The following is a 115,343-nucleotide window of genomic DNA, read 5'->3' as shown; positions in this document are numbered from 1 at the left end:
AAGTGAAGGTCTCGAATCTAGATCTCCCTCTATTATCTACACTCTTTTAACTAGTGAAATGAAGAACAAAAAAAACACTACCCGTTCTAACAGATGATATCTCTTCCTATAATAGTTTTTAGACCCCACACTCAAAAATCTCCTTTTAATAATACGTAACTGTAGTTCGGCATGCCACCCATGACCAAACCCTCCGACAATACAGATATACACAGGACAAATTTAGGAAGCGCGGGCTATTGTTTAATGAAAATGAAACACTTTATAATAAGGATATAACTAATCAGAAAAAGGTGACATTCCTACCAATGAAAAATCGCGTTCTGCAATTATTATTCGTTATTGCAATTACAACTGTTATATTATTTCTATTAAACAAATCATCCATATCGTTATATACCTTCGTTGGAACAGTATTCTTTATTACATCTGTTGGTATTGCTTTCATCATCTTTATTGAAAACCGCTCCCCACAAAGTACGTTAGCTTGGTTTTTAGTATTAGCAATTCTTCCTGTTTTTGGTGTGTTTTTGTATGCACTATTTGGTCGAAGCAGATGGCGCCGAAAAAAACATTTACATCGTGATGAAGAGCGAAGAAAGGTGTTCCGTGAAATTTTAGAAGGAAGTCGATTAAAACAAGAAATACCAGCGTCTCTAAATGAACGCGCTGCCCATTTGGCTACTATCGTTCAAAAATTTGGCGGGGGACCCCTCGCTAATGAAACTGCAACAAAATTACTAACAAACGGAGATGAAACATTTACAGAGATTTTAACCTCCATTCAAGAGGCAAAACATCACATTCATATTCAATATTACATTTATCGAGCTGATGAAATTGGAACAAAGATCCGGGATGCTTTAATTGAAAAAGCAAAAGCTGGTGTAACTGTCCGCTTTTTATTTGATGACCTCGGAAGCTCCCAGTTACGAAGTAGCTTTTTGCAACCGATGAAGGACGCAGGAATTGAGATAGTAGAATTCGAACCTATCCTTTCTCCATGGTTAATCGAAACCGTCAACTACCGGAATCATCGTAAAATCATTATTATTGATGGGAAAATTGGATTTACAGGCGGATTGAATGTTGGAGATGAATATCTTGGTCGTTCTAAGAAATTTCCAATTTGGCGAGATAGTCATTTAAAACTTGAAGGGAAAGCACTATACAAACTACAAGCCATCTTTCTAGAAGATTGGTTATACGCATGTAGTGGATTAAATAGCTATTCTTGGGAACCTTTTATGAATAGAGAGTATTTTCCAATGTGGACGGTTGACGCAGAAGGTGCTGTCCAAATTGTCGCAAGCGGCCCGAGTGCAAATGACAAAACAATTCGAAATGCGTTATTAGCGGCTATGACATCCGCAAAACGTTCTATTTGGATTGCAACACCATATTTTATTCCCGATCAAGAAACATTAACATTACTACGTTTAAGTGCAATCGCTGGAATTGATATCCGTATTCTATATCCTGGCATAAGCGATAGCGTCATAAGTGATCAAGCTTCTCAATCTTACTTTGCCCCGTTATTAGAAGCAGGCGTTTCTATTTATCGTTATAAGGACGGATTTATGCATGCTAAAATTGTATTAATTGATGAGGAAATTGCAACAATTGGAACAGCGAACATGGACATTCGTAGTTTTGAACTGAATTATGAATTAATCGCTATGTTATATGATTCTTCGACTGTCCTTGATATTAAACGTGATTTCAAACAAGACTTTAAAGATTCCACAGAAATTCGCTGGGAAGTATTTCAAAAGAGAAGCATTCGAAAAAGAATGCTTGAATCACTAATGCGACTTATTTCGCCACTTTTATAAAGTGAAACTTCCATCAGTGTGGTGCCACCTATCCTCTTTGCTTCTCTCTAAATATTGAGGTGGGAGTCTTACTGCCCACGAATAGCGAGATAAGGGAACATCTTCCAAATTGGAAGATGTTTTTTCTTTGCTTCACCTATAAAAACGCGTTATCATAAGAAGGATTGTTTACTTTATGAAAATAATGTTAGGTGGGAAATACATGTTAGAACAATTTCATATACATGAAGGATTAAAAGAGCAACTTGTAAATATTCACGAAACAAATAAACATACAGCTGGCAATGCTGCTACTTTAATTGGAACGAAAATGTATAAAGCATCAGATAACAGCATTATTGAAGATGCAATTACTGCATTACTTCTTGGGAAAAACGTTTTATTAAAAGGCCCTACTGGAAGTGGGAAAACCGTTCTTGCGGAAACGTTATCTTATTTATTCCAAAAGCCAATGCATAGCATTAACTGTTCTGTTGATTTAGATGTAGAAGGTATTTTAGGATACAACACATTAACAACAACAGACGGTGCATCTGAAGTTACTTTCGTTGATGGTCCATTAATGAAAGCAATGAAAAACGGTCACTTCCTTTATATCGACGAAATTAACATGGCAAAACCAGAAACACTTCCACTTCTTCACGGTGCACTAGACTATCGTAAAATGATTACAAATCCATTCACACAAGAAGTTGTGTACGGTAGTGATGAATATCGTGTAATTGCGGCGATTAACGAAGGCTATGTTGGAACGAGCGAACTAAATGAAGCATTAAAAAATCGCTTTGTTATTATTGAAGTTCCCTATATTCAAGGTGATACATTAAAAGAACTCTTATTAGCAGAATCGAAATTAAAGGAAACAGCAACAATCGAAAATTTTGTAGCATTCGCAAGTGACCTGATGCCGCTTGCTCGCGATGGCCGTGTAAGTGAAGAAGCTGCAAGTATTCGCGGTATTATCGATGCATGTGATTTAAGTGTATATATTCCAGTAATGCGTGCAATTGAACGAAGCATTATTGCAAAATTAAGCGATGAAACAGAACAAATGACGGTGCGTGAATTAGCAGAAAGTTATTTCTATGAGGGATAATTCATGAGACAAATTTTTAGTGACAAAAAAATCGATGCGTCTCTGTTTCTGCAAATGGAAAATTTAATGTATGCCCTTCTAAAAGAAGAAAATGCATATTTAGAATATGGATATAAAGCATATTATGACGAAATCGAAAATAAAATTGTCATCAGTCATTTTTGGGATGATCGAAGCGAAACCGATAAAGTGGTCGGTTTAAAAAGTGAGGTATATTTAAAAGCTCTCGGCTACAAACATCATTCCGATATGCAACTTATTCGCAACTATGCAAAAGAATTACAGCAATCACCACTTAAAAATTTTTTAACGCAATTATTTGTTCTATTAGAAGATTTACGAGTTGAAGAAATTGTTAAACGAGAGCGCCCTGGTACAAAACCAATTTTTGCACGCCGAAAAGAAATGTATCGGAATTATTTCAGCTCACAATACGAAATTAACCGTATTCGTAACTATCATACTGATATGCTCATTTGTTTATGTTACTTAACATTAACAAGCGACAAATACGAAATGTTTAACAACGATTACTTTGAACACATTGAAGCAATCTTACACGAAACATTCCAAACGCGTACTACAGAAGATACAATGTATATTGTAGAAAAAATTCGCTATCGTTTAGAAGATCTCTTAGAGAACGATATGATTAATAACTACTTTGGCCTTGCGCCGCTCAATACTTCTGTCGTTTTTGAAAAAATAGAGGAACGCGTAGATGAATTAGCAAATGACGATGTTCAAATTGTTGATGATGACGATAATAAAAGCAAAATAAACGAAAGCTTTTCAACGTGGCATCGTGAAAATAAAAACAATGAAAACGAAAACTTCTTGCGCTTTGAATTAGAAAGCGGCACAAAAACGAACATGATGGGTGATACGGCCCGGGAATCTGAGGATAGCGATCAAGCGCTCGCCTCTGTACAAGGTACTTCACAAAAAAGTACGCAGTCGAATTTCGACGGAACGGATACTGAGGATACGAGAGCATCCCATGCTTCTAGTCAAAATGAAGGTGTGTACGGTAAGTATAACGTCGGTGCATCACATACATTTAAAGAAGCACGAAAGCCTAATCCTGACGAAAAGAAAGACTATCAGGCCATTAAGTCTGTCGTTAATAAAGATGTGAAAGAACTAAAGAAAATTATCGAAAAAACGATTGAAAATAAAACAAACGCACATGCTGATAAATACTACGGGAGACTTCGTAAAAAATTCCTGCGTATTTACACAGAAAAACAACCACGTATGTTCTATAAAAAAGGACAAGAATCACAAGAACTTGACGTTGTGTTCCACTTATTAGTTGACTGCTCTGGTTCAATGTATAACAAAATGGAAGAAACGAAAAAAAGCGTTGTTCTTTTCCATGAAGCTTTAAAATCATTAAAAATCCCGCATGCAATTAGTGGGTTTTGGGAAGATGCTTCTAGCGCGACCCCAGAAAACAAACCAAATGTCATTCACGAAGTCGTAACGTATCAAAATTCAACGATTCCAAGCATCGGCCCAGAAGTCATGCAACTTCGTGAAGAAGAAGATAATCGCGATGGATACATCATTCGCATCGTTTCAGAAAAACTTGCGAAACGTCCTGAAAAACATAAATTCCTGCTCGTCTTTACAGATGGTGAACCATCTGCATTAGATTATCAACAAGATGGTATTTTAGATACACATGAAGCTGTTAAACTTGCTCGTAAAAGCGGCATAGAAGTCATTGGAATTTTTATCGAAGAAGGCGAAGCAAAAGAAGCGACCTATCAGTTGATGAAAAACATTTATAACCACCACTTCTTAGTAGCGAATCATGCTGAAGATTTACGATTAAAGATTAAGCCATTATTGAAGAAGTTATTATTGAAAACAATCGAATAGAAACAGGAGCTGGGGGCAGCTCCTGTTTTTTTAGTCGTTTTGTAGTCGTCTTGTGTCGAAGCGCCGATAAAGTGAAACTTCCATCAGTGGGGATTTTTTGCCCGCAAATAACGGGATAAAAGGAAATTCAAAATCCATAGAAATCTTTTTGGGTATATTAAGAAAGAAGTCTACTATTAAATATATTTGAAAGGGTGTTCCATTTGTCTTCCAAAAAAGATGAACAATATACAGATGTTACTGCTGCTAAAGCTCGACATCAATATGTCATTCCTGAGGAACTTCCTGAAGGACCTTACGGTTCTCCCACTAACAGAAAGCTAGGAAAATCGACACCTTGGGATGAGGATCAAAAAACACATAAAGCATTTAGCTACGAATATGAAAAACAGTACGAAGAAACGGAATACCAACACCCAGAAGCGGAAAATATAGACACGCATGAACGAAAGTCTAGATAAAGTGAAACTTTAATCAGTGGGGGTTTTCTTCATCCCCCACTGATTATTAGTTGAACCAATCGGGCTTTTACGGGCAGTTTATCTCCCACCTAACTTCTTTGCTTTCACCGAATTTTGAGGTGGGAGTATTACTGCCAGTTAATGCGGGATAAAGTGAAACTTCCATCAGAGCGGGGATTTTCTTCCCCACAAATAGCGGGATAACGCCTTTAATCACTACTAGACCTTGTTTCTTACCTAGACTGAACCTTCACCAGCAAATATCCCTCAGCTTAAATGAGTATACTGACAAAAAGAGCCGATTCAATACATTGAATCGGCTTTCTTTCAATTAGCCAAGTACTAGCTCAGCTTCTAATTTTTTTTTTAATTTCGCAAGCATATCAGCTGTCATTTTGTCTAAATCATAGTCTGCTTTAAAGCCCCACTCTTCTTTCGCTGCTGTTGCATCGATTGAGTTTGGCCAGCTATCTGCAATCTTTTGACGAGCTGGATCAACTGCGTAATCCATCGTGAATGTTGGAATGTGCTTACGAATAGATGCTGCAATTTGTTCTGGCTCGAAGCTCATTGCTGTAATGTTAAATGCATTACGATGTTTTAGCTTGCTTGGATCTGCTTCCATTAAAGAAATAATCGCTTGCAGTGCATCTGGCATATACATCATATCCATGTATGTTCCTTCTGCAATGTAAGAAGTGTACGTACCTTTTTTAATTGCTTCATAATAGATTTCAACTGCATAGTCAGTTGTTCCCCCTCCAGGAGGCGCAACATAAGAAATTAAACCTGGGAAGCGTACGCCGCGCGTATCTACACCAAACTTTTGATAGTAATAATCACATAAAAGCTCTCCAGCTACTTTATTTACCCCATACATCGTAGTTGGACGCTGAATGGTGTCTTGTGGTGTATTATCTTTTGGTGTTGTCGGACCGAATGCACCAATTGAGCTTGGTGTGAAGAACTTACAGTTCAATTCACGAGCCGCTTCTAACGCATTTACAAGACCGCCCATATTTAAGTTCCAAGCAAATAGTGGATTTTTTTCCGCCGTTGCAGAAAGTAATGCTGCTAAATGAATGATTGTATCCACTTCATTACGCTTTGCAATCTCATGTAACTTTTGACCATCTGTTACATCTAGTATTTCAAATGGGCCAGACTTTACAACTTCACTATCTGTTTCACGAATATCTGTTGCGATAACGTTTGATGCACCATATACATCACGAAGTTTCGTTACAAGTTCAGAACCAATTTGGCCTAAAGAACCGGTTACTAGAATTTTTTTCATTTTCCCCACTCCTCATTTGCAAGCTTTCATAGATGCGAATGTGTTAAATAATCCCCATTTCTTTCCCAACTTTTTCATACGTGCGAATTGCTTCATCAAGCATTTCTTTCGTATGTGCTGCTGTTGGCATATTACGAACACGGCCTGTGCCTTTTGCTACAGTTGGGAATACAATTGATTTTGCATATACGCCCTCTTCATTTAGACGCTTACTAAATTGTTGTGTTAATACTTCATCACCAATAATACAAGGTGTAATTGGTGTTTCACTGTCTCCAATGTTAAAACCAAGCTCTTTTAAGCCTTGTTTTAAATAACGACCATTTTCCCATAAACGATCGTGCAATTCTGTGCTTTCCATTAAAATTTCAATGGATCTCATACATGCTGCTGCATCAGCCGGCGTTAATGCTGTTGAGAATAAGAACGGACGTGAACGAACTTTTAACCAATCGATTAAGTTTTTCTTACCAGCAACATATCCACCAATTACACCAATTGCTTTAGATAATGTACCGATTTGGAAATCAACTTTATCAGATAGTCCAAAATGTTTAACCGTACCAGCACCTTTTCCAAGTACGCCAGAACCGTGCGCATCGTCAACATAAGTCATTAAATCTAGTTCTTCTGCAATTTCAACGATTTCTGGTAGTTTTGCTACATCGCCATCCATTGAGAATACACCGTCTGTAATAACCATTAATTTATTGTATAAGCCAGATTCCTTTGCTTCGATTGCTTTTTTACGTAAATCTTCCATATCGGAATGTTTATAAACAATAATTTTCGCTCTTGATAAACGGCTACCATCAATAATAGATGCATGATTTAATTCATCAGAAAGAATTGCGTCATTTTTATCCATAACAGCTGAAATCGCTGCCATATTACAGTTGAAACCAGATTGATATGCGATTGCTGCTTCTGTATGTTTAAACTTTGCAATTGTTTCTTCTAATTTCACATGTAAATCAAGCGTACCATTAATTGTACGAACAGCACCTGCACCAACGCCATATTTATGAATCGCACCAATTGCTGCTTCTTTTAAACGTTCGTCTGTTGCTAAACCAAGGTAGTTGTTTGAAGATAAATTAATATATTCTTTTCCGCCAATTGTAATGACTGGTCCATTAGAACTTTCAAGCGGATCAATAACGTTATAAAGCCCCTTTGATTTCAAATCATCTAGGTTTTCTACTAAAAATTTGTCAAGTGTTTTGCTAGACATCGTGAAACCTCCCTATCATTCATATTAAAGAAAGCATTATCATAATATAGGCAATACTCCCTTTAATAGCTTAACACGTTTCAAAAAAATATTATAGAAAAATAGCCAAAAGTAAACGCTTACAAATAATGATTATATCTTATATAATTACAGAAATCTATTATTATTATTATTTGGATTTTGCTAGAATAGAAAAAACGCTTTCAAGGGGAGGATACAATGTCTTATACAGAATCTGACGTTTACAATGAGAACCTATTTTTTGAACAATATATGAAACGTAGACATCGAACCGATAATCCAAACGACACAATTGAAAAGCCCGCTCTCTTACAGTTACTTGGCCATATAAAAGATAAAAGTATTCTTGACCTTGGCTGTGGTGATGCACAATTTGGAGTAGAGCTAATGCAGAAAGGCTGCCAATTATATACCGGAATTGAAGGCTCTCATCGTATGTATGAAGAAGCTCAAAAGCAATTACAAAATACAAATGGAGTTGTCCAGCTTTTAAACCTCAAAGACTATACATACCCACCTTCTACTTTTGATATCGTTACATCTAGACTTGTCCTTCACTATATTGAACATATTGATGATACTTTTAAACAGATTTTTCAAACGTTAAAACCTGGCGGTACTTTTGCCTTTAGTGTTCAACACCCGGTTATAACTTCCGCATTTGAAAGCTTACAAACAAGCGGAAAACGAACTAGCTGGCTTGTTGATGATTATTTTAAAACTGGCAAACGCGTCGAGCCATGGATTAATGAGCAAGTTGTTAAATATCATCGTACAATTGAGCAATACTTCCTTTCTTTACAAAATGCTGGTTTCACAATTACTAGTTTACGCGAAGCAACACCAGAGCCTCAGCATTTTCAAAGTGAAGAAGAATATGAACGTAGACTGCGTATTCCTCTGTTTTTATTATTTTCATGTACAAAATGAAGTGAAATTTTCATCAATGTTTTTTCATCCCCACTTCACAATCTTGAGGCTGAGGGATCTTACTGCCCACGAATAGCGGGATAAAGTTAGCAAAAGAATACATCAATGCTCCTTTATTAATGCTGCAAAAAACGATAAAATATACAAAATTAGTAATAATGTTTTACATACAACTGATGACGTACTAGTTGCTAACTTAATGCTAGATACCATTGAATAATACTTTACTTTGTAAAATAAAATATCTAGTAAAAAACAATTTCTATAGTATAGAAGTTGTTTTTTATTTTGTATTCTTATTCAAAATATGTTATATTTCAAAAGTATATCAGAAAAACATTCTATATATCAGAAAAATTATTTTAATTGGAATTTTCTGAATTAGTACACTTTTTTATTCTTTTTGGACAAAAAAGAACGCATTTGAAAACGCTTATTTTAAGGTTTTCGGGGAAAAATACAAATTATGACGAGGTTTTTTTAGAATTAACGAAATGTTTTTATTATATTTCCATATAATTCTATTGACTTCTAAATATTTTGTAAATTAAAATGATTACATAAATATCCGTTATACAGGACAGGATTAGGAGGAAAAATATGGATGCAGCTTTAAAGTTACAAAAAGCTGAAGAACAACAATCACCGAAGAAACATCCTCCGGGATTATACTTGTTGTTCTTAACAGAAATGTGGGAAAGATTCAGCTATTATGGAATGCGTGGACTTTTAGTTCTTTATTTAACAACTGCAGTTGTTAGCGGTGGACTTGGATTTGACAAAGCTTTTGCAGTGCAATTATACGGAACTTTTACAGCTTTAGTATATTTCACACCGATTTTTGGTGGATGGTTAACTGACCGCTTTATCCCAAGACGTCTTGCAATTACTATTGGTGGTATTGTTATGGCACTTGGTAACTTTGTATTATTTTCAATGAATACAAAAACTGGACTCTTTTTAGGATTAGGATTATTAGTTATTGGTAATGGATTCTTCAAACCAAATATCTCTACCCTATTAGGTGAACTATACGGTGAAAATGATTCACGCCGTGACAGTGCTTTCACAATCTTTTACATGGGTATCAACGTAGGGGCTTTCTTTGCACCACTTGTTTGTGGTTTCCTAGCACAAGATTTCTTTAAAACAAGCGTTAACGGTACTATGGTAATGGGATACAAATATGGCTTCCTAGCTGCTTGTATCGGTATGATTATCGGTCAGATTTTATTTAACCTATTAGCTCCTCGTTACCTTGGTAAAGCAGGAACAACAGTTATAGGTAAAAAACCAAAAGACAAAAGCGCAAAGGTAATTGAGAAAAAACCTTTAACAAAACAAGAAAAGAACCGTACTTGGGCAATCATCATTTTAACTTGCTTCGTTGTTTTCTTCTGGGCAGGTTTTGAACAAGCCGGTAGTTCTTTAACTCTTTATACAGATAAATTCGTTGATCGTACGATTTTCGGATGGGAAATTCCAACACCTTGGTTCCAATCTGTTAACCCATTATTTATCGTTTTATTAGCACCACTTGTTTCTACGTTATGGGTAAAACTTTCTAAAACAAAAAATGGCGATTTAAAAATCCCGACAAAAATGGCACTTGGTATGATTTTGTTAGGAATCGGTTACCTTGTATTAACATTAGCAGTTCTAAAAACAGGTAGTGATGAAGCTCATATTGTTACAAAAGCTAACTTACTATTTATTGTTTTCACATACCTATTCCATACAATTGGTGAGCTATTCCTATCACCAATCGGTCTATCAATGGTAAGTAAAGTTGCCCCTGTAAAATTAGCATCTCTATTAATGGGAGTATGGTTAGCGGGTTCTGGTATGGCGAACTATCTAGCTGGTGCACTAGCTTCCTTCACACAATCTTTAGGCTACTTAGAAGTATTTGCAAGCATCGGTATTATCGTTATGGTACTCGGTTTAGTACTTCTTATGTTCTCTAAGATGATTTCACGTATGATGGAATAATGGAATAAATGTAAAAAGCGGAGAAATTTCTCCGCTTTTTTTAATGCTCTTCTAATGCAGTAATATCTACTTGTACTGTTTCATGTGGTGTTTTTATATCATGTACATTAGCAAGTCCACTTGCCTCATCACAGCTTTCAATCCAGACAGGCACACCGTGATATGTAACGTCAATTCTACTTGATGATGATAAAATTTGTTTCGCTCTCTTTATATCCACTATTGGTCCCTCCTTATTCTTTATTACATTCTTTTTTATATTGCCATGTCTCGATGAATTTTATCCTCCTTCACTTTTATAACCTAACTTCACAAAAAAAAGGCATGTAGAAATACATACCTTTTTTTCCATAATATCCAAATTTTAAGAAAATAATGTTTTTACAACTTCACTTACTTTATCACTGTAAACTTGATAATATACTTCTAAACCACGTCTTTCAAAACGTACGACTTTATTTTGCTTTAACTTTGTTAAATGTTGTGATACTGTAGATTGCGGAATTTCTAATACTTCCTGTAGCTGTGTTACGTTACAAGTTCCACGCTGCATAAGCTCCATTACAAGACGAAGACGAAGCGGATGAGCCAGCGCTCGCAACATTTGTACATCCTCTTCTGAAATACGACACTCAAATTGATTTGGACACATACTTTCCCCTCATTTTTTCTTTTTATTTTTCTATTTGTACACGTTTATTTTTATATTTCTTCCTATTATTAAATTTTATACTGAATAATTTCTAACAATAAAACCTACCTTCCCCCTTTATATAAAGAGAAAATCCTCTTTTTGATGTTTGAATATTATACTATACGACTCCGACAAAAAGCAAAGTATCTCTAATCATGTTCATTGCTTTGCAAAACTATTTTCTCAATACTTTTGTTATATTTTTTACATCTCATTTTTCTATATTAGATCCCACTAGTAATCGTTCTCTTCAATTCGGCACGTACAAGACATATCCCCTATCTCTTTAACTCCTGAAGAGGAATCTTACTGCCCGCGAATAGCGGGATAGAACATATAAAATCAAAGAATATATAAGCACCATATAACATATCCTATTCATGCACGCTTTTTACTGTATACCAACCCCCTTTTATATCTTCCAATTTTTTCATAAAATGTAGCAGATTTTTTACAGTTAAAGGTTCTATGGAATAATTATACTTTTTCACGTTGACAATAGTGTTGAAGGAGACTATACTAACAATGTGAGTTGATTGTGAATTATTTCACAAATAAATGTGAATAACTTCACAAATTATATATAGGAGATGTCGCAATTATGAGTACATGGACACAGATTTATGACCCATTACACAACATTTGGCTATCAGCACTTGTAGCCGCTCTACCAATTTTATTTTTTGTACTATGTTTAACAGTCTTTAAAATTAAAGGATACTTGTCTGGACTTTATAGTGTTATTTTAGCTATTATTCTTTCTATATTTGTCTATAAAATGCCAGCAACTATGGCTGTAACATCCGCTGCCTTTGGTGTAGCCGCTGGATTTTATCCAATTTGTACAATTGTTATCGCGGCCATATTCCTTTACAAATTAACTGTAAAAACTAAGCAATTTAACGTCATTCGTGACAGTATTTCTAGCATTACAGATGACCCTCGCCTTCAAGTATTATTAATTGCTTTTTCTTTCGGCGCTTTCTTAGAAGGTGCAGCAGGTTTTGGTGTACCAGTTGCTATTACAGCAGCACTGCTTGTAGGTATGGGATTTGATCCATTAAAAGCAGCAGGGATATGCTTAGTTGCTAATATTGCCGGCGGTGCAATGGGTGCAATGGGTATTCCAGTTACAGTACCTGCTCAATTAACTCAACTTGACGCATTAACTGTTGGTCGTTATACAGTTGGAATTTTACCATTTATTAGTTTCGTCTTACCATTCTTACTTGTTGCAATCGTTGATGGTTTTAAAGGAGTTAAAGAAACTTGGCAAGGTATTCTTGTAAGCGGCGGTTCTTTCGCTCTTACTCAATTCGTTGTAACATATTTCCTTGGTGCAGAACTTACTGATATTTTCGCAGCTGTAGTTAGCATGGTTGCATTAGCATTATTTTTACGTGTATGGCAACCAAAATCTTCAACAAAAGAGAAAGCAAAACAAAATGAAAAACAAAGTTATACAATGAAACAAATTTTATATGCTTGGTCACCATTTGTATTCTTAACTGTATTTGTAACAATTTTCAACTTAAAAGTAGTAAAAGCTTTATTCGCTCCAAATGGTGCATTAAGTAACTTAGTATGGAATATTCAAGTACCTGGCCTGCACAATCACGTGATTAAAACAGCGCCAATCGTTAAAGCAAATACACCGTTTCCAGCAATCTTTAAATTAGATGTATTCTCATCAACAACTACTGCAATTGTACTTGCAATTATCGTATCTTTACTTGTATTTCGTGTCAGCGGTAAGTTAGTAAAAGAATTAACTATTGAAACATTAAAAGAGTTAAAAACACCAATTTATACAATCTGTAGTGTAATTGCATTAGCATATGTAACAAACTATTCTGGTATGTCTTCAACTCTTGGCTTAGCTTTATCATCTACTGGAGATGCATTCCCTATTCTTTCTCCAATCTTAGGTTGGATTGGCGTATTCTTAACTGGTTCTGTAGTATCCAGCGGTTCTCTATTTGCGCCTCTTCAAGCTGTTACAGCCGCTCAATTAGATATCGTTCCTTCTACTCTTGTTGCATTAAATGTAGTAGGCGGTACAATGGCAAAAATGGTATCACCACAATCAGTTGCTGTAGCTTGTGCGGCAGTTGGACTAGTTGGTAAGGAATCAGCGTTATTTAAAACAACAATGAAATATAGTTTAATCTTCTTATTAATTATTAGCTTACTTCAGCTTAACGCTGTGTTCCATATTTTCTAATATAAAAGGCTGATGACTCGTTCATCAGCCTTTTTCTTTCGTTTCCATTTTTTTAATCTCTACTCGCTTAATTTGATGAATATCTTTTTCAAGAATAGTAAATGTCCATTCACCAACAACAGCCGTATCCCCTTCTGCAATTGGTTGTCCTTGCATCATTAACCATCCCCCAATTGTGTCAACATCCTGTTCATCCAAATGTAAACCGAACAAATCATTAATCTCACTTATTAATACTTTTCCGTCAACTATTTTACAATCGTCAGTAACATGTTGAATAGGTGGATGTTCATCCTCATCATATTCATCTTGAATTTCTCCCACAATTTCTTCTAAAATATCTTCAAGCGTAACAAGTCCTGCTGTTCCACCGTATTCATCATATAAAATGGCCAACGGAATACGTTTTTTTTGCATGTTTAACAATAGATCATGTATTGGAATGTTTTCCATTACTTCAATAACAGGCCTTGTATATGTCGTGATTGATTTTGCTTCTTGCTTTTCTCCATCCATATAACGGATAAAGAAATCCTTCACATTCACCATTCCTATCACTTCATCTTTATCTTCACCGAATACTGGATATCTTGTATATTTTTCTTGCCGAATAATTTCAATATGTGTTTCAAATAAATCTTGCGCATATAATCCAACAATTTCCGTTCGCGGTACCATAATCTCTTTCGCAAGACGATTATCAAATTCAAAAATATTATTTACGTATTTGAATTCCGCTTGATTAATCTCTCCGCTTTCATAACTCTCCGATAAAATAAGGCGGAGCTCTTCTTCTGAGTGTGCAACTTCATGTTCAGAAGCAGGTTTTAGTCCAAATAAACTCGTCACAAAACGAGCGGCATGATTTAATGTCCAAATAAATGGATACATTATGCGATAAAAATAAATTAATGGCTTTGAAAACATTAGACTAATTTGCTCTGCTTTTTGAATTGCAAATGTTTTTGGTGCTAATTCTCCAATTACAACATGTAAAAAAGTAATAACAGCAAATGCGATAATAAAAGATACAGTATTAGCAATGGCAGGAGCCATTCGAAGTGTAATCAATACAGGTTCTAATACATGTTTTACAGTTGGTTCACCTAACCATCCAAGTCCAAGTGCCGTAATTGTAATCCCAAATTGACACGCTGACAAATATTCATCTAAATTAGAAACCACCTTTTTTGCCGCTATTGCTCCTCGCCTTTTTTCTCCTACGAGTTGATCAATGCGACTACTGCGTACTTTAACAATGGCAAATTCAATTGCAACAAAAAAGCCTGTTAACGCAATTAAAACGGCAACCAGTATTAAATTTCCTATTTCCAAATACCTCCCTCAGCTGCAGACAGCTAAGGTTACACCTCCTGCAAAAAATAAGTTTAACTTTCTTTATTTTCCCTCATTCCTTCATAAGAAAACCTGTATAAATTTCACATATTTTTATTTCTCATATAATTCCAGCGGTAATCCATCGGGATCTTGAAAAAACACAAAACGTTTTCCAGTAATTTCATCGATTCGAATTGCTTCCGTTTGTATACCATGCTGCTGTAGATATGACACAGCTTCTTCTATACATTCAACAGCAAACGCTAAGTGTCTCAATCCCGCTGCCTCCGGAAACGTTTTTCGCCTTGGTGGATTAGGAAATGAAAATAATTCAATTTGATATGTATCTCCAACACATAAATCAAGCTTATATGACTCTCTTTCTTCTCGATATACTTCACGTAAAACTTGAAAACCAAGTACTTCTGTATAGAATTTTTTTGATGCTTCGTAATTTGAACAAATAATTGCGATGTGGTGAACATGAGTAATATTCATCGTATCTTTTCCTTTCTTGCATATTCTTCTATGAAATGAAAAACCTATATAAAGTGAAACTTCCATCCGTGTCCCCCATTGATGGAAAGCCCGTCCAACCGGGTACATGCCAGCAGTTATCTCCCACTCCTCGTTTCTCTTTGAATCTTGAGGTGGGCGACAAAACAGTTCATAAGGAGGATTACTATGAAATTTTTCACATTTGTGCTCGGGCTCATTGTTGTTTTTTTTCTTGCTTTTATAGCAAGTAACAATAGAAAACATATTAAGTTCAAGTCAATTCTTATCATGCTTATCATCCAATTAATTTTAACGTTCCTATTATTAAATACACAAATGGGGCTTATCCTTGTAACAGCAATTTCTAATTTGTTTAGTAAGTTATTAGAATACGCTGCTGCAGGTGTAAATTTCGTATTTGGTGGTCTTTTAAACAAAGGAGAAATGTCCTTCTTTTTAAGTGTTTTACTTCCAATTGTATTTATCTCTGTGTTAATTGGAATCTTACAACACTTCAAAATTTTACCATTTATTATTCGCTGGGTTGGCTTTTTACTTAGCAAAATAAATGGACTTGGTAAACTAGAGTCCTATAACGCAGTTGCATCTGCTATTGTTGGACAATCAGAAGTGTTTATTACTGTAAAAAAACAGCTCGGGCAAATTCCAAAACATCGTCTATATACACTATGTGCTTCAGCAATGTCCACAGTATCCATGTCCATCGTTGGTGCCTATATGACGATGATTGAACCAAAGTATGTTGTAACTGCTCTCGTCTTAAACTTATTTAGTGGATTTATTATCGTATTAATCATTAATCCATACGATGTGAAAGACGAAGAAGATATTTTAGAAATCAAGGAAGAAAAACAGACTTTCTTCGAAATGCTAGGAGAGTACATTTTAGATGGATTTCGTGTCGCAGTTGTTGTTGGAGCAATGTTGATCGGTTTCGTTGCTCTTATAAGCGCCATAAACGGCTTATTTGCAATCATTTTTGGTATTACATTTCAACAATTACTCGGATATGCATTTTCTCCAATTGCTTTCATTATTGGCGTACCTGCTACAGAAATTGTACAGGCAGGCAGTATTATGGCAACAAAGCTTATTACAAATGAATTTGTAGCCATGATGGATTTAAATAAACTTGCCCATACACTCTCTCCTCGTACTGTAGGTATTATTTCCGTCTTTCTAGTTTCTTTTGCAAATTTCTCTTCTATTGGAATTGTTTCAGGAGCAGTAAAAAGCTTACATGAAAAACAAGGAAATGTCGTTGCAAGGTTCGGCTTAAAACTCCTATACGGAGCAACATTAGTAAGTATTCTATCTGCAACTATTGTCAGTATTATGATTTAATTAGGTAAATGTGGATCTTTTTTCCTTTATTTTTTGTATACAATAATTTTTAAACAGATGCCTTCATTATGTGTAAGGTATCTGTTTTTTGTATAGAACCTTTTCATACAGTGTGACGTATGAAACATTTATCCCGTTATTCCCGGGCAGTAAAATCCCCATCTCAAAATTCAGAGAGAATCGTTGTCCAGCTCTAGCGGCAAGAATCTCCGGTCGTTCCCCCCCTTCGGACGAGGCAAAAAGCGCCTCTCTGCCTTAGGCGCGGGCATCCTGCGATTCTGGGCGAGCCGCTTCCGCTTTTCTACAGAAGATAGGTGGGGATAACTGCTGGCATGCGCCCCACTGATGGAAAGTTCACTTTATGTCAAATTATATGTTTCATATATTTCATTTTCATGTCAATTAGAAATATATAGTGAAAACCCATTGTATTTATGTACAATAGAAAGTGTGCCTTTTTTAAAATTATAAGAAAATATTTTAATTGATTGTTTAAAAGGAGAAATATTAATGAAGCCTGATTTAGAAACGACAGATAGAGTATCAACAAGACACTCTAAGAAAAAGCGTATACTATGGTTTGTTCTCGTTCCTTTATTCCTTGTGATTATTGGAGGAGGCAGCTATTTCTTCCACATATATAACAAAGCACAAGCTGTTGCGGATGGTGCATACTCCCAATTAGGACGAGGAGATAAATCTGATAAACGCGAAAAAGCAGTGAAACCGATGACAGATAATGTTTCCATCTTAATCATGGGTGTAGATGAAAGTGATACACGCGCAAAAGAATACGGAAAAGCAATTCGTACAGATGCATTATTACTTGCAACTATTAATAAAAATGATAAATCTGTAAAGCTATTAAGCATTCCTCGTGATTCTCGCGTATATATTCCATCAGAAAAGAAAGAAGATAAAATTACACACGCACACGTATTTGGTGGCGTTGATAGTACAATAAATACAGTAGAACGTTTTTTAGATGTTCCTGTTGATTATTACGTAAAATTTAACTTTAAATCATTTATAAAAATTGTTGATTCTCTTGGTGGCATTGATGTAGATGTACCAGTTACATTTACTGAACAAGACAGTAAAGACCAACCTGGTGCTATTCACCTTGAAAAAGGTCGTCAGCACTTAAATGGCGAACAAGCACTTGCATTAGCAAGAACACGTCATATTGATACTGACTATATGCGTGGTCAGCGTCAACAACTTGTTTTAGAAGCAATTGCTAAAAAAGCATTATCTGTAAATTCGATTGACAAACTTGGTGGCTTACTAGATGCAGTAGACAATGATATTAAAACAAACTTAACTTTCGATGATATGATGGCAATTACTAAAAACACAATGGATTCCGGCCTGAAAATGGATAAATTACAAGTAAAAGGGAAAGACGAATATATCGATGGTGTATATTATTACATCCCTGACGAAAAAAATGTTCAATCTATTTCTGAAGAACTACAAAACCACCTCGGTGTTACGGGTAAATCAGATCATAAGAAACTATAAGAAAAAACCAGCTGTTGTATACAACAGCTGGTTTTTTCTTATATGCGCTTCTTTTTCTATTACATATAGAAACGTACGTTTCATACTGCAATACAAGCATAAAATTCTGTGATTATCGCACATAAAAATCCTAATTAAAGGTAATTATATTACAAAAATGTAACGTTTTTTTACAAAAATATTACATAGACGGTAAAATTAGTAGTATACTAGTTTGTAATCAATATCGTTTTTATCATTTTATACGTTAGAAATCATACATATAATAACCTAAACATTTTCTTTTTGGGGGGAAATAAATGAAATTACGCAATTGGATTATTGGTTCTGCGATTGCTGGTGGAATCGTGCTTTGTGCTGGCGGTGTTGGCGCATATCAATATGTATCCAAATTGAATCATCAGTTAGATACATACGTTTTACCCCACACAACATTTGAAGGTATTTCCTTAGATGGCAAAACGAAAGCTGACGTTCAAAAAATTATTCAGCAAAAAGTTGATGAATTAAATAAAAAATCCGTAAACTATGCCTTACGAGACAACGCACATACATATACTTGGCAAGAACTAGGCGTTGAATATAAGGAAACAAATGTTGCAGATAAAATTTTCAAAGAACAAACAGGAAATATTTCTAATCGTTATAAAATGCGTAAACAAGCTGAAAAAGGTGAACTAAAGCGTAACTATAAGATAGATCCTTCTATAAACACAGCAAAATACGATGCATTTATAAAAGATAAATACAATGATCTCTTAGTAGAGCCTGCCAATGCAGAATTATCTGTTTCGGGAACAACAGTTAATATTAGCGAGAGTAAAGATGGCGAAAAGGTTGATAAAGAAAAATTAAAATCTTTAACAGCAGAAGCAATTGCTACAAATAAGCAGGACATCCAAGTTCCAGTCGTAGCCGTGAAACCCGAACACTCAACAGAAGATATAAAAAACATGGGGATTCAAGAAGTAATTGGTGAGTTTTCTACTCCGCTGGCTGGACGAAATGCAAACCAAACATTTAACGTACAACGCGCTACGAATACATTAACAGGAGTACTTATTGCACCAGGTGAAACATTTAGCTTTAACAACCGTGTTGGCATAACAGATGGGGCACATGGCTATAAATCAGCTGCTGTATATGTAAACGGAAAAGTTGAACAAAGTGCTGGTGGTGGTGTTTGCCAAGTAAGTAGTACATTATATGGTGCTGTATTGCGTGCTGATTTAGGTGTTGTAGCTCGGAGTAATCATTCTTTACCAGTACATTACTTACCACTTGGTCAAGATGCAGCTGTTGCTGACTATGGTCCTGATTTGAAATTTACAAATAATACTGGCAAGTATATTTACATTCAATCATTCACGAATGGTAGTAGTGTAACTGCTCGTATTTTCGGTACAGATACAGGAAAAAATGTAGAAATTTCTTCGAAAGTTGTAAGTGAAACTGATCAAAACATTGTAGCTGTAACATATAAAAAAGTAACACAAAATGGCCAAGTGCTCTCCAACGGTCAAATTTCAAAAAGCACATACAAAAAGGCGGGATAATTCACGCCTTTTTGTTTTGTAATATAGAAACAAAATTATTTATATGTGCTTTTGTTTCTTCTATTGTCCATATACGATTCCCATACCGCTCAGCTTCTTGACATGCTTTCTTCCAATCTGCTGTTTTTTGCATTTGAGCAAATTCTTGTAATAATTTCTCTTTCGTTTCTTGTTCTTCCTGTTCTTCAAACTGTTGCATAATATCATTCATTTCTTCTTCATATATACTTAATGTGCAATATGCCTTAAGGAAATATTGAAATGTCGAATACATAAATTCTCCGCCTTTCTTATTTCTCAGAAGGATAAGAAGTAATAATTTTAAAACCAAGCTGACTTCCTTTATCTTTCTGCAACACAGTTACCGTATTACGAAGCCCATCTTTTACACGCATATCTTTTTTTAATACTGCTTTTCCAACTGGAAATGCATGCTTTGTATTCAATACAAGACGACTTTCCTTCGATTCTTTCAGCCATGTATCAATTTCTTTTTCATGCTGCTTTAAACTATCTTTTACCGCCTTTGTTGCCGTTTCTTTATCATAATATGTACTTGCAGCAGATACTTTATCTGTACGCAATCGTTCTTTTAACTGCTCTTCTGTTTTACCAACGTGACGCTCTAACGTATGACCATTTTTCGGTGGTCCTTCCATTTCATCTAAAATGTTGTCACTAACTTTTACAACTGATGCTGCATTATTTTCTTTTTGCTTCGTTTGTTTTTGTTGTTGTCCTGAACATCCACTTAATACAAGTATCATCATAAGCATTACGCTTATAACAACATTCCATAATCGTTTCATCGTATCACCTCTTTCATGATTATTGTATTATCTTTAGAAAAAGTCAATTCTATGGTTTATCACAAAAAAATGGGGGATGAACCATAGATAGATGTTGTCTTCATATAAAAAATGTGATGTAATTCTTAAAAAGGCAAAGGAAATTTAATTCATATGGAAGAAACGATTCAATCTTTTCTCACAGCGCATCACACAATTGCAATCCCACTTAGCATCTTACTCAATATTCTTATTAGCTTAGTAGCCTTTATTCCTAGTATTTTTTTAACTGCTATTAACATCGCGTTATTTGGAATAACTGAGGGGACACTTATATCCATTGCTGGGGAAGCGTTAGGCGCTATTTTCTCTTTTTATTTATATCGACTTGGTTTTCAAAAAATAGCTCAAAAAAATATAGATAAGTATCCAAAAGTACAAAAACTTCTTTATGTACAAGGAAAAGAGGCTTTCTTTCTCGTTTTATCATTTCGCCTCCTCCCCTTTATCCCTTCTGGCATCGTTACATTATTTGCGTCTTTAGGAACGACGTCCCTTTTAACCTTTAGCGTCGCTAGTACACTTGGTAAAATACCAGCATTACTTATTGAAGTGTATTCCACCTATCACGTCATGAAGGGAACAAATGAAGCAAAGTGGATTATTGCCATTGCTGGTTGTATCGGCTTGTTTTATGTATGGAAAACATGGAGGACAAAATGAAAAAAGGAGCAAATGCTCCTTTTTTCATTTTTTATAAACGGGAGTGAAACCTATTTCACACCAACTGCATCATAAGACTGATTCACAGCTGCCACTTCTGCAGAGTTTGCACCGTATAGATCAGCCGCTGCTTGTACTAATCCAGCACGAGCTTGACTAAATGTTGTAGATTGAGTGAAATATACTGTATTTGCACGATAGTAGATTGCAGCTACTTTATCGTTACCAATACCATTCACAGTTACACCATAATGTGTACCGCCATTTGCTAATAAGTAAGCAGCTTTATTGATAATACTGCTATTTGTATGAACGCCGCCATTATCGCTCGTTCCAGTATAACGTTTAGAGTAATGATCTGGGTCACCATATTTTGTTGGATCGCTCATAGAACGAAGCGCATCCCCAGCTTTACCAGGTGTATAAATATCTTCCCCAATTTCCCAATCTGGATTACGGTTATCATAGTATTCTATTAATGTCCCAAAAATATCAGAGATTGCTTCATTTAATGCACCAGATTCATTTTGATAAATAAGATTAGAACTTCTTTCTGTCACAGCGTGCGTTAATTCATGTCCGACAACATCAATACCACCGGATAATGGAATAAATGTAGTTCCATCTCCATCACCATACACCATTTGTGTTCCATTCCAGAAAGCATTGTTATAGTTGCTTCCATAATGAACTGTTGATTTTAACGCCCCACCAGCGTTGTCATAAGAATTGCGGTTAAATTTGTTTTTATAGTAATCATACGTTACACCAGCATAATATTGCGCATCCACTGCTGCTGCATCACGAGTAGCATTAAAGATGTTATCTGCATCCGCCCATAACGTTCCTGGGAGAGTCGTACGATTTTTCCCATCATATGTGTAAATTACTGCACCGCGTGTATTATCTTGTAAATAATAGCTAGAGCTAGATAATGTTGTATTAATAGACTTTGTATCACCTAACACACCTACGCCTGTTCCTACTTTATTTGTTCCTGTTACAGGCTTCACACTAGTACCAGCTGCAGGTTTAATTGGTGACTTATTTTCTGTTGCATTATGAATTGTATTATATTTATTTAAAACTTTACCGCTATCAGCTTCAATGAAATAATAATAGTTTCCTGGCTCTGGATCTAAGAAGTTTAATTTCACAACATATGCATACGTTGTGTCTTCACCATTTTGATATACATATAAGTCTGCAGATGGATCTACTTCATACTTTGGAGTGAATCCTAAGTCTTGTTGTGCAATTGCAATTGCTTTTTTACCTTCAATTTTATTTTTGTTCTTCAATTTCTCTTTCTTGTCTAACTCAGGCGCAACTGTTCCTGATACAACTTGTAATGCACCATCTTTCCCAACATGAGCCACTTGAGTAGATCCCCATACTGGTACACCTTCATACATTTGTTGTAAGCGTACAACTGTTGCTCCTCCAACAGAATCCTTTTCAACTTTCTGTACTTTAAAAGATTCTTCTGCACTTTTTGCTCCTAATTTATAGTCCTTTTTAGCAGAGTTTAAATAATCAAATACAACAGATTCTGCCTTCTTTCCTGATGCACTAGTTAGATTGCCAGATACAAACTCAGGAGACTTTACTACCTCATTGTATTTCTTTGTGGAAAGTACATTCTTTGAATCTGCAAAAGCAGAGCTTGTCCCTCCAAATGTTGTCACTGCCATTCCAGCTGCTAACACAAACGCTAAACCCTTTTTCTTCATATTCTCTTCCCCCTAAAATTTTTTTAAAAGAGTAGCTTTATAGTAGCATTAAGTTTCCACTATTAAAATACTGAAAATTTAAATAATTTCTTTCTCAAGTTTTGGAGAATTTTGACGAACAATTTTTGAAAAACCTCTTTTCATCAGTACAGAGGAGGAGTGCTGTTACTCCATACTATTAAATACTCACATTAACTTGATTCTATCTATACAAGTTAAAAAAACGACATAAAAACCCCTTTCTTTTTAGGGGAACGAGAGCATTTGACCATGCATAGAAGCGGTCAGGGACCTTTCCTGCTACAGGGCAAGGACTTTTAAAAAAAGGTAGAAAGTAAGTAGCGGTCATTTTTTATTCTGCGTAGCAGCGACTTATATGTCGAAGAATTAAAATGGATATATATAATATGATAAACGATCAATAATCTTTATATTTAAACATTACATTTCTAAAGTTTTGTGGAATTTCAACGAACAATTTAGAAACAAGAATAAAAAAGAAAAACTGACTCAAAAAGCCGTTTTTTAACGACATTTGAGTCAGCCTCATTCCCAATGGTCACCTTATATATTTACCGTTTCAACTGTGTCATTAGCTTGTCCATAAATATCTGGTACATCAACATATTGCGGCTTAGCTATAAAGACTAATGCCACCATGGTTAAAATTATACCGATTACTACTTTTTTCATCCTTATCCCTCCAGTATCGTTTCAAGAACTTCAATTGCTAACTTATAATAATGATTGCTTTCTTTAAATTGCAAAGAATCCTCAAAATACTCAGCGAGTTCTATATATACTTTCTTTAATTCTTTTTTATTTCCTGTATTTTTAAAAAAAGGTATTGCTTCTGTTTCTAAAAATACTTTATATACACTTGGTTCTGTAAAATACTTATAACGAAGCATAAGGAGTAAGTACAACTTCGTATTACACCTTTCGTCTTTCTTAGCAGAAAGAATCCCCTTATCAATCCACTCTTTTGCTTCTTCTAATTGTTCAAGGTGAATACATTGCAGAGCCATATCATATAACTTACCGACGTAGTTCACATCGTCTTCTTTTTGATATTGTAAACTTTCTACATAATATTTTTTGGCTTCTTCATACTTTTTCTTTCTATAATGTATATTACCAATATTACTTAATACCGTTGCCATCAATACATCTTTTTCAGAAAAAGAATCCGCTTCACGCAGTATACTCTCATAAATTTTTAACGCTTCATCATACTGCCCTTTCTCACTATAGCTTAACGCAATGATGATTTGACAATTGATCACATTTCGAAATTTATATTCATTTCGAAATCCTTCCATGGCAATATTAGCAAAATGAAGTGCCATATGGGGAATTGCCAAATGACTATATGCAACCGCTAAATTATAATAAATTCCGGTTTCATAATAACTTTGTTCTTTTGCCATTAGCTCTATCTGAACTAAAAAACGCAATCCCTCTTGCCATTTATGCTGTAGGCAATAGCATAAAGCCTGACTATACTTATATAACAGTTGCTGAAATGGAGAGTATTTCTTATAAACTTTTTTAAGTTTCTCCAATTCATCTTTAAGGACTGGTATATTTCTCTTCATAATTAAATATCGCGTATATAATAATTTATAATAATTAACAATTTCAAAATCACTAATTTGTTTCATTTCAATTTCTAATTCTCTATATAGCTCTTCAACTTTATGCTTATTTAAATGAACTAGCGCTTGTAACCACTCATCTAACTTCTCTTTCACTTCCGCCTCAATATCTCTTAAATCTGAAACCGCAATTTCTAATCTCGTACAAAGGAGCTGCAATATTTCTTCAGAAGCTTCAATTTTTCCGTTTTCAATTTTACTTAAATATGAGACGGAACAAATGCCCTGACAAAGCTCCTCTTGAGTCATTTTTTGGTGAAGGCGTTTGTAAAAGATTTGTTTGCCCATTTTTTCTAAATTTTGCTGCATACGTCCCTCCTCCATTCTAATGTATACCCTATTACTTTAATAATACATAAAATTGGACAAAAGATAAATTGATAAATAAAAATATTCCGAACATTTTTATTCACTTTCAATTTATAACATTTACATGATATTTATTATTTTTAGCAAAAACTACAAAAAAAGCGGTATACTATAACCAAAATATGGAGGTGTTTACGTTATGACGCATTATAAAGACGATAGTTACGCCTTACACACAGACTTATATCAAATTAATATGACCTATACATATTGGAAAGATAATATCCATAACCGTCGTGCAGTATTTGATTTATACTTTCGCAAGCTGCCTTTTGACAATGGTTATGCTATTTTTGCAGGGCTTGAAAAGATTATAGAGTACGTGGAGAGCTTTCAGTTTACAGAAAGTGATATTGCCTATCTAAAGGAACTTCAATTTGAGGAAGATTTTTTACACTACTTACAAAATATGAAGTTTAGTGGATCCATTCGCAGCATGCAGGAAGGCGAAGTTGTCTTTCATAACGAACCGCTTTTACGTATAGAAGCACCACTTGGAGAAGCGCAAATTATTGAAACGGCTCTCTTAAATATCGTGAATTACCAAACATTAATCGCAACGAAAGCTGCTCGGATGAAGCATGCAGCTGGTGATAATGAGCTCCTCGAATTCGGAACACGCCGCGCTCATGAATTCGATGCTGCACTTTGGGGAACACGCGCAGCATTCATCGGTGGTTTTTCTTCAACAAGTAATGTTCGGGCAGGAAAACGTTTTGGTATCCCTGTTGCCGGCACACACGCTCATTCTTTTGTACAAGCGTATCGTGATGAATATGTAGCATTCAAAAAATATGCAGAAACACATAAGAAATGCGTTTTTCTTGTCGATACATATGACACATTAAAATCTGGTGTGCCAAATGCCATCCGCGTAGCGAAAGAATTTGGTGAACGTATTGACTTCTATGGCATTCGTCTCGATAGCGGTGATATGGCATACTTATCAAAAGAAGCACGTAAAATGTTAGATGCTGCCGGTTTTACAAATACAAAAATTATCGCTTCAAGTGACTTAGATGAATACACCATCTTACATTTGAAATCGCAAGGAGCAAAAATTGACGTATGGGGTGTTGGAACAAAATTAATTACATCATTTGAACAACCAGCATTAGGCGCCGTTTATAAACTAGTTTGTATTGAAGACGAAAACGGCGTACTAAACGACACGATTAAAATTTCTTCCAATCCCGAAAAAATTACAACACCAGGATTAAAGCGTCTCTATCGTATTATCAATCGCGTCAATCAGCATGCAGAAGGTGATTATATTGCATTAGAGACAGAAGAACCGCAACAAGAAGAGCGCTTAAAAATGTTCCATCCTGTTCATACGTATATTAGTAAGTTTGTGACGGACTTTGAAGCAAAAGAACTACATCATGATATTTTCGTAAACGGACAGCGCACATACGAATTGCCGGACATACTTACTATTCAGAGTCACACACAACACAGTTTAGCATCCTTGTGGGAAGAATATAAACGGACACTAAATCCAGAAGAATACCCCGTCGATTTAAGTCAAGCGTGCTGGGATCATAAAATGAACTATATTCAAACAGTTCGAGAACAAATTGCAAATTCTACAAAAAAATAAGGAAAGAAGCATCTCGCTTCTCTCCTTTTGCTTTTATAAAGTGAAACTTCTATCAGGCTTTTACTCGTAATACACGCATCGCATTTAACACAGCTAGCAAAGTTACACCAACATCTGAGAAGACTGCTTCCCACATTGTCGCAATGCCAAATGCTCCTAATAAAAGAAAAACTCCCTTTATTCCTAAAGCAAAAATAATATTTTGCCATACGATACTCCGTGTACGTTTCGCAATTTGAATAGCCGTTACAATCTTCGAAGGTTCATCTGTCATAATAACAATGTCAGCTGCTTCAATTGCTGCATCCGATCCTAAACCACCCATTGCAATACCAACATCTGCTCTTGCTAATACTGGTGTATCGTTAATGCCATCTCCAACGAACGCAATTTTTTCTTTCGGATGTTTTGTCGCATCAATTTTTTCGATTTCTTCTACTTTTTGATGCGGCAACAGTTCTGCATGTACTTCGTCAACCCCAAGCTGTTTTCCAACTGCTTCACCTACTAATTTCGCATCACCAGTTAACATTACTGTTCTCTTCACACCAAGTTGTTTTAATGATTGAATTGCTTGCTTAGCATCTTCTTTGATTTCATCAGAAATGACAATGTATCCGGCATACACACGATCTACGGCTACGTGTACCAGTGTTCCAACAGTTTGCGGTTGCTGGAATGTAATATTTTCTTTACTCATTAACTTTGCGTTTCCAGCAAAAATTTCTTTTCCGCTTACTTTCACAACTGTACCATGACCAGAAATTTCATTATACTCCTCGATCATATGCTCGTTCACTGCTTTTCCATATGCAGCTCGAATCGACTGGGCGATTGGATGATTTGAATATACTTCTGCAAATGCTGCATACTCTAATAATTCTTCTTTCGACACAAATTCACTTGGCTGCATATCTGTTACTTTAAATACACCTTTTGTTAACGTGCCTGTTTTATCAAATACAATATGTTTCACATCATTTAACGCTTCTAAATAGTTACTTCCTTTTATTAAAATTCCGCTTTTAGATGCTCCGCCAATACCGCCGAAGAAACCAAGTGGAATAGAAACAACTAATGCACAAGGACAAGAAATAACAAGAAAGACTAGCGCTCTGTAAATCCAATCTGAGAACGTTGCTCCCTCCAAAATAATTGGCGGGACAAATGCTAATACTGCAGCTGTAATTACAACCGCCGGTGTATAATAACGAGCAAACTTCGTAATAAAGTTTTCCGTCTGTGCTTTACGGCTACTTGCATTTTGCACCAAATCAAGAATTTTTGAAACGGTAGATTCACCGTATTCTTTCGTCACCTCAATTGTTAATACACCATTTTGGTTCACAAAACCGCTTAATACATCACTGCCGACTTCTACTTCACGCGGCACAGATTCTCCAGTTAACGCTGATGTATCTACCATCGATGTTCCTTCTATTACTTTACCGTCTAACGGTACTTTTTCACCTGGCTTGACGATAATGAAATCACCAATTTGCACATCTTCTGGTGATACTTGTTTCGTTTCATTTCCTAGCTTTAAATTTGCATAATCAGGTCTAATATCCATTAACGAACTAATCGACTTACGCGAACGATTCACCGCAATACTTTGGAACAGTTCACCTACTTGATAAAAGAGCATAACCGCGACAGCTTCTGGATAGTTTTGAGTCCCAAAAGCACCAAGCGTCGCAACTGCCATTAAGAAATTTTCGTCAAACACTTGCCCGCGTGTAATATTCTTTACAGCACGTAAAACAATCTCTCCACCTATAATAATATAAGCAATAAGGAAAAGCGGAATTGCAATGACTTGCGGTAATGAAGCTAGTGCAGCAACAACTGTGAAAATTGCCCCAATCGATAAGCGCCAAATCATTTTTTTCATACCAGCGTCTCCGTGGTCATGACTATGATCATGCCCTGTTTGCTCTTTCTCTCGTACTACTTTCACTTCTGGCTCTAGTCGCTGTACAATTTCTTTTATGTTTTCAATAGTAGTCTCTAATTCTTTTTTATTTGCTACTTCTACTCTTAATTTTTTCGAAACAAAATCAACAGACGCAGATGCAACTGCAGGCATTTCGTTTATTTTTGTTTCTATTTTCATTGCACAATTCGCACAATCCAAGCCTTCTAACACAAATGTTTCTTTTGTTGCTTTTGTTTTTTGTTCTTCTTTCACATGAATATGTGGTTCTAATTTATTTACAATTTGCTTTGCTTCCATTACAACGTGTTCTTCTTTTTGTTTCGCTGTTTCTACCGTCATTGTTTTCGTTACAAAATTAACAGAACAAGAAGATACTCCTTCTAACTCCCCAACACCTTTTTCAATTTTCATTGCGCAGTTCGCACAATCTAATCCCTCTAACACAAGTTTTCGTTTTACCAATGCGTCCCCCATATGTTTCCCTCCTTGTGTCCCTACTACTCTACTGCTCTTCGTTTACATGCTCAAATGCCTGTTCGAAAATGCGAATGACATGATCGTCAGCAAGTGAATAGTACACTACTTTTCCTTCTTTACGATTTTTCACAAGCTTTGCTTGCTTTAATACACGTAATTGATGAGAAATAGACGATTGTGTCATTCCGAGTAAATATGCTAAATCACATACGCACAGCTCTGCTTCAAATAAAGCATGCAAAATACGTGTGCGTGTACGATCTCCTAATACTTTAAATAACTCTGCTACTTGACTTAAGCTATCATCTTGGGGAATTGTTTGTTGTACTTGTTCTACAATTTCTTGATGAATGACATTTTGTAAACACGTTTCTTCGGTTGTTTCTACTTTTTGTTCAGTCACAATAGCTCACCTCTTTATTTGAACATATGAACAATCATTCATATATGTTATACTTTTATTATATGAACGATTGCTCATATGTGTCAATAATTTCCGCTTTTATTTTTTGAACATTATATGTAAAAGTAAAAAAACTGGAGGAATTGTCATGAAAAATAAGCAAAATCAAAAAATTTATAAAATATTATCTAGCTTTTATGATTTGTTTATGCAAAACCGTTTCTTTATCAAAGCAAGAAAACGAGCACTTTCGCTTATACCTTTTACAGAAAATCAGAACATATTATTAGTTGGAGTTGGTACAGGACAAGATATTCCTCTTCTTCCGAAAGATACCCTCATCACTGGAATTGACCTCTCAGAACATATGCTAAAGCAAGCCAAAAGAAAGTATCCTTATTCTCATGTTACATATCAACAAATGAATGCCGAAGAGCTTACATTTCCAAATAATTCATTTGATGTCGTTATTTTAAATCTCATTTTAAGCGTTGTAGAACATCCTAATGCCGCGCTTTCAGAAGCGCGGCGCGTAATGAAGGAAGAAGGGACTATTGTAATTTTAGATAAGTTTCTTCCTGAAGAAAAACAACTACATACATCAAGGAAATTAATGAACTTTATTACCGAGCGACTCGGAACAAACATTAATCGTAAGTTGAGTAATATTATAGGAACGTTGCCACTCATCATCCAATACGAAGAGTCATCTATTTTGCATGGTAATTACCGCATTGTGCTTTTAAAATATAAAAAAAAGAACTGAATGAGATTTGCCCACCAGTTCTTTTTTCTTTTATTCAGACTTAACTGCATCGACAATTAATGAGACAAAACCAAGTTTCCCATCTTGATTGCGATGATCAAAGCGTTTTGATCGGTAAATAAAGCCTTCTTTTTCATTCCATTCATTATAATGAAATTCTCCATTTTCATCACAATACTCTAGTACATTTACTTCAAAACCAGCTTCTTCAAACATCGAAGTCATTGTTTTATAGTTATGAACAATTTTATGACTTGCAGCTGGATGATCTAGCGGCCCCGGCCCCCCGACTTGTACCCCAGCTTGATAATCTTCATCTGGAAAAAACGCATCTGGTACTGCACAGCGAATATAGCCGCCTGGCTGTAAAAATTCATAACAAACTTTCGCAGCTTCTATTCCCTCTTCATACGTTAAATGCTCCCACACATGCTCTGCCAAGATTGCTGCTATAGAGTTTGGAGCAAACTTTTTCATCCAATCTTCCCTTTTTAATAAATTCAGTTCATCTTCTTGTGTATGCAACCACCCTGGATTATTGTTATATCCTTCTGCTCCAACTACAACTCTTATTTCTTCTTTTACAAACATTATTTCTCCCCCTTTTACATCTTTCGACATAAAGGTTTCTATATACTTTCCTAAACTTCCTTCTAAAAACCAAAAAGCCTTGCACGCTCCTAAGCGTACAAGGCTTTTCCCCTTTAATTTGCTTGTTTTAAATGATCTTGCGAACTTTCATCTTCTTTTAAATGGCTATGTTTCTTAGAATACCCGAAGTATACAATAACCCCTAGTGCAAGCCATCCACCGAAGTATAACCATGTTGTCAATGGTAAGTTAACCATTAAGAATAAACAACATGCAATCGAAATGATTGGTAGTACTGGTACAAGCGGCACCATAAAGCCGCGTTTTAAATTCGGATGTTTTTTGCGAAGGATCAGTACTGCAATACTTACCATTAAAAATGTTAATAACGCTCCAATATTCGCTAAATTTGACAATTCTTTCAAATCGACAAATCCGGCAATTAAAGCACCTCCAATACCTGTTAACCATGTTGAAAATACCGGTGCTTCTGTTTTTGGATTAATTTTTGCAAATGATTTCGGAAGTAAACCGTCACGGCTCATTGCAAAAAATACACGTGTTGTTGCATAAATGTAAGCAAAAATTACAGCCATGATACCAATTACTGCACCAATTGAGATAACACCCGCTACTTTATCCTGTCCAACAACTTCTAATACGTAAGACATCGCTTCTGGTACATTTAATTCTTTGTATGACACCATTCCTGTCATAACAAGACAAACTGCAATATAAATAACTGTACAAATTGCAAGTGAAGCAATAATACCAATCGGTAAATCACGCTGTGGATTTTTTACTTCTTCAGCTGAAGTTGCTAACGCATCAAACCCTAAGAAAGCAAAGAATACCGCAGCTCCCCCAGCGAAAATTCCACTTAAACCATAAGGCGCAAACGGTGTCCAGTTTGCTGGTTTTACATAGAACACACCAACTGCAATAAACAATATAACAATACCGAGTTTAATTAATACCATTGCATTATTTACACGTTTACTTTCTTTCGTACCACGAGATAGTAACCATGTTAATACTAACGTAATTACAATCGCTGGAAGGTTAACAATTCCGCCATGAGCTGGAATCGTTAACAATTGTTTCGGAATTTCTAATCCGAATCCACTCATTAAATTACTAAAGTAACCTGTCCAACCACCAGCTACTGCTGCTATTGTTACGACATACACTGCCAACAATGTCCATCCCATTAAATGAGCAATAAATTCTCCAATCGTTGCATATGCATACGTATATACACTCCCTGATACAGGTAGTGCTGTGGCAACCTCTGCATAACATAATGCCGCAAAGCCACAAACAATTGCTGCAATCATAAATGAGAAAATAACAGCTGGACCAGCATCTCTTGCGGCAACGATTCCAGTTAATACAAGAACGCCTGTACCGATAATCGCACCAATTCCTAACATTGTTAAGTCAAATGCCCCTAATGTTTTTGTCAAGGTCTTACCTTGACTTTGGCTTAACAATTGTGTCACAGATTTCTTTTTGAATAAGTTGGCCACTCTTCTTACCTCCTTCTAGTAAGAAGAGCTAAGAGGCATTTCTCTTAGCTCTTATCCTAATGCATGAAAATATTGTCCGATATTTAAATTAGCAAGATACTGCTTCTGCTTCTAATAATTCTTTTGCTGCTTTATATTCTACACCATGAGCTTCTGCAACTGCTTCAAATGTTACATAGCCTTCTAATGCGTTAATACCTTTTAATAATGCAGTGTTTTCTAAGCAAGCTTTTTTGTAGCCTTTGTTTGCGATTTGTACTGCATATGGTACTGTAACGTTTGTTAACGCAAGTGTAGATGTGCGTGGAACCGCACCAGGCATGTTTGCAACTGCATAGTGAACTACGCCGTGTTTTTCGTAAGTTGGGTTGTCATGAGTTGTAATACGGTCAGTAGTTTCAAAAATACCGCCTTGGTCGATTGCGATATCAACAACAACAGAACCTTGCTCCATAGATTTGATCATTTCTTCAGTTACAAGTTTTGGTGCTTTTGCTCCTGGAATTAATACTGCACCGATTACAAGATCAGACTCTTTTACAGCTTGTGCAATATTGTAAGGATTAGACATTAAAGTTGCTACTTGATTGCCGAAAATATCATCTAATTGACGAAGACGCTCTGCACTTAAGTCGATAATTGTTACCTCAGCACCTAGACCAACTGCAATTTTAGCAGCATTTGTACCAGCTTGTCCACCACCGATAATTGTTACTTTACCACGTTTTACCCCTGGAACACCTGCAAGTAAGATACCTTTTCCGCCTTTATTTTTCTCAAGGAATTGTGCACCAAGTTGTGCTGCCATACGACCTGCAACTTCACTCATAGGTGCTAATAATGGTAAAGAGTTGTTTTCTAATTGAACTGTTTCGTAAGCGATTGCTACTACTTTATTTTCAATCAATGCTTTTGTTAATTCTGGTTCTGGAGCTAAGTGTAAGTAAGTGAATAACACTAAGCCTTCACGGAAATATTTATATTCACTTGCAATTGGTTCTTTAACCTTCATTACCATTTCCATAGACCAAGCTTCTTCAGCTGTTTCTACGATTTTTGCCCCTGCTTCTACGTATTGTTCATCAGTGAAACCTGATCCTAAACCTGCACCCTTTTGAATGAATACTTCGTGATTGTTACGAATTAAATGTACAACACCAGCTGGTGTCATAGCTACACGGTTTTCGTTATTTTTAATTTCTGCTGGTACCCCAATACGCATAATGAAATGCCCCCTTATAATTAACAGAAAAAAGCAATTCTTTTTTCTTTTTATAATAATTAATAACTTATGAATTTATTCTAGCATAACTTTCAATTTATGAAAACGCTAACATATTCAAAATATAAATGTTTTTATATTTCGAATAGTATAAATACAATAAATAATATTTATTTCAAAAGGAGGTATACACTCATTCTCCTTTCTATAATAATACTTTTATTATTTCCACAAAATTTTCTAAAGTGGATAAATATTATACAAACCTTTAAATTATATATTTAATTATATTGATAAACAATATACATATTGTTTTATCAGTATAATTCTAAGAATTAAATCAAATATTATGTTCATTACATTTAATTGAATGAAACCACTTATAAAGCAAAGGATTATCGTTGTATCTTTTTACAGTAATCTGTGTTTTTAAAAGAACACGAAATATAGTTAAGTTCGATCATACATCAGTTTCTATACGATTTCGAATAATTTTTTCTTATCTATTTCATCTGTACCTTAGGAAATAAAGAAATCAATCAACAACAAAGGCCTATCCCAAATTGGGATAGACCTTTGTTGTTAGTATGATACTACCGAAGTATTGATGATTTATTCATTAGATAATCTATAATACAATTCGTTTTTCAGTTTCATAGTCAAAATAATGAACTTTTTCCATATTCAAAGCTAGATCCATCTCAGATTGACTATGCACATCAACTGAGGAGTTAACACGCGCAACGAAGGATTGACCATTGATATTGGAATAAAGATATGTTTCTGATCCCATTAATTCTGACACATCAATCGTTACCGTTATCTTTGTATTATGAGGTAAATCTAAAAGAGCTTTTCCATAATAAAAATCTTCTGGACGTATACCTATGATAATTTCTTTATTCACATACCCTTTGTTTCGTAAACTTTTCATCTTCTCTTCTGGAACTTCGATTTTCCATTTATCAATCATAACAGCATTTTCTGTTAATGTTCCTTTGAAAAAATTCATTCCAGGAGAACCGATAAAGCCTCCGACAAATACATTTTCTGGTTTTTCATAAACTTCTTTAGGAGTACCAACTTGTTGAATGATACCGTCTTTTAGCACAACTAAGCGTGTTGCCATTGTCATCGCTTCTATTTGATCATGCGTAACGTACACAGTTGTTGTTTGCAGTTGTTGGTGTAACTTTGTAATCTCGGCACGCATTTGAACGCGCAGTTTTGCATCTAAGTTTGATAATGGCTCGTCCATTAAGAAAACTTTTGCATTTCGAACAATCGCTCGACCTAATGCAACACGCTGACGTTGTCCACCAGAAAGTGCTTTTGGCTTTCGGTCTAAATATTGCTCAAGTCCAAGAATTTGTGCTGCATGTTTCACACGTTGGTCAATTTCCTCTTTACTATATTTTCGCAGCTTTAAGCCGAACGCCATGTTATCATAAACTGTCATATGCGGATAAAGAGCGTAGTTTTGAAAAACCATTGCGATGTCTCGATCTTTCGGTGTAACATCATTTACACGCTCTCCATCAATATAAAAGTCTCCCTCTGAAATCTCCTCAAGTCCTGCAATCATACGTAATGTCGTCGATTTCCCGCATCCTGAAGGTCCAACCAAAACGATAAATTCTCCATCATTCACTTCTAGATTAAAATCTTTTACGATTGTCACATCATGATCATATTTCTTATAAATATTTTTGAATGATAGCTGAGCCATAATTGCCTCCTATAATTTTAGCTATTTTTAAAGATACTGTTATTGACAATATTGACCACACATTGCTTTATAAAATTTTGGAAATGTCCTTCATACTGTCTAAAATATAATCCGCTTCGCCTTCTAAATCTTCCTTACTGCTCGCACCTGATAAGACGCCCACTACTTTAATGTTACTATTTCTTGCAAATTTAACGTCTGTTAGTGTATCGCCTACCATTAAAATATCTTCTTCATTTAATGAAAATTTCTCTTTGAACATATAATAGAAATCACTGTCAGGCTTTGGTTTATTAACACCATCATCAGCACCTAAAAAGTCTACATAATCATATAATCCTGTCATTTTAAGTGAATGAATAGCTGCATCAACGTCGTCTGCTGTAACAACCCCTATTACATACTTATGATCTTTTAAATATTTTAAGGTTTCCTTTGCACCTTTCACTTCTGTAAATACAAGATCATCTGCTGTAGAGTGTTTTTTAAATAATGCACATACATGATCAATAAAGTTCTCTTTATTCACATGTTGATTTTCTAATAATGAAAACCATGCATCCGCAATAAAGTAATTCGTTCGGCAAGCTAGTAAACTCGTGCTCTCAAAATCGTTATCACCCATACCAATAATCTTTAGGTATTCATTTTGTTTATTTTTTTCATTTGGATACATTTGAAATATATCATCTAACACACGATGAACGATTTTATACCAGACAGCATCTAGCTGTATTAATGTTCCATCTTTATCAAAAATAATTCCTTTACTCACCTGATAGTCCTCCTAAAACTTCACACCATGTTTTCATACCCTGACGCTTAACGTTATTGTAAATAGGATTTATAAACACTACTAATTCATCATCTTCCCAACCTTCAACTCGAGCATATGCTCCTTCATTTAAAGAAAAGTCAAAAGTTGCTTGACTGCCAAATTCTTTTTCAATCACTTGGCCATTCATAATTAATCTCCACTCGCACGGTTTATCTGTATAAATGTTGTAGCGAATATCTCCTTGCGCCTCGTCACCGACATAAATGGTTTTACCTTCATTTTGAATATCTATCTCTACTTTTCTAAATCTAGAAAAGTAAATTCTGCCTCTTTGAATAGAATCTTTTAAGTTTTTAATAGATAATCCCTCACATAGTACGTACGTTCCCGGGTCACCATAAATCGATGGGTCTTTAGATCCTGGGAATGTTTTAGATGGATGTAAATGAGAATCACTTCCGCCAATCCCCCAGATTTTAAGACCATTTGACCACATTTGATCGAAGAACTTTAAAGCTTCTAAAGTAGATGGCTTACTTTTTTTATAAGTTGGATCACACATGATTTCCATTGTATGAATATTTTCTAGATCAATATCAATCTGGTTCGTCCAAGGTTTCATAAATGGGTGATTCACACTAATTAAATAGCCTTTTTCTTTTATGAAAGAAAATAGTTCATCCATGCTTTTAGCGTTAAGCGATTCATCTAAATACTCTGTGAAGTTAACGTACTCTTTCATCCCGAACACATTGTAATGACCGTAAGGAGTTGTAAGTTCCATCGATGGTATGATCAATGTGCTTCCTTTCTGATAAGATGGCATAACAATATTGTGCTCCGTTGCATATAAGAAATCTAACTCTTGTTTTTCACATACGCTCATTGCCAGCTCGTCATCCATCTCGCCATCTGTTAAATCTGTGTGGACATGAAAATCTCCTTTGTACCAACGATGCTCTTCATTCATTACCTTTTCAAAATTGCATTCATCAATAAAGACATTTTCCTTACAAAAATGCTCTCGATCATATTCCCGTTCTAACTCGTCATTTACCAATATATTTACCTGATATTCCATTTTTCTTCCGGTAAACTTTAATGCTTTATCTGCACAATGAGGGGTATATACTACTTCTAATTCCCAATTACCAGATGGTATTTTCCCTCCAACACAACCAGCGGAACAAAACTTTGAATCTTTTGCAACAACCAGTTTTTCATCAACAATTGGCGTTTGATATTGTATACGTACATACCCATTAGGATCTCTCAAGATTAGTAAAAGCGGAATTTTTCGGCCGACCCCTTGATCGATAGTTAATGTAAAGTTGGCAATGTCAGTTGAATCCATTTTGAAACAATGTTTATTTTTTACGAATGGAGAAAGAGTCATGGTACCTTTCATTTCAATCATGATTTCCACACCTTTTTTCTATTTTTACTTACTAAAATATAGAGGAGAGGTACCTCTTTGGTTCCAAAGCACCCCTCGTTTCTCTACAAACTAATTCATGGAAAATTTATTTCTGTTTTTTCAGAACTTTATCCAATTCTTCCTGCGCAACTTTAGCTGCTTCATCTAATGCTTGTTTTGCAGGCACTCCTTCGATTTCTACTTTATCCTTAGCTACATTTAATGCGTCATTGATTTTACCGCCTGTTGGATCCACAAATGGCGCAACTCCATATTTATTCGCTTGCTCTAATGGAACTAATGCTTGCGGTTGTTTTTTAACAAATTCAGCATAAGGAGCATAATCTGTTACATTGTTACGAACAGGGATATAGCCTGTTGCCATTGACCATTCAGCAGTTTGCTTAGTGCTTGTAGCAAATTTCATAAAGTCATATGCACCTTTTGCTACTTCTGGATCAACATTTCTCGTTAATGTTAATAAATACGTTTCTAATTTTGGTGCTGGTTTATTAGTACCCCAGCCTGGTTGTGGTACTGCTCCAAATGTGTCAAGACGTTCTTGCTCAGTCATTCCTTTACCTAACGATTTAAAAACAAATCCTTGGTCACCAGATGAGCCTGTAAATCCTAACGTTCTACCTTCAACTAAATCAATGATTGTTTTATCCCAATATTCCCATCCAGTCCCACCTGAATGAATATTCATAATTTTATCTCCGTGAAGCCATGTACGGAATTTTTCCCATACTGTAACCCAAGTGTCATCGTTGATTAATACTTTTTTACCATCTTCACTTAATACATTTCCGCCAGCACTGCGAACTGCGTCAATTAAGTTTGACGTACCCCACATTGGCATCCAACCTGCGTATGTGACATTTCCACTTGCGTCACGTTTTGCTACTTTTTGCGCTACTTTTTCTACACCTTCCCACGTCTTTAAATCGTCAGGTGTAAAGCCATTTTCCGCTAACACTTTTTTATTGTAATAAAAAATTTGAGTTGTACCGTAAAAAGGAACTCCATATAATTTTCCATCAATTGTCGCTTGATTCATAAAACCTTTTCCATAATCTTCTTTGTTAAATTGCTTATCATCTTTAACATATTGATCTAAAGGTACAATTAACTTTTTCTTAGCATATTCTTGAACAACGTCTGAACCTAACAATGCAATTGCCTCTTGGTTATTCGCTGCAAATCCACTTTGAAGCTTTTGATAAGACTCATCGTAGTTACCTGCTTTTGTTGTTTTCACTACATATTTGTTTTGACTTTTATTGTATTCATCGACAATCTTGTCTACTTTGTCTGCAAGTGCACCACCTACACCATTAATAAACGGAACAACAATCTTATCTCCTTCTTTACTTACTTTAACAGTACTTCCCGTTCCACCTGAACAGCCTGCAAGTGCACCAACAAATAAGGACAAAGTTGTTAAAAGCATTAATAATTTTCTCATCCCGAATGTCTCCTTTAATGTTTAGTTAGCCTTTTATTCCTGAATCAGTAACGCCTGAGAGGAACCATTTTTGTAAAACTAAAAATACGATTAAGAGCGGCACTGTAGCGATTGTACTTGCAACCATAATGTGTGACCAATCTCGGCCTAAAGAACTATTAATGAAATAATCAGCAATTCCGTTAGTAATTAATTTTTTGTGGCCATCATTCAATATAAGAGCTGGCCAAATATAGTTATTATAATTCCCAATAAATGTAACTAATCCTAATGTTACAAATGATGATTTCGTCATTGGAAAAACAATCTTCCAAAGAATACGCCAATCACTTGCTCCATCAATTTTGGCTGCTTCTACTGTTTCATAACCAATCTTGTGAAATGATTGTTTTAAATAGAAAATACCGAATACACTAACAGCCATAGTAATCATGTATCCAAAGTGCGAATTAAGTAAGCCCATTTTTCCTAACATCACATATACTGGAACATACGATACAGCTCCAGGAATCATGTACGTTGCCATGACAACACTGAATGTCAAGTTTTTCCCTTTGAACTTATAAAATGCCAACATATAAGCAAAGAGTGCAGACGAAACAAGTACATATATCGTAATAAGGAAAGAGGTATAAAAACTATTAAATATATACGTTCCAAATGGAAGAGTGTCTAATACTTGACGATAATTTTCCCAGTGAAATTGCGTAGGCCAAAAACCTCCTTGTAATACTTCACTGGACGTTTTAAACGAACCAAGTACCATCCATATGAATGGAAAGACAAACACAATACTTGATAAAGTCAAAAATATATGCTTTAAAATTAATGGCTTCTTTTTCGTATCATTCATCTTAATAGTTCACCCACTTGTCACCTACTATCTTGTTTATAACGGATAGCAGAATTGTAATGATTAATATAATAAATGCGATTGCCGTTGCGGATCCCATATCGAACTGTTCAAACGCTTGTTGGAAGAATAAATAAAGTAACGTTCGTGTCGAGCCGCTCGGTCCACCTTGTGTTAAAATTTTAATTTGATCATAAGCCTGCACCGAAGTAATGATATTGACAACAACTAAAAAGAATGTTGTTGGTGAAACCATCGGTAGTGTTACATATCGAAATTTTTGCCATGCATTTGCTCCATCAATACTAGCAGCTTCATACAAGCTATCTGGTACTTTCTCTAGTGCACCAATATAGAAAAGCATCGTCCATCCAACTAGTTTCCATACCGTTACAATAATGACCGCTAGCATCGCTGTATGACTACTCTTCAGCCAATCCAAACCCGGCATCCCGAAAAACTCTAGCACTTTATTAATAGCTCCAAATTGAGGTTCATATAGAAGTGACCATACAATGGATACAGCTACCGTTGGCGTTACCCAAGGTGAAAAAATCATTAATTGATAAATTGCAGAACCTCTGAACTTCTTTCGGAAGAATAATGCGAAACCTAAACCTAATACAATCGTTGGAACGACTGTTCCAATTCCAAAATAAAGAGTATTTAACAATGCCTGTATAAAAGAATCCTGCGTGAACAAATTTAAATAGTTATCTAAACCAACAAAATTAAAGCCATTGGTCATGAAATCCCAGTCTGTAAAACTAATACCCAAACTAATGAAATTCGGAATGATCCAAAACAATATTAGAGGTATTCCAACCGGTAATAAAAAGAACACAGCTTTTGATAATTTTATTTGCATTCTCTCGCCACCTCCTAATTCATATTGTACGAGCACATTATTAATACAATGTTGTTATTATGTTAATGAATTGTAAAATCAACATAATAACAAAATAAAACAAAACATTTACAAAAAATCATAACAAAAAAGACTATTTCTCATTAAGAAATAGTCTACTTTAAGATGTTCTTTTTATACCGTTATTACTTCAACCCCTTTACTTAGTAAGGCGTTTTGCCATTTTTCATCGAGTTTAGCATTTGTATACAGCACATCGATATCCTCAAAATTTCCGCTTTTATAAAACTTTGTTAAATTAAACTTTGACTCATCTATCATCATCACAACTTGTTTTGCATTTTTCTTTAATTGCTGAAAAACTTGCGCATCCTCAATATACGAACACGTCAGTTCCTTTTCTAAAGAAATTCCATCACATGAAGCAAATAATTTATTAACAGTAAATTGGTCAAGATAATTTAACATCATTTCTCCAGACAATGCTAATGAATTTGAATTTAGCATTCCACCAAATACTATTAATTTGCAATCAAATGAATGATACTGCTCTTTAAGCTCGATAACTTTATTAACAGCTGGTATCGAGTTTGTTAGAATCGTCAAGTTCTTTTTATCATGTATAAAATCTAAAATTTGCATCGTGGTTGTCCCAATTTCAATTGCAATAATATCATTATCTTCTACTAATTTACTTGCTTCCATAGCAATTTTTCGTTTTTCTTCAATATTCTCAGATCGACGTTTATCAAAATAGAATTCAATGGTATGATCTTTTTTCTTAACTGCACCACCATGTATTTTTGTAAGCTTACCTTCCTTATGCATCATATCTAAATCTCTTCGAATTGTTTCTGTGGTAACATTTAACGCTTTAGCTAAATCATTTACCATCACCCGATTGTATGTTTCTAACTCATCAAGTATGTATTTTCTTCGTTCAAATTGTGTATAAGATTTCATCCAATTCACACCTCTTTGTATTACACAAAATATACATATTTCTAAAAATGCTTATAAAGACTAGAATGATGCCTTTAGAATGACACTATCTATATTAGTATTTAAAAAATCATCTTTCTTCAGTGCATCTTACTCATTTACTTAAAGTATAGTGTAACTAGTAGTAACTAGCCAATACTTTCGTTTAAAACATTCCAAAGGGCACATCACATAGTTTGAAAGGAATGTCTCATTGCTTTGCTGAATATTTCGTGGAACAGAAGTCACCCTATAAAATTATGACCGTAAATCTATATATATCCTAAATGAATTTTCAACATGAAGTTGAATTTCGTCCATCGCCGGCTTTCTTGAAAGCTGGCGATGGACGAAATTCATATCAGACTCATAAATTGTTTTTATATAATATAACAAACGGTTGGCGCTTAGCGGAAAATACTAAACACCAACCATTTTTATACAAAATTAAACTTTGTCGTCCTATTTGCAAGTAAATGAAACGCTCCCTAGTTCTGCAAATTGGGCAAAAATTGAATCACCCGGTTGGAAGGAGATCGCTTCCGATATAGCTCCGCTTAGCACAATATCTCCTTTCTTTAAGCCCTTTCCGATTTCTCCAAGCTTATTAACCGCCCAAGCAACAGAGGTAGCAGGATGGCCTAAGACAGCAGCACTTGCTCCTACCGTAGCCACTTCTCCATTTTTAGACATAACCATTCCCAAATTAGCCAAGTCCAGCCCAGCAGGTGACAGCCACTTGTTTCCTACTATAAAGCGGGACGAAGAACAATTATCTGCAATAACATCTGCAAGAGTAAATTTAAAATTTAAATACCTGCTATCAATGATTTCGATCGCCGGCGCCACATATTGGGTTACGCGCAAAACATCTGCTGCTGTAATGTTAGTTCCCTGAAGATCTTCATTGATAAAGAAGGCAATTTCGGGTTCTGCCTTTGGATGGATGAGTCGATTGAAATCAATAGGTTCCCATTCTAAGGCTAGCATATCATCCGTCAAATAGCCGTAAATAGCCTCGTGAACACCCATCATCTGCTGCTTAGCTTTACTTGTAAGACCAAGTTTCAATCCAATTCGCCTTGCACCCTCTTGTTCTTTTCTTTGAATCAGTTTTTCCTGTAACACATACGCTTCCTCAAAAGTCAAATCCGGGTATTTATCCGTGATTTTTACGACTTCCCGGCGTTCCTTTTCCGCTGACAAAAGATAATCAACAATTTCCATATCTGCTCCTTGCACAATTGTCATTTTTACACCTCCACTTTTTGGGCTTTCGCCAATTCGGCTGCTACATCAAGGATCATGTCTTCTTGACCCCCAACCACGTTTCTCTTTCCAAGTTCAATTAGGATATCCCTTGGATCAAGGCCAAACCGCTTGCTCGCCCGTTCCGCGTGAAGAAGGAAGCTGGAGTAAACACCGGCATACCCCAGAACCAAACTTCCTTTATTAATCTCCTGTGGCCTAGGAAGTAAAGGGCCCACAATATTCTCAGCAGCATCCATCATTTTATAAAGGTCCATTCCTACATCGATTCCCATTCGATCCAATACAGCTAATAAGACTTCTGTCTGTGTATTTCCCGCACCCGCTCCTAAACAACGAATACTGCCATCAATTCGCGTTGCCCCCTCTTCAATGGCCACAAGGGTATTGGCAACGGCAACAGATAAATTATTATGTCCGTGAAAACCGATCTCAATATCTAGGGAATTACGAAGGGCGCTGATTCGTTCACGAACTTGATTAGGCAAAAGAGCACCGGCCGAATCTGTCACATACACTGCTTGCGCACCATAGCTTTCCATCAGTTTGGCTTGTTCCACTAACTTCTCTACAGGAGCCATATGAGCCATCATAAGAAATCCTAATGTTTCCATTCCGAGCTCCCGTGCCTTACCAATATGCTGAGCCGATACATCTGCTTCTGTTACATGCGTCGCAACCCTAACCAATCCTGCCCCGAGTTCCCTTGCCTGCTTCAGATCATGAACAGTACCGATTCCCGGCAGCAACAGAACCGCAACCTTCGCCTGCTTACATTCTTCTACAGCAGCCTCAATCAATTTCATTTCATCAACAAGAGAACGGCCGTATTGAAGTGTCGAACCTCCTAATCCATCACCATGACTAACCTCAATATAGTGCATGCCTGCATCATCCAATGCACGAGTAACTTTACGAACCTGTTCCTCCGTATATTGATGTGCCATGACGTGGCTTCCGTCGCGTAAACATACTTCCGTAATTTTAATAGGTTTATCGCTTTTACGATTCATCGGTGATCACCTCTTCCTTTCTGACTATTCTTCACTTGCAGCAATTCCAACGGTTTTCTTATTCAAAATATCGCGTGCAAAATCCTCGGCCACGCGTGTCGCTGCAGCAGTCATAATATCCAAATTTCCCGCATATTTCGGGAAGTAATCCCCTGCTCCTTCTACCTCAAGGAAAACCGTCACTCGACCTTCATCAAATAAAGGTTCCTGTTTGAGTCGATACCCCGGCACATACCGCTGCACAGTTTCTACCATGTCATAAATGGATTTGCGAATCGCTTCTTTATCCATATTCTTTACTTCACAATAGACTGTGTCGCGCATGAGAATTGGGGGCTCTGCCGGGTTCAGGATGATGATTGCCTTTCCTCGATCGGCGCCTCCCACTTCTTCAATTCCACGGCGTGTCGTAATCGTAAACTCATCAATATTAGCACGCGTTCCCGGTCCTGCGCTTTTACTTGAAATAGTAGCGACAATTTCAGCATATGATACATCAGCTACACGATTAACAGCGTGTACAATTGGAATTGTCGCCTGTCCACCGCATGTAATCATATTGACATTCTCGGCATGCAGGCTGGCACCTAAATTGACAGCTGGACTCACAAATGGCCCTCTGGCAGCAGGAGTAAGGTCAATTGCAAGTTTCCCCAATTCTTTAAGGATTTTCGCATGTCTGACATGCGTCTTGGCTGATGTCGCATCAAACACAATATGCGCCAAATCAGGATTATCCACTAAACCTTGAATTCCGTTCGTTAACACGTGGTAACCTCGATCTTTTGCTCGTTTCAATCCATCGGATTCAGGATCAATGCCAATCATGGTGGTCAATTCGATTACTTCACTTCTTTCGAGCTTATACATAAGATCCGTACCGATATTGCCCGAACCGATAATAGCCGCTTTAATTTTACTCACAATAACAACCTCCCTTTACTCAAATGTTACAGAAACAGAACCAAGAGGACCGAAGTGGGCTGAAATGGTATCCCCTTGCTTAACGGTCAATGCGCCGGAAAGAGCTCCAGGAAGTATCAATTCTCCTGCTTTAAGTCCAATACCAAACTTGTACAATTTATTCGCTAACCATGCGACAGCCTGTGCCGGATGTCCAAGGGCTGCAGCTCCTGCACCCGTTGCTACCAGTTCATCATTGTTATAAAGAACCATCCCTACACTTCGCAAATCCAAACCATCGACCGTACTCAGCTTGTTTCCTACAACTACTTTGGCTGAAGAACCATTGTCAGCGACGGTATCCACCAATTGAATCTTCCAATCCTCAATGCGGCTATCAATAATCTCAATTGTTGGTACTACATACTTAGTAGCCATCAATACATCAAGATAGTTGACATTTGGGCCTATCAAGTCTTGACCGAGAATGAAACCAATTTCCGCCTCTACTTTCGGACTAACCAAATCACTTATTTTTACGACCTCACCATCAGATACCTGCATATTATCAAATAAATGACCATAATCAGGTTCATCGACCCCAAGCATTTTCTGCATAGCTATACTCGTCAGCCCTACTTTTTTACCAATAATTTGACGCCCTTCTTTTCTCTTTTTCTCCATGACTGCCAGCTGAATTTCGTAAGCGTCCGTAGTATTTAATTGGGAATATCGCTGCGTAAGAGGGGCAATTGGATGTTTGCTTCGCTCTGCTTCTATCAATTCATTCGCAAGTTCTTCAATTAATAGTTTCATATATTTGCTCCTTCCTTGTTTGCTTAGATACATAAAAAGTGGCTTATAGGCCACCTTTTATGTTTTTAAATTTATCCCGCATTAACGGGCAGTAAGACCCCCACCTCAAGATTCAGAGAGAAGCAAAGAAGATAGGTGGGGGATACCTGCCCGTAAAAACCCGATTGGTTCAACTAACCGTCAGTGGTGGATGAAGAAAACCCCCACTGACGGAAGTTTCACTTTATAACTTCATTGTTATAGTTTTCGCTTCAGTGTAGAATTCAAAGCTATGGCGTCCGCCTTCCCTGCCAATTCCGCTCGCCTTCGATCCTCCGAAAGGCGTTCTTAAATCCCTATGGTACCAACAATTGATCCATAGCAATCCTGAATTCACTCGAGATGCTACACGATTAGCGCGACGTAAATCATTTGTCCAAACGACACCCGCAAGACCATAAATAGAGTCATTTGCAATTTGGATCGCTTGTTCTTCTGTTTTGAACGGAATCACAACTAGTACAGGACCAAAAATTTCTTCTTGCGCTATCCTCATCTTGTTATCTACATCATAGAAAACAGTCGGCTCATAGAAATTCCCTTCAGTCAATCCTTCAACCCGCTTACCGCCAATAGCAAGCTTCGCACCTTCAGAAATCCCGATTTGTACATAATTATCCACTGTTTCCAAATGACCACGGGAAACAAGAGCACCCATATCTGTATCTTCATCCAATGGATTTCCAACTTTAATCTTCCTCACAGCCTCAACAAACTTTTCTAGGAATTTATCATACACACTTTCTTGCACTAATAAGCGAGATCCAGCTAAGCATATTTCTCCTTGATTCCTAAAAATGGCCTCAATTGAACCTTTTACTGCCTCATCCAGGTCTGCATCTTCAAAAACAATGTTAGCTGACTTTCCACCTAATTCAAGTGATACAGGAATTAACTGGGAAGCTGCATTCTTCATAACCGTTTTTCCAGTAGTAGTTTCCCCAACGAAAGAAATACGTCGAACATGAGGGTGAGTCGTCATTGCTGTACCAACCGTTCCACCTGGACCTGTAATAATATTCAATACCCCCGGAGGAAGACCTGCTTCATTAGCAATCTCCCCTAACATCACAGCACTGAGAGGGGTATAAGAAGCTGGCTTCACGATCACGGTATTCCCGGCAGCTAATGCTGCAGATGCCTTCCAAGTCATTTGCATAAAAGGAAGATTCCATGGAATGATCAAGCTCGTTACACCTGCTGGTGCATATTTCGAATAACTCATGTGCTTAGATTGATCATAATGTTCATGATTGATATATTTGGCCATTTCGGCAAAGAAACGTAGATTGGATGCCGCTCTAGGAATATCAAAACCTCGACTCTCTTTAATTGGTTTCCCTACATCAAGCGTTTCAATCATAGCTAACTCATCGACTCTTTCCATCACAAGATCAGACATTCTGCAAAGAATTTTCGATCTCTCTTCAACCGGCATTTCACTCCAAATACCGCTTTCAAACGTGCGCTGAGCCACTGTAATTGCCTTTTCAACATCTTGCTCATTTGCATTCGCTACGGATGCTAACTTTCGATTGGTCGAAGGATCGATCGTATCGAATGTCTCTCCGGAAATCGAGTCTATATATTCGCCATTAATAAATAGCTTTGCATCCTTGATTTTTATTTGATTTTCTAAAATCTTGCTCATACGATCCCTCCTCCTATTCCTCAATCTCTAAAATCATTTCAATTTCAACAGCTGTATTGTTCGGCAATTGAGCCATTCCCACTGCAGAGCGGCCATGCTTTCCTTTTTCTCCGAATACTTTCACAAGCAAGTCAGAAGCCCCATCCATCACTTTAGGCTGAGACGTAAAATCTTCCGTACTATTCACAAATCCAAGAATTTTGACAACACGCTTCACTTTGCTTAATCCGCCCAGTTCATGGCTAACAGCACTCAATAAATTTAGCATCGATTGACGGGCGGCCAGATACCCCTCTTCAACTGTCAAATCTCTTCCCAATTTCCCATGATATTGGTCAACACCCTGTCCAGCTGTAAACAATAAGTTTCCTGTCCGTACGCAGCTCACGTAATTTCCTACCGCAGAACGAACGGGTGACAACGTTAATCCCATTTCCTTTAATCTACTCTCCGGCGTTTGCACTGTTGGCATAGACAGCTCCTCTTTTCTTCTTTTCAATATTTAAAAACTTGGCAGCATTGCCGCCCAGCATATCTGCTTTTTGCTGCTCTGTTAATTCAATCGTTTCATCGATGACTTTTCCAGGGTCGATTTCACGAAGCAAAAATGGATAATCCGAACCCATGAAAATCTTCTCATGTCCGAAACGCTCAATCATGTATTTAATATTTAGTGGGTCATAATTTAACGAATCAAAATAAAACTGCTTTGCATAGTGACTTGGAGGATGTGTCGTCAACCGTAAATGCGGCCATACTTCCCACCCTTTATCTAATCGCGGAAGTATGTACGGGAAGGATCCGCCTCCATGTGCAAAACAAACTTTCAATCTCGGAAACTTCTCCATGATACCGCTCCATACTAACGTCGCCGCAGCAAGAGCCGTTTCACTCGGCATCCCTACTGTGTACATGAAATTATGATTCGGCATTCGATCACGGCCTAACGTTTCCCATGGATGAATAAAAAGAGGCACTTCCCACTTCTCAGCCATTTCGAAAAATTCGATGAAGGAAGGATCATCTAAATTTTGGCCATTTACGTTCGTACCGATTTCAATCCCATGCAGCTGTAATTCGTTCATGCAGCGTTCCATCTCTTTTACAGCGGTTGGTCCATCCTGCATCGGAACCGTTCCTAATCCAACGAAGCGATCGGGATACTTGGCAACCGTTTCGGCAATGAAGTCATTTTGAACTCGTGCCATTTCCGCCGCATGCTTCGGCTCCGCCCAATAAGAAAAAGTAACAGGAATTGGTGACAATACTTGAATGTCTACTCCTTCACGATCCATATCCGCTATACGTTTTTCAGGACACCACACCTGATCGGTTACATCGCGGAAGTTCTTTCCTCCCACCATAATAGATGCACCGCACGTACACGTCCGTTGCAACACCGGCCAGCGTTCCCCTCCATACTTCTCTGCAAAATCCGGAAAGCTTTCTGGAATAATATGTGTATGAAAATCTATTCGCATTTCCATTCACTCGCTTCCGGCGACATAACATGTCCGCAATGTTTGCATGTTCGCAATTCCAGGCTTCCATTGAACTGGTCGATGGCTTCCTTTACTTGAACTTCAATGTTGGTTAATTGAACACTAACCCGATGCATTTCAGAATCACACTCATCGCAGAACCATACAAAATCCTCTAATTCACCTTCATTCCTGTTACGTTCTATAACAATACCGATTGTATCCGCAACTCGGTGCGGGGAATGGGGAACATTCGGAGGAAGTAAAAATACTTCTCCTTCTTTTACAGTGATTACTTCTCGCTTTCCTTCTTCATTAATAATTTCAACGTAACAATCTCCTTGTAGTTGATAGAAAATTTCCGCTGAGGGATCTACATGAAAATCACGTCGTTTATTCGGGCCTCCGAGTACCATAAACATTAACTCTGAATCTTTCCAAATCACTTTATTATTTACTGGTGGTTTTAGCTGATCTTTATTTTCCTCGATAAACTTCCACAAATGAATCGGTTTGAATGCACTCGTCATTTTCATCGTTTTATACACTCCTCATATCATTTAATATTGGCTGTATTTCTTGACACTTTATTTTGAGGCGAAAACAAAGATGAATGTTTTCTATTTTCAACCTCTTCTTTTTTCCACCGTTGTTCCACCAATTGCCCAGTGTGTCGATGGAATATCGTAAATTAATACCCTAACCCTTTCAGGAGAAACTGCTAACGTTTCGGATACCGTTTGTGTTACATTTTCAATCAAACGTTCTTTTACTTCTTGATCTCGACCCTCGATAATTTTCAGTTCAACAATAGGCATTGGAATCCCCCGTTTACAAAATTAAAAACCAAATTACGATTCAGACGCATTACAACGAAGCTAATACATTATTCTTTAATCCTTTTTGCATCAATACTACTTCTTTAGCCAAATCCGCAATTCTGCTTAATACTTCCTCATCCACTATTTCATTCTGCTTATTGAAATGGTCGGTATGAGTGTAAACAGAGCCCGGTGCCACATAGGCGCGGAAATAACCAGCGATTGGTTTTAATTGATTTTCAATCACCAGGTAATGTTGATAAGTCCCCCCTGTAGCAATAAATCCCATCACTTTATGGCGAAGAGCCTGTGGATGGATCAAGTCAAATAAGTTTTTTAGAGCTCCTGTGAGAGATCCCTGAAAAATTGGAGTACCAATAATATAGAAATCAGCCGAAGAAACCATATCTATAACCTTTTTTGTATCCTCATTGTAAGTGGATGGATCTCGTCCATCACAAAACTGGACATTATAATCTTTCAAGTCTAACAATTCTACTTCAAGTTCAGGATGCAGACGCTTCGCTTCCTCTAATACCTTTTCCACCACAATACGCGGTTTTGCACCTATAATCGTTCCGGATATACCCAATAATTTCATCCTAATCTATCCTCCTAAAAACTCTTCATCACCTTACTCTATCGAATACAGTGAAACTTCCATCAATAGGGGTTTTCTTCATCCCCCACTGATGGTTAGTTGAACCAATCGGGCTCTTACGGGCAGTTTCTTCGTTCTTCTTTGAATCTTGAGGTGGGGGTCTCACTGCCCGTTAGTGTGGGATAAAACTCTTAATATATCGATTTATCCAGGTTAATCTCTAAAATTCCCCTTCATCATAACGACGTTGGACAATACTATGGCACATTCTTAATTCTTTCAAACCCTAGCTTCCAAGCGGCCATCCTAATAAAGAATAAGATTGTTTAATGTCTCCTTTAGAAATCAATTGACGTATTCTAGTAGACGAAATCAGAATTCCATCTGAACAACAAACAGGTTGAGCAATTTGAACACAAAAATGCTGTGCAAGAAGATTTATATCCCCTTCTCTGTTTTTCCCAAAGCGGAAATCTTCTCCCACCATGATTTCTAAAGGATTCAGATTCATTAAATTTTTAATAAAATCAAGAGGATGGCGACTAGCATATAATTCATCAAACCTTGCAATGATTACATGATCTATTCCCAACTGTCCCAATCGAATCAATTTTTTTGGAACTGGTGTCAAAATACGTGCCCCTTGGAAACAATGTCGAGGAGGCGGATCAAAAGTATACACCACACTTGGTACCCCTAGAATCCTAGCTTTTTTCACCGCTTCTCTAATCACAGCTTGGTGCCCTTGATGAACTCCATCAAAAGCGCCAATTGCTATCACCGATCCAGGTAACCTTAAAATTTCATTTACATGCGTTTCCATATCCCCGCCTCCTCTTGGGATTAAAAGCTGTTTCGATTTGAATCATGAGCACAAACTTCATATATTTGCAGATAAACTCTATATCTATTTATTTGTTACTATTTCTTTCAATTTACTTACTTGTAATGCGTCATCAACCATATCAAATGTACGCTGACGTTTAATTGAATTGTAAAATATAGCTTTTTTCCGGATTGGGTCACCTGTATAATAACGTTCATATTGAAGTAATCGTTGACCGAAAGCTTCGCCGCACAAATCCCAAGCTAACTTGAATACGCTTACACGTTCTGTTGCAGATACGCCCGCTCTTCCAACATAATAACGGTCCATATCTTCTCTCAATTCCGGGCTTTCAAAATCAGCACCAGTTGGAGACAACAATAATCCGCCAGCTCCTATGGTTTGCATCAGTTCAATGGCACGCGGATACATCTTTGGCAATAAGCCACGAATCGTTTCAAGAGGCACCCAATTTGGCATAGCCTCACCCTTAGGGGTAATCTCATACTCATACTCTGCAACACGCAATAATGCCCTTATGGATTCCACAGCTTGGAGTAACTCCCCGAGGCTTTCTTGAACATGTAAAAATCCATCTACTCCAATTGAATCAGCTAACCTGCATGTTACTTCCGTAGCAAATTGAAGTTTTAAGAGCCCTCTCACTGCAGACTGATGCGCTGGCTGCTGTGCAATTCCTGTTTTTGGATAAAGAAGGTTTGCGGCTTCCACATTGTTATAAATAAATACTCGATCCCAAGGAACTAAAACATCCTTAAAGACTAATAGCGCATCCATTTCTTCAAAGCGTGATGCTAATGGGTGATCGAACAACGGACGGGTTCCATCCTGCATCGGTTCACGGCAAATGATTCGAAGACCTGGCGTATCAATTGGCAGCGCAAATGATAGCGCATAACGTTCATCACCAGGTTTGTATCCTGGGAAGGTATAGATAATAACTTCGTCTGTGACAGGAGCAAGTGTAGCTAAAAATTTAGCACCTCTCACGACAAGTCCTTCAGACGTCTCTTCAACGACTCCTAAATGAGTGAACATATCCTGTTGCTCATGAGAAGATTTGCTTCGGTCATTTTGAGGATTGATAATGGCATGCGTTAAAAACAAATCATTATCGCGAACATAGCGATAATATTTGCGTATATTTTCAGCCCATTGCTTATTGTATCCTTCAAAAAAGTCAGAATTACTATACATTGAGGTAATTACTATGTTTAAAAAGTCCGGAGATCTTCCCATTAAACCAAAAGTAGCCTTTGCATAGGCTTCAAATGCCGCTCTGCGTTTCGTTAAATCTTCATAGTTTTTTGGAACCAAAAACGCATTGTTCACTCTTTCTCCAGTTTCTTCACAGATGTGGGTAATTTTATCTTGATATTCCGGATCATGTTGCATATCATATAGCTTTGCGATTTCTAACACTGTTTGCTTTAATACCGGCTCATCAAACACGTTTTCAACTTTTTTTCCTGCAAGCCATACCTCTGGTTTTCGAGACTTTACAGCATTAATATATTGATCACCTGTACGGATTCCCATAACAATCCTCCTAGTTTTATAGTTTTTTTATCTTTTCATCTCTTTGATTTTAAATAATATCCTCTTTAAACGAGATTAACTTAAATTATCGCTCGATAACCACACTGAAAATTCAGTAAATTACCGATAAGCTGCTTTTAATGTCCTTTCAATTGTCACTTCCTTCATAATTTTTTACAGATCTCAATTGTTATTGCATACCTAAGGCATATTATAGTGATGAACCATCTGGATCACTGTAATCTAGTTAACATTTTATTGATTTTTCAGACAATAAAATGTGTTATATTGATTTTAAATACATTTAAATTTAAACTAGTGTAAAGTATTTAACACTTTTTAATTTTTTTCAACGCAGGTATGATAGGAATGATTTAAAGAGTCTTATCTTATAAAAGGTAATCAAACCCTCAAGAAAGAAAGCGCTACCAATTATATGTGAAGTAGATTTCCCATCAAAAAATATTCATAGAAAACCAATTTAATATATCGAAATATTATGGTGCCGATTACTTCTATTTCCTTATAAAGAGGGGGACAATGCTGATAGGTCTAGAGTGAATATTCCTAATTTTCAAAAATAAATATTCCAGGAGTGAATACTATGATTATGTTCTTTAATAATCACATTAATTGGAATGAGTATTTAAAATTTGGAACTAGGCAATTTTTCAAAGAAAAAACAGTGGTATATGAGCAGGGTACAATCGGAGATGGCTTTTACTATGTTCATAAGGGCTTAGTTAAAGTGATTACCTCTACAACAAAGGAAAGTGACCGTATATTAAATATCGTAGTCCCTGGCCAGTTATTAGGTGTCCAAACAATGGATCGACAGGTTCACTTTACAACGGCTATAACAGCAAAAGACTCCATACTCTATTATTTTTCTTATGAGAAGTTCCAAGAACTCATAAGCTTACATCCAACGTTATTAAACCTTTTTACAAAAACGGTAATCCAAAAAATGCACCTTCTTACTGAGCAAATTCATTTAAACACGCATTCTGCAGAGAAACAAATTGCCTCAATACTTCTAAATATTTGTTATGAATTTAAAAATTATGAAGTTCTTCTAACACAACAAGATCTCGTGAAGTGTACAGGCTTAACACGGATAACTGTATACAAAATATTAAAACAATGGCAGAAAGAAAATATAATAGACATTCAAAAGCGAAAATTTATAATTACAAATCCAGATTTATTAAGAAACTACGTTATCAATTCATAGACAATTGTACTTAACGCATATAGTGCAAAACTTTTTCCTCTAACATTCATTTCGTGTATATTCCTTAATTATCCACTTTGGCAGAGATAAAAAGTGGATAATTTAGTTGAAATATAAAATTTCTGTTGCATTACCTAAAGGAAAAACACATCATTTATCAAAAGAGGGTGTCAAATGTTAAATCTTCGCTACGCATGGAGTTCATTTTTAAAATATGGACAATTTATCGAGGTGGAAGAAAATACAGTTATTTACCACCAGGGAAGTGACGGAAAAGGATTTTATTACTTAAGCAAAGGAGAAATAAAAATTACAATTCTATCCGATAAAGGAGAAGAGCGTACCGTTAACTATGTTCCGGAAGGTATGCTGTTTGGGGAGAATGGAATTAATAAAGAAGTCTATTTAACTACCGCAATCACAACATCTCCTTCAGTTTTGTATCATTTCTCCGATGAAGCATTAACAAGAATATGTAAAGAACACCCAAATGCAGCGACTATATTTACGAATTCCTTAATTTATAAATTCAGATTGTTGGCAGAGATTATTGCTTTTCTTGATAGCCCTGTTGAACAACAAATGGCACACTATTTACTAAAGCTTGTTAATGAAAACGGTAAGTTTACCATTAATCAAACATCATTTGCCCGTTACATTGGCACATCTCGCATTACCGTAAATAAAATTTTCCAAAAATGGAATAAGGATGGAATAATTAAACTTTCTGATCGAACAATCCATATTATTGATACTAATAAAATGAAAGAAATTCAAGGCTCTGGTATGAGAAATTTACCAAACTTGGATATGCTAATATTATCATCCTCTCAAAAATAAATGTATTGGGGAACATCTAAAAAATATATATGAAAGAAGAATAACTTCAAATAATTGAATTTTTTGTCAACTAGTGAATGAATAAAAAACTAGCCATTACTAGGCTAGTTTTTTTGTTATATAAGATTGTTCGATTCGTTGCTCAATTTTTTCTAAGGCTTTTTTATCATTGACTATTTTTTGTGTATTTTCTTGTACCAAATATATTCATCACTTTATAATTTTCGTATAATCACTCCAACTATTCACATCATAAAAAAAGGCCACTTCTTCATATGGTATCGTTATGCCCTTTACAAATGACTCTTGAAAAATAGTACGAGCTCCTTGATCACCTTTTAATCTTTGCAAATAAGGAAATACTTTCTTTGCAAATAAAACAGGCGGTCTTACAATTCCGCGATACTTTGCTGCTACATAATGGACCGTTTCATTTTGTTTATAACAATCTATTAATTCATTAATTAGCTCTGTTTTAATAAAGGGTTGATCAGCCAGTAAGACAACAATTCCATCGGCATTCATATGCATTGCTTTCTTAACACCGCAGCGAAGTGAATGTGATTGTCCTTGGCTAGAATGGGAACAAGAAAGAATGTGCAAGTTCTCATATCGTAATGATTGTGAAACCCAACTCGCGTCATTCGTGACAATAATAATATCGGAGAGATTTGAGGACAAGGCAGTTTTGAGGGCTGCATTACCTAGTGGTTCATTATGTAAAGGAAGAGAAAGTTTATGTATTCCCGGTCCCATTCGTCTACTATTTCCAGCCGCCAAGTATATACCAATGATTTTCATCTCACTTTCCCCGCAACTTCCCGATGATTTCAGCCATGATACTAATGGAAATTTCACTTGGACCTTGTGCACCAATTGAAATTCCAACTGGAAAATGGAGATGATGAGGGATTGGTTTCCCTTCTAATAAGCGCTCTGTACGATGACGCGGTCCTAAAACACCTATATAACGAATATTTTTTTCTAATAAGAGAGATAGTAATTGTCGATCTTTTTCAAAATGATGCGTCATAATTACAAGAAAATCACTTGGATATAATGAAAGTTGTTGTATCACTTCTACTGGAAAACCAACTACACATGCATCTGCATGTGGAAATTGATCAGTATTACATAAGTCCTCCCGCCAATCGCAAACTGTTACAAAGAAGCTCGTTTCCTTCGCAAAACGAACGAGTGGCTTTGCATCCTCTCCTGCGCCAAAAATAAATAGGCGGGGCTTTGGTATAAAATGTTGGCTATAATAGTCATCTTGTAAACCATTTTTCAAGTCAGTTGCCTGCGGAATAAATCCTTCCCAATTACCACGCGTATTACCATTGTTATATATAAGTGCAGTTTGCTCTAAGGAAAGATTTTTCACCATCCAAGCGGAGGAACCATTTGTAAGGTGAATATATAACTCTTGTAAAATCGCTTTATAGTTATCATCTATATGCTCCACTAATACATGAATGACACCATTACATCCTACTCCCCAAGACAAATCATCTTCTGCTTTCGTATTAAATGTATGGATCGCCCAAGTGTTATGCTCCATAACATCTGTTGCATAGTAGAAAAGCTCTTCTTCTATGCAACCTGCGCTTAGCATTCCTACTTTTGTACCATCTTCTCGGAAAAGCATTATCGTTCCTTCTTTTCTATATGCCGATCCTTCAACATGAATAATCGTCGCTAACGCACAGCGTTTTTCACAACATAAAAGCGCTTCTAGTACATCATATGTGGAAGCCATTATGAATTTCCTCGCTGCTTTTGTAAGACAGACTTTACAGCTTCTTCAATTTCTTGATAACTTGTGCATCGGCAAATATTAGAACTTAACCATTCCTCAATCGTTCGCTCATCTGCATCAGGCCTTTGTGTAACAAGTCCGTGGCAATTCATAATAAATCCTGGTGTGCAGTACCCGCATTGGAAAGCCCATTTCTCTTCAAAAGCTCGTTGAATGGGTGCCCCTTGTAATCCCTCAATCGTTGTAACTTGCTTTCCAACCGCTTCAACAGCTAGCATAATACATGACTTAATGGGTTTCCCATCAACAAGAACTGTACAAGCACCACAATCACCATTTTCACAGCCAGGCTTCGCTCCTGTTAAATCAAGTTCATAACGTAATATATGTAGCAGCGTATCAGCCATCCTGGCAACTACTTCTCGTCTTTCGCCATTTACATGCAAAATAAGTTGGACGTCCCTCATGATTCTCCCATCCCTTCAAGCTTTATCAGCATATCATGAAGTACATATTGAAATACAAATGTCCGATAAGCACGCGAGCCTCTTATATCATCTAATACAGGAGCAGGAGTATGGGTTAGAGCGCGTTCAATTCTTTCCTCAAATGGAATATGCTTATTATTTAAATCCGCTTCCATCCTAAATGAACGAAACGGAAACACACACAAGCCGCTGCACGCCATCCGAATTTCGTCACCATATTTTATCGCTGCAACTGTCACAAGAGGATAATCAATTTTTTCAAGTTGGCGTTTTTTCACACTATAATACGGCGTTGTTACATACCGCCGATCTGTAATGATTTGTACAAGAAACTCACCCTTTTGTAATTGTAATTTTTCCACAAAAGCTTGATGGGCAGGTACATACCGAATTCCCTCTATCCCTGCAATGACAAATGTACTATCAGCTAGTAAAAAAGGCAGCACTGCCTCCTTATATTTAATCCTTCCCGCAACATTTCCACCAATCGTAATTTGATTTCTTGCTGTGCGATCTGCAGCTCGGCCAGCAGTTTCACCAAGAAGCGGAAAGACTTGCGCTTCTTGAACACTTGTTATCGTCAATGTTGCACCAAGGAAAAGTTTGTCATCCTTCCATTCACAAATATTACATTCTGGAATATCTTTTATATCAATCACAGCTTTTGTTCTAATTCGCTGCGAACGTCCCAACGTGATAATTTCCGTGCCGCCTCCATAGTAAAGCGGCTTCTTTCCCTCTTTATCTAACTGGTGAAATAACTGAATTGCTTCTTGAATAGAATCCGGACGATAATACTCAAAATCAAATGGTATCATACGGCCCCTTCTCCTTTTCTTGCTTTTCTTTCCAAATTAATTCCGGGATAAGCGGTAAGTTTCGTAATGAAACATCGGCCGCAATTGATAAACTGTTCGCTAAAGCTGCCGGCATGCCAATAATTCCATGTTCTCCAAGTCCTCTAGAACCAAATGCCGCTTCTTCATGCGGCACTTCTACAAAATCCACTATATACTTTGGCTGTTGGCCGTAATGGATGACTTTATAAGAACGAAACTGATGATTCAAATTCCTTTCTTTTGCATCATAGTGAAATGTTTCTCGCGTTGCAAAACTTAGCCCCATGCTCATGGCTCCCATAATTTGTGTCTCTGCTCCCTTTTTATTTAAAACTGTTCCTGCATCTGCAACTGTTACAGCATTCAATAATCGGTATGTATAGTCTTTGGGATTAAACTCCACTTCTACAGCTTGCGCTCCTACTCCCCATTCCGGGCCTTGTTTCCCTTTCCCTGTTTCATAATCAATGTCTGTAATTCCCTCAAGTACGTAACTCCCTTTCCCTACCACTTCTGTTCCTTTTACATTTCCATTTGAATCTACATATCCAAACACAATTTTCGAAAAAGGTACATACATATCCCGATTCGTTTTGACATATACTTCTTTTCCTGCAATCTCTAATTCTTCTGCGGGGTATCCAAGTATACTTGAAGCCGTTTGGCAGAGCTGTCTCATTGCGTCTTCTGCAGCCATTACAACCGCATTTCCAACAAGGAGTGTCGTTCGACTCGCTGCTGTTTTCCAATGTTTTGGAGAAACTTGTGTATTGACCTCCATCATGATATGCACATCATCAACATCCATGTTCATTTTCTCTGCAACCATTTGCGTTAGCACTGTTTTTGTTTCTTGCCCAATTTCAACAGCACCGCAATTGATATTTACACTACCATCGCCGTTAAAGGTTAACACCGCACCTGCTCCAGCATTACTTGGTGTAGTCGAATTTTTCCATAAGCAGCTAATCCCTTTTGCACGTATCATGCCATTAGATAGAGTAACTTTCTTTCCCTCTTCCCAATTTATAAGCGATTTTAATTTTTGTAGACACGCTGTAATATCTCCCGTATTACTTGATGTTACAGGCACTTGTGTCGGTGTTGTATCTCCTGGTCTAATTGCATTTTTCAGACGAAACATAAGCGGACACATTCCTAATTTCTCAGCAAGTATATCAATCGTTCGCTCCATTACAAATGTATACTCCGAATGCCCAAAACCTCTAAACGACGTTGCATATGTATGGTTTGTATACATACCAAGCGAATCACACCAAACGTTTTCGATCGCATATGGACCTGTGCAGTCCAGTCCAGCTGCCTTACTCATCGTCACTGCCCGATCAGCATAAGCACCGCCGTCAAATAAATACAAAATTTCGGCTGCTTGCAGTTTTCCCTCTTTTGTGCATCCAAGCTTTACTTTTGCTTGTAAACCGATATGAACAGGGGACGTTATAAAATCTTCCTCTCTACTATTTCGAAGAGTAACCCGTCTTCCCCCTACTACTTTTGAAGCAAGATATGCTAAAAATTCAAGTTGTACCGCTGTTTTCCCGCCGTATGCTCCTCCGACTAACGGCACATATACAATGACTTTCCCTTCATCAATTTGAAAAAATTTACTTAACTGCCTCTTTATTTCAAAAGGAGCCTGTGAGGTAGAATGAACAATAACGTCTCCATTAGGCTTTATTTCTACCCTAGCACACCGTGTTTCCATCGCTGCATGATCGGCTTGTCGAAAAGAAAAGGTTTCCTCAACAACAACGTCACTGCTAGCAAATCCTTTTTGAATATCACCCTTACGAATTTTCGTCTGATTTGCGATATTCGTATGCGGCTTTGGGTATACTTTTTCTTCTAATTTATATTGTTCCACATGTTCATGTACTAATATGTTTGTTTCATTATAGGCCTGCAAGGGCGAACGAATAACCGGAAGTTCTTCATATATCACACGGATTCGTGTTGCTGCCTCTCTTGCAATTGCTTCATTATCCGCTACAACAAGCGCAACAGGCTCACCAAAATATCGTACTTTCTCAAAAGCTAACGGAGGATGATCAACGATGCTTGAACCAACAAGAATGGGATAATCTGCTCCTGTTATCACAGCATGTACGCCCTGTACTTTCTTCGCTTCACGAATATCTATACTCTTAATATAAGCATGCGCATATGTACTCGTAAGAAGTTTCGCATACAGCGTGCCAACCTCTATTTCATCATTAATATACTTCGCTCTTCCCGTTACCTTATCAGCACTTTCTTTTCGCTTAACACTTTTCCCGATGATACGATACCGTTCCATTCCGAGCCCCCTTTGTTGTACCCTTCTACCATCCTATTTACACTACTAACAATTTAGTACAGATCTCTCTATACAAAAAAATAGGCTACTAGTATTTAGCTAGCAGCCTATTTTTCTTATTAGTTCTTCTTTTCTAGTCCTTGACCAAATGCTTTCAAAAAATTAAATCCAAATGTAATTGCTCGATTTATATCTGGATCTCGTAATACTTTAAAGAAATTCATCACACTTGTTTTCTGGCCTTTTTTTAATTCATCTGTTGCATATTGTAAACCTGTAACTAAACTAGATGTTACTTGCTTGGTCACTTCTGGGTCTACTGAAGATAGCGCTTCTCCTGCACCCATCATATTATTTAATGCATTTTTTACTGGTTCACGGTTTAGTTGTTCAATCGCAATTTTCGAAACATCTTCTTTCGCTGCCAGCAAGCTCACTGCAGCATCTAACAAACCAGCTTTTTGAAGCTGTGCTAGCAAATGAATCGTTTCTTCAATTGCCTGTTGATTCTCTCCTAATTGCTGTAATAATTCCTCAGAAGCCTGTTGCTTCTTTTGTTCCTCTGTTACAACCGTTTTTTGAATCATCGTAATTTCTTTTGCCACAGTGCTCCCCCCTAGTTTTCATCCACAAGTGATACATATTGTTTTCGTTGCCATTTCTTTTCTACTTCGACACCATTTTGCGGATGACGCTTTTTATTTCGCGGGTTGGAAGCAGGCAGCGGACGATTTCCTTTTTCACGCAGCACACGCATTTTGACGCGTGTTTGTTTATATGCCGGTGTACATGTATAAAGATCGGTCGCCGTTCCTGTTAAAATATTAATTGCTTCTTCATTTACTGTTGCATGCATCGGTAAATATAGTTCGTTTCCAGTTACCCGATCTGTAATAAGCGCTGGAACTTTTATTTTTCCAAACGGTGATGCAAGTTCTACAAGACTTCCATCCTTCACATTTCGCTCCATCGCTAGCTCCGGAGAAATCTCAACAAATACCTCTGACATTTTCGATAAAATACCTGCCGATTTTTTTGTCATATTCCCCTCATGGAAATGTTCGAGCATTCGGCCATTATTTAATAATAAATCATATTCTTCCGGGGCCTCGACTGGCGGTACCCATTCATTAAGTGATAGACGTGCCTTTTTATCAGGAAAATTAAATCCATCTACATATAATAATGGTGTATCGCTGCCATCATGACTGCCCCAGCACAAGCTATTCCATCCTTCTAAACGATCATATGTTGCCTGTGAATATAACGGAGCAAGTGATGCGATTTCATCCATAATTTCGCTTGGATGTTCATAATTCCAATTTGCTCCTAGCGTACGAGCTACCTTTTGAAGAATCCACCAGTCTGGTTTCGAATCACCAAGCGGCGGCATTACTTCATATAAACGTTGAATGCGACGTTCTGTATTCGTAAATGTGCCTTCTTTTTCTAAACTCGGTGCTGCTGGTAAAATAACATCTGCAAAACGAGCTGTTTTTGTTAAAAACATATCTTGTACAACAAGGAAATCAAGATTTCCTAAAATGTGCTGCACATGATTAGCATTAGAGTCGACTAATGCCATTTCTTCCCCCATGACATACATGCCACGTAATTTCCCTGCTTCTGCAGCAATCAGCATCGCAATATTATTTAATCCCGGTTCTTTCGGAATAGGTACGCCGTATGCACTTTCAAATTTTGCGCGCAGTGCATCATCCGATATCGCTTGGTAACCAGGCAACCAGTTTGGTAATGTTGCCATGTCACAAGCACCTTGTACGTTATTATGCCCGCGAAGCGGATATGCTCCAGCACCCGGACGACGGTAGTTACCTGTTACAAGCAATAAGTTTGAGATAGCAGCAGACGTAGTACTTCCACCTGTATTCTGCGTCACACCCATGCCCCAAAGTACACATGTGCCATCTGCATCGCGAATCATTTTTGCCATTTCTTTTAATGTATCTTTGGAAATGCCTGTTATACTTTCTGTATAATCAAGCGTATACTTCTCTAACATTGTTTTATATTCATCAAAATTCTTTACGTTTTCAGCCAGAAATGCTTTATCATGCCAATCTTGATCGATTATATATTTCGTTACACCTGCAAGCCAAACATAGTCTGTCCCTTGACGCGGGTGAACAAATAAATCGGCACGCTCTGCCATTTCATGTTTACGTAAATCAGCCACAATTAATTTTTGATCATGCAATTTATGTGCACGTTTCACGCGCGTTGCAAGAACTGGATGACCTTCTGTTGGGTTTGCCCCAACAATAATAACAAGCCCAGCCTCTGCGATATCTTTAATTGTCCCTGCGTCACCGCCCATGCCTACAGTTTTAAATAGACCGTCTGTTGCCGGTGATTGACAATAACGGGAACAGTTATCCACGTTATTTGTTCCGTATACTTGGCGTGCAAGCTTTTGCATTAAATAGTTCTCTTCATTTGTTACTTTAGACGAAGAAATAAAACCAAAAGCATCACTGCCGTATTGACTTTTAATATGACTCATATTTGCTGCAACAACTTCCATCGCTTCTTCCCAAGTTGCTTCAACAAACATGTCTCCTTTACGGATAAGCGGCTTTGTAATACGTTCTTCACTATTTACAAAATCCCATCCAAATTTCCCTTTTACACACGTTGAAATCCCATTTACCGGTGCATCTGATACAGGCTGTACTTTTAAAATTTGACGGTCTTTCGTCCATACTTCAAATGAACATCCTACACCACAAAACGTACAAACAGTTTTCGTTTTATTTATTTTCGTTTTACGCATTGCTGCCTCTACTTCCGAAACAGCTAAAATACTGCTATAACCCGGTTCTACATCCTTAACAAAATCAATCATTGGATTTAAAACATCTTGTTTGAGACCTGTCATAAAGCCCGCTTCCCCAAGCATCGACTTCTCCATTAAAGCATTACATGGACAAACAGTTACACATTGGCCGCAACTTACACAAGACGAATCATTAATTGATACGCCATTATCCCAAATCACACGCGGCCGATCTAAATTCCAATCAATTGATAAGGTTTCATTTACTTGTAAGTTTTGGCATACTTCTACACATTGACCACATGCAATACATTGATTTGGATCATAACGATAAAATGGATGAGACATATCCACTTCTGAAGCGCTCACCTTTGGTTCATATGGATATTTCTGCTCTTCAATCCCCATCATATGCACTGTATTATGCACTTTACAATTCCCGTTATTATTATCACAAACAGTACAATACAATAGATGATTCTCCAATAACCGATCCATCGCTTCTGTTTGTGCTTCAATCGCTCGCTTTGATTTTCTTTCAATATACATACCTTCTTCAAGGTTCGTTGCACATGCACGCACCAACTTCCCGTTTACCTCAACAATACACGTATCACATGTCTGAATTGGGTCTACTTCTGGTACGTGACAAATTTGCGGATGTTCAAGCTTTCTTTCGTTTAATAACTGCAAGATCGTTTTTTTACCAGATGAAATGTACTCTACGCCATCAACAGTTACACGAATTGTGTGTTCTGACATCTTTCCCCTCTCCTTACAACCAACTGTACAACATGTTTTAAACAAATTTTGAATGCGTTTTCAAAACAATGTTGCTATACGCTATTTTTCAAAATAGAAAGCAGTTCTTAGAGTTAGATTCTTGATGTATAAAATAAGCTTACAATCGATGTATATTACTACTATTCTATTATATCGTAGAACACAAATAATCACCAAAAAATGTAGCAAAAATACAAAACGGATGCGTTTCCTTTTCTATTGTTTTATGATAAAGTGAAACTTCCTTTTGGAGCGCTCTTCTCCAAAAGGTTAGTTGAACCAATCGAGCTTTTATGGGCAGTTATCCCCCACCTGTCTTCTTCGCTTTTCTCTCAATCTTGAGGTGGGGGTCTTACTGCCCTAAAATAGCGGGATGAAAATGGGAGAATAATTGATAAAGGGGAATTTTATATGGAGTCTGTTCAAGGTACATATCCAATGATTCAGTACCGAAATGGTAAATTTCATCAAAAAGATGACGAAATTGTAACAGAATATCCACTTACAATTAAACTAAATGGTGAAGAATATGTAACGATTGTCTGTACACCTGATCATATTGAAGATATGGTCGTTGGCTTCTTAGTATCAGAAGGGATCATTCCTTCCTATGAACACATTGAACAATTATGGATCCAAAAAGAAAAAGGATTTGCGCATGTAACAACATCGCAAACAAATCCACTATATCAAACTTGTTATAACAAACGGTATGTTACATCTTGCTGCGGGAAAAGCAGACAAGGCTTTGTATTTGTCAATGATGCTGCAAAAGCAAAAACAATGCACGATATTCATATTACTCTCAAGCCAGAAGATTGCTTTCGCTTAATGAAAGATTTACAAGAGTCCTCTACTACTTTCAAGCAAACAGGCGGTGTACATAACACCGCGTTATGTGATGCAACACAAATTCTTATTTCCCGAATGGACATTGGGCGCCACAATGCCTTGGACAAAATTTACGGTTATTGCTTACGTAATAACATTTCAATACATGGAAAAGTAATTGCCTTTAGCGGCCGCATATCATCGGAAATTTTACTCAAGGTAGCAAAAATCGGCTGTGAAATTGTCCTATCGAAATCAGCCCCGACAAAATTAGCTTTAGAACTTGCTCAAGATTTAGGAATTACTGTCGTTGGCTTTATTCGCGGTGATTCTTGTAATATTTACACACATCCACAGCGAATCGAAGGTTTTATAAAGTGATACTTCCTTTTGAAGCGCTCTTCTTCAAAAGGTTAGTTGACCCAATCGGGCTCTTACAGACGGTTTGGTATTACTTCGCAGCTAAGCGCCTTACCGACTGTTAGAGCGGGGTAAAGTGAAGCTTCCATATAAAAAATTAAAAAGGTTTCTCACATGAGGAACCTTTTTAGTTATAAAAACGTAACATATATAGCTATTGAATAATTAATAAAGTTAATATATAATTTCATTACATAAAACCATTAGGAGGTTGCTTGTATGAACATTCGTGTCTTAACAAAAGAAGATGCAAGTATATATTTACAGCTTTGCGTAGAAGGGTTAACTCAAAATCCTGAAGCATTTAGTTCCTCTTATGAAGATGTTATGAAACAAGAAAATCCTGTTGCTGCAATGGCGAAACGATTAGACAATCCTGAAAAATTTACAATAGGTGCTTTTAAAGACGATGAATTAATCGGCATCGCCACACTTGAAATTAAACCATTTATTAAACAAGAGCATAAAGCAAAAATTGGCTCTGTGTATGTTTCTCCGAAGGCACGTGGTCTTGGTGCTGGAAGAGCATTAATTGAAACAATCATTGAAAATGCACCAAGGTTAAATATAGAACAAATCATGCTTGATGTTGTTGTCGGAAATGAACCGGCAAAGAAACTATACGAATCACTCGGTTTCCAAACATATGGCGTAGAAGAACGCGGTTTAAAATATAACGGACAATATTGGGATGAAGAGCATATGGTTTTATTTTTAAATACTTAGTCATAGAAGTCCACTAAAAAAGCCCCGCACATTGTGCGGGGCTTCTTATTTTTATCCCGTCCACGCGGGTTTTAATACAAACTCATCTATAAGAGCTCAATTGGCTCAGTTCATTATCATCGTTACCGTAATACAGGCTATAGCTGCATTTCGTTCCTATTTTTTAGGAATCCTTCTTTATGTTCATTATTTAAATTCCCTTTATTAACAAAAAAAGGTGAGATAGAAATTTTTCTTATCCGATGCGAGGTGAATACGAAAAATGTTCTCTATCTCACTTACACAATAGAATGGAATTTGCCATTTTGAAAAACAAAATGACAAGACGTTATGTCGCAACATAGGGTATTTTTTGTGCTGCTACATTCCCAATTATAATAGAAAGATTTGCAAAAGTAGTGCATTTTTTATGGCAATTGTCCTTTTCTTTATAATATGAACAGTGTTTTTTATAAAGTTCATGTAAAATATATAAGGGAAACTTCTAGCAATGAGGACTTAACTTTACCTATCTTCTGTAGAAAAGCAGAAACGGCTCGCCCAGAATCGCAGGGCGCCTACGCCCAAGACAGAGAGGCGCTTTTTGCCTCGTCCGAGAGGGCGAAACGACCGGGGATTCTAGCCACTAGAGCTGGACAACGATTCTCTCTCAATCTTGAAGTGGGGACCTACCGCCCGCGAATAGCGGGATAAAGTGAAACTTCCTTTTGGAGCGCTCTTCTCCAAAAGGTCAGCCCTCACCAATCGGGCTTTTACGGGCAGTTATCCCCCACCTATCTTCCTTGTTCCTCTTTGAATCTTGAGGTGAGGGGCTTACTGCCCGTTAATAGCGGGATAAATACTGGAAACTTGAGGTGTACATCGTTATGGCAAAACTATTATTAGTAGATGATGAAGAACGTATGCTGCGCTTATTAGATTTATTTTTAAGTCCGCGCGGGCATTTTTGCATGAAGGCAACTTCAGGACAAGAAGCACTTGAACTCGTTCAACAAAAAGAATTTGATCTTATCTTATTAGACGTGATGATGCCAAAAATGGACGGCTGGGAAACTTGCTTTCAAATTCGGCAAATAAGTAACGTACCCATTATTATGCTAACTGCACGTAATCAAAATTATGACATGGTAAAAGGTCTCACCTTAGGTGCTGATGACTATATTACAAAACCGTTTGATGAGCAAGTATTAATTGCTCGTATTGAAGCTGTACTGCGTCGTACGAAAAAGGAAGGGTTCGTAAGCTTTAACGGAATTGACTGGGATAAAACGAGGCATACCGTGACTGTCTATGATGAAAAGCTCGCTCTTACACCAATTGAATTTTCATTACTTGGACTCTTTTTGCAAAATATAAACCGTGCTTATAGCCGTGATGAACTTATCGAAAAAATATGGGGATTTCAAACAGATATTGAATATCGTACCGTTGATTCTCACATTCGTAATATACGCGAAAAGCTTCGAAAAGTAGGATTCCCTATTGAAGATTATCTAGAAACTGTTTATAAAATCGGTTACAAATGGAAAGGTAACTAATCGTAAAGATAAAGTGAAACTTCCTTTTGGAACGCTCTTCTCCAAAAGATTAGTTGAACCAATCGGGCTCTTACAGTCGGTTTGGTATTACCTCGTAGCTAAGCATCTTATCGACTGTTAGAGCGGGGTAAAGTGAAACTTCCATCGGAATGCCTTTCTCCGATGGTTAGCCCTCACCAATCGGGCATATGCCAGCAGTTTTTCTTCTACCGAATTTCGTTGTTTCTTCAGAACTTTGCGGCGGGAGTCTTACTGCCTGTTAGTACAGGAAAAAGGTTGTGAATCATAATGAATAAACTTTCTATAAAGCTTGGTACATACTTTTTATTATTATCTCTTTGCATTGAATCCGTATTATTTGTATCCTTTCATACAACACTGGCGCAAATGCGTGTAAATGAAGAAACTACAGCCTTATTAGCAAAGGGAAATTGGTATCGTGATATTATTGAAAAACGCTATAGCGAACGAGCCGTTGAACGCGCAACGATGATGGAATCTAACTCCCCTTCTCATACGAAACTCGTCATAACAAATGCAGCGGGTAATATTTTATCTTCTTCTGATCCCATTACAGAAGACATGCACAAACAACTTGTACAAAAGATTACGTATATTCCTAGAGATGGAATGATAACAGAAGATCGCTGGAAAGCGTCAAAATATATTTCAACAGTCAGTCCTATTACAAAATATGGGGTAGTGGTTGGCTATGTCCATATGTTTTTAGCAACTGCTTCTATAAAAGAAATGATTTATCGCTTAACGAAACAGTTCGTTACCGTCGGTGCATTGACAGTGGCTCTCACAACAATTTTAGTGTTTTTATTTTCAAGAGTTATTACAAATCCACTTATCAAAATGAAGCGAGCAACCGAAAAAATGATGAAGCAAAATGAACCGATTACATTAGGTATTAAGAGTAAGGACGAATTAGGGAGTTTAGCAGGAACAATTGAACAGCTTTCTAGTGAGCTAACCTATATGAAAAAGGAACGAAATGAATTTCTCGCAAGTGTCGCACATGAATTATTAACCCCGCTCACATATGTAAAAGGATATACAAAAGTTGCAAAAAGAGAGTCTTTATCGAAAGAAGAACGGGAAGAATATTTACAAATCATTGAAGAAGAAACAGAAAATATTACCGAACTCGTACAAGATTTATTTGAACTTGCACAGCTTGAACAACACCAATTTGCTATAAAAAAGCAGCCCATTTCACTGCTACCATTTGTAGAGCGTATGGTTGAAAAAATAAAACCATCTCTTCAAAAAAAGAAAATGGACATCTCTTTATATTGCTCTGAAGATTTATCTGTCTGCATAGACGAACGCCGCATGGAGCAAGTCATGCTGAATTTACTCCATAATGCACACCAACATTCTCACGAAGATTCTCAAATTACAGTACAAGTATTAAAAAAGGAGCATACTTTTCTTATACATGTGCAAGATGAAGGAGAGGGAATTCCAAGTGAAGACTTACCGCATATTTTTGAGCGCTTCTATCGGGTCGATAAATCCCGAACACGAGCAACTGGTGGAAAAGGTATTGGCTTAGCTGTTGCAAAAGAAATCGTAGAATTACACGGTGGTTCTATACATGTAACAAGTGAAGTTGGAGTTGGAACTGTATTTACGATAGAATTACCAATCCAATAACATTTTTATTATTTTAGTAAATAATTTTCAATCAATAAAATTAACCATAAATAGTATATTTTTGAAATTATTATTACTTTAATATAATATGTATATACAACTACCAAAGATTTAGAAGGTGATATGATTGGAAATTCGTGTATTGACAAAAAAGGATGCAGAAATTTATTTAGAACTTCGCGTTGAAGGATTAAAGCAAAACCCAGAAGCTTTCAGCTCCGCTTACGAAGATATTCTTAACAAAGAAGATCCTGTTGAATATAAAGCAGAAGTATTATCTCAAAATGAAAATTATACACTTGGCGCTTTTAAAGATGGCGAATTAATCGGTGCTGCAACTCTGGAAACGAAATCATTTTTAAAGCAGGAACATAAAGCAAAAATCGGTGCTGTTTATGTTTCTCCAAAAGCGCGTGGACTCGGTGCTGGTAGAGCACTTATGCAAGCAGCCATTGAAAAAGCAAAAGAATTAGAAGTAGAACAACTGATGCTTGATGTTGTCGTTGGCAATGAAGGTGCAAAAAAACTCTATGAATCATTAGGCTTTAAAACATTTGGCGTACAAGAACGTTCATTAAAATATAACGATCAATATTGGGACGAAGAGCATATGGTTTTATTTTTACATGAAGAAAACGCATAGAAAAAGGGACTTGCAAGAGTCCCTTTTTCTTTATAATTATAGAAACTTTTTTGTTTTACAAACACTGAACTCAATTTATGAAGTAAAATGAGTTGCTCCTTTTAATATCCCTTCAATTTGTTTATTATAAAACCGAATTTCTGATGGACTAACAGCCGTTTTTACTTGCATTTGTAAATTTTTAAGTTTTTCTTTAGCCTCATCTTCTAAATTTATTTCTAATGAAGCAAGTTTCCCTTCATATTTCTTAATAATATCACTACTCTTTTGAGCTTCTATTACCATTGATTTTTGCACATAACTTTTCAGAAATGTACTACTCCCAAAACCTGCAATTAAAGCTGTTTGTATGAATAAATAGTGCTCTTTCGTTACATCCATCGGTAGTGTTACTAAAATTGCACTAAATATACCAGCAATAGGCTCTTTAATTGTTCCAAACACATATCGATTTTCAATTCCACTTTGATCTGAGAGTATCATTCGACTTTTAATATAATTCCCATTTACTACAATGTTTACAATTCCTCCAACACAGCCACAAATAGCTGCAAGGACTATTCTCCAAAATATCTCCCTATAAGCATCCTCCACTAGCCATTTCCTCCCATCTCAATATCTATGCTGCAAGCTTTTCCTCTTCTTTTCCTAACCTATGATTGTTCTTCCACCATTATGTATATGTGGATGTAGCCACTTTTACATAGAGTAAAACTTCCTTCGATAGAGGGGGTACGCTCCATTAATATGAGATAAAGAAGTAGACTTGTGAATAAGTTTCATTCAGGAGAAGGATTATATGTAGCCTTCCTAAAAAAAATCGTTAAACTCCTCAGTTAAACCATGCTTTTGCCAACAATTGAACAGCTTCCTCAATTTCTTCCTCAGATAAAATCGCAAAACCAAGCAAGATTGTTTTATTATCAGCGTTCATCTCATCATAGTACATAGAAACCTGATATACCTTAATACTATATACTGCCGCTCGTTCAATAAGCTCTTGTTCTGTCATGCCATTATTTGTGCGTAATAATATATGCAGTCCTGAATCTTGTCCAATTATTTCAACATATTTCGGAAAATATGTTGAGATTGCTAAAACTAATGTATCTCTTTTCTTTCGATACACAACTCTCATTTTATGAATATGCTTTTCCCAATGTCCACCTTCGAGAAAGCGTTTCACAATTTCTTGATCAATTCGCGATACAGTCTGCGTATAAAAGAAATAGTCTTGCTGATATATCTCAATTAACGTTTTTGGGAGCACCATATAACTGATACGTAACGATGGAAGTAGCGCTTTTGAAAAAGTACTCATATAAATAACTTTTCCGTTTTTATCCAGCCCCTGGAGAGCCGGAATTGGCTTACCAGAATAGCGAAATTCACTATCATAATCATCTTCTACAATATAACGCCCTTCCTCTTTCTCTGCCCAATGTAAGAGCTGCATCCGCCTTGAAATTGGCATAATCATCCCGCATGGAAATTGATGAGACGGCGTAACAAACACGACATTTGCATCGCTTTCTTCTAAATGCGAAAGTATAATTCCATCTTTATCAAGAGGAAGCAGTTCCACATGCTCTATCCCTTTTTCATACGTAACAATTTTTCGATGGTATCCTGGATTTTCTACCGCAAATGTACTTTCCTTTAACAATTGAAATAGCATTCTTATTAAATATTGTGTTCCTGCTCCAATAATAATTTGACTTGGTGAACAATGGACACCTCGCGATTCGTACAGATATTTTGCAATTTCTTTTCGCAATCCAAGTTCCCCTTGCGGATGCCCAAGCAGCAGTACTTTTTCATTCTCAATCTGCAGCACTTCATTCGTCAATTTACGATATAGGGCAAATGGAAATGACTGAGCATCAACACCTGTATGCGTAAAGTCAAATACATAGTCTCGTTCATCATAAAGCATTTCTTTTACATGTTGCATTTTTTGTTGTACATGCAATACATTTTGCTCCATTTCACATACGAAATATCCTTTACGTGAAATCGCCTCTATGTAACCTTCTGCAACAAGCTGACCATATGCAGCTTCAATTGTATTTTGGCTAATTTGCAAATAGTGAGCTAATTTACGCTTCGATGGTAATTTCGTATGAGGCGGGACATTTCCAGATTTCATTTCCTCTTTTATGTAATTATATAGTTGTACATATAATGGCTCTTTACTATGAATATCAAATTTCGGTGTTAATTCTAACATACAAACTGACCCCTTTATTTTATAAAAAACTGACACTTTTTACAGTATCAGAAGTTATATATAATACTTTCATGCTTATCATTTCTGTTTTAATAAATCAAGAACTTTCATATCAAGGGAGGATACATCATGAAATCACCTCGACATCTCGGTCTGATGATGATTATTAGTGGAGCAACATTATGGGGATTATCTGGTCCTATGATTCAATGGCTATTTAACCATACTGAGCTATCATCTACTGATTTTTTAGTCATACGTCTACTATTAGCAGGCATGTTTATTTTATGCTTCTTACTACTTACAAAACAAAATATATTTGGGATTTGGAAGTATCCAAGTCATTGGATTCAACTACTAATTTTTGCGATTGTTGGCATGCTTGGTGCTCAGTATGCATTTATTGAAACAGTGCATATAAGTAATGCTGTAACCGCGACACTATTTCAATTTCTCGGTCCAGTTCTTATTACTATTTATGTTACAATGCAGCATAAAAAACTTCCTTCCTTTATGCAGGTTATAGCAATCGTCGCTGCACTGACAGGTACGTATTTTCTTATTACTAACGGTTCAATTGAAAATATTGTTCTTTCTAAACAAGCGATATTATTTGGTATTTTAACAGCAGTCGGCTTTGCTTTTTACACACTCCATCCCGCTTCTCTTATTAAACAATGGGGAACATCAGTAATTGTCGGTTGGGGGATGTTACTTGGAGGAATTTCTTTATTTCTATATAATCAAGAATTTCATTTCCGTCATGTAGCAAATACATTAACAATGAGCACATTTTCTATGCTTATTCTCGTAATTATAAGTGGAACACTTTCTTTCCTTCTCTATATTGGTAGTCTAAAATATTTATCTGCAACAGAAACAAGTATTTTATCAAGTATTGAACCACTCGTAGCAGCTATTGTTTCAATTATCTGGTTAAATGAATCATTTGGAGCCTATCAATTATTAGGTGGTATTTTCATTATTGTCGCAGTTGTCTTTTTAACAATGCCAGAAAAAGAAGTAAAACCAAGTCTAGCAACAGAACACCTGTAAGAAAAGAGGCAATGCTTTCTGCATAGCCTCTCTTTTTCTTTTACAGGAATTGTTCTTTCTTTTGTCCAATACAATTAAAATACAAATATGCATAGGAGCGTGGCCAAATCAACAACCCGCCACTTAACACCCTTACGGGTCGTTTGAAGTGGGGGCTTGCGTCCGTCAGAGTTCGACAGTGCTTCTACCCTCATAGAGAGCAACTACGCTTATTCCTACCCAGTAGTGCGAACGAGCAACGCTCTCCTACCTTGGTGTGGTGGAACATAAGGACGGTTGACTTCGCCCTTACTACAAGAGCTATACTCCTGTAGTAACTACACCAATATGTTCAATCCCTTTACGGTGTAGATTTATAGCACCAATACGGTCATCATTTGACTTGTATTGACAGTTTTTACAACAGAATGTGTGTAATTTCTTATTACGGTTTTCTTTCTTGATATGCCCACATTTCGGGCAGGTTTGCGAAGTATATTTTGGGTCTACGACAATTACCTTCTGTCCGTTCATTTCCGCTTTATATTCCAGTATCTTACGGAACTGGTAGAAAGCCCAAGATACAGAAACATAGCGGTCTTTCACTCGTACTTTTTCAGTTGCGGAACGAACACCTGTTAAGTCCTCTAAAACAAACATAGTACCTCTAGGGTATTTATCAACGAGTGCCTTTGTAATTTGATGGTTTACATCAGTTACATAACGGTTTTCTCTTGAACCAATTTGTTTTAGTTTTTTACGAGCAGACGGTGTTTGTCGCATTTGCACCTGTTTACGAGTAGCTTTAAACTTACCACGCTTATGCTTAACAACATTTCCGTTGTAGAAAGTAGTTTTCCCCTGACTATCATAAGTGGTAGCAAGAAAGTTGATTCCTAAGTCAATACCGACAATATTGTTTACATCTGCGTAATCTAATTCAGCAAATTCTTTTGTCATTGGAATGTGTAAGAACCATTTTTTATGTTTATGCACAAGTTTAGCAGTTCCAAACTTCCAAGTATTATTAAAGTATTTTTTCATAGCCTTGCGTTCATAATTCAATTTAAGACGACCATCAAGTGTATTTACACTAAATTGGCTCTGAGTTAATGAGTAATCACGATTCCAAACAAGGTCATATTCTGGAAGTTTAAATTCAATTAAAGACCATTCATGTCCATTTGATTTAGCTGACTTGTATCGAGCAATCACTGTTTTCATAACAGATTGAGCCATTTGACTTTTTAGTCCAAACTGATTTCGTAAGTTAGAATAATACAAGTTATTCAAGTTTACTTGATTTAGATTTTTTGTTTCAAAGATATGCTTTGATAGCCAATTACAAGCTTTACGATAAGCGTTAGTTGTTATCTTTAGGCTTTCAGCTTGATTTCCAGAAACATAGATTTGTATTTTCGCAGTAATTGTAGACATTATTCTCACCACCTTTCACTAAATATATTATAATAAAATTTTAGTGAAATCAAATAACCTAAATAGGAGGAAGGAGGAGGCAAGGTGGAAGTTTCAGATACTTAATATGGTACAAAATCTTACGATTTTTAACGTACCATACCGTATCTGACGACAATTCCTCCCCCACTTATCGTTGGGCTACGCCCTGCACACGATTGAAGTAGGGGTATCCTTGCCGATTTTAGATGAAAAAACTTGGAACCGTGCTACTTCTCTCTTCTCTCATCACTGGCTGTACGATTACAGTAGATTCAAAAAAAATAATGGAAACGGCACAACCACAAAATAACATTCCCTCTTTCTTTCACCTCAGCATTCTTAAAGATGTCAATTGGGAGGAAAGTCCATCATTTCAGCATGATAAAATATCTCTAAAAGGTATAGAAAATAAGGTCGCACTTGTAGATACTACTTGGATTGCTAATCAACCAAATAAATATACGTGGTTCTTTCTGGGGCCAAATATCCCCTCTGGAAAGCTAACCGTCATTGCAATAAAACAAGGCTCAACAAAACCAGTTCCTGTCTTTTCTCAAGATAAAGTAACAGGAAATATATGGACGGCACCGCAAGAGATTACAAAAGATATCACAAGTATTCCCTCTAGTATGTCACTCTCTTCTTCTGGTTTATGGCTATTAAATGTATATATTGGGGAAAAGTTGTATGGACAGATTGTTGTACATGTAGAAGAACGTGACAGATCATAGCATTTTCCTTACAAAACTGTAATTCTCACGTCATCTAATTCAATGGTTCCATCTCTTCCTCCCATTTTTACTAAGAGTAAGAAATAAAACAAAAAACAAGGAGAGATAAGAGATGAAAAAATAATGGAAGTTGTAGTAGCAGTAGTCTTAGTTTTAGTGAATGGTAAAACTATTGCAATGGAGTTAAACAAATAATGAATATCACTCATACAATCATATAAAAAGAGATAAGGTTTCATTGTTTCGATCCCTTATCTCTTTTTACGAAAAACCAGCATACGTTATAAAACTCCTTTTTAGGATGTTAAATAATAGTAAAATGCATCTGCATCTGTTTGTATCCAAGGTGAAAAGTGAAGTTCTTGCACTCGGTCTGGCTGTTGTTTTCCAATTTCCTCTGTAAGCTGCTCTGTATCCTTATCCGTCACATCTATCCCAAGTTCTTTTGCCACTTGCAAAGCCTTTTGATCATTAATTTCTTGTAACACTTGATAAATATCTTTTCCGTACAAATCAATATGAAGGTTTTTTGCTTCTGTTTGAATTTTCGTTTCATATATTTCTTTCGCTAACGCTTCCATACTTTTTCCCTTTTCCGAAATACCAAGTTGCTTTGCTTCGTTTTTTACTTTTGTGCCATAAAGCTCTTCAGCTATCGCACCAGTCTCTTTCCCTTCTGTAGAAACTCCTAATTTTTCTGCTTCACTTTTTATTTTGATTTTATTAATTTCCGCTATTAAATCTACAATTGCTTTTTCCCCTACTGGTATTCCAAGTTTTTCTGCTTCTTTTTTGACCTTCGCTTCATATATTTCTTCAGAAAGTGTTCCAGCATCTTTTCCTTCTGTAGAAATTCCCAGCTGATTTGCTTCTTTTTCTACTTCTGTTTCATGAATTTCCTTCTCAAGTGTAAGTAGCTCTTTTCCTTCTGTGGAAATTCCTAAATTCTGTGCTTTATCTTCTGTATATGCAGCATGTATAGTCTCACCATTTACTTGTGCACTACTAGGTTGAGATGATTGTATTTCTTTATCTACCTCTTTATTTGTACAAGCAGAAGCTCCACCCATTATACTGAGACTTAATACTCCAACAACCAGTAAACCAAACGTCTTTTTTCTAACCAACTTTCACTTCCTCCCTTCATCATGACTGTTCCTTAAGCCGTTATGTCTTTTTGACGCTTTACTCTCCATCTTGCTCGCAACATGACAAAGGATATACATAGTCCAGTTCCAGTTAAAATAAGCATAATAATCGCACCAATTAGTCCAATTACTCCTGTATGCAGTTCCTTAACTAATTTTGATAGAGAATTGAGTCCCCCATTATTTCTATCTTGAAAAAATTGTCCATTTGCAGCTGTACCTCTTTGATTAAAATCGGAATTCCCAGCTTGCATTCCTTGTCCATTTTGTCCATTCCCTATAGCACCATTTCTGCCAAATCCTCGTTCTTTAAAATTAGCAGCTCCTCCTATTCTTTCACCGTGGCCTTTTTCATTAAAATACATATATATCCCTGTTGCAGATTGAATAAAAATAAATACCGAAGCAATTAACCCAATCCAAAAATGGAGTTTTCTCATTCTTTTCATTTTCCACTCTTCACTCTCCTTTTTCATCATTTCTCATTTGTAATTCGTCATTAAGTCTACATTTATTATGAAAAGGGTTCCTTAACTTTTCCTTAAAAAGACGACCTTGTAAAAAATTAACAGGTAAGGATATAATTTATTTCCGTTAAATCATCCTGCTATAGAGAGGATGATTTTTTTATAAATCAATTGGTAATTTATGTTATGATATTATAAAAGTTTCGGAGGGGAAAATGATGAAAGGAAATAAAAAGGAGATACAAGCAAACGACAAAGCGATTCGTTATACACATATAGAAATGGGTTCTAAAACGATTTGCTTTATGTTTTCAGGTTCAGGTTACAATTACGACAAACCCTTGTTTTATTATTCGACGATGGTAATGCGTCAAAACAACATCGATATTGTCCATATCCATTACTCCTATGATGAGCAAACAATGAAAAAAACGACTAAAGAACTAACCAAAATAATGATGGATGATATTAATCCTGTGATTTTAGATGTTCTTAAAAATGGTCAGTACAATGAAACGATTTTTTTAGGCAAATCACTCGGAACAATTCCAATTGCGAATGACTTAATGAAGAGAGACAAATTCTTAAAGTCAAAAATGATTTTACTTACTCCACTGTTAAAGTCTGATTCAATTTTTGATTCCATCTTGAATAGTGAACATCAAGGGCTTTTAGTTATCGGGGATAAAGATCACCATTACAATTCAAATCAAATTGACCAATTAAGTAAATCAAATTTAAAGATTGATGTTGTCCAAAATGCAAACCATTCCTTAGATGTTGAAGAATTTGAAACAACAAATTCAATTTTAGCTTTATCAAGGGTAATAGAAAAACTCCAAGAAACCGTTAGGACAAATTAATGATAAACTGATATTATTAAAAGTTCACCAATTTTGGTGCTAATTTCATTGCTAAAGTAAATGAAAAAGAGGTACGAATTGCACCTCTTTTTAAATGGTTATTTTTCTTCAAATCCGAACTCATCAGTCTAAAACAAGATTGTCTTTGTAATTACCTATTTTTCTTTCTTATAAATATTTCGTACTTTGGATTCTTTGGAAATATAATTTCAAAACAAGTACCTTCTTCAATTTTGCTATGCACTTTTATTTTTCCAGAATGCTTTTCAACTATCCAGCTTGCGATAGAAAGGCCTAATCCAGCTCCGTTTGATGCTGTTCTTGATTTATCAACTTGGTAAAAACGGTCAAAAATTTTAGGAATGTCTTCTTCAGCGATACCAACACCATCATCTTTCACTTGAATTACAATCCCATTTGATGTTTCAGAGCAAGATACCTCAATATTTCCACCTGCATTTGTATACTTCATCGCATTATCTAATAAAATTACAATTAATTGATGAATACGCTCTTTATCTCCCATAAACAAAATAGAAGGAACTACATCTAACGTGATTGTTTTTTCTTCATATAAAGCAATTTCCGAATAAGGATTTACAATTTCACTTAGCAATTTATCTAATGCAAAAGTTTTCTTGTCCATTTCAATTTGATCTGAATCAGAACGTGCTAATGTCAGCAGACTTGCAACTAGCTTGGATAAGCGTCGGCATTCCTTTGATATAATTGAAATATCCATCGCCTTGTCTTCTATTGTTGCGGTAGGTGATTGAAACAATACGTCTGCTTTAGATTGAATCACTGCTAAAGGTGTTCGTAACTCATGTGAAGCATCTGAAACAAACTGCTGTTGTTTATGCCAAGCATTCGTAATTGGTATAAGCGCCTTGCCAGCTAAGAAAAATCCAATTCCTACCGCACATATACTTGCTATACTGCATCCAATTACTAGAATAAGTAGAAGTGTATGCAGCATTTCCTTTTCAGCGTTTATTTCTCGTAACACTTGAAACGTAATTTTTCCTGAATCAATATCTCCTTGAACTGCAATCATCCGAAAATTTACGCCTTCTACTTCTATATCCTGCCGTTCTCCAAATGTTTTAGGAAATAATTTAGATTGATTTCTCTCAAAAAAGCTTGGATCTATAAATCGTGGTTCCATCCCTGCCAGTTGATTCTTTGCATCCCATTGTAAAACGATAGTCCGGGAATCACCAATATGCACGTCTTTGTTAAAATCAAACTGACCTGGAATAGAATTGGCTCCTTGTTCTAGTTTCTTAATGGACCTATCCATTGAATCATCTATTCCTTCATATAGCCGTTTATGTGTATATGAATAAATAACATTTCCTAGCATACCAATGAATATGATGAATACTAATGAGTTCAAAATCGTAAGTTGAATGCGCGTTTTTTGAAACATACTCTGTTTTTTCATTGTTCTTTTAATATATATCCAATCCCACGAACAGTTTGTATATCTTTATGATATCCAAATGGTTCTAATTTTTTTCGCAGATGATGCACATATACCTCCACGATGGCTACTGTTGTATCAGAATCAAATCCCCATACTCTATCAAAAATTTGTTCGCGCATTAAAATCTTCCCGCTATTTTGAATTAGATACTCTAATAGCTCATATTGCTTTAACGTTAATTTTATAGGTACCTCATCCACTTGAATATCTTTCTCTTTTCCAAACAACTCAATGCCACGATACTGAATCGTTTGATTAGTTGTTAGGCTCCCGCTCCTTCTTAATAAAGCGCGAATTCTTGCCTGAAGTTCTGGTGCCTGAAATGGTTTCACTAAATAATCATCTCCGCCAAAGTCCAATCCTTTTACTCGATCTTCTAAAGAGTCTTTTGCAGTAAGGAATAAAACTGGCGTTTGAATCTTTTCACTTCGAATCCGCTGAATTACTTCAAATCCATCCATCTCTGGAAGCATCACATCTAGAAGAATTGCATCATAAATATTTTGCAATGCTAGAAATAATCCTTCTTCACCATTTTTTGCTGTATCTACTTCAAATTCATTTCGTAAAATTTGTGTAATTGACTCCAATAATGGAGGATGATCTTCCACAACTAATAAACGCATCTCACTTCTTCACCCCTTATTTTTTCTGCAATATATTCACGAACAATAAGACTTTCACATCATCATTCTAAAAAACAAAGAAGATAGGTGGACAATGAATGTTCGTAAAGGTCCGATTGATGATGCTAATCGGTAGGAATAAAAAATCTCTACTTTATCCCGCATTAACGAGTAGTAACACCCCTAGATTATGAGGAACCACAAAAGAAATTTACTTATAAGACTATCATAGAGTAACTCCTCCGCTGATGGAAGTTCCACTTTCTACTAGCAAAAGAAAGCGGCCGCAATATGCGATCGCTTTCTTTTCTAGGCAAAAATGCCGTCAATAACATGTTCTATTCATATCGAAGTGCTTGAATAGGATGCAGCTTTGATGCTTTATTGGCTGGAAACACCCCAAATCCAACTCCTACTAATAAGGAGAATAAAAATGCTAGCAATGTAATAGGAAGAGAATAAGCAACCGTCATACCCGTTGCCGCGGAAAGAACCTTTGCAACCAATAGCCCTATTCCCATTCCGATTAATCCTCCAAGCGAACTTAGTACCACTGATTCAATGAGAAATTGTAATAAAATATCTCTTCTTTTCGCACCAATTGCTTTACGAATGCCAATTTCTTTCGTTCGTTCTGAGACAGATACAAGCATAATATTCATAATTCCGATTCCGCCAACTAATAAAGAAATACAAGCAATTCCTCCGAGCATCATCGTCATTGTACCTGTTACCGAACTCATCGTATCTACTAAATCTTTTTGACTAAATACGCTGTAGTTATCTTGCTTATTTGGGAACATTACAGCTAATTTATTTTGAATTTGTGCCATGACAGTATCTATTTTCCCCTCGCTGCTCACTTGCACATACAACGTTTGTATACTTGTATTCTTCATAACTCGCTGCGCTGTACTTAGCGGCATAATAATAACATCGTCACCGCTTTGTCCCATAGAACCACCTTTTGAAGCAAGTACACCTACTATTTTAAAAGAAGCACCATTTACTTGTACATATTTTCCAATTGGGTTTTCAAATCCAAATAGATTTTGTGCTGTATTCGCACCAAGTACAATAACTTTTTGTCTATATTCTACATCCATATCTGATAAAAAACGACCTTCATTTACTTTCATATCGCGAACTTGCTCATAAGAACTATTTGTTCCAGTAAGTGATACTTGTGTTGAAACTTTCCCATTTTTTACAGTAACTCGTCCTGAAACAACAGGAGACATGTTTTTTACCCCATCAATCTTTTGAAACTTTGCAACATCTTCTTCAGTAAGTTTTATCGTGTCAGATCCCATCATGTTTACTGTTAACAAATTCGTTCCTAAGCTATTAATTTGATTTGTTACAGCTTGACTTGAGCCTTGACCAATCGAGACAAGTACAATAACAGACGCAACACCAATAATAATGCCTAGCATCGTTAAAAATGCTCGTAACTTATTGCCTTTGATACTGCGCATTGCCATTTTGACGGATTGTATCAGTCCCAATGTACTCACCTCTACTTTCAAACAATTGCCCATCTTGTATACGAACAATCCGGCTTGCTTGTTTTGCTACTTCTAAATCGTGCGTAATTAAAATAATTGTATGTCCTTGCATATGAAGCTCTTTCATGACCTCAATAATCTCTTCACTTGTTTTGCTATCTAATGCCCCTGTCGGTTCATCCGCTAATAAGATTGGCGGGTTTCCAGCTAAAGCACGTGCGATCGCAACGCGCTGCTGCTGTCCACCTGACAATTGACTCGGCAAATGATGTGCCCTCTCTTGTAAACCCACTTTCTCTAAACAGCTATACGCCATATTTGTTCTTTCCTTTTGACTCATCCCTCGATATAAAAGGGGCAATTCAATATTTTCAAGCGCAGTTAGTTTTGTAAGCAAATTAAAGTTTTGAAAAATGAATCCGATTTTTTCATTTCGAATCGTGGCTAATTGATTATCATTCATCTTATCTACTGCATCTCCATCCAATAGATACTGTCCATCATCTGGACGATCTAAACAACCAACCATATTCATAAACGTAGACTTTCCTGATCCAGAAGGACCGATAATGGAGAGAAAATCACCTTCATAGATTGTAAGAGAAACATTATCGAGCGCACGTACAATTTCGCCGCCCATCTCATATGATTTAGCCATATTATGAATCTCAATAATTGGTTTCATTCTCACCCTCTCCCTCCAGCTCTATTTCTATTCATACCGCCGCCGTAGCCGCCACCGTAGCCGCCTCCCATGCCTCCGCCTGGTGACATCATAAAGCCTCTTTGTTTATTATTGTTATTATTTGCTGCATTTCCTTGTGCAGCCATAGGTAATTGAACATGATCCCCTTCTTGCAATCCTTCCGTAATTTCTACGTAATCTTCATTATGAATACCTGTTTTAACAAGTTTTCGTTCCATATTTGCCTGTCCATTAGAATTTGTCTTACCCTTAGAACTTACTTGTCCATTAGAACTTGTCTGTCCATTAGAAGAAGCTGCTGAAGATTGAACGAGAACAAACTTTTGATCTCCTCTTGTATGAACTGCTTCTACGGGAACATATAGAACATTATCTTTACTATCAGTCAAAATGCTAGCTTCTGTTGTCATTCCAATTTTCAAATCTTTTGGATTATCAATATGAATTGTTACATTGAATGTAGATACACCATTAGAAACCGTTCCTTCCTTTGCTACATCTGTTACCTTTCCTGTATAGGTTGTATCTGGAAATGAATTTACTTTTACCGTTACACTTTGTCCAACCTGCACTTTTGGAATATCTAATTCATCAACTTGAGTAATTGTTTCTAAATCACTATAGTTCGTAATATGAGCAACTGCCTTTCCAACTGCTACACGATCTCCAGCTTGCACTGATATAGATGTAATTGTTCCATCAGCTGGTGCTACAATTGAATCACTTCCATCTGTAAATGTAATTAACTCCTGACCCTTTTTTACTACATCATTTGCTGAAACTAATACGGAATCGACTACTTTATTTGAGTCTGCTGTAATATCTTCATTTGTCACAGATTGAGTAGAACCAGAACCTGTTACTTTCACATCTAGTTTCCCTTTTTGAACTGCCACACTTACTGCTTGATTCATCACTGGTTGCGACTTATTCTTCAATACATACCAAGCCCCTGCACCAAATACAATGATAAGAACCCCTAAAATACTAATCCATTTTTTCACAGTCCTATCTCCTTTTCTATGGTTCATTAAATAATGACTTATTATCGAATCTATTCCTTAAAATTCCCTTAACAAAAATAAAAAGACTAGCGTCTATTTAGATGCTAGTCTTTTAAACATATCTCATGTACTATAATCAATTTACTTTTTCATTTCTATCTATTCATTCCGTAAAACAACATTTTTCATACAATCTTCTTAAAGCAACTTAACTTACGGAATGTTTTCTTATTTACGCTACTTCGATATCCGCTGCAAATCCTGTTTGCTCATTGAATTGTAAGTCAATACGCAAACTTTCTGGAATAAAGTTGTGATATTCCCTTAGATAAAATGCAATTGCATCAATTAACTCCTGCTCACCAAGCTCTACAGTTCGGTACGGTAAACGAGCACTGGCGCCAAATCCTCTATTCGGATGAAACTGCAAATCAACATCAATTTGTTCCGGACGATACGCGTGGATAGAAGCCGCATGTACACAAACCGCATCAACTACATCCTGTTCAATAAAGAAAATCTTCATCGTTCTCTCTCCTTCTTAACGTCTTGCGAAAATACGTCGCAGAATCCAAACAATTGCTAAAATGATGACAATATCTATTAATAAACCACTAGAGAAAAAGCTTCCGCCTACTCCACCAACTCCATGATTTCCAAATGGATGTAGCATACTACCTAGTAAAGCTCCTGCTCCAAATGATGCTGCATGACCCCAAAAGCTAGATTTCTTAGGAGTTGGCTGTGGCTGTGATGTATGCTGATCTACAGAAGCTGGTTTCTTCGATTGCACATTTGATGACGAAGATTTATAGCCGGAATGATATGTCCCATCTGAAGAACGATAGCTGCCAGAAGTCGATCCTTTCGTGCTAAATCCACTACTACTAGAATGAGATGAAACTGACGATTTGCCGCCACTAAAGGTTTTTGCCTGTGCAAATGTTGGTAAGGCAAACAACGTGAAAGCTAACATTAGCGAAAAAATTTTCTTACTTATATTCATCTGAATCCCTCTTTTAATCAAAATGAAGTGTAGCAATAGTATAAGCAACTTTTCTATTTCTTGCACATATTTTGTACAAGGGATAACTACAGCTGAAATACCTTGCTAACACTATACTTTTTAAGATAAAACAACAAAAATCAGAACAGTTCTTCTGTATTTCCCGCTATGATTGTAATAAAAGAAAGAGGACGTTCCCAATTGATGAACGTCTCTTTCTCCATATGCACAGCATATATTTCTGGCATATGAAATCACCCGACTTCCTTAACTTGTCCCTGCTTGGCATAACAATAACGAGCAGATGTCCCTTCCCAATGTGTATAAGCTGGCAAAGTTTCTCCTTTCATGACAAGCGAAAGATTTCCAAGCGATGATCCTTGATTCATAACTGTATCATACAAAACAACAGAACCATTTCCGATTGAACAATTATCACCAATAACAAGATTGGACATTTTCATCACACGATCCTCAAATAAATGAGTCTGCAATGTACTGTTCAAGTTAATAGCAGCCCCATTTCCAATATGAACCAAATCAAATTCTGATATGTGTGTAGAATCCAAGAAGACTCTTTCTCCTACTTTCACACCAAACCAACCAAGGATATAGCGAGCAAATGGTGTCCCAAGAAATAGATTTAACAAGTAAGGGACAGTCACATTTTCGTATAAAGCTGTCACTAATTCACTGCGCCATACAAATGTGCTCCATAATGGCTTCGCTGTCTGCTCATAACTGCCAATAAGCAACTTTTTAATAAGAACAACTGCTCCTGATGCTAGCAAACCCGATCCTATAGTCAACAATGGAAACAATGCAATGATCTCGAAGGCAGAAAAATAGCGAGTTTCCTCCCAGAGACTAAACACTAACAAGCCACTAATCCATATCGCAAAAGCACCAGGAAGCGTAACGCGACAAAATTCAATCATAAGTCGTTTTATATAAAGACTTCTTGTTGGATGATATGTTTCTTCTTCCGAAAAAGAAGTATTAATGTCTCGGTTTGGTAAAAATATAGATGGTGAACCTAACCATGATGTATCATCCGAAATCTCTTTTTCTTCAGGAGGAACAGACATAACTCCAATTAAACAACCATTTCCGATTGTTTTTCCTCCTTCAATATGAGCGCTGTTTCCAATAAACGTACGGCTTCCAATCTTTGTTTTCGCAATATGAATTTGATTACGAAATACTTTTGGTGTACCAATAGAAACAGCATCAGCAATAAAGCTGCCTTCACCCGCGATTAGTAAATCTGGGGCAATATTCGTAACTGTAGAAACTTCAACCATTTTCCCCATTTCCGCACCGAGTAGACGTAAAAATGGTGCTGCATAAATTGTCGCATACAGCGAATTGTTGAATACTAAACTCATCATAAGCAGCTTATCTACAAACCATTTTCGTACATAAAATGTACTATGCAAAGAATATTGTCCTTCTTTTACTCGGCCTAGTATAACTCGCTTTAGCAATACGATTACAAAACATAACGTAACTACACCAATAAGCGAAAATATAGGCGCTAGAAGCAACTCCCAAGCTCCCATATATGGAAATAAGCCTCGTATTAGAAAAATAGCTGGTAAAAAACTCATACTTGGAACAAGCATAAGCATAATGATTCCAAGTATATACAATACACCAAGTCCGAAACGATGCAATCTGTTTTGTTTTGCTGAAAAAGCTGCCATCGCTTCTACATGATCATCTTTTACATTTGTTTGGCGTGCAGGAGAGCCGCTCCAACGCTCATTAGATGGTATAACCATATTAGAAGGAAGCATCGATTGCTCTCCTAATTGCGAGTGATCTTGCACAGTTGTATTAGGTGAAATAACAGCATTTGATCCAATATAACAGTTGTTTCCCACTGAAATTTTACCAATTTTTAGTGTATTCCCTTCAACTGTGTAACCAAGCAGTTGTGCGTCTAATCCAATACTGCTTTCATTCCCGATTTCAATTAAGTCAAACGAATGCAAGTGCTGCGTGCCAATATAACAATCTCTTCCGATTTTCGCTCCCATCAGACGATAATACCAATTTAAAAACGGTGTTCCTGTTAAGAAGTTAACCGGTGCAAGTGCTTGAATTCGGCGCACAAGCCACCAACGAAAATAATAACTTCCCCAAAGTGGATACTCTCCCTCTTTAAAACGACCAATTAAGAGCCACTTTGCCGCTATAGAAATAATAATCATAGCCGGGCAATAAATGGCGAACATAGAAACCATAGCAAGGAAAATCTGTTCATCTCCCCATGGACTATTAGATAAATGTAAATATACAAGCACAAACGGCAAAGATGCTAGCAGCGCAAGGGCATATATACTTATTCCCTGCATAAATCCATTCCTCTTATATATTCCATCTGACACGGGAGGTAGTTCTTTACGAACGGGTTGTTTTGTTTCCGTTCTACATTGTGATTGTATAAAATCAGCAAGTTGTTTAATTGTTGGATGTGCATACACATCAGAAACAGCCATTCCCGTCATCATACTATGTTCCCGAAGTTTTGATACAACAAGTGCAGCAAATAAGGAATGTCCACTCAAATCATCAAAGAAATGCTCTGTAACAGAAATCATCTCTTGCTGGAATACTTCTTGCCATGCCTTTGCAATTATTTCTTCCGTTTCATTACAAGGCGCTATATATTCTTTATGGAAACGATGCTGTCCCGTCGGTACCGGTAAACTCTTACGATCAACCTTTCCGCTTATAAGAGTTGGAAGCTCATCAAGCACTTCAATGTAAGAAGGCACCATATATGCTGGGAGACGTTCTTTAAGACGATTGTGTATAACCGATATATCCAACGTTTTCCCTTCATCCAATACAAGATAAGCAACTAATACTTGTAGTCCAGGTGCTTGCTCATGTACATTCACAACAGCATTGCGTACATCAGGAACGTCCATAATAACTGCTTCAATTTCGTTCAGCTCAACTCGATATCCACGAATTTTTACCTGACTGTCAATTCTGCCTAAAAATTCAATGTCTCCTTCCTCGTTAAAACGAACTAAGTCTCCTGTCCGATATAAACGTGAAGAATCAAAAGGCGTTTTACAAAATGGATTATCAACGAACTTTTCTTTCGTTAGATCTTCTCGATTCACATAGCCACGAGCTAATCCGGCGCCTCCAATATATAATTCACCAGATTCTCCAATTGGAACGGAATGCATCTGTTCATCAAAAATATAAACAGTATAGTTAGGAAGAGGTTTTCCAATTGTCACTGGTTTGTTCGGATCACATTCTGCGTAAGTAGCAATTACCGTTGCCTCTGTTGGCCCGTACGTATTCATCATGCGCATTCCTGGATGACACCAGCGCTTCACAATATGACTTGGACACTCTTCTCCTCCTACAATTAGCAAACGAAGTGTCGGAATATCTTCTTCCCACATGGTAAGCAATGTTGGTACACAAGAAAGAACAGTCACGCCAAGCTCCGTCAACCTCTTCGGTAACTCCATTCCGCTTTGCTGTAACTTACGTGTACCAACTACAAGAGCTGCACCGTTTGAAAATGCCATCCAAATTTCTTCCACAGAGGCATCAAACGCAGTCGTAAATCCTTGATACACTCGATCTTCTGGCACAACGTTATAAAAAGTTTGCGAAGCTCTCACAACATGAGCTGCAGTATGATGCTCGATTAGCACACCTTTCGGACGCCCTGTGGTGCCTGAAGTGTAAATAATGTAGGACAAATCATTACATTGTACTTGCACTTCTTCCCTACATAAGCGTTCACCGTCTTGATTTGCAATCAACACAGCCTCTTGATCCAATCGTACAGCTAAGCATCCTACATGATACCGAGCGGCAATTTCCTCAGTCATAATAACTGCAGCAATCCCGCAGTCTTGTACAATATATTGCACCCGATCTTCCGGATAACTCGGATCTAGCGGTACATATGCTGCCCCCGCTTTCATAATACCCAGCATTGCTATATAAGATTCTATAGACTTATCTAGAAGAATCGCTACACAGCTGCCGCGTTTAATTCCTTTCAATCGTAAATATCTTGCTAATTTATTCGCTTCTACTTCTAGCTCTCTATACGTTATCGTTCTATCGTCACAAATAACAGCTATTCTATTTTCGTAACGATCTACAGTTTCTTCAAATATATAATGTAAACATTCCTCTTTAAGAAGTTCTGGTTTTCTTTGACCGTAATTCCATTCGAAAGGAGGAAAATGCGTATGTGTAGATGCTTCAAGTATAGACCTCATGCAATTCAACCCTTTCCAAAAATAACATATAATGAATAGAAAATCGTTTTTTACCACTGAAAGCTGTATGAATGGCGTACTCGTATGATTACGCAAAAGACACGAAGAACAAGAGAAAACAGCTTTAATTTGAAATATAGCACACAAATATGTCAAATGTGTGTCCGCCATGTGTTCAATATATATACAAAAAAATTGATATATATTGCCCCCTCCGTCAACAGGAATTTTCTTCATTATTCACTGATGGAAGTTTCACTGTATTCCATTACATTTAGTGAGTTAATTGATAATGAAGTTTTTACAGCGGAACTATTATTATAAAATTTATATTTCCTAATAAAGTAATTATCTTACAAAAAATACACTTGTAAAAATTATTCAGATAAATTTTAATAAATAATTGATAGGACTTTTATTTAGAAATATACGAAGCACATCTAAGGGAGTGAACACATTACTATGAAATCATTAAAAAAACATATTTCTACACTAACTCTTTGTTCTACATTCGTTCTTGGCATATCTACTATACCTTCTCATAGTTATGCAGAAACAAAACTAGCAATCTCGCAAAATGATGAACAATTATTACAGCAATTTAAGCAACAACTCACAGCCCATCTCAACAATCGTGAAACAAAAATTGTACTTCCATATAATACACAAAGTAATAATATACAAGAAGTGCTTAACCAACTTATGAATTCATACAATGAGATACTTAAACAAGACGATTATTTACATTTCACTGTAGGTAACTCCAGCTTTTCTATTCGGGGACTACCAGGTAGTTATACACTTACATTAACTATGAACTACTTAGAATCAAAAGAACAGGCACAATATGTAGCAGAACAAGCGAAACAAATTATCAATTCCATTATTACAATAAATATGGACGACCATGAAAAAGTAAAGGCCGTGCATGACTATGTTGTAAAACTCATCTCATATGACACTTCATTCCGAGCGCATACAGCATACGAAGCGTTAAGCAATCATTCTACTGTGTGCCAAGGATATGCGTTATTAACATATCAGTTGTTAAAAGAAGCTGGACTTCATGTAAAGATTGTTGAGGGAACTGGAAATGGACAACCACATGCATGGAACCTTGTTGAAATAGAAGGGAAATGGTACCATCTTGATACGACTTTTGATGATCCCGTTCCAGACGTACAAAATCGGGTTACATATTCTTATTTTAATTTAACAGACGACCAAATCTCGGGTGACCACGTGTGGGACCGCAGCCAATATCCTTCTGCGACAACAAATTATGCAAAAGAACTTTCACAAAAAGTGAATAACAGTGCTCCAAAAGCAGTGGCTTATAAAAAAATCTTACAAGATGCACATCTACCTTATGAATCACAAAACCAAAATAATTCCATACAAAAAGGATGGATTCAAAAGAATGGTAAATGGTATTTCCTTGATTCTTCCGGAGCTATGAAGACTGGATGGGTGCAAGATGGAGGGAAATGGTACTTCTTCGATTCCTCTGGTGTTATGAAAACTGGATGGATTCAAGATAACGGTAAGTGGTATTTCCTTGACTCTTCCGGAGCTATGAAGACTGGATGGGTGCAAAACGGAGGGAAATGGTACTTCCTCGATTCCTCTGGTGTTATGAAAACTGGATGGATTCAAGATAATGGTAAGTGGTATTTCCTTGATTCTTCCGGAGCTATGAAGACTGGATGGATTCAAGATAATGGTAAGTGGTATTTCTTGAATCCAGACGGTTCTTGGAAGTAACGTGAAACTTCCCATCAGTGGGGGCTTCATCCCCCACTGCCCATTAATGAGTGATAAACAAAAAAATAATACTTTCAACGGTTAAACGGCAACCCTCACATAATAAAATATGTGAGGGTTGCCCCTTCAATAAGCCCCCGCTTTTTCTAGTATGGACTGGATGTTTGTAAATCCTCTTTCTTTAGCATGCTGAAGCGGAGTAACCCCTTCTTTATCGGGAATGTTTACATCAGCATTGTGCTCTATTAACATCTGTACAATTTGCTGATATTCTTTACCTCCACTTCCTAAAAGAACAGCTTCCATTAATGCAGTCCAGCCAAGATTGTTAATATGATTGACATCGATATCTGTATAAGTGAGAAGTTCCTTTACAACCTCAACATGGCTGCGCTCTGCTGCCGGAATTAATGCTGTATCGCCAAATTGATTCATTATCTTTGGATCCGCACCTGCTTCAATTGTTAACTTTAAAATTTCTGAAGTTCCCTCTGCCGCAGCATATAAAAATGGATTATCTTTGTGATTATCTTGAATATTTACATCTGCTCCAGCTGCCAGTAATGTTTTCACAGTATCAATATGGTTATAATACGTCGCTGCCATAACTGGTGTTTCCCCTTGTGTACCTCTTACATTCAAATTTGCTCCGCTGTTTATCAATTTTACAACTGTTTCTGTATCTCCGAGCTGTGCTGAAAGTAATAACTGCTTATCCATCCAGTTCTCTTTCTTTGTATCTACGTCTTCCTTTTTCACTATCATCAACTCTGCTTGATTCTGTTTTCCACAAGCTGTCATTACCACCAATAATCCAAGTAACACGAGAAATGAAACGTTTTTTCTTTGCACAGTCTCATCCCCTATGGAAGATTATATTTTGCTAACCACTCCTTCATAACATACAATAACTCTTCTTGAATATGTTTATCCACAAGCCCTTTATATTCCTTCATTAAGCCTAGCATTGTATGATTTTTCTCAACTTCTCGTAAAATATGATTCATTTTAGGGATGATATGCCACTCTGAATCACCTGCTACATAATCCGCAATATCCTTTGCCTGTTCTGGCGGCACTTGTATATCTCGATCTCCAGTAATCGCCAAAACAGGACATGTTACTCTCTCTAAGTACTCTACGACATTGTATTGAAATTGTTCACGTATCCACTTTGCATTTACCTTTGCCCCTTTTATTCGCATAACAGGATTTGATGATTGTTGTATTTTTCCCATTACCGTTGCATTCTGTTTCTTAATACGTTGCGGAAGTTTTAAAAAGCGATATAGCCATCCTCGAAATCCATCTGTTTCTTCTAGTTCTTTTACTACCATTTCCATTTGTTTTGGAAGTACTGTTTTCGAAGGTTCAGCTACGCCGCTAAGTAAAATTAAGTTAGCAACTGATTCCCTTACATAAATTGCGGGCGCAAGTAAAGCACCTTCACTATGCCCCACAATTACGATTCGCTTTGGATCAATTTGCGGATGCTCCTTCAAAAAGCGTACGCAAGCAACCCCATCATCAATTAAGTCTGCAACACCTGTTTTGTAATAATCGCCCTCACTTTTGTGCGTACCACGCTTATCGTAACGCAGCGTTGCAAATCCTAATGACGTGAAATAATCTGCTAAATCTTTATATAAATTTAGTTTTAAACCGCGAACATTTCCATCCCGATCTCCTTTTCCAGTTCCGCCAATAAGTAAAATTGCCGGGTATGTTGGTGCGTCGTATTCCGGAATTGTTAACGTCCCTTGAAGTGAAACTGCACTTGCAATTGTAACAAACAATTCTTTCCCCATCTTTTTTATTCTCCCTTCCCATTTCTTTCAGGAATGATAATTGTTGAAATTGTTCTTCGCTTACGCTCTGGAGATGGCTTGCGCTCCATTGCTTTTAAAAACACTCCACTCATTTCCTGTATAAATTCTTGAAACTCCTCATCACTCATATAAAAACTTGCTTGTCGATATCCCACTCCGTCTTTCTCAAAATCAATATGATCTTGCTGCAAGTAATCTTTAAAATTTGCTGTAAGCTGCGTGACAAACATCATAAAATATTGCATATGTTCTTCTTTTGTTACATTTTGTAAATCATTTTGTGAAACATTGGCCACACTGATATTTAACACATATAGTTTTTCAACTGTTCCTCGTATTTGTGTTTCCTGAGCAACTTGTAAAATATGTGCTGTCGTTAATTTTTCTAAATGACGATATAACGTCGCTTGTGGAATATGAGGTAATTTTTTAGCAAGCTGCTTTGCAGTTAATTTTTCCCCTCCAATAAACTCTTGAATAAGTTGAAATCGAATCGGATGAAATAATATATCCATCTTTTTTTCTTTCATATTTAAAACCCTACTTCCTTTTCTATATCTTATGATTATATTATCAATTATGATAACAAAAATAAATACAAAATTATTTTAATTCATATTAAAAATATTAATAGATAGCAATAAACAGAACCCTTCGGTATATCATTTTTCGTTACAAAAAAACGAGCACATGTATTACTTACACACATACTCGTTTTTGTATTTTTTATATTTTAATACAATGAAATTTATTCGCATCCCGTTATTAAAAAATCATCTTCTACTTTGCACAATACTGTATTCGTATCTACTTCCTGTCCAACTACTACATCTACAGATAATACATTTCCACTAATTCCAACCGCTGCTTCTTCTAATACCCCTTTATTATTTCTAATAATAAGCAGCTTTTCCCATTCATATACATAAGACGTTTCATTGATCAACACTTCTGTTACTACTCCATTACATGGACTATAGACACTTTCAATAACTGCTTTCATACAAGCTCTACTCCTTACTTTCCTATTCAAAATCTCATTTTCCTCACCCATTCTATCACTGTTATTCCAGATCTTTTATATTTTAAAAGGTTTGAATTGTATTACATTTTCTAGTTATCTATACCAATATAATAAATCCGTCATATCATAAACCTGTGAACAAAATGAACTATATAAAAATTATGCTTTTAATAAATTTATTTCTCTAATTATTTACCAGTTATCCTTTATCACGTATTATGACCGTAATGACTTTATTATCTGAAAATTAAATCTTTTATTGTAAGCGCAATCAATCTATTAAGGAGGGATTTTTCATGTTAGCACTATTTGGATTTGCGATGGTATTTGTGTTCATGTTTTTAATTATGACAAGGCGAATGTCCGCACTAGTAGCCTTAATGCTTATTCCTACTTTATTTGCTGTAATAAGCGGTTTTTATGCTAATGTAGGTCCGATGATGCTAGCGGGGATTAAAAATCTAGCACCTACTGGTATCATGTTAATGTTTGCAATTTTATACTTTGGCATTATGATTGATAGCGGTTTATTTGATCCCGTTATTTCGAGAATATTAAAAGTGGTAAAAGGTGATCCATTAAAAATTGTTGTTGGAACAGCCATTTTAACATTACTTGTTTCTTTAGATGGTGATGGAACTACAACATATATGATTACTGTATCTGCTATGTATCCGCTGTATAAACGCCTTAATATGAATCCACTCATTTTGGCCGGAATTGTCATGCTAGGCGCTGGTGTAACAAATATTATTCCATGGGGTGGTCCTACTGCTAGAGCAATGAGCGCACTTGGCCTTGATGCTTCTCAATTATTTACACCGCTTATTCCTGCGTTAATTGGAGGGGCACTATGGGTTATTTTTGTTGCTTACATGCTTGGAAAAAAGGAACAGAAACGATTAGGAATCGTCGATATTCAATTTTCCAAAGCAGAGAAATCAGCTTTTACAGAACAAGCAGCAACTGTAGAAGTCTATGATTATAAACGCCCAAAATTATTATGGATTAATTTTTTATTAACTGTAGCTCTTATGACATGTTTAATTATGGAAATCTTACCTCTTCCTGTTTTATTCATGATTGCCTTTGCAATCGCTGTCATGATTAACTATCCGAACCTCGAACAACAAAAAGAACGGATTGCTTCTCATGCTGGAAATGTATTATCAGTTGTTTCCTTAGTATTTGCAGCTGGTATTTTCACAGGTATTTTATCAGGCACAAAAATGGTCGATGCGATGGCACATAGTTTAGTTGCTCTTATTCCAGATTCCCTTGGCCCACATCTTCCAATCATTACAGCCATTACAAGTATGCCATTCACGTTCTTTATGTCCAATGATGCTTACTATTTCGGTGTACTACCTATTCTTACAAAAGCTGCGGCAAACTATGGCGTTAGCGCTGCTGAGATGGGACGAGCTTCCTTATTAGGACAACCTGTTCATATGCTTAGCCCACTCGTTGCATCCACATATTTATTAGTAGGAATGGCAAAAGTTGATTTTGGAGATCATCAACGATTTACATTAAAATGGGCAGTTGGAACGACACTCTTTATGTTGTTCATTGCTATTCTTACAGGAGTAATTTCTTTTTAAAGTGAAACTTCCATCAGTGGGGGTCTTACTGTCCGCGAATAGCGGGATAAAAAAGCCTGCCTCATAATAATTTGTAACATGTATAATCATGTTTTAGGCTAATAAGATAGAAATCGGACTCGCTTATTCTATACAAGAAACTCCTTTCTCATAAGGAGTTTCTTTGTTTATCTACTCTGGGCTATTTCCCACAATAAAGAGCAGCCCCTTTGTATACGAGCTGCTCTTCCCCTTTTTTTAATTATGAAGAAATAGGAAAATATCTTCTTTCTGGTCGTCCCACATTTCCATAAATCAGTTCAGCATAAATTCTCTTCTGTGAAATTAAATACTCTAAATATCGCCTTGCTGTCGAACGGCTGACTCCTGATTCTTTACTAAGCATTTCCGCAGTTATTCCGTTATCCTCCATTGTTAACACACACTGTAAAATTTTTTTTAGAGTCAAAGGATCAATCCCCTTAGGCGAATGTTCTATATGAGTACTCCCCCCCTGATTTCTCCTGTTCCATAAACTTTCAATCTGTTCTGGTGATAATTTTTGAGATTGCTTTAATTTCTCCACTTTATTTTGATAGTTTTCGAGACTTTCCTTGAACCTTTCAAACATAAGCGGTTTTACAATATAATCAAATACCCCGCCACGGAGTGCACGCTGAACAACCTCAACTTCAGATGCTGCAGTAATCATAATGACATCTGTATCTGGCACATTATGACGAATGAACGTTACTAAATCTGTTCCTTTCATATCAGGTAAATAAACATCAAGTAATACAAGCTGCGGCTTTACAAGCTCTATCCATTCCTTTGCTTGCTCCCCTGTTATTGCTGTACCCACTACAGTAAACCCTTCTACTTTATCAGTAAAACGGCGATGAATTTCAGCAATGCGAACATCGTCCTCTACAATTAACACCTCAATAGTTTGAGACATGTTATTCCCCTCTTTCCTTTGGTAACGCCACAATAAATAAAGCTCCCCCTAAGTCCCCTTTTTCAATCGTAATGTTACCATGCAATTCATCTACTAATTCTTTCACTTTAGCCAATCCATATCCACGCTTTTCCCCTTCTTTCGTGGAAAAACCTTTATGAAAGATATGTGCAACAATCTTATCATCAATTCCAGGTCCAGAATCTTCTACTTCAATAATAATTTCATCTCCAATATCTGTTACAAATAAGTTTACTATTTTCTTATTCTCTTCTTTTCTCTCTACTGCTTCGAAAGCATTCGTAATTAAATTGCCGAGAATTGATACAACATGGTTACTATCTATATGAGCTGGCAATTGTTTCAAACAACTCTCTCGATCTATTGTTAAATCAATTTTTAATTCTCTAGCACGATTATAAAAACCAACTACAATTCCTCCTAACCACGGATTTTGTAATTTTGTCATAATAAATTGTACAAAATCCTGCTGAATGGCCGTTTCTTTATGAATGAGTTCTATCGCTTCCTCATAAGACTCTAGTTGAATTAATCCTGATAATGTATATAAAAAATTCTTATATTCATGTGTCTGCGCACGAAGTGCTTCTGTATATGTTTTTACTTGTGAGAGTTCTTCAGTTAACTGATCAATCTCTGATTTTAGACGGAAACTAGAAACAACTCCGATTACTTCATTTTCTACTTTGACAGGCAATCGATTTACAATCACTACTTTCCCGTTTAAATCCATTTGTCGATCCAATTGTTCCTCTCCAGTCCGAAGTACTTCTAATATGGAAGAATTGGGCACAATTTGCAAAATAGGCTCCCCAATAACAGACTCCTCTTTCCTTAGAGAGAGGATGTCGCAGGCTGCATGATTTACTAAACTAATACATCCTCGTTTATCAATAACTATAATCCCTTCACGTACAGATTGAATTACAGCGCTATGCTCCTCATACAAAGAAGAAATCTCTTCCGGCTCTAATCCAAACATTAATTTTTTAATACCCCGCGCCAAATAGACAGAACCAACAATACCTACTACAAGTCCACATACAGCTACCCACAAGATTGGAATACTATGTTTTTCTATTACTTCATGTATATCCTCCGCAAGAAACCCCACGGACACAACTCCTATAACCCTATTCGTTTCATCACGAATTGGAACTTTCCCGCGTACAGAAAGCCCTAAAGTTCCAGTCGCCTTTGATACGTAAGACCTTCCCTCTTTTAGCACACCTTCGTTATCTCCACCAACCATTTTTTCACCGATTCTATCTGGTACAGGATGCGCGTAACGAATTCCTTCCTTATTACCGACTACAATAAATTCTGCGCCCGTTTCAGCTCGAATTTGTTCTGCAATTGGCTGAATCACTTCAGATGGATGATTTGTATGAAATGCATTACGAATTTCTGGTATAGAAGCCACTGTCTTAGCTACCTGTAAAGCTCTTTTCCCAATTTGATCTTCCATGCTATCAGATAATATGTAATAAAATAAAATACTCATTTGAACGATAACAAACAAAACAAGAATACCTATAAATAATGCAACTCTTGGCTGCAATTTTAGTTTTTTCAGTTTCAAAGCAAGATCTCCTAACTGATACCACGCTTTATTTTTTAGAATATACAGAAATTTAATTCTGCATGATATGAACCATATTCCCTCTATATTGTACTAAGAGATCTATTTCCTATACAAGCTATGAATCTATAACCAGCCTTATAGCAATGTAATCCCTATGTTACTTGATTCAATTATATCCAACCCCTTTTTTAGATATATTAAAAATAAGAAAACCCTAGAGTTTTTTCTAGAGTTTTCTTATTTTTAACTAATTATTCTCTTTGTTTTCTTCAACTACTTGCACAACCATTTTTTCCTTAGGTGTCTGCTGCACTGCACCTTTTCCAGCGAAGCTCTCCAGCAATTCTTTTAAATCAATGCCAGAAGAAGCTTTTAATGTTTCTTGCATGGTCGCCATTAAATCTGTTGCATAGCCTGCTACTTTACCAGCACCGCTGTTTTTTCCACCGCTGCCTGTATCCACAACTGTAATTTTGTCGATATTACTAAGCGGGCTTGCAATTTCTTTCGCATAACTTGGTAACATTTTCAGTACCATATCCATAATCGCTGCTTGACCGTATAGTTCAAATGCTTCAGCAATTTTTTGTTTTGCTTCTGCTTCGGCAAGACCTTTTAGTTTAATAACGTCTGCTTCAGCTGTACCTTGTGCTTTTTGTACTTCTGCTTTTGCTAAACCTTCAACGCGTACTTCTTCTGCACGCGCTTTTGCTTCCGCTTCAATTTTATACTGATCAGCATCTGCTTTCTTTATTTGTTTCACTTTTTCTGCTTCGGCCGCTTGCTCAACTGCATAACGATCAGCGTCTGCTTTTTTCTTTACTTCTGCATCGTATTGCTTTTCACGGCGAGCAATTTCTTTTTCTTCTAATTCAATTTGTTTTTCACGCTCAATAATTTTTACACGCATTTGTTCTTCTGTTACACCTTGTTGTGCTTTTGCTTGCTGTAATTCATATGAAAGGTCTGCATCAGCACGTGCTTGTTCTTGCTCCCTTTTATATGATTGCACCTTTAATTCTTTATGTTTCTCAGCTTCAGCAATTTGTGCATCGCGTTGATACTCTGCTTCTTTTGCTTCTTTTTCAGCACGCGCCTTTTCAATCCTTGCCTCCTTTTCTCGTTCTGCGTTTGCAATTTGTGCATCACGTTTTACTGTCGCAATTTGCGGTTGGCCAAGTGCATCTAAATATCCGTTTTTATCACTAATTTCTTTAATCGTAAAGGATACAATGCGAAGTCCCATCTTCTTCAAATCAGTCGAAGCAACTTCGTGTACTTTCTGGGCAAACTGTTCTCTGTTACTATACGCATCTTCTACTGTCATCGAAGAAAGAATTGCTCGTAAATGCCCTTCTAACACTTCTTTTGCCTCTACCTTTAGCTCTTCTGTTTCTTTTCCTAAATATTGCTCTGCTGCTGTTGATACTTCTTCAATTGTAGAACCTACTTTAATAATAGAAACACCATTTACTGTTACAGGAACACCTTGCTTCGTATATGTATCGCGTGTTCCTACTTCTAGCTTATAGTTTAGTAAGCTAAGAGGTTCCGCTTGTTGCATAATCGGCACAACAAATGTACCGCCGCCGCGAATAATTTTAATCTTCTTACCATCATCTGTTGTAACAACATTTTTCCCGGTGCCGAGCCCACTTCCTGTTACAATCAAGGCTTCATCCGGTCCAACAGTACGATATTTTGTAATAAAAACTAAAATAAGGATTGCTAATATCGCTAATAAAACACCGCCAATAATTAATGGAACCATAATATATCCCCCTTACAATTTAGGTTTTTTTAAAGAACAGGTTATGTTTTGCACAAGCAAAACACCATCTTGTATTCCTTCTACAATGACATAAGACCCTTGGGAAATATCTTTTTTTCCAACTGTTTTTGCCGGTATCGCATTGCTTCCAAATTGAGAGGACACCAGCACCTCACCAAAACCTTCTTTCGGAATCGTAATCAGCACTTCACCCTTGCAGCCAATAAATTCATCCATGCGCTGCACTGTATTTTGCTCTGCTTTAGAAATTGGTGCTAAAACAAGCATTTTCATTGTAATAACACCAACAAGTGCAAGAAAAAAAGAAATAACAAAAATAGAAACACTACTCCAAGGAAATATATATTCTAATATGTAACCAAACCCACATAGCATAGCAAGAAAACTAAATAACAGTGTAAAAGGCGAAGTAGCTCCGCTTGATATACTAAAAAGAGATTCTAAAATATCCCCAAAAAGCAAATAAAGAATGGCAATAGCTGCAGTTATAATAAGTCCATATAAATAAATTGTTTCAATTGGAAAATGAAATAACATACTGCTTCACCCCTTTCAACATAAGCGAAACTTTAATTAATAAAGGGTTTTTTTATCTCCAATTTACCCTCTTCCCTTTTTGCTGAATTTTGAAATAGTGATATTACTGCTCTTTTCTTAATATGTATTCCATCTCCCTTCCGATTATCTTAATTTTCAGTTATTTAAACTTTTGAAAAAAGAGCCTTATACTACAGACTCACAAAAAAAGAACAGGAGGAAGCTATGGTGACAGCCTCCTCCTGAAAATAAATAACTATATTATACATTTATAGAATACATTTTTTTACATAAAAAGTAAAGAATTATATATATTGGTGTTTTCTTTGTAACTCAATTTTATCCCTATACTATCTATATTTTATTGATGTATTCATTATAAATATATCAATAAATTCTAATGTTTAATTTTTAAAATTAGATATTTTTATAAAAAATACTGCGAATCAACTCGAATTATCAAAACAAAATACTGCTGCTGTAGCAAGTTTAGTATCACCCATGACTATTTTTGAGTCAATAGACTTTATCGCAGGAAAAACAAGACTTCACTCCTTTGAACTTGTACGTTGTGTTTGCACAACAAAAGTATACATTCAAAACTCTGTAAATAAAGAGTTCGAAAAAAGCGAACAAACAACACGGAATTATGGAAAGTTCTATATTTTATTTGAAATTGAATTAAATATTACTTTAAACTTTAAAACATTGTGGAAGCAATGTCTTTTTTTATTATTATTCTCTAATTCAATTTATGATAAAATCTTTTAAGCATCCTATAAATAAGGAGTCTTGTCCTATGGAAAATTTCTCTAAAAGTTTATTAATTGTATTTCTAATTTTAATATGTAGTTGTATTGTTTTCGGCATATAACATAGTTTTTATTATTGAACTACCCCCACCTTGGGGATGAATCGCTAGAAATGATAAACATAGAGCAAAAAATCTGTATTATAAATAGACGCGGATTTTTATGCATTTATGGACAAACAAATAAGCCTTCCTCATGTGAAGAGAATATCTTAATCACATAGGAGGGAAAACATGAAAAAAGAACAACTCATTCTTACTATACTTGGAAGCAGCGGCGGTGCTGCTCGCGCATTTTTATCTTTATTAAATCATGCTGTGAAAGACATTCATAATCCTTTATACTCTCAGCTGCAAAACTGTTCCATTCATTTAATTGACATAAAGCAAAAACCGCAATCCTATTTTAAAGATACGTATCCTGCATTATACGATAGTTTTACATTCCATGTGTTCGACCTAAGCGATAACACATTATTTCGAAATCATCTACAAAAAACGGGGACAACCCTAGTCATTGACGCTTCCTTAGCGGATGCAGTAGAAATGTTAACATGCTGCAATGAATTTGGCGTACATTATATTAATACGGCACTGCAATCACCAAAAATCGATGCGAATGAGCATATAAAACGCTTCAGTTTACTAGAAAGACAAAATTTCTTTGAAGAGCATAAACCTACCTTCACACAAATGACAGGTATTATTTGTTCCGGTATGAATCCCGGCGTCGTTCAATGGATGGCAATTAAATTAATGAAGCAAAATCCTACGGAAATCCCCGTCGCTTGTTTCATCGTCGAACACGATACAACTTTCTATCATGATCCAACTCTTATTAAAGAAAAAACAGTATACTCGACATGGTCTCCAGCAGGTTTTTTAGAAGAAGGCATTTTAAACTATCCTCTTTTTATGAAACATCAAACTCCCATTCTCTTATGTAACACCGCTTATGAACAAGAGTTTAAAGTAACATTAGGAGATAAACAGTTTTTCGGTTGTTTAATGGGGCACGAAGAAGTAATTAATCTCGGAAAATTGTATGATATGGAGGTTGGCTTTCTGTATCGTATCAATGATTATATGACACAATTAATCCATGACAATCAACATAACATTGATGAACTATGGAGCTGGAATCATCACGTATTAAATCCCGAAATGGGACAACTTATCGGTGAAGACTTAATTGGTGTATTACTTGTGTATAAAGACAAAGAAGTATATATGTACAATACAACTGCTACCCAACATGTGTACACACAATACGGAACAAACGCAACCTATTTTCAAGTAGCTTGCGGCGTTTACGGGGCACTCGCTAGCCTCTTACTCGATGATTTACCACTTGGTTGTCATTTTGTAGATGAACTTCTGTTAAATACAGATTCAAAGTACGGTCAGTATCTTTCTTATTATATGAAAGATTTTGTAATAGGAGAAAATCATACAACCGATGGTTTATTATTTGATCGCATGAAAAAGATTGAGTAGTTTTTTCTACTCAATCTTTTTGGTTTCACTTAAAAACAAAAACCCCTGCACTTAGGGGTTTAAGCCATCTTCTCTTTCGATTCTTCACGGAAAAAGCTCTTCATCGCATGAAACACGTCAGCTTTTTGTTTTAAAATATAATAGCGAAACTTCTCATCTTTCACATTTTTATATGCTGACATGAGTGTACTGTGGCGATTATACTGGTTCACTTCTCCGTATCCAAACATGTTAGATACTTTCATTAACTCTTGCACAAGTTTCACACAGCGCGCATTATCAGATGTTAAATTATCTCCATCTGAGAAGTGGAACGGGTATATGTTATAGCGTTCCGGAGAATATTTTGTTTCAATCAATTCTAATGCTTTTCTGTATGCTGATGAACAAATTGTTCCGCCGCTTTCACCTTTTGAGAAAAATTCTTCTTCTGTAACAACTTTTGCTTCTGTATGGTGTGCGATAAATTCAATATCTACTGTTTCATATTTCGTGCGTAAAAAACGTGCCATCCAGAAGAAAAAGCTACGAGCCATATATTTTTCCCACAGTCCCATCGAACCGCTCGTATCCATCATCGCTAACACAACAGCTTTTGATTCCGGCTTCAAGACTTCGTTCCACGTACGGAATTTTAAATCTTCTTGTTTAATTGGATGAAAAGCTGGATTGCCATTCATTGCATTTCGTTTATAAGCAGATATCATTGTCCGTTTTTTATCAATGTTTCCCCAAAGTCCCGTTTTACGAATGTCGTTAAATTCAATGTGTTCAATACGATTTTCATCCCGTTCTTTCTGCTTTAAGTTAGGAAGCTCTAATTCCTTAAAAAATGCTTGCTCAAGCTCTAAAATCGATACCTCTGCCTCGTAGTAATCTTCTCCTGCAGAGTCCCCGGCTCCTTTCCCTTTCCCCGGTCCCTTTTGCTTTTGGCCGCTAGATCCATCTCTCGCTACAACATCACCGACTTTACTATCACCTGTTCCTTGACCGACATGTTTATTTTTATCATAGTTATAACGAATTTTATATTCATCTAATGAACGAATTGGTATTTTTACAACATCCCTGCCATTGGACATGATAATACTTTCTTCTGTAACAAGGTCTGGTAAATTATTTTTTATTGCCTCTTGTACTTTTTCTTGATGCCGTTGTTGGTCATCATGTCCTTTCCGATGGAGGGACCAATTTTCCTGTGAAACCGTATAATTATATTGACTTTCTTCTGCCATTCCTTTCCCTCCTTACATAGTTTTTTATACTTTCACTTAAACACAGATTAAAACATTCGCTTCTTCGTTAGAAAACAAACAGTGAAAAAACAAATCCTACTAAAAGAGACTTCCTTCTACATTTTCATAATTAAGAAAGAAACACAATGCATTGTTGCACACTTTACAGCTGCACAACATATTGTATTGTGTTGGCTTTTTTCTGTATGAATGGTTGGTTACTCTATCATATGCTCGTTGTGAAAATAATTGACAAATAAATTCATAAGATTGCATTTTAATTTACTCATAATGGACAGGCACCTCTTATAATTGAAAAAAATATAAAAAAAGCTGCCTCTTCCAAGAGACAGCTTTTCTTTTTCTACAACTATGATTATTATCGATTTAACAAACTACCTACATAACGCAGTAATTCGTTTGCAGATGTTGAATTATAGCCATGTTCATCAATTAATCGTGCTACAACATTATTAATTTTCTTCAGCTGATTTTCATCCGGCGTTTTCGTTGAAGTCGTAATCTTCACAACATCCTTCAAATCGGCAAATAGTTTCTTCTGGATTGCTTCACGAAGACGCTCATGTGAATTATAATCAAATCGTTTCCCTTTGCGAGCATATGCAGAGATACGAATTAAAATCTCTTCACGGAACGCTTTCTTCGCATTTTCAGAAATGCCAATTTGTTCTTCAATAGAGCGCATAAGTTTTTCATCCGCACTCATTTCTTCTCCAGTTAATGGATCGCGTAGTTTCGATTTATTGCAGTATGCTTCTACGTTATCTAAATAATTATCCATAAGTGTCTTCGCAGATTCTTCATATGAATATACAAATGCTTTTTGTACTTCTTTCTTCGCAATTTCATCATACTCTTTACGTGCTAATGAAATGAAATTCATATAGCGCTCACGATCTTCATTGCTAATAGATGGATGTTGATCTAATCCATCCTTTAAAGAACGTAGTACATCTAAAGCATTAATTGATGCTACTTCTTTACGAATAATTGTAGAAGAAATACGATTGATAACATAACGCGGATCAATTCCACTCATACCTTCATCTTGATATTCGCGCTGCAATTCCTCTACATCAATAGCATTGTATCCTTCTACCATTTCACCATCATATAAACGCATTTTCTTAATTAAATCGATGTCTGGCCGCTTCGGATCTTTTAAGCGTGTTAAGATTGTAAACATTGCTGCAACGCGAAATGTATGCGGTGCAATATGAACATTGGCAACATCACTCTCATGAATCATTTTCTCATAAATATGCTCTTCCTCACTTACCCGTAAATTATATGGAATTGGCATTACAATAATCCGTGAATGAAGTGCTTCATTTTTCTTATTAGAAATAAAAGAACGATATTCTGTTTCATTCGTATGTGCAACAATTAATTCATCTGCGGAGATCAATGCAAATCGGCCTGCTTTAAAATTTCCTTCTTGCGTTAACGATAATAAATGCCATAAAAACTTTTCGTCACATTTTAACATCTCTTGAAATTCCATCATCCCACGGTTCGCTTTATTTAATTCTCCGTCAAAACGGTAAGCGCGTGGATCTGATTCTGAACCATATTCAGCAATAGTAGAAAAATCAATACTACCTGTTAAATCAGCAATATCCTGTGACTTTGGATCAGATGGACTAAATGTTCCAATCCCTGTTCTGCGATCTTCCGAGAAGAAAATACGCTCTACAATTACATCTTCAATTCTGCCTCCATACTCTTGTTCTAGACGCATTAAGTTTAATGGTGACAAGTTTCCTTCAATTCGCACGCCATACTCTGCATAAAAATCATCACGTAAATGATGAGGAATAAGATGAAGCGGATCTTCATGCATTGGGCACCCTTTTATTGCAAAAACTGAACCGCGATCTGTATGTGAATATGCCTCCAATCCACGCTTTAACATTGTAACCAACGTAGATTTCCCACCACTAACTGGTCCCATTAATAATAAAATCCGTTTTCTTACATCTAAACGTTTTGCAGATGGATGAAAATACTCTTCTACAAGGCGCTCTAATGCTTCTTCTAATCCAAATAATTGATTACTGAAGAAATTATATTTTCTCAGGCCGTCTACTTCCTCAATTCCAGCATCCTTAATCATATTATAAATACGAGAATGTGCTGTTTGCGCCACCCATGGTCTTTCTTTAAGAATCTCTAAATAGTCAGCAAATGTACCTTCCCACTTTAAGCGTTCTTCTGCTTCCCGGTGCTGTTCGATTTTCTTTAAAATATCCATTATAGCTCCTCCCCCATCTCCTTGTTCAAGCGGATTATTATAAAACTATGCGAGGATGTCCTTAAACATTCATACGAATCAAAATGAAATCACATACAAACTTTATAAATTTTATTACCAAAATTGAAAGAAAATTCGTTATAATACAAGTAATGGGGAATGAATATGAATGGGAGGCTAAATTCTCATGAAACTTTTATTAATTTTGGGTGTTATGCTCACATTTCTCACTGCAATTTTTACATCAGGATATAATGATAAACCAGGAACAAAATAAAAAGTGATGAGCTTGATGCTCATCACTTTTTATCTGTTTTAAAATAGAATCTCTCAATATCGTTTATAGAAAGAGGCTTATTAAAATAATAACCTTGGGCCAAAATCGCATTTTTTTCTTTCAAAAATTGAATTTGTTCCGCCTCCTCTACTCCTTCGGCAATAACATTCAATCCCAGTGTGTGGGCAAGATCAATAATAGCTGTCGTAATATTTGTCCCCTTTTCATCCGCACCTACTTCTTGCATAAAAGATCGATCAATTTTTAAAGTATCAATGGGATATTGTTTTAAGTAGCTAAGCGATGAATATCCTGTTCCAAAATCATCAAGATGAATTTCCAACTGCTTTTCTTTTAAGCGAATAAGCACTTTCTCTGATAATTCTTTATGCATTAAAGCTCCTTCTGTAATTTCAATTGTTAGTAAATGCGACGGAATACGATATGTTGTTAAAGCATTCGTAACGGCCTCTATTAATTTAAAAGAACGAAAATGCTTTGCAGAAATATTTACTGCAATTGGTACAGGAGTAATCCCCTTGTCCAACCATTCACGTATTTGTCTGCACACTTCATGTAATACCCACTCATCAATTTTAAGAATAAATCCCGTTTTTTCTGCAAGTGGAATAAATTCTTCAGGTGACACATTTCCGAGTTCTTTATTGTTCCAGCGAAGCAAAGCTTCCATCCCTACCATCTCTTCTGTCACAATATTAATTTGCGGCTGATAATATACTGTAAACTCATTACGCTCTAGAGCTTGATGCAATTGATTTTCCATCATAAATTGTTTCTCACGCTGCGCATTGAGACCGCAATGGTAGAAGCTATAGTTACCTTTTCCTTGCTCTTTTGCATGTACTAATGCTACGTCCGCACATTTTAATAATATTTTCTCATCTTCTCCGTCTGTAGGCGACATTACAATTCCAATAGAAGCATTTATATATACTTCCTCTTCCTTTATGACAAAACGCTTCTCCATTCCTTTTAATAACATCCGAACAAATTTTTCAACGCACTCTTTATCTGTATGTTCTTTTACAACCACAAATTGATTACCATGCTCTCGAAAGAGATATGCTTCTTTTGGAAGAAGAGATTTTAAACGTCTTGCCACTTTTTTTAATACTTCGTCTCCAGTTTCATAACCGAATATATCATTGATCAAATGAAACTGATCTAAGTCTATAAGAATTAGTGCAAAATTCTTTTTTCTCCTTAACAAATGAGCTAACATTTCTGTACATGAAATACGATTCAATAAGCCTGTCAGTTGATCATAGTAGGCTAGATGTTCTGTTTTCCGTTCATTTAGTATCTGCTTCGTAATATTACGTGCTATAAAATATACACCAGTAATCTGGCCGTTAATAATAATTGGAACAGTTTTAAACGATACATACAATTCGTAGCCATTTTTATGATCAGATTTTTTGGCAGAAACTTGACTAGAATGGCCTTGTAACGCATCTTGAAACATGTTTTGAAATTTATTTATGTCCTCATCTGCAATATATTGGAAAATGGATTGATTTTTCAACTCATCATCTCTGTAACCAAAAATCGTATATGTCGCAGGGTTTGCATACATAATTTTACCTGTTAAATCAAGTGATACAATAGCATCATCATTATATTCTAATAAGGACTTAAACAGCATTTTCTTTTCTTGGATCTCTGCTTTCTCCTGTATCTGCGTTGTAATGTTACGTGTAATACAAATAATATATTGGCATGTACCATCCGCTGAACATATTGGATTTAATGATGACTCATAATGTGAAATTTCTCCTGTATGTAAGGTCACATAATCACGAAACGTACTTGCTTTTTTCTTTTGTAAGACATCCTCATATTGTACTTGTAGTAAATGGGCAACATCTGAAGGTAATAATTCTTGAAATGTCCTACCATAACAACTTTCATCTAAATTCGCATATTGCAGCCCTTTCTCATTCACATATATATATTGAAACCATTTATTTTCTACAACTTTTACAATAAACACTAAATCTTGAATGGCATGAAGCAATCCTTGGTGAATTAAATTCATATCTATACCCTGTAAAAAACTAACTATACTTTTCTTGTTTTTACATAATTCTTTCATCAGCATCGCAACCTGTCTTATTTTGTATTTATATATACTATTTTAACGTAATTTGTCGTTTTTTTAAACAGATGCAAATTTTTATCAAAAATATTAATTTTCTTCCAAAAAAAAGCCGTCATAGGACGGCTTTTAATAAACGATTTCTACATCTAATCCTGGATAATTTTGCTGACGCAATGCCTCATAAATTAAAATTGCTGCAGTATTAGATAAGTTTAAAGAACGGACTTTATCAGTCATTGGGATGCGTAAGCAATGATCAAAATTCTCTTCAATCACATTTGCTGGAAGACCATTTGTTTCTCTTCCAAATACGAAATAGTAATCTTGTTCTACATTGCCATAATCAAATGTCGTGTGGGCTTTCTCACCATACTTTGTTAAGTAGAAAAACTCACCATTTGCATTTTTTTCATAAAATTCCTCAATAGAATCATAATACGTAATTTTTACGTGTTCCCAATAGTCTAATCCAGCACGCTTTAACGCTTTATCGTCAGTAGAAAATCCAAGCGGTCTAATTAAATGTAATTCCGTACCCGTTGCTGCACAAGTACGTGCGATATTACCTGTATTCGCTGGAATTTCTGGTTGATATAAAACAACATGTATTCCCACAATGTTCACCTCAATCTTTTTCTACTACGTATTATACCACTTGGACAAAAAATCTCTAGTCGTTATCGAGAATATGAAAAAACTTATATTTCATTTGCGGTGTATACTTACTTGAGTCTTCATAATTCCAATAACGCCTGCGACTATTGGCAGAATGTGCATTTACAAGGGGCATACCATTCGCATCTTTTGCTACGACAATCGTTGTATGATTCCATCTTCCATCATCTTCAAAATCATATACGATCACATCCCCAAGCATAAGATCTTCTGGTTTCTCCATTTGTTTTGCTCGAAGTCCTACGGAAGTACTTGATAAGTACCAATGAAAGGAATGTGCTACCGCCCAGCTCCAGCTCCATTGGCTGTTTTGCTGCCACCACCCACTGCGAATATTCGGATATCCAGTCATCGGCGTTTCCCCGGCATGAAGACATTGTGAAATAAAATTTGTACAATTATCAGGGAAGTTCTGATAAGCTGGATTACGGTCATCCCACCACCGCTCTGCATATTTTACTGCCTCTAATCGATTATAACTATATGGGATATATTGTCCTTTTCCCTTTATTACTTCTCGTTCTAACGTTCCAATTTTCTCTTCATCCATTGGTGTTCCAATCATTATATCTTGCGTGATACATCCATCTTCTAATCGTAAACGCCTCTCCATTTGTTCTTCCTCTACATAAAATAAATGATGATGACGAATGAGATACTGAAAATGAATTTGATAATCTACCTCATCATAGTTAACGCCTTTTAACTGTCTAATAAAAGATACATTAGCATTGCTCTTTACAATTTCAGCATTTCGCTGCTTAAAGAGCATCCGTTTACGCTGTAGCATATCAACAATATCATCTGAAATTTCTTGTTCATCTATACGTTTATTTGTTATATAATCCAATTGCCTTTGAAGGCATTCTTGAAGATGCTGTTTTACAGTCATAACGCTTCCCTCCCCCTATTACAATATGAGGGAATGGGCAATAATCTGCTATTTTTTCTCAGCTAATAGTTCAAGACCACGATTCATTTCATGAAGTACTTCTTCATCTTTCTCCCGCTCTTTTGCTTTTTCAATAGCCTCTTGAACCCCTTCTCCACCAATTTTACCTAGTGCCCACGCCGCTGTTCCACGAATAACGGGACGAGGATCTTCTTTCATTACGGCAACTAAATCAGGAATAGCCGTCGTATCTTTAAAATGCGCAAGTGCCAAAATCGCATTTCTCTGCAATGGCTTTTTCCCCCGCCACGAACCAGACATAATACCATACTTTTCTTTAAAGTCACGATTGCTAATGGTCAGAAGGGGCTTTAATAGCGGCTTTACAAGTTCAGGATCTGGTTCCATTTCTGGGTGATTATGAAAATCCATCCCTTTATTTTTTGGACAAACAGTTTGACACGTATCGCATCCGTAAATGCGATTTCCAATCTTATCTCGGTATTCTTCCGGAAGAAATCCTTTCGTTTGCGTTAAAAACGCAATACACTTTTGAGCATTTAATTGTCCGCCTTGGACAAGCGCCCCTGTTGGACAAACATCAATGCACTTTGTACAGCTCCCGCATTGATCTTCAATTGGAGTATCTGGTGGAAAAGGAATATTTGTAATCATCTCACCCAAATACACATACGAACCAAATTCCGGCGTAATAATGGAACAGTTCTTTCCGCTCCACCCAATGCCTGCTCGCTCTGAAACGGCTCGATCGCTTAACTCTCCCGTATCTACCATCGATTTTACTTCTATCCCTGGTAAACGTTCAATTAAATATGCTTCCAGCTTCTCTAAACGATCACGCAGAACGAGATGATAATCTTGTCCCCAAGAAGCACGGCAAAAAATACCTCGTCGCTCACCACGTTTGCTTAGCGGTGCATTTTTCAATTTTGAAGGATAAGCCAATGCAATCGCAATAATTGATTTTGCACCTGGTAATAATAATTGCGGATTCGTTCTTTTTTCTATGTCAGACTCTTCAAATCCAGATTGGTATCCTAATTGCTGCTGCTGCATAAGTCGTTGCTTTAACTCTTCAAATGGCGAAGCGCTCGCAAAACCTATTTTATCAATTCCAATTGTTTTACTATAAGCTATCACATCTTGCTTTAATTGTTCAAAGTTCACACTTACTCTGCTACTGAAAATGTGTACAAACATACCTATTCAGAATTTTCCTGCTTCTACAAACCCTGCCTCGTCACTTTGGCTTGTATAGTTCCATATGCGTAAATTTCCGCCTAGTTACTGGTATATATGTTGATTAATTAAATTCATACAACATATTCTGTTTATTGAGGTTCCGCCTCTTTTCAGTAACAGTTTTACCGCCTTTCTTTTTATAGAATCCATATAGAGGTTGCTGTTCACGCTTTAATGTCCTCATTAATTATGTTTCATTTATATTTACAAACGATTCACTGCTTCTTAATATATTCACTGATAAATATTGCACTTTGTTATAACAATACATATTATAGGAAATTCCACATTACTATTTTCACATATATTCCTGCATTCCAAACATAAAAAAACGCAATACCTCGTTTATCTAAGAAACGAAACACTGCGTTGATCACAATTATTATGGGAATTTGGAATGAGATTTGGAGCGGGTGAAGAGAATCGAACTCTCGACCAGAGCTTGGAAGGCTCTTGTTTTACCACTAAACTACACCCGCAAATATGAAGAAAATATTAATTTTTTGTTAACTTATGTTAAGAAGTATAGCATGGAATATTAGGTGTTGCAAGAATTTTATCGAAAAAAGTCGAAAAAGTGATGAATCATTCATCACTTCTTCGCTTCTTTCTCAATTGCATTTTTAATACTATCATAGTCTGGGTTAGCAAGCTTACCATTTACGTATATGGATGGTGCACCTTGTACTTTTAACTTCTGAGCAAGGTCAAGATCCTTCTGTACTTTATCTTTTATTTCCTTACTATTTAAATCCTTTTTAAACTCCGTTACATCAATACTAGGTAGCTTTTGCTTTACGATATTTACTAATAGATCCTCTGTAATCCACTTTTCATCTTCATTCTTTTGATTTTGATATATTTCATCATAAAATGTCCAAAAAGCTTTTGGATCTTGCTTATAAATCGCTTCTCCAGCAGCTGCTCCTAAATCAGAATCTTTCCCAATGAATGGAAAGTTAATAAAATGCAGCTGAACTTTCCCTTTGTTAATATACTCTTCTTTTAAACGTGGTAATACCGTTGCATCCCATGTACGACAAGCTGGACATTTAAAATCTCCAAACTCAACAATATGAATCGGAGCATCCTTCTCTCCTAACGATTGTTGTGTGCCATATAAAAATGTATCTTTTCCATTTTCCGTCTTGTTACTCACGATGCTATATGCAATTGTCCCAATTACAATCAGTGCCGCAATAGAAAAAATAACGCCGAGAATTATAATATTTTTTGATTTCATACACATTCCTCTTTAATGTTTTTATTCTTTGTATGATGCTTATACACATTACTCATGATATCAATTCTCATATAAACAGTCCATTGAAGTCGCTCACAAAATCAGCAAAATTAAACAAATGTGACAATATTGTGTCTCACTTCTCTTAAATTCATTCACTAAAAAAAGAGTAGGTTCATTTTGAACTTACTCTTAACTAACCGCTTTTTCCTGCTGTACTGGTTGACTTTTTGGAATATCATTACGAATAATAAGCTTTTCATTTGTAGCTTGTACATATTCCGCGTGAGTTATATATCCTTCTCGTTCCATAAGCTTTAACACAACATTACGTCTTTCTACAGCTTTATCATAGTGCTGTACAGGCGAATAATAAGTAGGAGCTTTCACAACAGCTGCAAGCATAGCACTTTCACTTAATGTTAATTGATCTACCGTTTTACCAAAATAAAGCTTCGCCGCATTCTCAACGCCCCATGCTCCTTCTCCATAATAAATATTGCTTAAGTACAGTTTTAAAATCTCATTTTTCGTAAATGTTCGCTCAATTTTTTTTGTATAGAAAACTTCATTCCATTTACGAGAAAATGTTCGGTCTTTTGTTAAGAAAACATTTTTAGCAAGCTGCTGAGTTATTGTACTGCCACCTTGTACAACACCGCCCGCTTTTATATTTTCCACTGCCGCTCTAACAATTGCAATATAGTCTAGCCCATTATGATGATAGAAGCGCTTATCTTCCGTTGCAATAAATGCATTCCCTAACTGTTCTGGTACCTCAAAATGAACAGGTACTTTCAATTTACTTATATCTTTTTGTTCAATCATTTTATTTCCAACAAATAATAATGCACAGCTTAGTACTACTAATAATATAAGAGCTTTATACAAAATTTTTGTTTTCGGGATTAAAGTAATATTATGATCAAAAGCAGTACGAGATACTGTTCGCTCTTTCACGACAGACACCCCCTCGTTTCTCTAACATTCATTGTTCTTAATTTAAGAATACCTTGCTTTTAAAAAATATCCAATCGATTTCTCTTACAACTACCTTACAAAGTTGTAAGAGAAATCACTTGAAAGAAAAAAACGCCTCCCACTGCAGTAGGAAACGCTTAATATTATCGAGTATCCACTTATATTTTACACTTATAAATAAACACAAAAAAAACGAGTTATCCTCGTCTAAACAGTACCGATGGTCGGGGTCGAACCGACACTCCTTACGGAACACGATTTTGAGTCGTGCGCGTCTGCCAATTCCGCCACATCGGCATAATATGGAGGCGGCAACCGGATTCGAACCGGTGGTAAAGGTTTTGCAGACCTCTGCCTTACCACTTGGCTATGCCGCCATATTAAATTTGGAGCGGAAGACGGGATTCGAACCCGCGACCCCAACCTTGGCAAGGTTGTATTCTACCACTGAACTACTTCCGCAAAAATGGCTGGGCTAGCTGGATTCGAACCAGCGCATGACGGAGTCAAAGTCCGTTGCCTTACCGCTTGGCTATAGCCCATCGAATAATTAATACATTATATGCTTTATCATCATTTTTATTACTTTAAATATCCAAGCTCGACATTTAGTATATTATCACAATTAATTTGACTTGTAAAGTAATATTAAAAATGGGGCGACTGATGGGAATCGAACCCACGAGTGTCGGAGCCACAATCCGATGCGTTAACCACTTCGCCACAGCCGCCATGCTGTTTTGGCAGGGGCAGTAGGAATCGAACCCACGCCGGAGGTTTTGGAGACCTCTGTTCTACCGTTAAACTATGCCCCTATATAAAATGTAAATGGTGGAGGGGGGCAGATTCGAACTGCCGAACCCGAAGGAGCGGATTTACAGTCCGCCGCGTTTAGCCACTTCGCTACCCCTCCGACTTACATGGTGCCGGCTAGAGGACTTGAACCCCCAACCTACTGATTACAAGTCAGTTGCTCTACCAATTGAGCTAAGCCGGCATTATAATGTATAAAAATTGTTATTTATTTAAAATGGTGGCTCGGGACGGAATCGAACCGCCGACACGAGGATTTTCAGTCCTCTGCTCTACCGACTGAGCTACCGAGCCTTCATAAATGGCGGTCCCGACCGGGGTCGAACCGGCGATCTCCTGCGTGACAGGCAGGCATGTTAACCACTACACCACGGGACCATTTGGTTGCGGGGACAGGATTTGAACCTGCGACCTTCGGGTTATGAGCCCGACGAGCTACCAGACTGCTCCACCCCGCGATAATATTTATAAAATTATATGGTGGAGGATGACGGGATCGAACCGCCGACCCCCTGCTTGTAAGGCAGGTGCTCTCCCAGCTGAGCTAATCCTCCAAAGTGGTGACCCGTACGGGATTCGAACCCGTGTTACCGCCGTGAAAGGGCGGTGTCTTAACCACTTGACCAACGGGCCAAAATGTTATGGCGGAGAGCAAGGGATTCGAACCCTTGATACGCTTATGACGTATACACGATTTCCAATCGTGCTCCTTCGGCCATCTCGGACAGCTCTCCAATTGGCTCCGCAGGTAGGACTCGAACCTACGACCGATCGGTTAACAGCCGATAGCTCTACCACTGAGCTACTGCGGAATAATGTAAGCCTGGCAACGTCCTACTCTCACAGGGACAAAGTCCCAACTACCATCGGCGCTAGAGAGCTTAACTTCCGTGTTCGGTATGGGAACGGGTGTGACCTCTCTGCCATCATTACCAGACTGTATTCAATTGAGACAATCATTATTATACTTGATTCAAAAGGAAAGTCAACAAGTTTTTATATTCTCTCAAAACTAGATAACATCAATGTAGTATACATATTGTATGGTTAAGTCCTCGATCTATTAGTATTCGTCAGCTCCACGTGTCACCACGCTTCCACCTCGAACCTATCAACCTGATCATCTTTCAGGGATCTTACTAGCTTAACGCTATGGGAAATCTCATCTTGAGGGGGGCTTCATGCTTAGATGCTTTCAGCACTTATCCCTTCCGCACATAGCTACCCAGCTATGCCCTTGGCAGAACAACTGGTACACCAGCGGTGCGTCCATCCCGGTCCTCTCGTACTAAGGACAGCTCCTCTCAAATTTCCTACGCCCACGACGGATAGGGACCGAACTGTCTCACGACGTTCTGAACCCAGCTCGCGTACCGCTTTAATGGGCGAACAGCCCAACCCTTGGGACCGACTACAGCCCCAGGATGCGATGAGCCGACATCGAGGTGCCAAACCTCCCCGTCGATGTGGACTCTTGGGGGAGATAAGCCTGTTATCCCCGGGGTAGCTTTTATCCGTTGAGCGATGGCCCTTCCATGCGGAACCACCGGATCACTAAGCCCGACTTTCGTCCCTGCTCGACTTGTAGGTCTCGCAGTCAAGCTCCCTTATGCCTTTGCACTCTACGAATGATTTCCAACCATTCTGAGGGAACCTTTGGGCGCCTCCGTTACTTTTTAGGAGGCGACCGCCCCAGTCAAACTGCCCACCTGACACTGTCTCCCGGGTCGATAAGACCCGTAGGTTAGAATTTCAATACAGCCAGGGCGGTATCCCACCAGCGCCTCCACCGAAGCTAGCGCTCCGGCTTCAAAGGCTCCCGCCTATCCTGTACAAGCTGTACCAAAATTCAATATCAGGCTACAGTAAAGCTCCACGGGGTCTTTCCGTCCTGTCGCGGGTAACCTGCATCTTCAC

General features: G+C 36.7%; 98 protein-coding genes, 16 tRNA genes and 2 rRNA genes (1 of these 116 cut by a window edge). 26 read left to right on the top strand and 90 right to left on the bottom strand.

Annotated features, from left to right (window positions below; translation table 11 throughout):
* Positions 1 to 308: 308 nt before the first annotated feature.
* The 4 genes from AB1284_RS01360 to AB1284_RS01345 all read left to right on the top strand — a co-directional run bounded on the left by AB1284_RS01360 (position 309) and on the right by AB1284_RS01345 (position 5,279).
* On the top strand, positions 309 to 1,835 hold the full coding sequence (locus tag AB1284_RS01360; RefSeq protein WP_429761846.1) for a cardiolipin synthase: 1,527 nt from the start codon (positions 309 to 311) through the stop codon (positions 1,833 to 1,835).
* 202 nt (positions 1,836 to 2,037) lie between these two features.
* The gene (locus AB1284_RS01355) at positions 2,038 to 2,931 is read left to right on the top strand and encodes an AAA family ATPase (protein WP_429752259.1); all 894 of its coding nucleotides are present in this window, start codon (positions 2,038 to 2,040) and stop codon (positions 2,929 to 2,931) included.
* Between the two features lie 3 nt (positions 2,932 to 2,934).
* Complete coding sequence (locus AB1284_RS01350; RefSeq protein ID WP_429752260.1) at positions 2,935 to 4,818, top strand: vWA domain-containing protein; 1,884 nt, start codon at positions 2,935 to 2,937, stop codon at positions 4,816 to 4,818.
* Between the two features lie 203 nt (positions 4,819 to 5,021).
* Positions 5,022 to 5,279, top strand: a complete 258-nt coding sequence (locus tag AB1284_RS01345) for a hypothetical protein (RefSeq protein ID WP_429752262.1) — start codon at positions 5,022 to 5,024, stop codon at positions 5,277 to 5,279.
* A gap of 331 nt (positions 5,280 to 5,610) precedes the next feature.
* On the opposite strand, the gene AB1284_RS01340 is transcribed toward AB1284_RS01345, so the two are convergent.
* Together AB1284_RS01340 and AB1284_RS01335 are read right to left on the bottom strand one after the other, a co-directional pair.
* The gene (locus AB1284_RS01340; RefSeq protein ID WP_230575157.1) at positions 5,611 to 6,585 is read right to left on the bottom strand and encodes an L-threonine 3-dehydrogenase; all 975 of its coding nucleotides are present in this window, start codon (positions 6,583 to 6,585) and stop codon (positions 5,611 to 5,613) included.
* 34 nt (positions 6,586 to 6,619) lie between these two features.
* Positions 6,620 to 7,810, bottom strand: coding sequence for a glycine C-acetyltransferase (locus AB1284_RS01335; protein ID WP_429752264.1), 1,191 nt, complete (start codon positions 7,808 to 7,810; stop codon positions 6,620 to 6,622).
* 219 nt (positions 7,811 to 8,029) lie between these two features.
* On the opposite strand from AB1284_RS01335, the gene AB1284_RS01330 reads away from it, so the two are divergent.
* Positions 8,030 to 8,761, top strand: coding sequence for a class I SAM-dependent DNA methyltransferase (locus AB1284_RS01330; RefSeq protein ID WP_429752266.1), 732 nt, complete (start codon positions 8,030 to 8,032; stop codon positions 8,759 to 8,761).
* Positions 8,762 to 9,361: 600 nt separating this feature from the next.
* Positions 9,362 to 10,753 (top strand): peptide MFS transporter, encoded by a 1,392-nt coding sequence (locus tag AB1284_RS01325; protein ID WP_429752268.1) that lies wholly within the window; start codon positions 9,362 to 9,364, stop codon positions 10,751 to 10,753.
* A gap of 40 nt (positions 10,754 to 10,793) precedes the next feature.
* Here AB1284_RS01325 and AB1284_RS01320 read toward each other — a convergent pair whose 3' ends face one another.
* Positions 10,794 to 10,973, bottom strand: coding sequence for an acid-soluble spore protein H (locus AB1284_RS01320; protein WP_429752270.1), 180 nt, complete (start codon positions 10,971 to 10,973; stop codon positions 10,794 to 10,796).
* Between the two features lie 144 nt (positions 10,974 to 11,117).
* Positions 11,118 to 11,405, bottom strand: coding sequence for an ArsR/SmtB family transcription factor (locus AB1284_RS01315; RefSeq protein WP_429752272.1), 288 nt, complete (start codon positions 11,403 to 11,405; stop codon positions 11,118 to 11,120).
* Between the two features lie 643 nt (positions 11,406 to 12,048).
* Here AB1284_RS01315 and AB1284_RS01310 point away from each other — a divergent pair.
* Positions 12,049 to 13,671 carry a lactate permease LctP family transporter gene (locus tag AB1284_RS01310; RefSeq protein ID WP_429752274.1) on the top strand — a complete coding sequence of 541 codons (1,623 nt, stop codon included), beginning with the start codon at positions 12,049 to 12,051 and terminating at the stop codon, positions 13,669 to 13,671.
* A 24-nt stretch (positions 13,672 to 13,695) separates the two neighbouring features.
* Here AB1284_RS01310 and AB1284_RS01305 read toward each other — a convergent pair whose 3' ends face one another.
* Positions 13,696 to 15,006, bottom strand: a complete 1,311-nt coding sequence (locus tag AB1284_RS01305) for a hemolysin family protein (RefSeq protein WP_429752276.1) — start codon at positions 15,004 to 15,006, stop codon at positions 13,696 to 13,698.
* A 114-nt stretch (positions 15,007 to 15,120) separates the two neighbouring features.
* Positions 15,121 to 15,507 carry an SMU1112c/YaeR family gloxylase I-like metalloprotein gene (gloA2, locus tag AB1284_RS01300; protein ID WP_429754375.1) on the bottom strand — a complete coding sequence of 129 codons (387 nt, stop codon included), beginning with the start codon at positions 15,505 to 15,507 and terminating at the stop codon, positions 15,121 to 15,123.
* 186 nt (positions 15,508 to 15,693) lie between these two features.
* On the opposite strand from gloA2, the gene AB1284_RS01295 reads away from it, so the two are divergent.
* The 3 genes from AB1284_RS01295 to AB1284_RS01285 all read left to right on the top strand — a co-directional run bounded on the left by AB1284_RS01295 (position 15,694) and on the right by AB1284_RS01285 (position 19,952).
* Positions 15,694 to 16,872, top strand: coding sequence for a NupC/NupG family nucleoside CNT transporter (locus tag AB1284_RS01295; protein ID WP_429752277.1), 1,179 nt, complete (start codon positions 15,694 to 15,696; stop codon positions 16,870 to 16,872).
* 510 nt (positions 16,873 to 17,382) lie between these two features.
* Positions 17,383 to 18,396, top strand: a complete 1,014-nt coding sequence (locus AB1284_RS01290; RefSeq protein ID WP_429752279.1) for an LCP family protein — start codon at positions 17,383 to 17,385, stop codon at positions 18,394 to 18,396.
* A gap of 299 nt (positions 18,397 to 18,695) precedes the next feature.
* Positions 18,696 to 19,952 (top strand): VanW family protein, encoded by a 1,257-nt coding sequence (locus tag AB1284_RS01285; protein ID WP_429752281.1) that lies wholly within the window; start codon positions 18,696 to 18,698, stop codon positions 19,950 to 19,952.
* Position 19,953: 1 nt separating this feature from the next.
* On the opposite strand, the gene AB1284_RS01280 is transcribed toward AB1284_RS01285, so the two are convergent.
* Both AB1284_RS01280 and AB1284_RS01275 read right to left on the bottom strand, forming a co-directional pair.
* A complete protein-coding gene (locus AB1284_RS01280; RefSeq protein ID WP_429752283.1) occupies positions 19,954 to 20,226 on the bottom strand; it encodes a hypothetical protein in 273 nt (90 codons plus the stop codon).
* Positions 20,227 to 20,242: 16 nt separating this feature from the next.
* Positions 20,243 to 20,761 carry an RNase A-like domain-containing lipoprotein gene (locus AB1284_RS01275; RefSeq protein WP_429752285.1) on the bottom strand — a complete coding sequence of 173 codons (519 nt, stop codon included), beginning with the start codon at positions 20,759 to 20,761 and terminating at the stop codon, positions 20,243 to 20,245.
* A gap of 153 nt (positions 20,762 to 20,914) precedes the next feature.
* Between AB1284_RS01275 and AB1284_RS01270 the strand changes: the two genes are divergently transcribed.
* On the top strand, positions 20,915 to 21,463 hold the full coding sequence (locus AB1284_RS01270) for a TVP38/TMEM64 family protein (RefSeq protein WP_429752287.1): 549 nt from the start codon (positions 20,915 to 20,917) through the stop codon (positions 21,461 to 21,463).
* Positions 21,464 to 21,513: 50 nt separating this feature from the next.
* Here the strand turns inward: AB1284_RS01270 and AB1284_RS01265 are convergent, their stop codons facing one another.
* The 3 genes from AB1284_RS01265 to AB1284_RS01255 form a co-directional block, all read right to left on the bottom strand.
* Positions 21,514 to 23,196 carry a M4 family metallopeptidase gene (locus AB1284_RS01265; RefSeq protein WP_429752289.1) on the bottom strand — a complete coding sequence of 561 codons (1,683 nt, stop codon included), beginning with the start codon at positions 23,194 to 23,196 and terminating at the stop codon, positions 21,514 to 21,516.
* 564 nt (positions 23,197 to 23,760) lie between these two features.
* Positions 23,761 to 23,889, bottom strand: coding sequence for an NprX family peptide pheromone (locus tag AB1284_RS01260; RefSeq protein ID WP_154709769.1), 129 nt, complete (start codon positions 23,887 to 23,889; stop codon positions 23,761 to 23,763).
* A gap of 2 nt (positions 23,890 to 23,891) precedes the next feature.
* Entirely contained in the window at positions 23,892 to 25,163 is a 1,272-nt protein-coding gene (locus tag AB1284_RS01255; RefSeq protein WP_429752292.1) for a tetratricopeptide repeat protein, read from the bottom strand.
* Between the two features lie 199 nt (positions 25,164 to 25,362).
* Between AB1284_RS01255 and AB1284_RS01250 the strand changes: the two genes are divergently transcribed.
* The gene (locus AB1284_RS01250) at positions 25,363 to 26,826 is read left to right on the top strand and encodes a nicotinate phosphoribosyltransferase (RefSeq protein ID WP_429752293.1); all 1,464 of its coding nucleotides are present in this window, start codon (positions 25,363 to 25,365) and stop codon (positions 26,824 to 26,826) included.
* 52 nt (positions 26,827 to 26,878) lie between these two features.
* Here AB1284_RS01250 and AB1284_RS01245 read toward each other — a convergent pair whose 3' ends face one another.
* Both AB1284_RS01245 and AB1284_RS01240 read right to left on the bottom strand, forming a co-directional pair.
* Complete coding sequence (locus AB1284_RS01245; protein ID WP_429752295.1) at positions 26,879 to 29,239, bottom strand: heavy metal translocating P-type ATPase; 2,361 nt, start codon at positions 29,237 to 29,239, stop codon at positions 26,879 to 26,881.
* A 28-nt stretch (positions 29,240 to 29,267) separates the two neighbouring features.
* Entirely contained in the window at positions 29,268 to 29,645 is a 378-nt protein-coding gene (locus tag AB1284_RS01240) for an ArsR/SmtB family transcription factor (protein ID WP_429752297.1), read from the bottom strand.
* Between the two features lie 148 nt (positions 29,646 to 29,793).
* Between AB1284_RS01240 and AB1284_RS01235 the strand changes: the two genes are divergently transcribed.
* A complete protein-coding gene (locus tag AB1284_RS01235; RefSeq protein ID WP_429752299.1) occupies positions 29,794 to 30,411 on the top strand; it encodes a class I SAM-dependent methyltransferase in 618 nt (205 codons plus the stop codon).
* A gap of 30 nt (positions 30,412 to 30,441) precedes the next feature.
* On the opposite strand, the gene AB1284_RS01230 is transcribed toward AB1284_RS01235, so the two are convergent.
* The 22 genes from AB1284_RS01230 to AB1284_RS01125 all read right to left on the bottom strand — a co-directional run bounded on the left by AB1284_RS01230 (position 30,442) and on the right by AB1284_RS01125 (position 52,827).
* Positions 30,442 to 31,002 (bottom strand): class I SAM-dependent methyltransferase, encoded by a 561-nt coding sequence (locus AB1284_RS01230; protein ID WP_429752301.1) that lies wholly within the window; start codon positions 31,000 to 31,002, stop codon positions 30,442 to 30,444.
* 113 nt (positions 31,003 to 31,115) lie between these two features.
* Positions 31,116 to 32,531 carry an amino acid permease gene (locus AB1284_RS01225; protein ID WP_429752302.1) on the bottom strand — a complete coding sequence of 472 codons (1,416 nt, stop codon included), beginning with the start codon at positions 32,529 to 32,531 and terminating at the stop codon, positions 31,116 to 31,118.
* Positions 32,532 to 32,619: 88 nt separating this feature from the next.
* Complete coding sequence (gene ald, locus AB1284_RS01220) at positions 32,620 to 33,753, bottom strand: alanine dehydrogenase (RefSeq protein WP_429752304.1); 1,134 nt, start codon at positions 33,751 to 33,753, stop codon at positions 32,620 to 32,622.
* Positions 33,754 to 34,381: 628 nt separating this feature from the next.
* Complete coding sequence (locus AB1284_RS01215) at positions 34,382 to 35,482, bottom strand: ABC transporter ATP-binding protein (protein ID WP_429752306.1); 1,101 nt, start codon at positions 35,480 to 35,482, stop codon at positions 34,382 to 34,384.
* A 67-nt stretch (positions 35,483 to 35,549) separates the two neighbouring features.
* On the bottom strand, positions 35,550 to 36,257 hold the full coding sequence (locus tag AB1284_RS01210) for an HAD family hydrolase (RefSeq protein WP_429752308.1): 708 nt from the start codon (positions 36,255 to 36,257) through the stop codon (positions 35,550 to 35,552).
* Positions 36,250 to 37,677 carry a CehA/McbA family metallohydrolase gene (locus AB1284_RS01205; protein ID WP_429752310.1) on the bottom strand — a complete coding sequence of 476 codons (1,428 nt, stop codon included), beginning with the start codon at positions 37,675 to 37,677 and terminating at the stop codon, positions 36,250 to 36,252. The genes AB1284_RS01210 and AB1284_RS01205 overlap by 8 nt, the downstream gene beginning before the upstream one ends.
* Before the next feature lie 106 nt (positions 37,678 to 37,783).
* A complete protein-coding gene (locus AB1284_RS01200; RefSeq protein WP_429752312.1) occupies positions 37,784 to 39,145 on the bottom strand; it encodes an extracellular solute-binding protein in 1,362 nt (453 codons plus the stop codon).
* Between the two features lie 25 nt (positions 39,146 to 39,170).
* On the bottom strand, positions 39,171 to 39,998 hold the full coding sequence (locus AB1284_RS01195; RefSeq protein WP_429752314.1) for a carbohydrate ABC transporter permease: 828 nt from the start codon (positions 39,996 to 39,998) through the stop codon (positions 39,171 to 39,173).
* A 1-nt stretch (position 39,999) separates the two neighbouring features.
* The gene (locus AB1284_RS01190; protein ID WP_429752316.1) at positions 40,000 to 40,866 is read right to left on the bottom strand and encodes a carbohydrate ABC transporter permease; all 867 of its coding nucleotides are present in this window, start codon (positions 40,864 to 40,866) and stop codon (positions 40,000 to 40,002) included.
* Between the two features lie 174 nt (positions 40,867 to 41,040).
* Positions 41,041 to 41,829 carry a DeoR/GlpR family DNA-binding transcription regulator gene (locus tag AB1284_RS01185; protein WP_429752318.1) on the bottom strand — a complete coding sequence of 263 codons (789 nt, stop codon included), beginning with the start codon at positions 41,827 to 41,829 and terminating at the stop codon, positions 41,041 to 41,043.
* A gap of 480 nt (positions 41,830 to 42,309) precedes the next feature.
* Positions 42,310 to 43,098: a 2-keto-4-pentenoate hydratase gene (locus AB1284_RS01180; protein ID WP_429752320.1), complete on the bottom strand. Its 789-nt coding sequence runs from the start codon at positions 43,096 to 43,098 to the stop codon at positions 42,310 to 42,312.
* 2 nt (positions 43,099 to 43,100) lie between these two features.
* Positions 43,101 to 44,129, bottom strand: coding sequence for a 4-hydroxy-2-oxovalerate aldolase (gene dmpG, locus AB1284_RS01175; protein WP_429752322.1), 1,029 nt, complete (start codon positions 44,127 to 44,129; stop codon positions 43,101 to 43,103).
* Between the two features lie 24 nt (positions 44,130 to 44,153).
* On the bottom strand, positions 44,154 to 45,053 hold the full coding sequence (locus tag AB1284_RS01170; protein ID WP_429752324.1) for an acetaldehyde dehydrogenase (acetylating): 900 nt from the start codon (positions 45,051 to 45,053) through the stop codon (positions 44,154 to 44,156).
* A 15-nt stretch (positions 45,054 to 45,068) separates the two neighbouring features.
* Positions 45,069 to 45,848 carry a 2-keto-4-pentenoate hydratase gene (locus tag AB1284_RS01165; protein ID WP_429752326.1) on the bottom strand — a complete coding sequence of 260 codons (780 nt, stop codon included), beginning with the start codon at positions 45,846 to 45,848 and terminating at the stop codon, positions 45,069 to 45,071.
* A gap of 223 nt (positions 45,849 to 46,071) precedes the next feature.
* Positions 46,072 to 47,538: an aldehyde dehydrogenase gene (locus tag AB1284_RS01160; protein ID WP_429752328.1), complete on the bottom strand. Its 1,467-nt coding sequence runs from the start codon at positions 47,536 to 47,538 to the stop codon at positions 46,072 to 46,074.
* A 13-nt stretch (positions 47,539 to 47,551) separates the two neighbouring features.
* Positions 47,552 to 48,010, bottom strand: a complete 459-nt coding sequence (locus AB1284_RS01155; protein ID WP_098309001.1) for a RidA family protein — start codon at positions 48,008 to 48,010, stop codon at positions 47,552 to 47,554.
* The gene (locus AB1284_RS01150; protein WP_429754376.1) at positions 47,982 to 49,019 is read right to left on the bottom strand and encodes an amidohydrolase family protein; all 1,038 of its coding nucleotides are present in this window, start codon (positions 49,017 to 49,019) and stop codon (positions 47,982 to 47,984) included. The genes AB1284_RS01155 and AB1284_RS01150 overlap by 29 nt, the downstream gene beginning before the upstream one ends.
* Entirely contained in the window at positions 49,010 to 49,549 is a 540-nt protein-coding gene (locus AB1284_RS01145; RefSeq protein ID WP_429754377.1) for a 3-hydroxyanthranilate 3,4-dioxygenase, read from the bottom strand. Before AB1284_RS01145 ends, AB1284_RS01150 begins: the two co-directional genes overlap by 10 nt.
* Positions 49,550 to 49,645: 96 nt before the next feature.
* On the bottom strand, positions 49,646 to 49,837 hold the full coding sequence (locus AB1284_RS01140) for a tautomerase family protein (protein ID WP_098308999.1): 192 nt from the start codon (positions 49,835 to 49,837) through the stop codon (positions 49,646 to 49,648).
* A 49-nt stretch (positions 49,838 to 49,886) separates the two neighbouring features.
* A complete protein-coding gene (locus tag AB1284_RS01135; RefSeq protein ID WP_429752331.1) occupies positions 49,887 to 50,441 on the bottom strand; it encodes an NADPH-dependent FMN reductase in 555 nt (184 codons plus the stop codon).
* A gap of 286 nt (positions 50,442 to 50,727) precedes the next feature.
* Entirely contained in the window at positions 50,728 to 51,264 is a 537-nt protein-coding gene (locus AB1284_RS01130) for an FAD synthetase (RefSeq protein ID WP_429752333.1), read from the bottom strand.
* 84 nt (positions 51,265 to 51,348) lie between these two features.
* Positions 51,349 to 52,827: a 4-hydroxyphenylacetate 3-hydroxylase family protein gene (locus AB1284_RS01125; protein WP_429752335.1), complete on the bottom strand. Its 1,479-nt coding sequence runs from the start codon at positions 52,825 to 52,827 to the stop codon at positions 51,349 to 51,351.
* Between the two features lie 604 nt (positions 52,828 to 53,431).
* Between AB1284_RS01125 and AB1284_RS01120 the strand changes: the two genes are divergently transcribed.
* Together AB1284_RS01120 and AB1284_RS01115 are read left to right on the top strand one after the other, a co-directional pair.
* Positions 53,432 to 54,061: a Crp/Fnr family transcriptional regulator gene (locus AB1284_RS01120; RefSeq protein WP_429752337.1), complete on the top strand. Its 630-nt coding sequence runs from the start codon at positions 53,432 to 53,434 to the stop codon at positions 54,059 to 54,061.
* Positions 54,062 to 54,235: 174 nt separating this feature from the next.
* On the top strand, positions 54,236 to 54,901 hold the full coding sequence (locus AB1284_RS01115) for a Crp/Fnr family transcriptional regulator (protein ID WP_429752339.1): 666 nt from the start codon (positions 54,236 to 54,238) through the stop codon (positions 54,899 to 54,901).
* A gap of 99 nt (positions 54,902 to 55,000) precedes the next feature.
* Here the strand turns inward: AB1284_RS01115 and AB1284_RS01110 are convergent, their stop codons facing one another.
* The 8 genes from AB1284_RS01110 to fdhF form a co-directional block, all read right to left on the bottom strand.
* On the bottom strand, positions 55,001 to 55,102 hold the full coding sequence (locus tag AB1284_RS01110; protein WP_429752341.1) for an FbpB family small basic protein: 102 nt from the start codon (positions 55,100 to 55,102) through the stop codon (positions 55,001 to 55,003).
* 9 nt (positions 55,103 to 55,111) lie between these two features.
* Positions 55,112 to 55,702 carry an NTP transferase domain-containing protein gene (locus tag AB1284_RS01105; RefSeq protein WP_429752343.1) on the bottom strand — a complete coding sequence of 197 codons (591 nt, stop codon included), beginning with the start codon at positions 55,700 to 55,702 and terminating at the stop codon, positions 55,112 to 55,114.
* Between the two features lies 1 nt (position 55,703).
* Positions 55,704 to 56,660 carry an XdhC family protein gene (locus tag AB1284_RS01100; RefSeq protein ID WP_429752345.1) on the bottom strand — a complete coding sequence of 319 codons (957 nt, stop codon included), beginning with the start codon at positions 56,658 to 56,660 and terminating at the stop codon, positions 55,704 to 55,706.
* On the bottom strand, positions 56,660 to 57,127 hold the full coding sequence (locus tag AB1284_RS01095) for a (2Fe-2S)-binding protein (protein ID WP_429752347.1): 468 nt from the start codon (positions 57,125 to 57,127) through the stop codon (positions 56,660 to 56,662). Before AB1284_RS01095 ends, AB1284_RS01100 begins: the two co-directional genes overlap by 1 nt.
* Positions 57,124 to 57,966 (bottom strand): FAD binding domain-containing protein, encoded by an 843-nt coding sequence (locus AB1284_RS01090; RefSeq protein ID WP_429752349.1) that lies wholly within the window; start codon positions 57,964 to 57,966, stop codon positions 57,124 to 57,126. The genes AB1284_RS01095 and AB1284_RS01090 overlap by 4 nt, the downstream gene beginning before the upstream one ends.
* Positions 57,953 to 60,304, bottom strand: coding sequence for a xanthine dehydrogenase family protein molybdopterin-binding subunit (locus tag AB1284_RS01085; protein ID WP_429752351.1), 2,352 nt, complete (start codon positions 60,302 to 60,304; stop codon positions 57,953 to 57,955). The genes AB1284_RS01090 and AB1284_RS01085 overlap by 14 nt, the downstream gene beginning before the upstream one ends.
* Positions 60,305 to 60,423: 119 nt before the next feature.
* Positions 60,424 to 60,909, bottom strand: a complete 486-nt coding sequence (locus AB1284_RS01080; RefSeq protein WP_429752353.1) for a DUF1641 domain-containing protein — start codon at positions 60,907 to 60,909, stop codon at positions 60,424 to 60,426.
* Positions 60,910 to 60,920: 11 nt separating this feature from the next.
* Entirely contained in the window at positions 60,921 to 63,863 is a 2,943-nt protein-coding gene (gene fdhF, locus AB1284_RS01075; RefSeq protein ID WP_429752355.1) for a formate dehydrogenase subunit alpha, read from the bottom strand.
* A gap of 432 nt (positions 63,864 to 64,295) precedes the next feature.
* Between fdhF and fdhD the strand changes: the two genes are divergently transcribed.
* From fdhD to AB1284_RS01050, 5 genes are all read left to right on the top strand, one after another.
* On the top strand, positions 64,296 to 65,096 hold the full coding sequence (fdhD, locus tag AB1284_RS01070) for a formate dehydrogenase accessory sulfurtransferase FdhD (protein WP_429752357.1): 801 nt from the start codon (positions 64,296 to 64,298) through the stop codon (positions 65,094 to 65,096).
* Positions 65,097 to 65,354: 258 nt separating this feature from the next.
* Entirely contained in the window at positions 65,355 to 65,861 is a 507-nt protein-coding gene (locus AB1284_RS01065; RefSeq protein WP_429752359.1) for an N-acetyltransferase family protein, read from the top strand.
* 866 nt (positions 65,862 to 66,727) lie between these two features.
* Complete coding sequence (locus tag AB1284_RS01060; protein ID WP_429752361.1) at positions 66,728 to 67,399, top strand: response regulator transcription factor; 672 nt, start codon at positions 66,728 to 66,730, stop codon at positions 67,397 to 67,399.
* 288 nt (positions 67,400 to 67,687) lie between these two features.
* A complete protein-coding gene (locus tag AB1284_RS01055) occupies positions 67,688 to 69,064 on the top strand; it encodes an ATP-binding protein (RefSeq protein WP_429752363.1) in 1,377 nt (458 codons plus the stop codon).
* A 127-nt stretch (positions 69,065 to 69,191) separates the two neighbouring features.
* Positions 69,192 to 69,707 (top strand): N-acetyltransferase family protein, encoded by a 516-nt coding sequence (locus AB1284_RS01050; protein WP_429752365.1) that lies wholly within the window; start codon positions 69,192 to 69,194, stop codon positions 69,705 to 69,707.
* 75 nt (positions 69,708 to 69,782) lie between these two features.
* Here AB1284_RS01050 and AB1284_RS01045 read toward each other — a convergent pair whose 3' ends face one another.
* Both AB1284_RS01045 and AB1284_RS01040 read right to left on the bottom strand, forming a co-directional pair.
* Positions 69,783 to 70,301 carry a hypothetical protein gene (locus AB1284_RS01045; RefSeq protein WP_429752367.1) on the bottom strand — a complete coding sequence of 173 codons (519 nt, stop codon included), beginning with the start codon at positions 70,299 to 70,301 and terminating at the stop codon, positions 69,783 to 69,785.
* Between the two features lie 238 nt (positions 70,302 to 70,539).
* Positions 70,540 to 71,937, bottom strand: a complete 1,398-nt coding sequence (locus tag AB1284_RS01040) for a PLP-dependent aminotransferase family protein (protein ID WP_429752369.1) — start codon at positions 71,935 to 71,937, stop codon at positions 70,540 to 70,542.
* 129 nt (positions 71,938 to 72,066) lie between these two features.
* Between AB1284_RS01040 and AB1284_RS01035 the strand changes: the two genes are divergently transcribed.
* On the top strand, positions 72,067 to 72,993 hold the full coding sequence (locus AB1284_RS01035; RefSeq protein ID WP_429752371.1) for a DMT family transporter: 927 nt from the start codon (positions 72,067 to 72,069) through the stop codon (positions 72,991 to 72,993).
* A 300-nt stretch (positions 72,994 to 73,293) separates the two neighbouring features.
* Here the strand turns inward: AB1284_RS01035 and AB1284_RS01030 are convergent, their stop codons facing one another.
* On the bottom strand, positions 73,294 to 74,409 hold the full coding sequence (locus AB1284_RS01030) for an RNA-guided endonuclease InsQ/TnpB family protein (RefSeq protein ID WP_429752373.1): 1,116 nt from the start codon (positions 74,407 to 74,409) through the stop codon (positions 73,294 to 73,296).
* Positions 74,410 to 74,636: 227 nt separating this feature from the next.
* Between AB1284_RS01030 and AB1284_RS01025 the strand changes: the two genes are divergently transcribed.
* Complete coding sequence (locus tag AB1284_RS01025; protein ID WP_429752375.1) at positions 74,637 to 75,161, top strand: DUF4871 domain-containing protein; 525 nt, start codon at positions 74,637 to 74,639, stop codon at positions 75,159 to 75,161.
* Between the two features lie 296 nt (positions 75,162 to 75,457).
* Here the strand turns inward: AB1284_RS01025 and AB1284_RS01020 are convergent, their stop codons facing one another.
* Together AB1284_RS01020 and AB1284_RS01015 are read right to left on the bottom strand one after the other, a co-directional pair.
* On the bottom strand, positions 75,458 to 76,231 hold the full coding sequence (locus tag AB1284_RS01020) for a transporter (protein ID WP_429754378.1): 774 nt from the start codon (positions 76,229 to 76,231) through the stop codon (positions 75,458 to 75,460).
* Positions 76,232 to 76,320: 89 nt separating this feature from the next.
* Entirely contained in the window at positions 76,321 to 76,785 is a 465-nt protein-coding gene (locus AB1284_RS01015; RefSeq protein WP_429752377.1) for a hypothetical protein, read from the bottom strand.
* Positions 76,786 to 76,994: 209 nt separating this feature from the next.
* On the opposite strand from AB1284_RS01015, the gene AB1284_RS01010 reads away from it, so the two are divergent.
* Positions 76,995 to 77,639 (top strand): alpha/beta family hydrolase, encoded by a 645-nt coding sequence (locus tag AB1284_RS01010; RefSeq protein WP_429752379.1) that lies wholly within the window; start codon positions 76,995 to 76,997, stop codon positions 77,637 to 77,639.
* Positions 77,640 to 77,790: 151 nt separating this feature from the next.
* Here the strand turns inward: AB1284_RS01010 and AB1284_RS01005 are convergent, their stop codons facing one another.
* From AB1284_RS01005 to AB1284_RS00970, 8 genes are all read right to left on the bottom strand, one after another.
* Positions 77,791 to 79,086, bottom strand: coding sequence for a sensor histidine kinase (locus tag AB1284_RS01005; RefSeq protein WP_429752381.1), 1,296 nt, complete (start codon positions 79,084 to 79,086; stop codon positions 77,791 to 77,793).
* Entirely contained in the window at positions 79,083 to 79,754 is a 672-nt protein-coding gene (locus AB1284_RS01000; protein ID WP_336484075.1) for a response regulator transcription factor, read from the bottom strand. Before AB1284_RS01000 ends, AB1284_RS01005 begins: the two co-directional genes overlap by 4 nt.
* Before the next feature lie 338 nt (positions 79,755 to 80,092).
* A complete protein-coding gene (locus tag AB1284_RS00995; protein ID WP_429752383.1) occupies positions 80,093 to 81,262 on the bottom strand; it encodes an ABC transporter permease in 1,170 nt (389 codons plus the stop codon).
* Positions 81,210 to 81,947 (bottom strand): ABC transporter ATP-binding protein, encoded by a 738-nt coding sequence (locus AB1284_RS00990; RefSeq protein WP_429752385.1) that lies wholly within the window; start codon positions 81,945 to 81,947, stop codon positions 81,210 to 81,212. Before AB1284_RS00990 ends, AB1284_RS00995 begins: the two co-directional genes overlap by 53 nt.
* 2 nt (positions 81,948 to 81,949) lie before the next feature.
* Complete coding sequence (locus AB1284_RS00985; protein WP_429752387.1) at positions 81,950 to 82,972, bottom strand: efflux RND transporter periplasmic adaptor subunit; 1,023 nt, start codon at positions 82,970 to 82,972, stop codon at positions 81,950 to 81,952.
* 232 nt (positions 82,973 to 83,204) lie between these two features.
* Positions 83,205 to 83,498: a DUF2653 family protein gene (locus AB1284_RS00980; RefSeq protein ID WP_429752389.1), complete on the bottom strand. Its 294-nt coding sequence runs from the start codon at positions 83,496 to 83,498 to the stop codon at positions 83,205 to 83,207.
* 15 nt (positions 83,499 to 83,513) lie between these two features.
* Positions 83,514 to 83,978 carry a hypothetical protein gene (locus AB1284_RS00975; RefSeq protein WP_429752391.1) on the bottom strand — a complete coding sequence of 155 codons (465 nt, stop codon included), beginning with the start codon at positions 83,976 to 83,978 and terminating at the stop codon, positions 83,514 to 83,516.
* A 254-nt stretch (positions 83,979 to 84,232) separates the two neighbouring features.
* Positions 84,233 to 88,249 carry a Pls/PosA family non-ribosomal peptide synthetase gene (locus AB1284_RS00970; RefSeq protein ID WP_429752392.1) on the bottom strand — a complete coding sequence of 1,339 codons (4,017 nt, stop codon included), beginning with the start codon at positions 88,247 to 88,249 and terminating at the stop codon, positions 84,233 to 84,235.
* 462 nt (positions 88,250 to 88,711) lie between these two features.
* Between AB1284_RS00970 and AB1284_RS00965 the strand changes: the two genes are divergently transcribed.
* A complete protein-coding gene (locus AB1284_RS00965) occupies positions 88,712 to 90,013 on the top strand; it encodes a transglutaminase domain-containing protein (protein ID WP_429752394.1) in 1,302 nt (433 codons plus the stop codon).
* A gap of 126 nt (positions 90,014 to 90,139) precedes the next feature.
* Here the strand turns inward: AB1284_RS00965 and AB1284_RS00960 are convergent, their stop codons facing one another.
* The 4 genes from AB1284_RS00960 to AB1284_RS00945 all read right to left on the bottom strand — a co-directional run bounded on the left by AB1284_RS00960 (position 90,140) and on the right by AB1284_RS00945 (position 92,845).
* Positions 90,140 to 90,865, bottom strand: a complete 726-nt coding sequence (locus tag AB1284_RS00960; RefSeq protein WP_429752396.1) for an ankyrin repeat domain-containing protein — start codon at positions 90,863 to 90,865, stop codon at positions 90,140 to 90,142.
* Positions 90,866 to 90,876: 11 nt separating this feature from the next.
* Complete coding sequence (locus AB1284_RS00955) at positions 90,877 to 91,821, bottom strand: alpha/beta hydrolase family protein (protein WP_429752397.1); 945 nt, start codon at positions 91,819 to 91,821, stop codon at positions 90,877 to 90,879.
* Positions 91,822 to 91,826: 5 nt separating this feature from the next.
* Positions 91,827 to 92,372, bottom strand: a complete 546-nt coding sequence (locus AB1284_RS00950) for a helix-turn-helix domain-containing protein (protein WP_429752399.1) — start codon at positions 92,370 to 92,372, stop codon at positions 91,827 to 91,829.
* A gap of 218 nt (positions 92,373 to 92,590) precedes the next feature.
* Positions 92,591 to 92,845 (bottom strand): hypothetical protein, encoded by a 255-nt coding sequence (locus AB1284_RS00945; RefSeq protein ID WP_429752401.1) that lies wholly within the window; start codon positions 92,843 to 92,845, stop codon positions 92,591 to 92,593.
* Between the two features lie 317 nt (positions 92,846 to 93,162).
* Here AB1284_RS00945 and AB1284_RS00940 point away from each other — a divergent pair, with 317 nt between their 5' ends.
* A complete protein-coding gene (locus AB1284_RS00940; protein ID WP_429752403.1) occupies positions 93,163 to 94,470 on the top strand; it encodes a CitMHS family transporter in 1,308 nt (435 codons plus the stop codon).
* Positions 94,471 to 94,711: 241 nt separating this feature from the next.
* Here AB1284_RS00940 and AB1284_RS00935 read toward each other — a convergent pair whose 3' ends face one another.
* The 4 genes from AB1284_RS00935 to AB1284_RS00920 form a co-directional block, all read right to left on the bottom strand.
* Complete coding sequence (locus tag AB1284_RS00935; protein WP_429752405.1) at positions 94,712 to 95,407, bottom strand: response regulator; 696 nt, start codon at positions 95,405 to 95,407, stop codon at positions 94,712 to 94,714.
* A gap of 1 nt (position 95,408) precedes the next feature.
* The gene (locus tag AB1284_RS00930; protein ID WP_429752407.1) at positions 95,409 to 97,010 is read right to left on the bottom strand and encodes an ATP-binding protein; all 1,602 of its coding nucleotides are present in this window, start codon (positions 97,008 to 97,010) and stop codon (positions 95,409 to 95,411) included.
* Positions 97,011 to 97,260: 250 nt separating this feature from the next.
* Positions 97,261 to 98,787, bottom strand: coding sequence for a flotillin family protein (locus AB1284_RS00925; protein WP_429754379.1), 1,527 nt, complete (start codon positions 98,785 to 98,787; stop codon positions 97,261 to 97,263).
* 9 nt (positions 98,788 to 98,796) lie between these two features.
* On the bottom strand, positions 98,797 to 99,342 hold the full coding sequence (locus AB1284_RS00920; protein WP_429752408.1) for an NfeD family protein: 546 nt from the start codon (positions 99,340 to 99,342) through the stop codon (positions 98,797 to 98,799).
* 1,045 nt (positions 99,343 to 100,387) lie between these two features.
* On the opposite strand from AB1284_RS00920, the gene AB1284_RS00915 reads away from it, so the two are divergent.
* Positions 100,388 to 101,650 carry an S-adenosylmethionine decarboxylase related protein gene (locus AB1284_RS00915; RefSeq protein ID WP_429752410.1) on the top strand — a complete coding sequence of 421 codons (1,263 nt, stop codon included), beginning with the start codon at positions 100,388 to 100,390 and terminating at the stop codon, positions 101,648 to 101,650.
* Positions 101,651 to 101,709: 59 nt separating this feature from the next.
* On the opposite strand, the gene yhbH is transcribed toward AB1284_RS00915, so the two are convergent.
* The 26 genes from yhbH to AB1284_RS00785 all read right to left on the bottom strand — a co-directional run.
* A complete protein-coding gene (yhbH, locus tag AB1284_RS00910; RefSeq protein ID WP_429752412.1) occupies positions 101,710 to 102,885 on the bottom strand; it encodes a sporulation protein YhbH in 1,176 nt (391 codons plus the stop codon).
* A gap of 379 nt (positions 102,886 to 103,264) precedes the next feature.
* Positions 103,265 to 105,160 (bottom strand): PrkA family serine protein kinase, encoded by a 1,896-nt coding sequence (locus AB1284_RS00905; protein ID WP_429752414.1) that lies wholly within the window; start codon positions 105,158 to 105,160, stop codon positions 103,265 to 103,267.
* Positions 105,161 to 105,459: 299 nt separating this feature from the next.
* Positions 105,460 to 107,553 (bottom strand): sensor domain-containing protein, encoded by a 2,094-nt coding sequence (locus AB1284_RS00900; protein ID WP_429752416.1) that lies wholly within the window; start codon positions 107,551 to 107,553, stop codon positions 105,460 to 105,462.
* A 132-nt stretch (positions 107,554 to 107,685) separates the two neighbouring features.
* Positions 107,686 to 108,174 (bottom strand): tRNA (uridine(34)/cytosine(34)/5-carboxymethylaminomethyluridine(34)-2'-O)-methyltransferase TrmL, encoded by a 489-nt coding sequence (trmL, locus tag AB1284_RS00895; RefSeq protein WP_429752418.1) that lies wholly within the window; start codon positions 108,172 to 108,174, stop codon positions 107,686 to 107,688.
* A 55-nt stretch (positions 108,175 to 108,229) separates the two neighbouring features.
* A complete protein-coding gene (locus AB1284_RS00890; protein WP_429752419.1) occupies positions 108,230 to 109,126 on the bottom strand; it encodes an amidase domain-containing protein in 897 nt (298 codons plus the stop codon).
* A gap of 48 nt (positions 109,127 to 109,174) precedes the next feature.
* Positions 109,175 to 110,314, bottom strand: a complete 1,140-nt coding sequence (gene queG / locus AB1284_RS00885; RefSeq protein ID WP_429752421.1) for a tRNA epoxyqueuosine(34) reductase QueG — start codon at positions 110,312 to 110,314, stop codon at positions 109,175 to 109,177.
* Positions 110,315 to 110,794: 480 nt separating this feature from the next.
* A tRNA-Gly gene (locus tag AB1284_RS00880) sits at positions 110,795 to 110,868 on the bottom strand.
* 113 nt (positions 110,869 to 110,981) lie between these two features.
* Positions 110,982 to 111,632: a DsbA family protein gene (locus AB1284_RS00875; protein WP_336484107.1), complete on the bottom strand. Its 651-nt coding sequence runs from the start codon at positions 111,630 to 111,632 to the stop codon at positions 110,982 to 110,984.
* A gap of 192 nt (positions 111,633 to 111,824) precedes the next feature.
* Positions 111,825 to 112,592, bottom strand: coding sequence for a transglycosylase domain-containing protein (locus tag AB1284_RS00870; RefSeq protein WP_429752423.1), 768 nt, complete (start codon positions 112,590 to 112,592; stop codon positions 111,825 to 111,827).
* 236 nt (positions 112,593 to 112,828) lie between these two features.
* Positions 112,829 to 112,910: transfer RNA gene (locus AB1284_RS00865), tRNA-Leu, on the bottom strand.
* Positions 112,911 to 112,916: 6 nt separating this feature from the next.
* A tRNA-Cys gene (locus AB1284_RS00860) sits at positions 112,917 to 112,990 on the bottom strand.
* A gap of 10 nt (positions 112,991 to 113,000) precedes the next feature.
* Positions 113,001 to 113,075, bottom strand: a tRNA-Gly gene (locus AB1284_RS00855).
* Positions 113,076 to 113,080: 5 nt separating this feature from the next.
* A tRNA-Gln gene (locus AB1284_RS00850) sits at positions 113,081 to 113,155 on the bottom strand.
* 113 nt (positions 113,156 to 113,268) lie between these two features.
* A tRNA-His gene (locus AB1284_RS00845) sits at positions 113,269 to 113,344 on the bottom strand.
* A 10-nt stretch (positions 113,345 to 113,354) separates the two neighbouring features.
* Positions 113,355 to 113,428: transfer RNA gene (locus tag AB1284_RS00840), tRNA-Trp, on the bottom strand.
* A 14-nt stretch (positions 113,429 to 113,442) separates the two neighbouring features.
* Positions 113,443 to 113,526: transfer RNA gene (locus AB1284_RS00835), tRNA-Tyr, on the bottom strand.
* A gap of 8 nt (positions 113,527 to 113,534) precedes the next feature.
* A tRNA-Thr gene (locus AB1284_RS00830) sits at positions 113,535 to 113,610 on the bottom strand.
* Between the two features lie 34 nt (positions 113,611 to 113,644).
* Positions 113,645 to 113,720, bottom strand: a tRNA-Phe gene (locus tag AB1284_RS00825).
* Between the two features lie 8 nt (positions 113,721 to 113,728).
* A tRNA-Asp gene (locus AB1284_RS00820) sits at positions 113,729 to 113,804 on the bottom strand.
* A 3-nt stretch (positions 113,805 to 113,807) separates the two neighbouring features.
* Positions 113,808 to 113,884 (bottom strand) — tRNA-Met (locus tag AB1284_RS00815).
* Between the two features lie 20 nt (positions 113,885 to 113,904).
* A tRNA-Val gene (locus AB1284_RS00810) sits at positions 113,905 to 113,980 on the bottom strand.
* 4 nt (positions 113,981 to 113,984) lie between these two features.
* A tRNA-Glu gene (locus tag AB1284_RS00805) sits at positions 113,985 to 114,059 on the bottom strand.
* A gap of 9 nt (positions 114,060 to 114,068) precedes the next feature.
* Positions 114,069 to 114,160: transfer RNA gene (locus tag AB1284_RS00800), tRNA-Ser, on the bottom strand.
* A 3-nt stretch (positions 114,161 to 114,163) separates the two neighbouring features.
* Positions 114,164 to 114,238: transfer RNA gene (locus tag AB1284_RS00795), tRNA-Asn, on the bottom strand.
* Between the two features lie 9 nt (positions 114,239 to 114,247).
* Positions 114,248 to 114,363: ribosomal RNA gene (gene rrf / locus AB1284_RS00790) — 5S ribosomal RNA — on the bottom strand.
* 106 nt (positions 114,364 to 114,469) lie between these two features.
* A 23S ribosomal RNA gene (locus AB1284_RS00785) occupies positions 114,470 to 115,343 on the bottom strand (it continues 2,049 nt past the right edge of the window).

The sequence above is a fragment of the Bacillus sp. S2(2024) genome (genome assembly GCF_050474045.1).
Taxonomy (GTDB): Bacteria; Bacillota; Bacilli; order Bacillales; family Bacillaceae_G; genus Bacillus_A; species Bacillus_A yunxiaonensis.
Note: the sequence above shows the minus strand (reverse complement) of the source record. Positions and strands in the feature narration are given on the sequence as shown.

Bases quoted from the DNA above. Each gene is read 5' to 3' on its own strand.
- AB1284_RS00920 (WP_429752408.1), bottom strand. From the start codon at position 99,342: ATGTTATTTCATTTTCCAATTGAAACAATTTATTTATATGGACTTATT.
- AB1284_RS01260 (WP_154709769.1), bottom strand. From the start codon at position 23,889: ATGAAAAAAGTAGTAATCGGTATAATTTTAACCATGGTGGCATTAGTC.
- AB1284_RS01055 (WP_429752363.1), top strand. From the start codon at position 67,688: ATGAATAAACTTTCTATAAAGCTTGGTACATACTTTTTATTATTATCT.
- AB1284_RS01100 (WP_429752345.1), bottom strand. From the start codon at position 56,660: ATGGCTTCCACATATGATGTACTAGAAGCGCTTTTATGTTGTGAAAAA.
- gloA2 (WP_429754375.1), bottom strand. From the start codon at position 15,507: ATGAATATTACTCATGTTCACCACATCGCAATTATTTGTTCAAATTAC.
- yhbH (WP_429752412.1), bottom strand. From the start codon at position 102,885: ATGGCAGAAGAAAGTCAATATAATTATACGGTTTCACAGGAAAATTGG.
- AB1284_RS01270 (WP_429752287.1), top strand. From the start codon at position 20,915: ATGGAAGAAACGATTCAATCTTTTCTCACAGCGCATCACACAATTGCA.
- AB1284_RS01150 (WP_429754376.1), bottom strand. From the start codon at position 49,019: ATGCGAATAGATTTTCATACACATATTATTCCAGAAAGCTTTCCGGAT.
- AB1284_RS01280 (WP_429752283.1), bottom strand. From the start codon at position 20,226: ATGTATTCGACATTTCAATATTTCCTTAAGGCATATTGCACATTAAGT.
- AB1284_RS01245 (WP_429752295.1), bottom strand. From the start codon at position 29,239: ATGGGGGACGCATTGGTAAAACGAAAACTTGTGTTAGAGGGATTAGAT.
- AB1284_RS01095 (WP_429752347.1), bottom strand. From the start codon at position 57,127: ATGAGGGACGTCCAACTTATTTTGCATGTAAATGGCGAAAGACGAGAA.
- AB1284_RS01335 (WP_429752264.1), bottom strand. From the start codon at position 7,810: ATGTCTAGCAAAACACTTGACAAATTTTTAGTAGAAAACCTAGATGAT.
- AB1284_RS00945 (WP_429752401.1), bottom strand. From the start codon at position 92,845: ATGAAAGCAGTTATTGAAAGTGTCTATAGTCCATGTAATGGAGTAGTA.
- AB1284_RS01255 (WP_429752292.1), bottom strand. From the start codon at position 25,163: ATGCAGCAAAATTTAGAAAAAATGGGCAAACAAATCTTTTACAAACGC.
- AB1284_RS01160 (WP_429752328.1), bottom strand. From the start codon at position 47,538: ATGAGCAAGATTTTAGAAAATCAAATAAAAATCAAGGATGCAAAGCTA.
- AB1284_RS00950 (WP_429752399.1), bottom strand. From the start codon at position 92,372: ATGAAAGAAAAAAAGATGGATATATTATTTCATCCGATTCGATTTCAA.
- AB1284_RS01140 (WP_098308999.1), bottom strand. From the start codon at position 49,837: ATGCCTATTGTTGAACTGAAAATTATCGAGGGTCGAGATCAAGAAGTA.
- AB1284_RS01115 (WP_429752339.1), top strand. From the start codon at position 54,236: ATGTTAAATCTTCGCTACGCATGGAGTTCATTTTTAAAATATGGACAA.
- fdhF (WP_429752355.1), bottom strand. From the start codon at position 63,863: ATGTCAGAACACACAATTCGTGTAACTGTTGATGGCGTAGAGTACATT.
- AB1284_RS01290 (WP_429752279.1), top strand. From the start codon at position 17,383: ATGAAGCCTGATTTAGAAACGACAGATAGAGTATCAACAAGACACTCT.
- fdhD (WP_429752357.1), top strand. From the start codon at position 64,296: ATGGAGTCTGTTCAAGGTACATATCCAATGATTCAGTACCGAAATGGT.
- AB1284_RS01125 (WP_429752335.1), bottom strand. From the start codon at position 52,827: ATGGGAATCCGTACAGGTGATCAATATATTAATGCTGTAAAGTCTCGA.
- AB1284_RS00940 (WP_429752403.1), top strand. From the start codon at position 93,163: ATGTTAGCACTATTTGGATTTGCGATGGTATTTGTGTTCATGTTTTTA.
- AB1284_RS00935 (WP_429752405.1), bottom strand. From the start codon at position 95,407: ATGTCTCAAACTATTGAGGTGTTAATTGTAGAGGACGATGTTCGCATT.
- AB1284_RS01030 (WP_429752373.1), bottom strand. From the start codon at position 74,409: ATGTCTACAATTACTGCGAAAATACAAATCTATGTTTCTGGAAATCAA.
- AB1284_RS00965 (WP_429752394.1), top strand. From the start codon at position 88,712: ATGAAATCATTAAAAAAACATATTTCTACACTAACTCTTTGTTCTACA.
- AB1284_RS01355 (WP_429752259.1), top strand. From the start codon at position 2,038: ATGTTAGAACAATTTCATATACATGAAGGATTAAAAGAGCAACTTGTA.
- AB1284_RS01000 (WP_336484075.1), bottom strand. From the start codon at position 79,754: ATGCGTTTATTAGTTGTGGAAGATCATCCTCCATTATTGGAGTCAATT.
- AB1284_RS01105 (WP_429752343.1), bottom strand. From the start codon at position 55,702: ATGAAAATCATTGGTATATACTTGGCGGCTGGAAATAGTAGACGAATG.
- AB1284_RS01025 (WP_429752375.1), top strand. From the start codon at position 74,637: ATGAAAAAACTTGGAACCGTGCTACTTCTCTCTTCTCTCATCACTGGC.
- AB1284_RS01350 (WP_429752260.1), top strand. From the start codon at position 2,935: ATGAGACAAATTTTTAGTGACAAAAAAATCGATGCGTCTCTGTTTCTG.
- AB1284_RS01035 (WP_429752371.1), top strand. From the start codon at position 72,067: ATGAAATCACCTCGACATCTCGGTCTGATGATGATTATTAGTGGAGCA.
- AB1284_RS01135 (WP_429752331.1), bottom strand. From the start codon at position 50,441: ATGAAATTATTGGGTATATCCGGAACGATTATAGGTGCAAAACCGCGT.
- AB1284_RS01295 (WP_429752277.1), top strand. From the start codon at position 15,694: ATGAAATTTTTCACATTTGTGCTCGGGCTCATTGTTGTTTTTTTTCTT.
- AB1284_RS01265 (WP_429752289.1), bottom strand. From the start codon at position 23,196: ATGAAGAAAAAGGGTTTAGCGTTTGTGTTAGCAGCTGGAATGGCAGTG.
- AB1284_RS00975 (WP_429752391.1), bottom strand. From the start codon at position 83,978: ATGAATATAAGTAAGAAAATTTTTTCGCTAATGTTAGCTTTCACGTTG.
- AB1284_RS01180 (WP_429752320.1), bottom strand. From the start codon at position 43,098: ATGACAATTGTGCAAGGAGCAGATATGGAAATTGTTGATTATCTTTTG.
- AB1284_RS01205 (WP_429752310.1), bottom strand. From the start codon at position 37,677: ATGATTGAAATGAAAGGTACCATGACTCTTTCTCCATTCGTAAAAAAT.
- AB1284_RS01230 (WP_429752301.1), bottom strand. From the start codon at position 31,002: ATGTTTGTAAAAGAAGAAATAAGAGTTGTAGTTGGAGCAGAAGGATAT.
- AB1284_RS01085 (WP_429752351.1), bottom strand. From the start codon at position 60,304: ATGGAACGGTATCGTATCATCGGGAAAAGTGTTAAGCGAAAAGAAAGT.
- AB1284_RS01275 (WP_429752285.1), bottom strand. From the start codon at position 20,761: ATGAAACGATTATGGAATGTTGTTATAAGCGTAATGCTTATGATGATA.
- AB1284_RS01235 (WP_429752299.1), top strand. From the start codon at position 29,794: ATGAAAAATAAGCAAAATCAAAAAATTTATAAAATATTATCTAGCTTT.
- AB1284_RS01065 (WP_429752359.1), top strand. From the start codon at position 65,355: ATGAACATTCGTGTCTTAACAAAAGAAGATGCAAGTATATATTTACAG.
- AB1284_RS01020 (WP_429754378.1), bottom strand. From the start codon at position 76,231: ATGGGTGGAGCTTCTGCTTGTACAAATAAAGAGGTAGATAAAGAAATA.
- AB1284_RS01250 (WP_429752293.1), top strand. From the start codon at position 25,363: ATGACGCATTATAAAGACGATAGTTACGCCTTACACACAGACTTATAT.
- AB1284_RS01010 (WP_429752379.1), top strand. From the start codon at position 76,995: ATGAAAGGAAATAAAAAGGAGATACAAGCAAACGACAAAGCGATTCGT.
- AB1284_RS01190 (WP_429752316.1), bottom strand. From the start codon at position 40,866: ATGCAAATAAAATTATCAAAAGCTGTGTTCTTTTTATTACCGGTTGGA.
- AB1284_RS01185 (WP_429752318.1), bottom strand. From the start codon at position 41,829: ATGAAATCTTATACACAATTTGAACGAAGAAAATACATACTTGATGAG.
- AB1284_RS01120 (WP_429752337.1), top strand. From the start codon at position 53,432: ATGATTATGTTCTTTAATAATCACATTAATTGGAATGAGTATTTAAAA.
- AB1284_RS01060 (WP_429752361.1), top strand. From the start codon at position 66,728: ATGGCAAAACTATTATTAGTAGATGATGAAGAACGTATGCTGCGCTTA.
- AB1284_RS00955 (WP_429752397.1), bottom strand. From the start codon at position 91,821: ATGGGGAAAGAATTGTTTGTTACAATTGCAAGTGCAGTTTCACTTCAA.
- AB1284_RS00980 (WP_429752389.1), bottom strand. From the start codon at position 83,498: ATGAAGATTTTCTTTATTGAACAGGATGTAGTTGATGCGGTTTGTGTA.
- AB1284_RS01130 (WP_429752333.1), bottom strand. From the start codon at position 51,264: ATGGAAACGCATGTAAATGAAATTTTAAGGTTACCTGGATCGGTGATA.
- dmpG (WP_429752322.1), bottom strand. From the start codon at position 44,129: ATGAATCGTAAAAGCGATAAACCTATTAAAATTACGGAAGTATGTTTA.
- AB1284_RS01145 (WP_429754377.1), bottom strand. From the start codon at position 49,549: ATGACGAGTGCATTCAAACCGATTCATTTGTGGAAGTTTATCGAGGAA.
- AB1284_RS00970 (WP_429752392.1), bottom strand. From the start codon at position 88,249: ATGAGGTCTATACTTGAAGCATCTACACATACGCATTTTCCTCCTTTC.
- AB1284_RS00905 (WP_429752414.1), bottom strand. From the start codon at position 105,160: ATGGATATTTTAAAGAAAATCGAACAGCACCGGGAAGCAGAAGAACGC.
- AB1284_RS01325 (WP_429752268.1), top strand. From the start codon at position 9,362: ATGGATGCAGCTTTAAAGTTACAAAAAGCTGAAGAACAACAATCACCG.
- AB1284_RS01310 (WP_429752274.1), top strand. From the start codon at position 12,049: ATGAGTACATGGACACAGATTTATGACCCATTACACAACATTTGGCTA.
- AB1284_RS01015 (WP_429752377.1), bottom strand. From the start codon at position 76,785: ATGAAAAAGGAGAGTGAAGAGTGGAAAATGAAAAGAATGAGAAAACTC.
- AB1284_RS01200 (WP_429752312.1), bottom strand. From the start codon at position 39,145: ATGAGAAAATTATTAATGCTTTTAACAACTTTGTCCTTATTTGTTGGT.
- AB1284_RS01165 (WP_429752326.1), bottom strand. From the start codon at position 45,848: ATGAAACTATTAATTGAAGAACTTGCGAATGAATTGATAGAAGCAGAG.
- AB1284_RS00900 (WP_429752416.1), bottom strand. From the start codon at position 107,553: ATGAAAGAATTATGTAAAAACAAGAAAAGTATAGTTAGTTTTTTACAG.
- AB1284_RS00875 (WP_336484107.1), bottom strand. From the start codon at position 111,632: ATGAAATCAAAAAATATTATAATTCTCGGCGTTATTTTTTCTATTGCG.
- AB1284_RS00990 (WP_429752385.1), bottom strand. From the start codon at position 81,947: ATGAAACCAATTATTGAGATTCATAATATGGCTAAATCATATGAGATG.
- AB1284_RS01005 (WP_429752381.1), bottom strand. From the start codon at position 79,086: ATGAAAAAACAGAGTATGTTTCAAAAAACGCGCATTCAACTTACGATT.
- AB1284_RS01330 (WP_429752266.1), top strand. From the start codon at position 8,030: ATGTCTTATACAGAATCTGACGTTTACAATGAGAACCTATTTTTTGAA.
- AB1284_RS01315 (WP_429752272.1), bottom strand. From the start codon at position 11,405: ATGTGTCCAAATCAATTTGAGTGTCGTATTTCAGAAGAGGATGTACAA.
- AB1284_RS01090 (WP_429752349.1), bottom strand. From the start codon at position 57,966: ATGATACCATTTGATTTTGAGTATTATCGTCCGGATTCTATTCAAGAA.
- AB1284_RS00915 (WP_429752410.1), top strand. From the start codon at position 100,388: ATGAAAAAAGAACAACTCATTCTTACTATACTTGGAAGCAGCGGCGGT.
- AB1284_RS01195 (WP_429752314.1), bottom strand. From the start codon at position 39,998: ATGAATGATACGAAAAAGAAGCCATTAATTTTAAAGCATATATTTTTG.
- AB1284_RS01040 (WP_429752369.1), bottom strand. From the start codon at position 71,937: ATGTTAGAATTAACACCGAAATTTGATATTCATAGTAAAGAGCCATTA.
- AB1284_RS01215 (WP_429752306.1), bottom strand. From the start codon at position 35,482: ATGGCTCAGCTATCATTCAAAAATATTTATAAGAAATATGATCATGAT.
- AB1284_RS01285 (WP_429752281.1), top strand. From the start codon at position 18,696: ATGAAATTACGCAATTGGATTATTGGTTCTGCGATTGCTGGTGGAATC.
- ald (WP_429752304.1), bottom strand. From the start codon at position 33,753: ATGCGTATTGGGGTACCAGCAGAAATTAAAAATAACGAAAACCGTGTA.
- AB1284_RS01155 (WP_098309001.1), bottom strand. From the start codon at position 48,010: ATGCCAACAGTGCAAACGCCGGAGAGTAGATTAAAGGAAATGGGATTA.
- AB1284_RS00890 (WP_429752419.1), bottom strand. From the start codon at position 109,126: ATGACTGTAAAACAGCATCTTCAAGAATGCCTTCAAAGGCAATTGGAT.
- AB1284_RS01360 (WP_429761846.1), top strand. From the start codon at position 309: ATGAAAAATCGCGTTCTGCAATTATTATTCGTTATTGCAATTACAACT.